The organism is Peptostreptococcus porci, assembly GCF_009695815.1.
Lineage (GTDB): Bacteria > Bacillota > Clostridia > Peptostreptococcales > Peptostreptococcaceae > Peptostreptococcus > Peptostreptococcus porci.
In genome coordinates this window covers 57,672-173,014 of record NZ_VUNE01000005.1, presented here as the reverse complement: position 1 = coordinate 173,014, position 115,343 = coordinate 57,672, and the positions used below count along the sequence as shown (strand labels likewise).

Below are 115,343 nucleotides of genomic sequence, written 5' to 3'. Positions count from 1 at the left end.
ATACGATTTATCATTGGATATAATTACTCCAGATAGATATAACGAATACTCAGAAGCAATCCTTGACCTACAGCCAATCGCAACTAAGGAATCTGGCGAACTAGGTGAAGGTGTTACAAGAGTTCTTGATGGTGTTGTAATGGTACTTACTGGAACAGATGCAAATGGTGTTCAGATTGGTGAATTCGGTTCTTCTGAAGGTGCTATGGATACTACAATGATGTGGGGAAGACCAGGAGCTGCTGATTTTGGTGAAATATTCATCAAGGGTCAGGTTACTATCAAAGAAGGTACTAACATGGAAAGACCAGGACCTCTTGCAGCACATAAGGCATTTGATTACATCACTCAGGAAATCAGAGAAGCCCTAAAGGCTGTTGAAGATGAATCTCTAGTTGTTAACACTGAAGTAATCGATCAGGTTAGAAGAACTGGAAGAAAGAAAATAGTAATAGTTAAGGAAATAATGGGACAGGGTGCAATGCATGACAACCTAATACTACCAGTTGAACCAGTTGGTACATTAGGTGCTAGACCAAACGTTGACCTTGGTAACGTTCCAGTTGTACTTTCTCCACTTGAAGTATTAGATGGTGGTATCCATGCATTAACTTGTATAGGACCTGCTTCTAAGGAAATGTCTAGACATTACTGGAGAGAGCCATTAGTAACTCTTGCAATGAACGATGAAGAATTTGACCTAGTAGGTGTTGTATTCGTTGGTTCACCACAGGCTAACTCAGAAAAATTCTATGTATCAAGAAGACTTGGTATGTTAGTTGAATCTATGGAAGTTGATGGTGCAGTTGTTACTACAGAAGGTTTCGGTAACAACCATATAGACTTTGCATCACATATCGAACAGATAGGAATGAGAGGAATACCAGTAGTTGGTGTATCTTATTGTGCTGTTCAGGGTGCTCTAGTTGTTGGTAATAAGTACATGACTCACATGGTTGACAACAACAAGTCAAGACAGGGTATCGAAAACGAAATACTTGAAAATAATACATTAGCACCAGAAGAAGCATACAGAATCATATCAATGTTAAAGAATGCTATAGAAGGTGTTGAAGTTAAAGCTGCTGAGAGAAAATGGAATAACAACGTTAAGTTGAACAATATCGATGCGATAGAAAAAACTTTGGGTATTAAGATTCCTCTTGAAGAAAACGAAACTTCACTTAACATGACTAGAAAGAGAAGTCAGCTATACGAAATAGCTGATATAGAAGCTGGTTTAGTTGAAGATACTTATACTCCTGTTGAAGGTGAAAAATAAGTATTAAAAGGTTCAAATACCTAATGAAAGGAGTTAGTATGGAAAGACTAAAATACATTTCCTCTGAAAAATATTACGAAGGTGTTATTACCAAAATAGAAGGAGGAGCTGTTACTATCGACTTAAAGGGTAGACTTGGACTATTTAAAATACCGAACAGAATGCTCATTTCTGACTACAATCCTCAAGTGGGACAAGAAGTTGGGTTTATGTTAAGTAACCCAGAGGTATTAAGTCCTGAACCCAATGAGGAGTATATTAGAAAGTTAGAAGGTCAGCGTAAAGTTGAAGAAAAGAAAAAATTGGAAAATCTGTCTAGACTCGAGAGAGAGATTCTTGAAAAGAAACAGATTCTACAAGAATTAAATGAAAAAATCGAGAAATTAGAACCAGAATTATAAAATACTTGAAGGGAGAGAATATAAATGAGTCGTAAGTTAACTACAGTACCAGGACTTCAATCTGAGATATATGTGCCAATCACACCTCCTCCAGTTTGGGCTCCTGTTACAAAACCGTTAAATGAAATGGTAATAGCATTGGCTACTGCAGCTGGTGTTCATATGAAATCTGATGAAAGATTTAATCTTGCTGGAGATACTGGATATAGAGCAGTTCCTGATACTGCAACTCCAGACGATCTAATGGTATCTCACGGTGGATACGATAACTCTGACGTAAACAGAGACGTAAACTGCATGTTCCCAATCGAAAGATTACACGAACTTGCTAAGGAAGGATTTATCAAAGGTGTTGCACCAATGCACTACGCTTTCATGGGTGGTGGTGGTAACCAGGAAGTTTTCACAAACGAAACTGGTCCAGCAATCGCTGCTAAGTTGAAAGAAGAAGGTGTTGATGGCGTTGTTATGACAGCTGGCTGAGGTACTTGTCATAGAACTGCCGTGATCGTGCAGAGAGCTATAGAAGAAGCTGGTATACCTACAATAATAATAGCAGCTCTTCCACCTGTTGTTAGACAGAACGGTACTCCAAGAGCGGTTGCTCCATTGGTTCCAATGGGTGCAAATGCTGGTGAACCACACAATGTTGAAATGCAGACTGGTATATTAAAGGCTACTTTGGAACAGTTAATTGCTATTCCATCAGCTGGTAAGATTGTACCATTGCCATTCGAATATCATGCAGCTATCTAGTAACTAGATACATGATAAAAAATAATAATATTACATATCCTTGTTGGGTGTGTTTTGGTAGGACATCCTCTATGTAAATAGGGGATGTAGTCCTACTAAAAAATATAAAGAAGGTGATTATTTACTATGGAGGAAAAGATTTTAAGACGACTTGTAATAAAGCCATTTCAAATAAATGAGGTAGTATTTGGGAATAGGTTTGCAATAAAAAAGGATGTACTTGAGATTGTTCCAGAGTTTATTGATGAATTAAAAAAGAATGATGATTTAATCACTGAAATAAAGCTTGATATCATTAAACCAGGTGATTACGATAGAGAAATCAATACCATTATGGACATTATACCAATTTCTACAAAAGTATTGGGAGATATTGGCGAAGGCATTACTCATACCATCACTGGAGCATGTGTTATGCTTACTGGTGTTGATGAAGATGGAAGACAAATGCATGAATTTGGCTCCTCAGAAGGTATATTATCTGAACAGATGATTTTTGGTAGAAGAGGAACACCTGACGTAAATGATTACATCATTCATATGGATGTTACGATAAAAGGTGGACTGCCATTTGATAGAAATCTACCTAACTCTTGTTTTAGAGCATGTGATATGTTTATTCAAGAAATAAGAAAAGTACTAAAAACAATAGACGGAAGATTAGCAACCGGATCGCATGAATTTGTTGATAAATTGTCGCCAGGAAAGAAAAAGGTAGTTTTGGTTAAACAGATTGCCGGACAAGGTGCAATGTATGACAATTTATTGTTCCCATCTGAGCCGAGTGGTTTTGAAGGTGGAACTTCAATTATTGATATGTGTAATATGCCTATGATACTATCACCTAACGAGTATAGGGATGGAATATTGAGAGCGTTGGTATAGGAGGTTTGTTATGGGAATAGGTCCGTCAACAAAAGAGACATCTCTTCATATGTTTAGAGATCCATTGGTAGAAGTAATGGGAGAAGATACTGACGTTGATTTCGTTGGAATAATGGTTGTTGGTACTCCTGACGATAATAAATATAAGAATTTGGTCGGCCAAAGAGCTGCAGCATGGTGCGAAGCCATGAGGGTGGATGGAGTAATCCTAAGTGCAGATGGCTGGGGAAATTCTCATGTTGATTATGCAAATACTTTTGAGGAAATTGGAAAGAGAGGAATACCTACTGTAGGTGTTACTTTCAATGGTGTACAGGCGAAATTCGTTGTTACAAACAAATATATGGATACGATCGTCGATATTAATAAGAGTGAAGAAGGTATCGAAACAGAGGTTGTTGGTGAAAACAATGTTGATATTGTCGATGCTAGAAAAGCACTTGTATTTTTGAAATTGAAAATGCGAAAGGCGAAATAATTTTCTAAATTGTTTAACATTTTATAAGAAATTATTTTGTATTTTTGTACATATATTAGTTAAAAAAATAATTATTTTGAATGGAGGTACTTAGTTATGAAGTTTAGTAAGAGTATTCACGCAATTGATTCACATACTGCGGGTGAAGCTACAAGAATAGTTGTTGGTGGTATTCCAAATATTAAGGGGAATTCAATGCCAGAAAAGAAGCAGTGGTTGGAAGATAATCTTGACTATTTAAGAACTTCTATAATGCTAGAGCCAAGAGGACATAACGATATGTTTGGTTCTATAATTACACAGCCAACTGATCCTGAAGCTGATTTTGGTATCATTTTCATGGATGGTGGCGGATACCTAAATATGTGTGGACACGGAACTATAGGTGCTATGACTTGTGCAGTAGAAACTGGAATGGTTCCAGTGACTGAACCAATTACAAAGGTAGTTCAGGAAGCACCAGCTGGAATAATCAGAGGTGAAGTTCTTGTTGAAAATGGAAAGGCTAAGAAAGTATCATTCAAGAATGTTCCATCATTCTTATATAAGAGAGATCAAGAAGTAGAATTACCAGGATATGGAAAGGTTAAATTTGATATATCTTTTGGTGGAAGTTTCTTCGCTATCGTAAAGGTTGATCAGATAGGTGTTGAAATAGTTCCAGAAAACGCTGGAATATTAAACAAATTGGGTATGCAGCTAAGAGATATAATCAACGCTGAAATACCAGTACAGCATCCAGAATTAGAGCATATCAAAACTGTAGATTTGGTTGAATGGTGGTCAGAAACTGACACTCCAAATGCTACTTTGAGAAACTGTGTTGTATTCGGTCAGGGACAGGTTGATAGATCTCCTTGTGGAACTGGTACAAGTGCTAAATTGGCTACATTGCATGCAAAGGGAGAATTTAAAATGGGAGATAAATTCTTCTATGAATCTATATTAGGAACTATATTCGAAGGTGAAATAGTTGAAGAAACTAAGGTTGGAGATTATGATGCAATAGTACCTCAGATTTCTGGTTCTGCATATATTACAGGATTCAATCATTTTGTAATAGATGATGAAGATCCAGTTAAGCATGGATTTGTATTGAAATAGTAAGTAAATGTGTGTTTGTGGAGGGGTTTTCCCTCCTCAAACTAAATTAGAATTTATTTTAAAATTATATTTTTGAATTATATTAGGGGGTATGTTTATGATAATTACTGTTTTACTGTGGTTATTTAAAATTGCATTTGCAGGCTCAGGTGTGGTATTGCTTGCTGATGTTATTAAGAGAAAGAGTTCATTGGGGAATACTTCAGGTGCTCAGATCGGAAAATCTGCATTTATAGGATTCTTGACAAACTTTGGTGATACACTTGGTATTGGTTCTTTTGGTCCTATAGTTGCTTTGTTAAAGTTATTGAAGGTTGATATTAATGATAAAGATATCCCTGGAACACTTAATGTTTCTTGTACTCTTCCAGTTCTTTTTGAAGCGATATTGTTTACTGGTGCTATAGAAATTGATCCAGTTACTCTTGTTGCATTAATTGCTGCAGCTGTTGTTGGTTCATATGTCGGCGCTGGTATAATATCAAAGATGGACGAAACAAAGATTCAGTTGGTTATGGGTGTTGCACTATTTGCCGCTGCTATAATAATGATAATAACTCATCCATACTTGAAGCTGTTTACTGTTGAAACTACAGCTACTGGATTGACTGGAGTGAAATTAATAATAGGTATTGTTGGTAACTTTATTCTTGGTGCCTTGATGACAGCTGGTGTTGGTTTATACGCTCCATGTATGGCGATGGTATTCTTACTAGGTATGAATTTAAAATCTGCATTCCCAATCATGATGGGATCTTGTGCACTATTGATGCCTGTTTGTTCAATCAAATTTATTAAAGAGCAGACTTATAGCCCATTGGTTTCAATTGTGATTTCTATTTCAGGTCTTTTAGGTGTTGCAATAGCATACTGGGGAGTAAAGAATGCCGATCTAAACAAATTGAAATTTGTTATTATCGCAGTTATTCTTTATACTGCATACAAAATGTTCTCAGCAGGAATGGCTGGTAGAAGAGCAAATCAACAGGGATAATTTATCGGATTATCTCACGGAGTAATTCATATCTCAGTAAATGAAGGACTCTAGTAATTAATGTTTAAAAAATAATTTAGTATGTATTTTTAATATTTAGTCTTGTATAAAACAATAAAGGAATGTATTAATTATTGTCCTGTAAGAAAGTATCCTGCATTCAGAACATATGGAGATGAATGCTTGGATACTTTTTTTATAGGGACGTGTCCCAGTTGAGCTCGCAAAGCGTGCGAAACAATAAACCACCCGCTATGCGGGTGCGCGACAGATGTTATACAAAAAAATCACCATTCCATAGTATAATTGAATTGTTCAAGCTCAATAATACGAATAGGAAGGTGATTTTATGGCAAATAAAGCGAACAGCTTGTCACATACAAAATGGATGTGTAAGTACCACATCGTATTTACTCCAAAATATAGGCGAAAAATAATATACAGCCAATACAGAGAAAGTATAGGAGTAATACTAAGACAGCTGTGCACATACAAGGGTGTTGAAATAATAGAGGGTCACTTAATGATAGACCATGTTCATATACTAGTAAGTATACCACCCAAACTTAGTGTATCACAATTTATGGGATATCTCAAAGGAAAAAGTGCATTAATGATATTTGATAAGCACGCAAATTTGAAGTATAAATTTGGTAATAGGCATTTTTGGTCTGAAGGCTACTATGTCAGTACAGTAGGTCTTAATGAGGCAACAATAAAGAAGTACATTCAAGATCAAGAAAAGCATGATATAGCATTAGATAAATTGAGTGTCAAAGAATATGAAGATCCCTTTAGGGATAGCAAGTAGTACAAATATCCCTTAAGGGATAGCGACGAGTCAAAGGCTGAGCTTGAACAGAGTGAAAGCCAGCGCCTTTAGACGCTGGCCGGTAACCCTTGGGCTTATAGCCCTTGTGCAAACCACCCGTTTGACGGGTGGTCATGATTATGATTTATTCCTATTTTTCTGTAATTATGATAAAATATAATATGTTATGAAATGATCGAAAATTTAATAATATTATGATTGACAAAGAGGTGAAGTATGACATTGAGTTTTAATAAAATAGGCATTATTGGTGCAATGAGAGAAGAAGTAGAGGGTTTGGTTTCTAAGATTGAAAACAGGGGCTTTAAAAAAGTGGCTGGACTGGATTTCTATTTTGGAGATATATGTGGAAAATATGTAGTTGTAGTTGAGTGTGGAATTGCAAAGGTAAATGCAGCACTATGTACACAAATATTGATAAGCGAATTTGGAGTAGATGCTGTAATTAACACAGGTGTGGCTGGTGGACTAAGAGGAGGAATAATGATCAATGATGTCGTGATTTCGACAGATGCGATTGAGTATGATGTTGACGCTTCAGCAATGGGGGATCCAAAAGGTACAATTCCTAGATTAAAAACTTCTGTTTTCATTGCAAATAGTGCTCTGATAGACTCCGCTTACAAGGCTTTTGATAATGTAAAGGATGGGAATAATTGTTTCAAGGGGAGAGTTGTTACTGGGGATAAATTCGTTGCGGATAACGGAGAAAAAACAGTCTTGCGTGAAGAGTTTGGTGGATATTGTTGCGAGATGGAAGGCGGAGCTATTGCTCATGTTGCATATTTAAACGAGATTCCATTTGTTATTATTAGGGCTATTTCAGATAATGCGGACAGCAGTGCAGATGTTAAATATGAGGAGTTCGTAAAAAAAGCTGCTCTTACCTCTAAAAATATGGTAATTAATATGCTATCTCACCTGTAGAAACCTTGACATATTTTTTTTACAAGTGATATAATTATTTATATAAGTGTTGAAAAATCTAAAGGAGACAAAATTATGAGCGATCAAGAAAAAAAAGTAATATTTAGTGGTGTACAGCCATCGGGTAAAATGACATTGGGAAATTATCTTGGAGCATTGAAGAGCTGGACAAAGCTACAGCATGAGTTTGAGTGCTATTTTAGTATGGTTAATATGCATGCGATTACGGTTCCACAGGATCCAGAAGTCTTGAAAAGACAAACGATTGAACTATTGGCTCAATTTATTGCTTGTGGAATTGATCCTGACCTGAATACTATATTTATTCAGTCTCATGTGAGAGAGCATGCGGAGTTGAACTGGGTATTATGTACAATGACATATATGGGTGAGTTAAATAGAATGACTCAATATAAAGATAAATCAAAGAAAAGTGAAGCAAATCTTAATGCAGGTCTTTTTACATATCCGGTATTAATGGCTGCGGATATATTACTTTATCAAACTGATGTCGTTCCAGTTGGAGATGATCAAAAGCAACATTTGGAATTGGCAAGAGATTTGGCTATAAGATTTAACAACAAATATCCTGGTACATTTGTGGTTCCTGAAGGATATTATCCAAAAGAAACTGCGAGAGTGATGAGTCTACAAGAGCCTGAAAAGAAGATGAGCAAATCTGATTCTAATGAAAATGCATTTATATTACTTGCAGAGGATTCTGACACTACTGTTAAAAAGATTAAAAAAGCAGTCACAGATTCTGTAGGTGTAGTTAATTATTCTGATGATCAACCGGGATTAAAGAACCTTATAAATATATATTCTGCTGTTACAGAAAAATCAGTAGAAGAAATTGTTGCGATGTATGCCGGAAAGGGATATGGGGCATTCAAGGGTGAAATGGCTGAAGCGGTGGTAGAAAGCCTAAGACCTATACGTGAAAAATATGCATACTTGTTGGAAAATAGAGATTATCTAGAAGGAATATACACTAGAGGTGCTGAAAAGGCTGAAATTAGAGCTGGGAAGACACTTAGAGATGTGTATGAAAAAATAGGATTTATACCTAGAAAGTTTTAATGGTTTTTAATTAGAGATATCTATGATAATATTAGTAATACAAGAGTATCATTATTGTGATACTCTTGTATTACGTTAGTTACTTCAGTGGAAAATTAGTTTTGTTATTATTTATTAATGTTTTACACTTACTAATGTCTATTGAATTATATTATTTTGATTTGGAGTTTTAATATTTTATTTTAGAATTGAGGGAAAAAATGTTTGAGCTAATTATTGTAGTTTTGATAATAATAGATCAGATTTCAAAAAAATATGTACAGTCAAACGTTCATTTGGGCGATAGTGTTCCAGTTATAAATGATTTTTTTCATATAACGTATGTTGAGAATAGAGGGGCAGCATTTGGCTTGTTGCAGGACAAACAGTATATTTTCATCGTTATTGCGATATTAGTGGTAATTGGTGGCATAATTTATATTCATAAATCGAAGGAAAAGAAAATTTCTAAGATTGCTGTTGCTATGATACTGGCAGGAGCAGTAGGAAATTTAATTGATAGAATATACCTAGGCTATGTTGTAGATTTTTTTGATTTTAGATTTATTTGGAATTATGTTTTTAACTTCGCAGATGTACTTGTTGTAGTCGGGACACTTATACTGTGTGTATACCTGCTAATAACTGGAAAGGAATAATAGTTTGGGAGAAGAAAAGAACACGATACTGAGAGTGAAAAAGGATGATGATGGAAAGAGGTTGGATGCATTTTTGTCAGAAGTGTTTTCAGATGTCTCTAGGAGTATGCATCAAAAGCTTATTAGAGATGGAATGACTTTGGTAAATGGTAAGAAACAGAAGTCGAGCTATAAGGTTTGTGTTGGAGACAAAATTGAGGTTGAATTTCCAGAACCAAAAGCTTTAGACGTGGAGCCACAAGATATTCCTATCGAAATAGTGTATGAAGACATGGATATTCTCATAGTTAATAAGCCTCAAGGGATGGTCGTTCATCCAGCACCTGGAAACCTTGACAATACATTGGTAAATGCAATATTGTTTCATTGCAAAGAAAACCTATCTTCTATAAATGGAGTCATTCGTCCAGGAATAGTTCACAGAATAGATAAAAATACATCTGGACTGCTCGTGATTGCCAAGAATGATAGGGCTCATAACTTTTTGGCAGAACAATTTGCAGTTCATTCGATTACAAGAGAGTACGAGATGATAGTGTTTGGGAATGTAGATTGGATGGAAATGACGGTTGATAAACCTATTGGTAGAAATCCAAAGGATAGGCTAAAAATGGCTGTGGTAAAAAATGGAGGTAAAAGAGCTGTCACTCATTTTGAATTGATTGAAAATCTCAATGGATTTGCTCATTTGAAAGCAACTTTGGAAACAGGAAGAACTCATCAAATAAGGGTTCATAGCAATTATCTGAAGCATCCAATAATAGGTGATGATCTCTATGGCTATGCTGTGAAGAAATTTTCAAAATTAACAGGACAGGTACTTCATGCAAGAAAATTGGGGTTTGTTCATCCAAGTAGTGGTGAATACATGGAATTTAACTCTGAATTACCTGAGTATTTTTTAGATGTGATGAAGAAGGCAAAGGAATAGCTAAAATTTATCCGAATAATGTTTAGAGGAAATAGATATGGAAAAAGCGAGAATAATGGACGAAAAAGCTATAGGCAGAGCAATTACAAGGATTAGTCATGAAATAATTGAAAGAAATAAAGGAATCGAGGATTTGGTTATAGTTGGCATCAAAACTAAAGGGATTCCTTTGGCAAATAGAATTGCTAGTAAGATTGAATCTATTGAAAATAGCAGAGTGATGTGTGACAGTATCGATATAACGAGTTATAGAGATGATATAACACACGATGTCATCAAAGGATTGGTCGACGAAAAATTTGATCTTGATGTCCACAACAAAACAGTAGTTTTAGTCGATGATGTGCTGTATACAGGTAGAACAATAAGAGCGGCATTAGATTATATTATTGACAACGGTAGACCAAAGTTAGTTCAATTGGCTGTTCTTGTCGATAGAGGACACAGAGAGCTACCAATTAGGGCTGATTATGTAGGTAAAAACGTACCTACGTCAAAAAATGAAAAGGTATTGGTTAAATTTATAGAAATTGATGATGAAGATTCTGTGACAATTTGTGAATAAGAGGATTTTGTAACAATTTGTGAATAAGTTGAAGCAGAAAATACATGATAAAGATTAGAGAGGAACAGTATTATGGCGTTTGATGGTATTGTGCTGAATGCACTGTCTAGAGAATTGAAAAAAACTCTTGTTGGAACAAAAATAGACAAGGTGTATCAGCCAGAAAAAGATGAAATTTGCCTAAAAATTAGAACAAGGGAATCTAATATAAAATTGGTAATAAGCTCTAGTGCATCAAACCCGAGAGTTTACATTGCCAAAGATTATGAAAAAAGCAATCCAAAGAAAGCACCCGTATTTTGTATGACTCTAAGAAAATATATTCAAAATGGTGTGATAACCGATGTTGAACAGATTGGATTCGAGCGAATTATGAGAATTTCAGTCGAATCCTATGATGAGCTGAGAGAAAAAACGACAAAATATCTCTATATTGAGATTATGGGAAAACACAGTAATATTATATTGGTCTCAAAGAATGAAAGAAAGATATTGGATTCAATAAAAAGAATACCTCTAAGTGTTAGTAGAGTTAGACAGATATTACCGGGTATGGAGTATGAATTGCCTCCAGGTCAGGACAAAATCAATCCTCTTGAAGGTATTGATGTTGATGAATTGACAAGGCGATTTGAAAAAAGTCAGCAAAAAATCAATAAGGCAATACTATCGAATATATTAGGTGTTTCGCCACTTATTTCAAACGAGATTTGCTATAGGCTTGGCATTGATGTGGATTTATTCGCAAAGGATGCATATCTTTATGATGTCAAGAGAATAGCCGACGAAGTAAATGGTATTTTTTCAAAATTGGATAATGACGATGTTTACCCTAATATGGTGATAGACACGAGTAGAAATAAAATAGTTGAGTTTGGTGTGATCGAGCTATCGCAGTATAAAGACTGTGAAGTAAAATCGTTTGACTCAATATCTGAGGTTATTGAGAATTACTATATATCAAAGGATAAAAAAGAGAGGATATCTCAGAAATCTCTTAATTTGAGGAAAAACATATCCATCAAATTAGAGCGTTTAAATAACAAAATAAAAAAGCAAATGGAAGAGCTAAGGGAATCGGAAAAAGCGGAGGAATTTAAGATAAAAGGAGAGCTGATTACATCCTATATTTATATGATTAAACAGGGGATGGAGAGTGTGAGCTTGTGTAATTTTTATGATGATAACAACGAAGTAAATGTACAGCTTCAAAAAAATTTAACTCCATCCGAGAATGCTCAAAAGTATTTTAAAAAATATAATAAACTAAAAAAGGCAAATGAAGAGTTGACAAAATTTATTTCTGAAAATACTGAGGAAGCCGAATACCTTGAAAATATTTTGCTTGCAATAGAAAATTGTGAAAATGAAGTGGAATTAAAAGAAATAAGAGAAGAGCTGATAAGAGAGGGATATGTGCGGGCTTACAAAATTCCGAAAAAGAATGTAAAGCCTGTTACGGAATTTAAAAAATATTTGAGCTCTAATGGAAATCTTATAATTGTTGGAAAAAATAATAAACAAAATGACTATCTTACATTGAGGTTGGCAGATAATGAGGATTTGTGGTTTCATACAAAGGATATTCCAGGCTCTCATGTCGTAATAAAATCTGCAGGTAAAAAAGTCGGCGAGGAAGAAATATTTGAGGCTGCACTTTTGGCTGCGTTTTTTAGCAAGGCGAGATTATCGAGTAAGGTTCCTGTAGATTACACGCTGAAGAAAAATGTAAGGAAGCCTTCTGGTGCAAAGCCTGGGTTAGTCATTTATGATAACAATAGAACCGTTTATGTTACTCCATCAGATGAAGCGATAGCAAAGATAAGAGTTCTTCAGGATGATAAAAGCTAAGATTTTTTAAAGTCAGCTTTGTGAGACAAAGAAAAGTCAGTTTCACAAGACTGATAAAATTGAAAATTTATTGTCTTGGAAGTTATACAAAATGATTGGTTTTTGTGTTATAATTAACTTTACGGTAAAATATATATGATAATAAAATATTGGAGAAAAATGATATGGCAATAAGTATGACTGGATTTGGAATCGGAGAGTACAAAGGTGATAAATACTGTATTTCTATTGAATGCAAGACAATTAATCACAAGTATTTAGATATTAATCCTAGAATTCCAAGAAAAGTTTCTTTTTTAGAAGATAAACTGAGACAATTTGTTAAACTATACTTGAAGAGAGGTAGAGTCGACATTTTTGTAAAATTAGAAGCATTGTCATCTAATGATATTAATTTGATTTATGATCCTGAGCTTGCAAAGCAGGTTTATGATATTGTTTCTAGAGTGAAGTGTGATTTTAAGCTTGATGATGAAATCAAACTGAGTGACATCTATAGCTTTCCTGATGTAATAAAGATTTCAGAATCTGAGAATGATGAAGAAGAACTGTGGGGAATGATGGAGATTGCGCTGGAAAATTGTATGACTAAGCTGACGGATATGAGAAGATTTGAGGGCCGTAAGCTAGCCAATGATATATTGGAGAGAACAAAGGCTCTGGAAAATAATATTTTGGAAATCGAATCTTTGTCATCAACTGTCGAAGATGAATACAGAAAGAAATTGTATGACAGAATTTCAGATATTATGGATGATCCCAATATAATAGATGAAAATCGATTAGCACAGGAGGTTGCCATATTTGCTGATAAGTCTAATATAACTGAGGAGATTGTTAGATTTAAAAGTCATATAACACAATTGAGAAATACAGTCATAAGTGATGATACAATAGGCAGAAAACTTGACTTTTTGATTCAGGAGATGAATAGAGAAACAAATACGATAGGCTCAAAGGTTTCTAATATTTCAATAACGAATTTAGTTATAGATATGAAATCTGAGCTTGAAAAGATAAGAGAACAAATACAGAATATTGAATAGTTGTAATTGCAGTGTATTGATACGTGGAGGGGCTTTTATGGTTAAGAAGAAGGGGTTGCTGATAGTTATTTCTGGTCCAAGTGGAGCTGGAAAAGGTACCATCTGTAAAAAACTAGTGGAAAAACATGAAAAAATCAATCTTTCAGTTTCAGCTACTACTAGAAAACCTAGAGAAGGCGAGATTGAAGGCGTGAGTTATTATTATAAATCGAAGAGCGAATTTGAAAATATGATCGACAATGACGAGTTTTTAGAATTTGCCAAGATTTATGAAAATTATTATGGTACACCAAAAAAGACTATTTTTGACGAAATAAGCAAGGGTAATGATGTTATTCTTGAAATTGAAATGCAGGGTGCGATGCAGGTAAAAAAATCATATCCAGAAGCAGTATTTGTTTTTATTTTACCACCAAGCCTGTCAGAGCTAAAAAGCAGAATTGTTGGTAGAGGAACGGAAACAAATGCACAAATTGAAATGAGATTTAATTCTGCGTATAATGAAATCAAGCTAGTGGGTGAATACGACTACTTTGTTTTTAATAACGTAGTGGAAAAATCAGTGGAAGATATTGAAAAGATAATCATGTCTGAAAAGATGAAAGTTATAAGATACAAAGATGAAATTATAGATTTATTTGAAAAGGAGATATTAAAATGCTAAAACCATCACTAAATGAAATTGTAAAAAAAATAGATAACAGATATTACTTGATTGCAACTGTTTCAAAGAGAGCGAGAGAGTTGGTAGATGGCGATATTCCAATGGTTAATTCTAATACTGAAGAAAAGCCAGTAGTTGTTGCAAGCGAAGAAGTTATTGAAGGTAAGGTAAAGTACAGATTATTAACTGATGATGAAATAAAAACACAAGAAATAGAACATAAGCTTGAGCAAGAGAGAAAGTATTTGGAACAAGAGTAATTTTTTATATTTTGGGAGAGATATTATGTTAAGTGGTAAAAATGTTGTTGTCGGAGTGACTGGTGGTATAGCTGTTTACAAGGCTTGCGATGTTGTTAATAGAATAAAAAAAATGGGTGCCAATGTTAAGGTAATCATGACGAAATCGGCTTGCGAGTTCGTAACTCCTATGACTTTTCAGACCTTGAGTAATAATTTTGTAACTACAGATATGTTTGAAGAGCCAAAGACTTGGGATGTAGAGCATATTGAAATTGCAAAAATGGCGGACTTATTTCTGATTGTGCCTGCAACTGCAAATATTATCGGAAAAGTAGCGAATGGAATTGCCGATGATATGCTAAGCACGACAGTTATGGCGACTAAATCGCCAGTTGTTTTTGCTCCAGCTATGAACACCAATATGTACGAAAATGAGATTGTCCAAAATAATATCAAAAGATTAAAAAAATATGGCTATAGGTTTATTGATCCAAGCTCAGGATTGTTGGCATGTGGAGATATAGGAGTTGGAAAACTTGCAGATGTAGATGAAATAGTAGATTATGTGGAAAACTTTTTTGATGAGCAAGATGTAAAGGACCTAAATGGGATAAATATACTGATTACTGCAGGCCCGACAATTGAATCTATTGATCCTGTAAGGTATATTACAAACAGGTCGAGTGGCAAGATGGGTTACGCAATAGCGAAATCTGCTGTAGAAAGAGGAGCAAATGTAACTCTGATTTCCGGAAAAACAAACTTGCCAATACCGAAAAAACTTTCAAAGTTTATAAATATTGAAAGTGCAGAAGATTTATATAATGCTGTGACAAAGGAATTTGAAAATAATCAAGTGGTTATTCAAAGTGCGGCTGTTGCCGATTACAAACCAAAGGAATACTCAGATAAGAAGATTAAGAAAAAAAACGATGATCTAGAGATTAAATTGTCTAGAAATAAGGATATAGCTCTTGAGCTGGGAAAAATTAAGGGTGATAAGGTATTGATAGGATTTGCTGCTGAAACCAACGATGTTTTGGAAAATGCCACGAAAAAGATTGAAAAGAAAAATTTGGATTTTATTGTTGCCAATGATTTGACAAAGGAAGGTGCTGGTTTCGCTTCTGATACAAATATAGTAAAGTTTATTTATCCGAACGGCGATATCAGAGAGCTTCCAAAAATGGAGAAGTCAGAGGTTGGAAATCATATTTTAGACGATATTAAAGTGATAATCGAAAATAAGTAGTTAATGCGAGGGAAATCAACTTTGATTTCCCTATTTTTAGGATAATATTTTGGAGGTAATTATGTATGTAGATGTAATTTTGAGGCAAAAAGGAAGATTTTCTGATATGTTGTTCTCATACAGAGTACCTGATTCACTTGAAAACAAAATAGATATTGGATACAGAGTTAGTGTCCCTTTTGGAAAAAGCAACAAGCCTATAGAAGCAATCGTAAATAATTTAAAGAGTGAAAATGAATCTGAAGGCACTGATTTTGAAATAAAGGAAATTTTCGATGTGTTGGGAGACGAGCCTCTGATTTCACGTGAAAACATGGAACTGATATCGTGGATGAGAGATAGATACATTTGCACATACTTGGACTGCTTAAATCTTTTTTTTCCAAAGGGCTATACACTAAATTCTACAAAAATTGTCAAACCGGTTTTTTCTATAGAAGAGCTGACTGTTGAGCAGGAGATGTCACTAGATCAAGCTGAGAGAAAAATTATAAATGAGCTATATCTGTCTAAAGAAGACGTCAGCTATGACAGCCTAACGAGCAGACATTCAAAATCTAAATTGGACTCTCTTATTTCAAAAGGACTAGTAAATATTCAGTGGTCGTATAAAGAGGTTGTCAACGAAAAAAAGATAAAGACTGTGTATTTGGATGAGGATTTGAAATGTAAAATACAGATGGATTCCGATTACATTAACTGTCTTAAGCTAGGCAAAAAACAATTGGAGACGGTAAATTTCTTGATTTTGAATGATGCTGTGGAGCAATCGGCACTTTTGGATTTGCTTGGTGTATCTAATCAAACAATAAAAAGTCTTGAAAAAAAGGGCATAATAAAAATAAAAGAGGAGAGTCACTTTAGAGCTCCAAGACAGTTTTTGACTGTGGAGAACAAAAAAATTGATTTGAATTCTCAGCAAAGAGAGGTTGTGGATAGAATAATCGAAGGTATTCGAGAACAAAGCCGCAAGCCATATTTGATTCATGGAGTTACAGGTAGTGGTAAAACGGAAGTGTTTTTAGAGCTTATAGAATATGTGTTATCTCAGGGAATGGAAAGTGTTTTTCTCGTACCGGAAATTGCTCTTACTCCACAGACTATCGCAAGGGTAAAAAATAGATTTGGTAATATAGTAGGAGTTTTTCATAGCCAATTATCTGAGGGTGAAAAATATGATGTTTTTAGAGAGGTTAAAAATGGCAATATAAGAGTCGTTATTGGCACGAGATCCGCAATTTTTCTTCCTTTTGATTCATTGGGTTTGATTATAATAGATGAAGAACATGATTTTAGTTATAAATCGGAAAAGACTCCGAAATATGATGCGATTGAGGTTGCCAGATACAAGGCGTTTAAAAGCAATGTTGCTGTCGTGCTGGGTTCTGCGACGCCATCTGTACCAGATTACTACAACGCGAAAAATGGAGATTACGAGCTGCTTGAGCTAAATAAAAGAGCAAATAACAATTTGATGCCTGAAATATCAATAGTTGATATGAGAAAAGAGCTACACTCGGGAAATAGCTCACCTCTTAGCAAAGAATTGGTGGCTAAAATGGATTTGGAGCTAAAAAAAGGAAATCAAGTGATTTTGTTTTTGAACAAAAGAGGTTATGCAAATTTTATGGAATGTAAAGATTGTGGTCATGTGTTTAAATGCAAAAACTGTGATATTACTTTGACGAATCATAAGTCTTTAAAAAAAGGAATTTGCCATTATTGTGGATATGAAGAGCATATTCCGGAGAGATGCCCGAAATGCAATATGACTAATATTGGAAGTGTTGGTGTGGGTACTGAAAAAATAGAAGAGCTCGTATCCAATTTATTTCCAAATCATAAGACACTGCGAATGGATAGAGATTCTACAAAAAAGAAAAATGGAGTACAGAAAATTCTTGAAAAGTTTAATAAGGGAGAAGCTGATATTTTAATTGGAACGCAAATGCTGAGCAAGGGGCATGATTTTGCAAATGTGACCTTGGTGGGTATTATATCGGCAGACCTCATGCTGAATTTTCCGGATTTTAAATCATATGAGCAGACATTCCAATTGATTACTCAGGTTTCCGGAAGAGCAGGTAGAGGTGAAAAGCTAGGTCAGGTGGTTCTACAGACATACAATACAGAGCATTTTGCTATTAGAAGTGCCGCAAATTATGATTTCAAAGGATTTTATGAAACTGAGATAAAGCTGAGAAAAACTTTTGGCTATGAGCCATTTAACAATATTATTAGGGTTGTTTTTGCAAATTCAGATGAATCAGTAGCCAAAGAAAATTCATTTAGATTTAGAGATACGTTAAAGTATCTGATGGAAGAAAAGGGAATTGATTCGGTAAGAAGCATACTTGGTCCAAACGAATGCTCAATTAGGATGATAAATAATAAATTTAGATGGCAAGTAATAATAAAAAATCACGGAGTTGACATAAAACTTTTGAAATCTATGATAAAATATATTTGTATAAAAAAGTATGAAAATGTATTTAGTAAGGGTATAGATATAAGTATTGAGATAAATCCGAATACTTTTATTTAGTATTATGGGTGTGATTTTAAGGAGGAGAAAATGGCTATAAGAAATGTGTTAAAAATGGGAGATCCCGTATTGAATAAAAAATCAAAGAATGTTGTGGAGTTTAATGAAAAGCTACATACTTTACTAGATGATATGGCAGATACGATGTATTTGCATGATGGAGTCGGATTGGCTGCACCACAGGTAGGTATTCTAAGGAGAGCTGTTATTGTAGATATTGGAGATGGGTTGATTGAATTGATAAATCCAGAAATTATCGAAAGTTCGGGAACGCAAACTGACGTGGAGGGGTGTCTGAGTGTCGATGAGTATGTGGATGAAGTAACTCGTCCAAATTATGTAAAAGTTAAGGCTCAGGATAGAAATGGAGATGTGATATTTGTCGAAGGCGAAGCGTTTTTGGCAAGGGCATTTTGTCACGAGATAGATCATCTTGATGGAATACTTTTTGTAGAAAAAGTAGTTAAGGGAGAATAGCTATGAAGATAGTATTTATGGGGACACCGCAAATTGCCGTTGATTCACTTCAGAGATTAATTGATGATGGTCATGAAGTGGTAGCGGTAGTTACGCAGCCGGACAAGCCAAAGGGCAGAGGAAAGAAAATGGCGATGTCTCCAGTAAAGGAGCTTGCCCTTAAACATAATATTTGTGTACTTCAGCCTGAAAAGGCTTCAAAGCCCGAGTTTATAGATGAAATACGTGAAATAAATCCGGATCTAGTAGTTGTTTTGGCGTATGGTCAGATTTTGAAAAAGGATTTATTGGAAATACCGAAGCTTGGATGTATAAATGTCCATGTATCGTTGCTTCCTGAATTAAGAGGGGCTGCACCTATTAATTGGGCGATAATTAACGGTCTGAAAAAGACCGGTATTACGACGATGTTCATGGATGCAGGACTTGATACGGGAGATATTATTGAAGCGAGAGAATTTGAATTGAACGATGAAATAACAGCAGGTGAGCTTCATGACTGGATGATGGTTGAAGGTGCAGAGATATTGAGTAGTACCATCAAAAAAATCTTAAAATCAGATTTTACAAGAACAAAGCAAGATAATTCAAAATCAACGTATGCACCTACATTGAACAAGGAGATGGCTCATGTGGATTTTTCGAGGTCTGCAAGGGAAATTCATAACTTAGTTAGAGGAATTAACCCTTGGCCAGGAGCGTGGTGTGAGTACGGCGAAAATAAGATGAAAATATGGAAGACCTGTGTTCTTTTGGATGATGGTCAAAATAATGAAATCGGGAAAATTACTGATGTAGATAAGAATGGAATAGTAGTTCTTTGTGGAATAGGGAAACTATTGATACAGGAAATACAATTGCCAAATAAGAAAAGAATGGCAGTTTCAGAGTATATTAAGGGAAATGATATAGAATTAGGTTTAATATTAAAATAGGTAGGTGATTTGATGTATCCGATGTTTTACTATGATAGTTCGATGATAATATTGATTCCTGCAATATTATTGTCTTTGTATGCTTCATTTAAGGTTAATTCAACCACTAGAAAATATTTTCAAGTGAGGTCTATGAAAGGAATTACCGGTCAAGAAGTTGCAAGAAGAATACTTGATCACAATGGATTGTCAAATATCCCAGTGTATCCGGTAAAGGGAAATTTATCAGACCATTACGATCCAAGAGGAAAAACAGTTAGTCTTTCCGAGGAGGTATATTACGGAACTTCTATAACTTCTGTTTCCGTAGCAGCTCATGAATGTGGTCATGCAATTCAGGATAAAGAATCCTATGCACCGATGAATTTTAGAAGCACATTGGTTCCAATGGTGAATTTTGCTTCATCGGCATCATGGATAATTATATTGATGGGATTTATGGTTAGCAAGAATTTTCTCTGGTTAGGAATCCTGTTGTTTTCTGCAACAGTGTTATTCCAAATTGTGACTCTACCTGTTGAGTTTAACGCATCTAGTCGTGCATTAAATCAACTTGAAGTTTTGGGGATCTTGGGTCCGGAAGAAAAGAGAGATGGAAGAAGAGTATTGAATGCGGCGGCTTTGACTTATGTAGCAGCGGCTTTGGCTTCAATATTACAATTGGTTAGACTGATTTTGATCGCCAGAGATAGAGATTAAGTAATTGATAAACATGGATTAGTTATAAGTGGCTATTTTCTTATCTTTGTGGAGGATAGCCATTTATTTTTAGACAGTAAAAATAGAAAAGAGTTGAGGTGAAATAAGTGTCGGCAAGAAATATTGCTTATAAAGTACTTTTTGATATAGAAAAAAATAAAAAATACTCCAATATCTCTTTGGATTATTACTTAAAAGAGAGTGATTTGGATGACTTGCAAAGAGGTTTTGCAACAGAATTGGTTTATGGAGTTTTAGAAAATAAGATTTTTTTGGATGGAATAATTAATAGACACTCCAAGATAAAAGTTAAAAAAATGCAATACTCTGTAAAAATTTCACTTAGAATGGGTGCATACCAGCTTATTTTCCTAGATGGCGTAAAAGATTACGCTGCCATAAATGAAACAGTTTCTATGATGAAAAAAATTGATAAAAGGTCGTCGAATTTTGTAAATGCTGTTCTTAGAAATATTTCTAGGAATATTGATGATGTATTTGAGCATGATGAAAATTCAATAGAAGGTTTGGCCACTAGATACTCATTTGAAAAATGGATAGTTGAAAGGTTGGTCAAAGAAAATGGGATTGAAAAAACAAGAGATATACTAATTTCGTTGTCTGAAAAACCGAAAATCTATCTTCGTGTAAATAGATTAAGATCTAGTGAATTTCCATCATTTGACGACTATTTGGATTTTGTTTTAGAAAGACTATCAAGGGATGGTATTGTCGGAAGAAAAGTTGAAGGCATAGCTGAGGCGATTGAGGTTGATTCTTTTAAAAGAATAGAAAAAAATGAGCTGTTTACAAAAGGGTATATAAGTGTACAGGATATAAGTTCAATGCTGGTTGGAAATGTTCTCAATCCATCTGAAAATTCAGTGGTACTAGATCTGTGTTCAGCTCCAGGTGGAAAATCAACTCATTTGGCAGAGATAATGAACAACACTGGAAAAGTAGTGTCACATGATATATTCGAGCATAAAGTTAAGCTTGTGAAATCATATTGCGAGAGATTGGGAATAAATAATGTTGAAATATCCCTAGGCGATGCATCCGAGTTCAACCCTGAATACGAAGGGAAATTTGATTATGTATTATGTGATGTACCTTGCTCCGGTATGGGAATAGTAAGACGAAAGCCTGAAATAAAATACAAAAAAGAAGAGGATGTAGTCGGATTGCCAATATTGCAATTGCAAATATTGAGTAATGCAGCGAAATACTTAAAAAAAGGTGGTTCGATGGTGTATTCGACTTGTACCATATTTGATTCAGAAAATATCAATGTAGTGCAAAAATTTTTAAATGGAAATAAAGATTTTGTTTTTGAAAGTATCTGTGGCGACCCTATGACAAAACTATTTGAAGAAGAGAGACTAAGAAAGGGATATCTGAAGATTATGCCTAGTAAGGATAATATGGATGGTTTCTTTATTTGCAAATTGAAAAAAGTTTAAAAATTTTATTGAGGTGTGGTATAATGTATGATGAGAAGGTTGTGCTAAAAAATCTAACTGAAAATGAAATGAAGGAATTTTTAGTTAGTATTGGTGAAAAAAAATTCCGAGGTGGACAAATTTTCTCTTGGGTATACAGAGGAATAAAGGATTTTGATGAAATGAACAATATTCCCAAAAGTCTAAGAGCGAAGCTGTCTGAGTCCTCGATAATTGGTAATATAGACGTAGAGCTGAGATTGGAATCAAAGGTTGACAATACAAAAAAATATCTATTTTTGTTAAATGATGGAAGTATTATTGAGACTGTTGCCATGATTTATGATAGTAGAGTTACCGTTTGTGTATCCAATCAAGTTGGTTGCAGGATGGGATGCAGATTTTGTGCATCTACAATTGATGGATTATATAGAAATCTAGAACCATGGGAAATATTGGATCAAGTATTAAAGGTTCAAGAAGATTTGGGAATGAGAGTATCTAATGTGGTCATGATGGGAAGTGGAGAACCGTTGGACAACTATGAAAACTCGGTGCAGTTTTTGAAGTTGGTTAATGAAGAAAATGGTCTCAACATAGGATATAGACATATTACACTATCAACCTGTGGAGTAGTAGATAAAATATACGACTTGGCAGATTTGCAATTGCCGATAAATTTGGCAATTTCATTTCATTCTCCATTTGATGAAGAAAGAAAAAAGATTATGCCTGTAGCAAATAAATTTTCAATTCGAGATATTTTAAAATCTTGTAGATATTTTATTGAAAAAACTGGAAGGCGAATAACCTTTGAGTACTCTCTAATCAAAGGAGTCAACGATTCTGAAAATGAGGCAAGTGAGATTGTAAAATTGCTGAGAGGAATGCTATGTCATGTAAATCTAATTCCTATCAATCCTGTGGATGAAAGAGATTTTGAAAAACCTAGTAAAGAGTATATTAATAAATTTAAAGATTACTTAGATAAAAACAATATACCTGTGACTATTAGAAACTCCATGGGCGCTGATATTAGTGGTGCTTGCGGGCAGTTAAGGAGAAAGTTTAAAAATACTGATGGCACGGTTTAAGGAGGAATAGTATGGATTTTGTGTGTACTTCTCATATTGGAATAGTCAGAAAAAACAATGAGGACTATTGCAAGGGAGAAATAATTGAAATCGGTGAAAAGAAAGAGGTTGGAATTTTTGCAATTGCCGATGGAATGGGTGGCCATAAAAAAGGTGAAGTCGCCAGTCAGCTTGCTGTCGAAAATATTATTGAAATTTTCAACGATAGCATAATCCAAAATGAGGCGATAAAAGTTGAGTATATTGACGATATAATAAAGCAGGCCTATAACACTGTAAATACAATGGTATATGAAAAATCGAAAGCAGATATTAGTTTTGATGGAATGGGTACGACTTTGACAATGGCTTTTGTTTATGAAAATAAAGCATATGTTGCAAATGTCGGTGATAGCAGATGTTATGTGTGTAGAAAAGAAGGAAATCTTGAACGAATTACTTCTGACCACTCCGTCGTGGAAGAATATGTGAAGGCTAAAATAATTACTGAAGAAGAAGCGAGAGTTCATCCAGATAGAAACAAAATAACTAGAGCTGTTGGTACTGAACCAGTGGTAATTGTAGATATTTTTGAGGTCGATCTAAACGAGGGTGATATAATACTTCTTGCAACTGATGGATTGACAGGTCCAGTCGAAGGCAATACAATTGAAGCTGTTTTAAAGAGTGGGTTGAGCGCTGAAGAAATGGCGAATAAATTGGTAGAGCTTGCAAATGACACTTCGGGCAAAGATAATGTTACAGTAATAATAGTTATGGTTTAAGGTGGTGTTATTATGGGAGCGACAGTCTTAGGAAATAGATACGAGATCCTTAGGAAGATTGGTGATGGAGGCATGGCCTTTGTCTATCAAGCTAGGGATAGATTATTAAATAGAATAGTAGCAGTAAAGGTTTTGAGACCGGAATTTGTTGATGATCAAGAATTTTTGGTGAAGTTTAAAAGAGAGGCAGAAGCCGTAGCCAGTCTTTCTCATCCGAATATAGTGAATGTTTATGATGTAGGTGAAGATGGAAAAGTTCATTACATTGTAATGGAATATGTTGATGGACAAAATCTAAAGGAAATAATACAAAAAGAGGGTTCTTTGGAGGAGTACACTGCTTTGGATATTACGAAGCAGATAGCGAATGCTTTGGGAGCCGCTCATAGAAGTGGTATTATTCACAGAGATATAAAGCCTCATAATATCCTGATTTCAAAAGATGGTAGGCAAGTTAAGGTGGCTGACTTTGGAATTGCAAAGGCAGTGAGTAGTTCAACTATGACGAATATGGGGAGTGTAATCGGCTCAGTTCATTATATATCACCTGAGCAAGCTAAAGGAAAACATCTGACTAGCAATGCAGATTTATATTCTTTGGGGATTGTTCTTTATGAAATGATATTGGGAAAAGTTCCGTTTAGTGGAGATAGCCCTATTTCAATTGCCTTAAAGCACATCAACGAAAACATCGTCTTTTCTGATGAGGAAAAAAGAATTATTCCAAATTCGATTAGAACTATTATTAGCAAGCTTACTCAGAAAGAGCCAGTTAACAGATATGAAACGGCTGAAGAGCTGATAGAAGATATTGAGTTTGTAGAAAAAAATATCGATCTTCCATATATGAAAGATTATGATAACTTTGCAACAGAGGATATAACTAGACGAGATTACAGTATTTTTAAGGGTAGAACACCTATTCCTTTTAAAAAGAAGTCCGACGAGGAAGAATATTACGATGACGAAGACGAATATTTTGACGATGAGGATGAATACTATGATGACGAGGAGTATTATGATGATGAAGAATATTATGATGAAGATAACTCCAGAAAATCTAGGAAAGAACTGAAAAAGGAAAAAAAGAAAAATATTAAGAAAGAATCTCCAAAAACAAGAAGAAGGTTGAAAATTTTAGCTGTGATTTTAATTCTTATCTTGATTGGATATGGATATATCGGTGTTAAATATTTTGGTTTGGGATCTTTTATCAGTAGGAATAGCGAAGAGGAAGTAGTTGTTCCTGATGTGCAGAACATGACGATAGAGGAAGCTCAAAACGAGGTAAGAGATCTTGGATTGAATATAGAATTGAAATCTGAAGAATTTAGCAGTCAGGTTTCTGCGGGAAGGATAATAACACAGACTCCTATTGCCGGTAGTAAATTGAAAAAAGGTGATTCAATTTCTGTGATTATCAGTAGAGGTAATACGAAGGTTCCAGTTCCTAATGTTGTTGGGATGAAGCTTTCAGATGCTGAAAAGCTGCTAAATGACAATGGATTATTGCTAGGAAATGTAAAGTATCAGTACAACAGTGCAAAGGAAGGCACAGTGTTGGAACAGAGTTTACTTGGAGGTTCAAGCGATGAAGGTCAAAAGGTTTCTTTGGTTGTAAGTAAAGGTAAGGAAACGAGTACTCAAACGCCGAGTATTATAGATGACAGTAACGACACGAATACTGACATTAACCCTGGAATAATCAACAACGGATCTTCAAATTCTAGGAGTAATGGAAATAGCGGAACTTCAAGGAGCGGCGGAACTTCAAGTGGAAGCGGAACGGGATCTGGTTCAAGTGGATCAAGTAGCGATTCTTCAAACTCAGGAGGAACGACTGACTCGAGCGGTACAGGATCTGGTCACGGATCTTCGAGTGGTAATTCAGGGTCTGGAATTTCCGATGATGCAGAAGTACAATCAGAGTAATGTCGAAGGATATAGTAGTCATAATTGTAAGCGTTTAAGTCTAAATGATTACTAAGAAGATATGAGAAAAATTTAATTTAAAACTAAAAAGAGTTATCAACTATGATAGCTCTTTTGTTTTTAAAGTGAAATCTAAACAAAGTGAAATCTAAACAAAGTGAAATGTAAGTAAATTCGTATGAAAAGGGAAAATAATGAGTAAAGTTGTTATTGTGACAGGTGGAGCAAGAGGCATTGGCGAGGCTATATCTATTGAGTTGGCATCAAATGGCTACAGAGTATTGATAAATTACAACAAGTCTAAGGAAAGAGCTGTTGAACTTATGCAAAGCTTGAATATCAAGGGATATAATGTGGATGTATTCTGTGCTGATGTATCTAATTCATCTGATGTAAAAAAAATGTTTGACTATTGTCTCAAAACATTCGGAACGGTGGACTGTTTGATAAACAACGCTGGAATAAGCTGCGAAGGGCTTTTGACAGATATTAGTGAAGATGAGTGGGACAACGTTATTGATGTCAATTTAAAATCGGTTTTTCTATGTAGCAAGGAAGCGCTAAAGACTATGATTTCAAATCATTCTGGTAGTATCATCAATATCACATCAATGTGGGGTGTGACAGGCGGCTCATATGAAACAGTTTATTCTGCATCAAAAGCTGGTATAATTGGACTTACACGAGCTCTGGCAAAGGAGGTTGGTCCATCGGGCATAAATGTAAATGCCATCGCACCAGGAGTGATAATGACAGATATGATGTCTGGATATTCAAACGAAGATTTGAAAAATTTGAAGGACGAAACACCTTTGATGAGACTGGGCAAACCTGAAGACATAGCATCACTTGTGTCATTTTTATTGTCGGGAGGAGCTGACTTTATTACAGGGCAGGTTTTCGGTGTGAATGGTGGTTTCGTGATTTAGGAGAATATATGATAAAAGGAAAAATAATTAAAGCCATAAGTGGTTTTTTCTATGTTGAATGTGATAGTGGTATAATAGAGTGTAAAGCGAGAGGAATATTGAGAAAGAAAAATGTTACTCCTATTATAGGAGATAATGTTATTATTTCAACAACTGATTCAAATTGTGGTATAATAGAAGAGGTAATGCTTAGAAAGACAGAATTGGTTAGACCTTCAGTAGCAAATATAGATAAGGTATTTATAACATTTGCTATTAAAGAGCCTAACCCGAATCTATCATTGTTGGATAGATTTATTGTATTTTCTGAAAAAATGGGGTTGGATATAGTTATTCTACTTTCAAAAGTGGATTTAGATGAAAATCTAGAAAAAACAAAGAGTATAGTTGATGAATATTCAAAAGTAGGATATAAAGTCATACCAGTAAGCATAGTTACTGGACAAAATATGGATAAAGTTAAACAGGAAATGAAGGGATGCACGTCCGTTTTTGCTGGTCAATCGGGAGTTGGAAAATCTAGCATTATCAATAGTATTGTTCCAGCATTGAACTTGGAAACTTCTGAAATATCTCATAAGCTGGGAAGAGGAAAGCATACAACCAGGCATGCACAGCTTTTTAAGATTGATGAGGATACTATTTTTGCCGACACTCCTGGATTCAGTTCATTTGAAATTAATGATGTAGATGAAGATGAGTTAAAACATTACTTTATTGAGTTTTCTGGCTTGGGCGAGTGTAGATTCGGCAATAAATGTATTCATAAGAATGAACCTGATTGCGTTGTTAAAGAAGCAGTTGAAAATGGCGAAATCTCCAAAAGAAGATACGAAAGCTATCTTCAGATTTTAGAGGAAATAAAATCATACAATTCTTTTGGAAGGAAAAACAGAGAAAAAGACGGAATTTATGTAAAATCAAAAAATAGGAAAGATAATGGGAGGTAAAAATGAAATTAGCACCATCGGTTTTATCAGCAGATTTTGCAAATTTGCTAAACAGTTGTAAGAAAGTTGAAAATGCTGGATGTGAATATTTACATCTAGATGTAATGGACGGACATTTTGTACCTAATATTACTTTTGGGGCACCTATAATAAAGAGCTTGAGAAAAGATATTAAAATGGTTTTTGATGCACATTTGATGATAACTGATCCAGACAAGTTTATACCTGATCTAGTTGATGCTGGTTGCGATATAATCACTGTACATCAAGAAGCCTGTACTCATCTTCACAGAACGATTCAAAATATTAAATCGTATAATGTGAAAGCTGGAGTGGTTTTAAATCCAGCCACACCTGTGGAAACGATAAAGCATATTTTACCAGATGTAGATATGGTGCTTTTAATGTCGGTAAATCCTGGATTTGGTGGACAAAAATTCATTCCAGAGGTTTTGGAAAAGGTGAAAACGTTAAGAAAGATGATTGACGAGCGTGGATTAGATATTGAGATAGAGGTTGATGGAGGCGTCAATTCTCAAAACATTAAATCCTTGGTGGATGCTGGAGCAGATGTTTTAGTTGCTGGATCGGCGATATTCAATAATGAAGATATCGACTTGGCTGTGATGAATCTGAGAAATGCTGTAAAAGGAAAGTAGGCGTTGTAGTGTACGGATGTTTGATAAATTCAAAAACAGCTTGTGTTGTTTTGAATGGAGAAATAGGCGATTATGAAGAAATGAAAGAATTTATTGAGTCGCAGGAATATGGCAAAATAATAGCCGTAGATGGAGGTGCAAATCACCTATACAAAATAGGTGTTGTGCCAGATTATATAGTTGGAGATTTGGACTCGATTGATGATTTTGTTTATGAATATTACAATGAAAAAGGTGTGGAAGTATTAAAATATCCATCTAAAAAAAACGAGACTGACACAGAGCTGGCTGTTATAAAGGCGATAGAGGATGGCTGTGTTTGTGTGGATATACTTGGAGCTTTGGGTGGAAGAATTGATCATGAGCTAGCAAATGTTTTTCTTTTGCATTATATAATGAAAAAGGAAGTGTTTGGTAGAATTGTATCGAAAAAAAATGAAATTTATATTGTAGAAAATGACGAATTAGTTATTGAGGGTTGCGTTGGAGATATAATTTCGATTCTTCCACTAAAGGGTGATGCAAACGGTGTTACCTTAAGAAATCTGGAATATACTCTCGAGGAGTTTGATATGAGTTATTCAGTTCCAAGAGGTATTTCAAATGTAATGACCGACACTCTTTGTTATATTGATGTTAGAGATGGATGCTTAGTTGTAATAAAAAATAAATTTGATAAATAAGGGGGGTAAACATGGAAAAATACAATATACTAGTCGTTGAGGACGAGAGCGAAATCGCCGATGCGATTGAAATTTACTTAACAAATCAAGGATATCGTGTTTTTAAAGCGTCAAATGGATTGGAAGGATTAGATGTCATAGATAAGGAAACGATACACCTAGCGATTATCGACTTGATGATGCCTGAAATGGATGGCGAAACAATGATAATTAGACTAAGACAGAAGCATAATTTTCCAATAATAATTCTTTCTGCAAAATCTGAAGACTCCGACAAGATTTTGGGCTTAAACATTGGTGCAGATGACTATGTCAATAAGCCGTTTAAACCACTTGAATTACTTGCCAGAGTAAATTCTCAGATCAGAAGATATACAAAATATATGAACATAGGAAACGATAACGAATCGAATGAGGATGAGGGATTTTACGTTATCGGTGGACTTGAATTAAATGAAAAAACCAAGGTGGTATGTGTAGATGGCTGCCAAGTAAAGGTAACTCCAATAGAGTTTAAGATATTAAATCTTCTGATGAAAAATCCTGGAAGAGTGTTTTCTTCAGAGGAAATATATGAAAATGTATGGAATGAGAATGCTGTGAACACTGAAACGGTGATGGTTCATATCAGAAACATACGAGAAAAGATCGAAATCGATTCAAAAAATCCCAAATATTTAAAGGTGGTGTGGGGTGTTGGATATAAAATTGACAAGATATGATCTTGGTAAAAAGAAAAGACTATATACTTCATTAGTTTTATTGATTTCTTTTGTCCTTTCCTTGATTATGATATATAGATACCACTCTGTGGAGTTACGAGTTCAGGAAAACAAGCAAAATCCATTTCAAAGCAGGCAGTTTGCCTCTGATTTGTTTTATACGGACTATTATCTTTACTATAAGATTTATCAGCAAGAAAAAAATCAGTTGATAAGGCCTGTGGATCTGTTTTTAACGAAGGAAACCATACAGAGCATGATCAATAATTTGGATATGGATTATTATTCAAGTGAGCTAGATTCTGATGATATCAAATATAATTTTGACGAATCCTTCAAGGAGCTAGGAGGGTTTATTAATAATTCGGAAGGAAAGCTGAAATATTTCGCCATAAATAAAAAGACAGGTTTCGAGTATACTAACTATTTGTTTAAGGATGATATGAAAGCTTTTGACAACTACCAGAGAGAGCTTGAAAAAGTGAATAACGATGTCGCAAAGATAGATAAAAATTCTGAAGCCTACAAGGATTATATCAATCTTCAGAAAAAAATAAGAAGGAAATTTATGACCTATATTGTTATAGATTTCGACCAGAATGGTAAATATGATATTTCCTATAGCCATGGATTGCAAAAAGAGGTTTTTGATAACTATCTTTTGGAGCTAGATGCGAATAAAAACCTAAACGAGGTGTATACTATATCAGATGTAACTGATTTTTCTTTTTCAAACTACAGAGTTGAGCCAATTAAAAATATGAGGTATGTTTATGCGGTTCCAAATAGTGTAAATACAAACTTTTATTCTAGTCATGATACAGTAAGTGAGTATGTTCATAGAAAAGAGCGAAACTCTTATAGAAGCATAGAGATTTTGGGACGAAGTATACTGGCAATTATCGTTGTAATAACGCTATTAATACCTATTAGAACGTTGAAATTATTCATGGGATTGGAAAAATTAAAGAAATTACCTTTGGAAGTATTCGTAATAGCACTGTATTATCTTCATTCGTCATTGCTTAGTAATGACGTTGCTATAATGATGGTAAGAGAGACAATAACAGGAAATGTGCTTAAATCCTTGCTGGCAAATGATATTCCACTTGTTGTAGCGAAGCAGCTGGTAAATATAATAAATATTGCATATTGGATGCTATCATTCTTTTCTATTTACTTGATTGCTTGCTTGATAAAGATGGTAATAAAAAATGGAATAACTGGCTATTTAAAAAAGAGAAGCCTTATTCTCTGTGTTTCAAGGGCGATTGTAAGAGGTGTTTCTTCAATCTTTTACAGATTTATCAGCGTTGACTTGTCGTTGAGGTACAATAGACTATTTATTATTGGTTTTATTCTGGTATTCTTTGGTACAGTAATACTACCTTGGGTTGATGTTACATATACGTTATTATGGTTCGTATTGATGCTAGTATATATTCTGGTATTCCTGATTTTTACGAAAATTGTAAAAAAAGAAATCGACAATGGTAAGGACGACTACGAAGGGCTTTTGGGACTGACAAAGGATATCGCTAGTGGAAATCTTGATCAGGATATTATGAAGGTCGATGTGGGGATTTACGAGGAAATCCAGAGGCAGCTATTTAGTATTCAGCAAGCATATAAAAAATCAATTGAGGAAGAAGTGAAGAGTCAAAAGATGAAAAGTGATTTGATTTCAAATGTTTCACATGATTTAAAGACACCTTTAACTTCTATAATTACATATATTGAGCTTTTGAAAAATACGGAAACATCAGATGACGCAAAAAAATATATCGATACAATCAGTAGAAAATCTGAAAGATTAAAAATACTCATAGACGATATGTTTGAGATTACAAAGGCACAGTCTGGTAATTTGAAAGTAAACATAGATGAAGTCGAAGTAGTAAACCTGATGAAACAGAGTATTTTTGAAGTTAGTGATAGATTTTCGATTAGAGGAATAACCTTGAAGACTACGTTCCCTGAAGAAAAGATAATTTTAAAGCTTGATGGTGAAAAAACATATAGAACATTTGAAAATCTTCTTGTGAATATTGCAAAATACTCGGCAAAAGATTCAAGGGCATATGTGGACATCAAAAATGAAGACGAACGTGTAGTTATAACCTTTAGAAATATTTCTGAAACTGAAATAGACTATGATGCACAGGATATTCTCGAAAGGTTTAGACGTGGTGATAAATCAAGAAATACTGAGGGCTCTGGTTTAGGATTGTCCATTGCAAAAGGGTACGTTGAGATACAGGGTGGAGAATTGAATATACATCTCGACGGAGATCTATTTAAATCAGAGATTATTTTCTACAAAAATAGGGAAATAGTAAAATAAAAAAGATAATAAAAATAAAAAAGATAATAAAAAAGGACTGTTTCACAGTCCTTTTATCTTGCTATAGGATATATATCATAATGTATCTCTATTTATGCTCTTTCAACTTTACCAGAACGTAAGCATCTAGTACAAACTGAAACTCTCTTTGGAGTTCCATTTTCTACAACTCTAACGTTTTTCAAGTTTGCTGACCAAGTTCTCTTGTTATGTTTGTTTGAGTGAGATACCTGATTTCCAGATACTTTACCTTTTCCGCACACGCTACATACTCTTGACATCATGCCACCTCCTTAATAATAAAATATTAAGCCTAAAAACATATTTAATGATATCACAGTAGTAAGAAAAAATCAAGCAAAAAAAAGCAATTAATTGCAATTAAGTGTTTTTTTTTGTATAATATAAGGTATACTATTATGTGTAATAATTTACATGGAAAATTTTTAGATAAGTGTAATGCAAGCAGTGCATGTTAATCTATATTTATAATATATTGGAGGTAGAATATGGGTTCAGTTTTGGTTAATAAATTAGGAAAAATAGAAATAAATAAGCACGTTCTAGCTCAACTTACTTATCAAGCTGCGATGGAAAGCTATGGATTAGTTGGTTTTTCATCAAAGTCAAAAGGCATAGTTGAGTTATTAAAGGGAGAAAATGCGACTAAAGGTGTTAATATCATTGAATTAAGCGAAGATTTGATAGATATTGAAATTTTTGTAATTTTACAGTATGGAACAAACATCACAACAGTTGCTAATAATATTATAGAAAGAATAAAGTATACTGTTGAAACATACTCTGGTATCAAAATAAACCAAATAACTGTCAGCGTTCAAGGCATCAGGGTAAAGTAATCGGGAGGAAAATTAAATGATAGAAAAAATAAATGGCAAATTATTTAGAGATATGTTTATTTCTGGTGCAAATAATCTGCAGAACAATAAGGAATTAATCGATAAATTGAATGTATTTCCAGTTCCAGATGGTGATACTGGTACAAATATGTCTCTAACTATAGCCGCTGCTATTAAGGAACTAAATAAGGTAGAGAGTGATAACTTGTCAGAAATAGGCAAGGCTCTTTCTAAAGGATCTTTGATGGGAGCTAGAGGTAATTCTGGGGTTATTCTTTCTCAGATCATTAGAGGTATTTCAAAGTCAGTTGAGGGGAAAAATGAACTTGGTATAGATGAATTCGCAAAAGCGTTAAAATCAGGTTCTGATACGGCGTACAAGGCGGTGATTAAGCCTATTGAGGGTACAATATTGACTGTTGTTAGAGAATCAGGAGAATTTGCCGTCAAAAATGTAAAAAAGAACAAAAGCTTTATTGAATTTTTCGAAAAAGTTTTGATTGAAGCAAACAAATCTCTTGAAAAAACGCCTGAATTACTTAAAAACTTGAAGGATGCTGGTGTTGTCGATTCAGGAGGAAAGGGTCTGGTTTGCCTGTACGAGGGTATGCTTTCAGCATTAAAGGGAAAGATAGTAGACCTTCAGGAATCGGACAAAATCGATTCTGTTCAGAGTATTGCCAATGATTATGTAGAAACTCAAGGTGAATTGGATATTAAATTTGGGTATTGTACAGAATTTATATTGGAATCAGAAAATGCCGACCCAGAAAAAATAAGAGATATCATGTTGAAATACGGAGATAGCCTTGTTGTCGTTGGATACGATGGCGTAATAAAGGTACATGTACACTCTAATGAGCCAGGAAATGTATTACAGGAGGCATTGAAGTTTGGTCAATTGCTGACTATCAAGATAGAAAACATGAGATACCAACATGAAAACTTGATAATTCCAGATGACGATCAGGAAAGTAATTCAAAGCTTGCAAGTCAGGATAAAGTTATAGTGAATGAAGAAAGCAAGCCTTTTGGATTTATTACAACAACAATGGGCAAGGGTCTTGCAGGAATTTTTGAAGAGTTTGGCGTGGACATTGTCATAGAAGGTGGACAAACTATGAATCCATCTACTGAAGACTTTATTAATGCAATAAATATGGTTAATGCGGACAATATTTTTATCTTGCCAAATAATGGAAACGTAATTATGGCTGCAAACCAGGCAAAAGAAATATCGGAAAAAAACATATATGTCGTTCCTACGAAAAATATTCCTCAGGGTATTGGATGTCTTGTATCATTTGATCCTGATTCAGATGCAGATTCCAATATGGAAAACTTTGATGAAGTTTTGAGTAATATCAAGTCGGGTGAAATCACCTTTGCAGTTAGAGATACCATCATGGATGGTATAGAGGTCAATGAGGGTGATGTTATAGGAATAACTGGAAAAAGTCTGATTTCATCAGGTAAAGATATTGCCGAAGTGACAAAGGAAGTCGTGAGAAATATGGCAGATGAGGACTCAGATATCATAACTCTGTATTATGGTGAGGATGTTGAAGAGGACGATGCAAGGCTATTGGCTGAAACAATTCAAGAAGAGTATGAGGATGTAGATGTCGAGCTATATTATGGTGGTCAACCACTATATTACTATTTAATTTCTGTGGAATAGATATTATAGGTCACAAAAATAGAATTATCATTTTATTAGTTTATTTAGGGGAAGATTGTGATGGTCTTCCTCTTTTTATGAAAGGTAAGAAAGTTATGTATAGTATTTTGGACAAAGAAATTCAGTATATTAAAGGAGTTGGACCGAAAAAGGCTGACAAGATGTCTAGGCTGGGAATTTTTACTATCAGAGATGCTTTATATTATTTTCCAAGACAATTTGAAGATAGAAGTATTGAAAAACAAATTATGGCTATTACTGATGGCGAAAAGGTGACTATTAAAGGTAGGATAAAGAAAATTTCTAACAAGAGAATCAATAGGCTTGATATTACGGAGATTACAGTTGAAGATGAAACAGGAACAATTTCATTGATTTTCTTTAATAAATCATATTTAAAAAACACATATAGAGTAAATGATGCAATCAGATCTTTTGGGACAGTAAAAAAAACAGAGTATGGAAGATTGGAAATGCATAATTGTGAAATAGAATATGAGCGACTGATAAAAAATGTAGGAGCGATAATACCGGTGTATAAGCTTTCTAATGGCGTCACCAACAAAGATGTAATGGGAGTAGTTAGAAATATATTTGACACTTCTGAGGTGAAAATAAAAGAATATCTACCTATGGAGCTAGTAGATAAACATAGATTATGTGATATAAATTTTGCAATAAAGAGCATGCACTTTCCAACCGATAAGCAAAGTGTTCAGATTGCGATGTATAGACTTATATTTGAGGAACTGTACTTTTTACAGTTGGGTCTATTTTCCATAAAGGGAGGAAATGAGATAAAATCGGGAATAAACTTTAATATTTCGGGAAAGATTGACAAAATAATTAGAGAGCTGCCATTTTCATTGACTAGATCACAGAAAAAAGCACTTGATGAAATACTAGGAGATATGAATTCAAATAGAGTTATGAATAGGCTGGTACAAGGGGATGTCGGTAGCGGTAAAACCGTTGTGGCACAGCTATCACTCGCTAATTGTGTATTCAATGGATATCAAGGTGCGTATATGGCTCCAACAGAAATATTGGCAAAACAGCATTTTGAATCCTTCTCTGAGTTTTTTGCTGGAAGTGATGTTAAGATAGAGCTTCTAACAAGCTCAACAACAAAGAAAAATAATATGAGAATTCTTGAATCTCTGGAAAATGGAGATATTGATATATTGATCGGTACTCATTCACTTATAGAGGACAAGGTTAAGTTTAATCATCTAGGGTTGGTTATTACGGACGAACAACATAGATTTGGTGTAAGGCAGAGAGGAAAGCTATCATCAAAAGCAGAAAATCCAGATGTTTTGGTTATGACTGCAACGCCAATTCCAAGAACTCTCGCTTTGATTTTGTATGGAGATCTCGATATTTCGGTAATCGACGAATTGCCACCCGGAAGAAAGCCAATTGAAACCTTGGCGATTAAAAAGAATGCGAGAGGTAAGTTATATAAAAATAATATTAGAAAAGAAATCGAAAAGGGGCATCAAGTATACGTGGTTTGTCCACTTGTTGATGAAAGTGAGGTATTGGATGTCAGTTCTGCTACAGAGGTATATGAGGAACTTAGCCATAGATATTTTCCTGATTTGAAGGTTGGGATTTTGCATGGAAAGATGAAAAACTCAGAAAAAGATGACATAATGGAAGCCTTTAAAAGAGGGGATATAGATATCCTTGTTTCAACTACTGTTATCGAGGTTGGTGTAAATGTTCCAAATGCCACAGTTATGATAATAGAAAACGCAGAGCGATTCGGCTTGGCACAGCTACATCAGTTGAGAGGTAGAGTTGGAAGAGGAAAAGAACAATCATTTTGTGTGCTTATTTACGATTCGAATAACGAAGTTGCTTTGGAGAGGATGAAAACCATGGAATCTTCAAATGACGGTTTTGTCTTGGCAGAAAAAGATCTATCTATAAGAGGTCCTGGAGATTTTTTTGGAACAAGACAGCATGGGCTTCCGGAGCTGATGGTTGCCAATTTACTCAAGCATTCAAAAATGCTAAAGATAGCTCAAAAGGAGGCTAGATTAACGTATGCAAATGATCCCTCGCTTTCTGAAGAGAAAAATAGGGGGGTAAAAGATAAAGTTGAGTACATGTTTAGAGACATAGGCTATAATATGTCGATTTAATTGTTATTAACTATATTACTTTAGTGTAACACATGTGTTTACAAATAATAAATTTTTATCGATTATATTGCTTTAGAAACTAGTTAAAATCAGCATAATGTGTTAGAATATAGATAACATACTGACCATAATGGTCATTGTGTCTTATCTTATGCATGGAGGACTTTTATGAGAGTTATATCTGGAAGTGCGAGAGGGTTAAAATTAATTGCCCCGAATAACAATGAAATAAGGCCTACTACTGATAGAGTTAAAGAGTCTATGTTTAACATGATTTCTGAATATATTTATGATTGTGAGGCATTGGATCTTTTTTCAGGTAGTGGTGCACTCGGGATTGAATGTTTGTCGAGAGGCGCAAAAATGGTCTATTTCTGTGATAAAAGCAAGGATAGTATAAAAATAACGTCTGACAATATAAAAAAATCAAAACTTGAAGATAAAAGTGTAGTGATTAAAGACGACTACAGAGCCGCTTTAAAAAAAATGCATCTTCTTAAAAAAAAATTTGACGTGATTTTTGTGGATCCGCCTTATTACAAAGGACTGTTTGATGATGTTTTAAGAGCTATCATCGAATTTGAGCTTCTGGATAATGATGGAATAATTGTAGTTGAACACGATTCGGAAATCGAACTGGCTGACTTAGATTGTCTTTCTAAATATAAAGAGAAAAAGTATGGGATGGTAATGTTGACTGTATTAAAAATGGAGGAAAAGAATGAGTAAGCCTGTTAAAGCAATTTTTGCCGGAAGTTTTGACCCTATAACAAATGGTCATATTGATATTATTGAAAGAGCTTCAAAGTTATTTGACAAGCTCATAATAGGAATTTTAATAAATCCCAATAAGAAAACCATGTTTACCATATCAGAGAGAATAGAATTGATAAAGAAGTCTACCGAACATATTGAAAAAATAGAGGTTATTTCTTTTGAAGGTCTGTTGGTAGATTATTGTAAGAAAAATGATGTATCAGTGCTAGTTAGGGGGATAAGATCAACTGCTGATGTTGAATATGAGCTTCAGATGGCACATATGAACAAGGAGTTGGCGAATGAAATTGAAACTATTATTTTGCCAACAAGTACAAAATATTCATATATTAGTTCATCATTGATAAAAGAAGTATTGAGCTTTGATGCTGATATAGAAAATCTAGTTCCAAAGTGTGTATTGGATGAATTGAAATTAAAGAAAAAATAAAGCAACACCAAATATATTTACAATTACGGAGGTAAAAATGAGCGATAATATTAAAGTAATAGAAATATTGGCTGAGATGGAAGAAATTCTCGATGAAGCAAGTGGCTTTCCACTATCAAAAAAGGTTGGTATTGACAAGGACGAGTTTATCGATTTGATTGCTGAGCTTAGAGAGGCACTTCCTTATGAGCTGGAAAGAGCTCTAAAAATTATCAATGAGGAAAATGTGATAATAGAATCTGCCAGAAATGATGCTAATTTTATTTTGGATGAAGCAAAAAAGGAAAGAGATCAAAAAATAAAAGAATGCAATGATGAAATCATAATAAAAAATAAGCACGTAGAGGCTGAAATTGAGAATATGATGAAGGAAGCTACATTGAGAGCTGAAGAGCTGGTTTCTGATAGCAAGATAATAAAAGAGGCAAGAGCAAAGGCTGATAGATTGGTTAAGGAAGCCACTGAATATGCGAGAGACATGAGAGAGGGTGCAAAGCTATACTCAATAGATCAGTTGAATATTGTTGAAGCGACTTTATCAGAAATGTTGGATGAAGTAAGAAGCAACAAATCTCAATTATAATTCTGGTGTTGTTTCGATATGAAAATTGGTGGAATAATAGCAGAATATAATCCATTTCACAATGGACATATGTATCAAATTGAATGCTTTAGAGAGTTTTATGGTGTTTCACATACAGTTGTTGCAATGAGTGGGAATTTTGTTCAGAGGGGCGGTCCTGCGATAGTAGACAAATTTACTAGGGCTAAGATGGCAATAGCCAGTGGTGCCGACCTTGTGATTGAAATTCCATCACTTTATTGTACCCAAACGGCTGAAATATTTTCCAGAGGTGGAGTATCATTATTGAATTCGCTGGGGTGTGTGGATTTATTGTGCTTTGGCTCCGAAAACGGAGATCTAAAATCGATAAAAAATGTCGCAGAGATTATAATAAAAGAGCAAGCTGAGTTAGATGTTCTTATTTCAAGCAATATTAAGAATAGAGACTCTTTTCCTGTTGCACGAGAAAAGGCTATCAGAAATATTTTATCAAGAAAAAATCGTTGTGAATTGGATGATGGATTTTTCAAAGAATCCAACACTATATTGGGGATTGAGTATGTAAAAGAACTCCTACGATTGAATTCTACTATTGAACCGGTATCTATTAAGAGGTATGGTACTTCACATAATTCTACAGAATCATTTGGAAATTTTTGTTCTGCTAGCTTTATAAGGAAAAATATAAAGAAAAACGATATTCTAGGAATTATGGATTTTTTGCCAAAATCATCTCAATCTTTAATTGGATGCTATCAGGATGATGGAAGAAAATTTCTTTTTGATGATGATTTTTTTTCTGATATATGCATAGAAATAATAAGAAATAAAGGGCGTCTTTCAAGGTTTTTTGATGTGGGAAATGGATTGGAAAATTCAATTTACAAGCAAGTTTCTTCTTGTCTTGATTTTGATGAAATAGTTGAAAATTTAAGCTCTCCCATTTTTACACGTAACAGAATAAGAAGGTCTTTATTCAATATTTTTTTGGGAATAGAAGACAAGCATATAGAAATATGCAAGCAAATTAATTCCTTGCCTTTTGTAAGAGTGTTGGGATTTAATAAAAGAGGTACTGAAATTTTATCAAGAATTAAATCAAAATCAGATATAAGTGTTGTAACTCAAATCGCAAAATCTCTAAGGTATGAATCAAAGCACAATGATATGTATAGATTCCTATTAGATTTTGATTTAATGACTTCAGAAATTTATTATCAGAAGTCGTTTTCAAACAATAGAAGGCTACTAAAAAAAGGAAAAATAGATTTTACAACTTTAATTTCTATGATGTAATTGGCAAATAAGTTAAAATTTAGTATATACATTTCGATAAAAAAGTGATATATTAAAAATGGATTATTTTATTATATTGGAGGTAAGTGTTTAAATGAAAGTTTTGGTATTAAACTGCGGTAGTTCATCTCTTAAATATCAGTTGATAGATATGAGTAATGAATCAGTATTATGTAAAGGGTTGGTAGAGAGAATAGGAATTGATGGCTCTGTACTAAAACATGAAAAAGACGGTTTGGATGGAAAACATGTTGTTGAAGTTGAAATGAAAGATCATAAGGATGCAATCAAACATGTTCTTGAGGCTGTTGCTCATCCGGAAGTTGGAGCAGTTAAAGAAATGAGCGAAATTGAAGCAGTTGGTCATAGAATAGTTCACGGCGGTGAAAAATTCGCTTCTTCAGCTCTTTTGACTGATGAAGTAATAGAAGCTATAAATGAATGTGTGGAATTAGCACCTCTTCACAATCCTGCTAACTTGATGGGAGTTGAGGCTTGTAAGGCTATATTGCCTGATGTTCCTCAGGTAGGTGTTTTCGATACAGCATTCCATCAATCTATGCCAAAGAAGGCGTTTATATATGGATTGCCTCACGAATTATATACAAAATATGGTGTAAGAAGATACGGATTCCATGGAACAAGCCATCTTTATGTTTCTCAAAAGGCTGCTGAAATGTTAGGAAAACCGGTAGAAGAGTTAAAGATAGTTACTTGTCATCTTGGAAATGGAGCATCACTAACAGCTGTAGATGGTGGAAAATCTGTTGATACAAGTATGGGGCTTACTCCACTTGAAGGCTTGATAATGGGAACAAGATGTGGTGACATAGATCCTGCCATAGTACCATTCGTGATGAAAAAAGAAGGTCTTGATGCTGACGGAATAGATAAATTGATGAATAAGCAGTCAGGTGTTTATGGAATGACTGGTATATCTTCTGACTTCAGAGATATAGAAGATGCTGCGAATAATGGTGATGAAAAGGCACAGGTGGCATTGGATGCGTATTGTCATAAAGTAAAAAAATACATAGGCTCATATGTGGCAGCTATGAATGGTGTTGATGCTATAGTATTTACAGCGGGACTAGGCGAAAACGGAATAAGCATGAGAGAAATGATTTGTAAAGACATGGATTTCTTTGGAATCAAGCTTGATGCCGAAAAGAATAACGTTAGAGGAAAAGAAAGAGTTATTTCTACTGACGATTCAAAGGTTAAGGTATTATTGATACCTACTAACGAAGAATTAATGATAGCAAGAGATACTGTAAGACTATCTAAATAAATTTTTGTGATTGCAGTGAAATATGTTGGCTAATTTTGGATATAAATTGGAAAAGAGTAATAAATAATTTTAGCTATAAAGTAAAAATGCTTGACAAATGATTTTACAGTAGTTATAATAGATAAGTAATGTTTATAGAGGTGAAGAATTATGAAACTAAAAGTTGAAGCTCTTTCTAATAAGGAAAAAGACTTTATTGACTTTGATCTGGAAGAGAATATCTCAAGTTTGAATTACTATGGAGTAGATTATAATTTGATATCACCTATACATATTTCGGGAAGAATATCACGAGCTGGCAGAAACTATTTTGTTAAATCTACTGTAGATTTAACTGTTGAGAGTTCATGTTCAAGATGTTTGGTAGATGTTTCTTGTCCGATAAAGTATAATATTGATGCTTATTTAATGAGAGAAGAATACGATGAGGGAGATTATGAAGACTACGATGTTTTCAGGGTTGATGGATCTGAAATAGATTTTATGAAGATTGTCAATTCTACATTGAGCTTTAATATGCCTCAGAGAATTTTGTGTAGCGAAGATTGTCAAGGTATATGTTCAGGGTGCGGAGTCGACTTGAATTTTGAGGAATGCAAGTGCGACGCTCCAGTTGATACAGATGACATTGATCCTAGATTTGCTAAATTAAAAGAATTGTTAAAATAGAGTAAGGAGGTGTCTTCATGGCAGTACCAAAGCGTAGAACATCTAAATCTAAAAAGAATATGAGAAGAGCATCTAATTCAAAGATGGTTCCAGCTGGTTTCGTTGAATGCCCACAGTGTCACGAACCAAAGTTAGCACACAGAGTGTGTCCTACTTGTGGAAGTTATAACGGAAAAGAAGTAATAGCTGTTGACTAATTAGATTTTAGAAAAAAATGATATTTATGGAATTTATTCCAACAACGAATACATCGAGTTGATTCAATTGAATTGATTTGATGTATTTTTTTGTGTTATAATTGATATAGAAAATGTTTTGGAGGCAAATATGAAAATTGTTATAGATGGAATGGGTGGAGATAATGCTCCATACTCAGTTGTAGAAGGTGCCTGTATGGCAGTTAACGAATATGGTGTTGATATAATAATAACTGGGGATGAAAAGATAATTAAAGAAGAGTTGAATAAGTATGACTGTGACAAAAGCAAGATAGAAGTCGTGCATACTACAGAGGTAATAACAAACGAAGAAAAGCCTGTTACAGCGATTAGAAGAAAAACTGATAGCTCGATGGTTGTCGCATTAAAGATGGTAAAGGATAAAAAGGCAGATGTCGTTATTTCAGCAGGTAGTACTGGTGCACTACTAAGTGGAGGGGTGTTTATTATTAAGCGTATAAAAGGAATAAGTAGACCCTGTATATGTGCAGGTATGCCTACAATGGAAGGCGGATTTACGCTGATATCAGATACCGGTGCCAATGTTGATTGTAATAAGCAAAATTTAGTAGACTTTGCCAGAATGACTGATATTTATGCAAAAAAAGTACTGGGAATCGATAATCCTAGAGTTGCGCTTGGAAACATAGGTACAGAAGATGGCAAGGGCAACGCACTGGTAAAAGAGGTTTTTGATGAATTAAAGGGAATGGATGGAATTAATTTTATCGGAAATATGGAAACCAGAGAAATCCTTAATGGAGTTTGCGATATTGTAATATGTGATGGGTTTATTGGTAATATAATAGTGAAGACGATGGAAGGTAGTGTTCTGTCTTTATTTAAGAAACTAAAGGAAGTGATGACAGCATCAACCAAATCAAAAATTGGAGCTCTTTTGATGAAGGGCGAATTGAAAAAACTTAAGGAGCTATTAGACTATTCATCATATGGTGGAGCACCGTTCTTAGGTGTTGATGGTGGGGTAATTAAAGCCCATGGTAGCTCCAATGCTGTTGCGATCAAAAATGCAATCAATCAAGGAATAAAGTTTTATAATGGAAATGTATTGGAAGAGATAAGGAATTTCGGAGGATTAGATGAACAATAATTATTCGTTAGATGAACTAAATTCAAAATTGAAATATTTAAAGCTACTGGCAAATCAGTATCCTACTATCTCAAAAGCAAGTAGTGAAATAATAAATCTTGAGTCAATTCTAAATTTGCCAAAAGGTACTGAACACTTTTTGTCGGACATACATGGCGAGTATGAGCCATTTGTTCATGTTCTAAAGAATGGCTCGGGTGTAATTAGAAGAAAAATAGACGAGTTATTTACGAATACTATGAGAGATTCGGAAAAAAAAGCACTGGCGACTTTGGTATATTATCCAAAAGATAAGATGGAATTGGTCAAAAAAAATGAGAAAAATATGGAGGATTATTACAGAATTAGTATTTATAGGCTGGTTGAGCTTTGTAAATATTGCTCTAGTAAGTATACTCGCTCGAAGGTTAGAAAGCTGCTTCCCGAAGACTATAGCTATGTTATTGAAGAATTACTTCATGAGCATAGAAAAAGCGAGCACAAGGAGGAGTATTATATATCGTTAGTCGAAACGATAATAAATCTTGGACAGGCTGAAGATTTTATTGTTTCTATATCTACAGCAATTCAGAGACTTGTAGTTGATAGATTGCATATCGTCGGTGATATATATGATAGAGGTCCTAGACCTGACGTAATTGTAGATTGGCTGATGAATCATCATTGTGTGGATATCCAATGGGGAAACCACGATATATTATGGATGGGAGCAGCGGCTGGAGAAAAAACTTGTATTGCGAATGCATTAAGAATTTCTTCAAGATATGCAAACCTTGATATCATAGAAGATGTATATGGAATAAATCTTCTGCCACTTGCAACCTTTGCGATGAAAATATATGGAAATGATCCTTGTACAGAATTTATGCCAAAAATAGACAGTGAAGAGTTTAATATTAATGAGATGCCTTTGACAGCAAAAATGCACAAGGCTATAAGTATCATTCAATTTAAACTAGAGGGAGAAATAATATCAAACCATCCTGAATATGAAATGGAACACAGACTATTGTTGGACAAAATAGATTATAAAAAAGGATTAATAACGATTAAGGGGAAGCAATATACGCTAAAGGATTCAAATTTTCCTACAATCGATCCTGAAAAACCGTATGAGCTGACAAGTGAAGAAGTTGAAATAATGGAAAAGCTTGTAAAATCATTTAGAGGAAGTGAAAAGCTTCAAAAGCATATAAATTTTATGTTCTCAAAAGGAAGCATCTATTTGAAGTACAATGGAAATCTTTTGATTCATGGTGGAGTACCTCTTAACGAAGACGGTAGCTTTATGGGAATGAAGCTGAAGGGCGTGATGTACAGAGGAAAGGCTCTTTTGGATAAAATGGAATCATTAGTCAGAGAAGCATACTTTGAAAATGACGTAGAGAAGAGAAAATACGGTGTTGATTTATTCTGGTATTTATGGACCGGGAAATGCTCTTCATTATTTGGTAAAGACGATATGACGACATTTGAAAGATATTTCATCGAAGATAAGGAATCACATATTGAAAACAAGAATCCATATTTTAATTTGAGGGAAGATATGGAGGTTTTGAAAAGAATATTTGATGAGTTTGATATGGATTTTGATGAAGATCATATCATAAATGGTCACGTGCCAGTAAAATACAAAAAAGGAGAAAAACCTGTAAAGGCAAATGGAAAGGTATTTGTTATCGATGGTGGATTTTCTAGGGCATATCAGAGTAAAACTGGGATGGCTGGCTATACATTGATATATAATTCTAGAACCCTGCAATTAGTAGCGCATGAGCCGTTCACATCAAAAGAAGATGCAGTTGAAAATGAAAGAGATATCATATCATCATCCGTATTAGTTGAACACAAGTTGGAGAGAAGAATGATAAAAGATACCAATGATGGTGAGCAATTAGCTGAAAAGGTAGAAGATTTGAAAAAATTGCTGGCTGCCTACAAAATTGGTTTAATCAAAGAAAAATAATTTGCAAAACGTGAGTTATTTTGGTATTATTGTAAAAGAAGAAGTATGGAGGTGTGATATGGAAAATTTAGGTCAAGTTAAAATATCAAACGATGTAATACAAACTATTGCCGGTTTTGCCGCTTTAGAAATTGAAGGAATAGATAAATCGACATCATTTACGGATAAGCTTTTTAAAAATCATGGAATAAAAGTTAATATAGAAGATGATATGGCTATAATAGACGTTGACTTATCCGTTAAATTTGGGGAGATAATCCCAGAGGTTTGCTATAAGGTCCAAGAAAATATTATCAACGCTGTAGAAACAATGGCTGGATTAAAGGTTTCACAGGTGAACATTAATGTTGATAGTATAGGAACAAAAAAGGAAAGAGATAAAAAAGAAAATGAGTAATCCGAGAGATTCGATAATACAGAGAATGGTTTCTAGAGAAATCTTCATGAAATATTTATACCAAAAAGCTATTTCAAAAGAAGCATGGCAGAATATTTTCAATGATTTTTGTGAATTTGTACCAAAGATAGAAGAAGATGTTTTGGAGCTTTACTATGAAAAAGGTGGTAAAGAGATAGACCAGCTTGAAAATTTTAGAGAATTGACTTTGGATGGTGGTTATTTAATGAATATTTCTGATGCTATTGAAGATAATATTGATGAAATAGATTTATACATTAATAAATATGCGAGAAATTGGAGTGTTGAAACATTGCCAGCGGTTGACGTTTCAATTTTGAGAATCGCCATTGCAGAAATAGCGTATATGATTGATATACCGAATAAGGTTGCTTGTAATGTTGCTGTCGATTTGGCAAAAAAATATTGTGATGATAATTCATACAAATATATTAATGGTATACTTGGTAGTGTGACATCAGAAACTGAAAAAAAATAAAAATCAAAGGACTGAGTCAATGATTCAGTCTTTTTTTAGAATGAGGGTATAAAATGAAAAAAAAGGATATTATAGTTATTTTTGTGGTAGCCATAGCAATAATTTCATCTATTCTCGTCAATAGGAGTTTAAATTCCAGTCCGGCTTCGACAGTACAGATATATGTGGGAGATAAATTATATAAAGAGTTACCAATTAACAAAGATACGACTATTACACTTGATAATAGTGGTAAAAATATAATAAAAGTTCATAATAATGGTGTTGAAATGATTGAGGCAAACTGTCCTGATCAAGTTTGTATAAAAACAGGCTTCATTTCTAAACCTGGGCAGAGTATTGTATGCCTGCCTCACAAAGTAAATGTGAAAATCGTTGGAGAAAGTAGTGAATCAGATAATGATATTGAGGTAAAGTAGGAGGGGCTATGGTTCATTTAGATAATGATTGGGATGAAATACTAAAAGACGAGTTTAAAAAAGAGTACTATCTTAAATTGAGAGAGTTTTTAAAGGCGGAGTATAGAAGCAGAGAAATTTTTCCAAATATGTATGATATTTTCAATGCCTTGAAGTTGACTTCATATAAAGATACGAAGGTATTAATTTTGGGACAGGATCCATATCATGACATCGGACAAGCTCATGGCTTAGCATTTTCTGTGAAACCGGGTATAAAAACACCACCATCATTACTTAATATTTATAAAGAGATAAAGGATGAATATGGTTATGATATTCCGAGTAGTGGATATTTGGAATCTTGGTCGAAACAAGGGGTATTACTGTTAAATACAGTTCTTACTGTAAGGGCACATCAAGCGAATTCACACAAGAATATGGGGTGGGAGATTTTTACTGATGAGATAATAAAAATATTGAACAGGAGAGAAGAGCCAGTAATATTTGTATTGTGGGGTGCAAATGCCAGAAGTAAAAAACAATTTATTGATACGAAAAAACACTTTGTGCTTGAAGCTCCTCATCCGAGTCCGTTATCTGCTCATAGAGGTTTTTTTGGTTGCAATCACTTTAAGAAGATAAATGACATACTCGGTTCTTTGGGGAAGGATGCAATAGACTGGAGAGTATAGAATAATTTCGATTATACTAATTACTATTTAATATAGATATTTTCTATATATTGATATGATATTTATAGATAAATTATCTTGATTTTTTTAACAAACTATGGTACTATTAATAGGTATTCGGGAGTGAATGGGTGCTGGTGTGCCCTCTAGTCTTCAAAACTAGTATGAGGGGTTAGTAGCCTCTTGGGTGAGTTCGATTCTCACGCATTCCCGCCAATAGTTTTTTATCTACGACTTTGTCGTAGTTTTTTTATTTTTAAATATTTTTGTGTTTATTTTGCTATTATATTTACATTCTAATAGAATTTATGGTAAAGTATAGTTGATTTAATAAATCAATATCAATCAAAAATATTTTGGAGGCAAAAATGTTAGTCAATTTTATTAGAAAAAATTTCATTAAAGGTTTATTTTTATCTCTTACATTTATAGTATCATTTTGCGTAGATTCTAAAGCAGATATATCATTATATAGAATTGCCGGTGAAGATAGATATGAAACAGCTTCAAAAGTAAATGATAGATATAAATATAATTATAATTCAGAATATGCAATTATTGTTAATGGAGTAGATTTTAGGTCATCACTATATGGTAGTTATATGGCATCATCTTTGAGAGCTCCTTTATATGTAATAAATATGAATCAAGGTATTACACAAGATAAGGCTGAACAGTTAAGTGATATTGGGATAAAAAAGCTTTATGTTATTGGTGATTTTCCAATGAGAGAATTCGATGGCAATTTACCATTTGAAATAAAGTTTTTTTCTGGAAATTCATCAAATGGGTGGTCAGATACTTTAGAGTTAATAAATGATGAGATTTTTAATATATTAAATTTCAGTAATAAGGCTATTGATTTAGAAGAAATAACAAATAGTACTATTTTGATTGATGATAGTAAGTTTCCAGATTTACTTTCTTCAATACCGTATACATCTTCTCTATTACGAACTAATATGATGAAATTAGGTAATTATAAAAAGTTTTACAAGAATTCAGACAAAAACTTTGGTGTAATAGTCGGTGGTATTAATTCAGTTCCTAAAGATTTTAAATCTAGAGCTGAAACGATTAGTCTTTCAGCTCTTAATAATAGGGGTATTCAAGATCATCAATATGATGGAAGGATAGTATTTGGTAGAATTTCTGGTGAAGATAGATATAAAACTGCAGTTGAAATTGCAAATTCACAAAAATTATTAATGTCTAACAGAATCGAATCTGCTATTATTGTAAATGGCACAGAATATCCAGATGCGTTGGCATCTGGAAGTGTTGCATATTTTGAGAATGGTGTTATTCTTCTTACAAACCCACAAAAACTTGATGCAAACACAAAAATGTTTCTAATTAATAACGGTATTAAGAAAATTTTTATAGTAGGTGGAGAAAATTCAGTTTCTAAAAAAGTAGAAAATGAATTAAAAAATTTAGACAATACAAACTATGTAGTATCTAATTTAGAAGAGAAAATAATTTTAGGTGCAAAAAAAATAGACCAGTATGAGGCAAACGCTCCTATGGGGTGTGAAGCATCCTCGTTATTGATGGGACTTCACCTAAAAGGCTATGCCCTTAACAAAAATATTGATGTTTTTCTAAGAGAAATGCCGATTGCAAAAGATAATAATCCAAATCATGGTTTTGCTTCTACACCGTTCAAATATGTTAAAGGTGTATATCAATCTATTCTTCCAAAACCAATGGCAAAGTGGGGGCAAAATTACGGTAATGTTCAAGATATCTCTGGTGCATCACTTGGAAAATTAAAGCAAGAGATAAGATTGGGTAATCCAGTAGTTTTTTTTGGAACTGCAGAATTTAAATCACCAAAGTATCATGATTATTTCTGGGGAAAAAATGCAGTAGACAATGCTCATGTTATGCTGATGGATGGATATAGCAAGGGGCAAATACATGTTGTAGATCCGGCTTTTGGTGGCAAAGACGGATATTGGGTAGATGAGAAAAAATTTGAACAAATATATGGTATAAAAAAATATGCAGTAGTAATTAGATGATGTGGAGGTGATTTTTATGGAGTTTGCCGCATCCTTCAGTGGTGGAAAAGATTCTATTTTAGCTATAAAAAAAATGCTTGATAGAGGTCATAGGCTTGTTGCTTTGATTGTTTCAACTGTCGAAAACGAAGACGTATCTTGGACTCATTCAATAGAGAAGGAGTACTTTATAGAAGTTTCGAAAATCTTAAAATGTGATGTTTTGTTTACTGATTCAAAAATAGATAACTATGAATTACGGTTTGAAAATTCACTTAGAATTGCAAAAAAAATAGGTGCACAATTCTGTATTTTTGGAGACATAGATATCGAAAAACATTTAAAGTGGAATAAAGATAGATGTGATAACGCTGGATTGGAATGTATTCATCCATTGTTATTTGCGAATAGATTGGACATATTAAATGATTTTTTTAATACAAGATTTTTGGCAAGAATAACAAAAGTGAATACATTAAAATTGGATGAGTCTTTTGTAGGACGATTATTGACGCCTCAGATTATTGAGGAATTTTCAAATTATGATATTGATTACTGTGGAGAAAATGGAGAATACCATACTCTGATTGAACTAAATTCAATTAGATCTGAATTTTCAGATGACAAAATGATTTTTGATAATGGCATTAGTCTGAACAATATTACAGCTTCAAATAGTCATGATGCTTCAAGTAACCATATTTTTTCGGAAATATATATGGATAATGCGTCGACTTGTTTTCCAAAAGCACCTGGAGTTGCATCAGAAATGATGAAATATATCGATAATTATTCTTATAGTATTAATAGAGGCACATTTATCAAATCTTATGAATTACTAGGTAAAGTAATTGATATAAGAGAAAAAATCATGAATTTTTTCAGTATATCAAGTGAATATGAGTGTATATTTACACCCTCAGCAACATATTCGTCAAATCAAATTCTTTCTGGTTTGATTTTTGATGGTGATATATTGATAACCGGACAGAGTAATCATAATTCAGCATCAAGGATTATATATAATCTAAAAAACAAAGGCGCAGTAATTAAGCAATTATCATCAAAAGAAATATATGATTATATTTGCGATGAGCACACGTTTGGTAATGGTAAGGCTAAGGCAATATACATTACTGTGACAAACAATGTTACAGGTGAAATGTTTATGGAAATTGATAAATTAAAAAAACTATCAAAAAAATGTACAGAGAAGAATGTGATTTTGATTTTAGATATTGTGCAATCTGTCTGTGAGAATATAATTGATTTCTCTGAAATATATGCGGATGCATTTATATTATCACCACACATTGGGCTTATGTCATCCGAAGGGCTGGGTATTAGTATTTTATCAAAAAAAATAATTGGAGATATTGTCCCAACTGTTTTTGGTGGTACTGGGAGTAAATCTGATTCTGATGAAATGCCTCTTTCTTCACCGGATAAGTTCGAGGTGGGAACACTTAATATAGCATCTATAATTGGAGTTAGCAGTGCAATAGACTATATTGATTTTATAGGTGTAAAAAGCATTGTTGAAAAGAAACACTTAATAGGTAGATATTTGAGAGACGAATTATCAAAAATAAATGGTGCAATGGTGAAAGGCGAAGGATCTTTCTGTCTGTTAAATATAGATGGATGTGATATGTCAACAATCAGTTTCTTTTTAGATAGTGATTATGGAGTGCAGACAAGAGTTGGTATTCATTGCTCACATGAAACTCATAGGAATATATATACATTTCCAGATGGAGGAGTAAGATTTTCAGTTGGTTTTTTTAATACTAAAGAAGAAGTTGATAAGGTTGTTGATGCTGTGAGATATCTTGTATCTCAATATAGATATTGATTTTTCTTCCAGTTGTAAGACTAAAAATAAAATATATAGATAATACCTATTTAATAGTTTGTAATAATAGAAAATATGAATATGTAGAATGATTTAGATTTATTTATTTTTACCCCCTTATATGTTAATATAAATCTGATGAGAATGTTTTCTTATCCTAATTTATTAAACGTTTAAGGGGGATAGTTTTATGGCAGATTACAGAGAAATGTGGAAAAGTCTTGGTATGGATTTAGAAACTCACGATGTGCTATGTGATGTTTTACCAGTGGCTTTCACAGATGTTTATTTATCACAAGAAAATAGACCGGAAAATATGGGATACTATGATTTCGTTGTTTCAGAAATTCACGGTGTGAGACCTGCAGAATTGATTGAGGCTCAGAAAAATGGTAAAAAAGTTTTTGGTACGTTTTGTATATTTGTTCCAGACGAAATAATATTTGGTGCAGATGCAATAGCGACTGGTCTTTGTGGTGGCTCACAGTTTTGGGTTCCAGGTGGAGAAAAGGTTCTTCCTACAAATACATGTCCACTTATTAAGGCATCTGTTGGGGCAAGGCTTGATAGAACCTGTCCATTTTTTAGAATAGCCGATATGTACATAGGTGAAACTACTTGCGATGGAAAGAAAAAAGCGTGGGAAATTCTTGGTGAAGACGTTCCAATGCACGTTATGGATCTACCACAAATGAAAAGAAGAAAAGACTACAAGGCATGGGCTGAAGAAATAATGACTTTGAAAGCTACAGTAGAAGAATTTACAGGAAACAAAGTCGATAGTGAATCTCTAAAATCATCAATAAAGCTGATAAATGATAAAAGAAGGGCACTTGCAAGATTGAGTGAATTCAGAAAGAATAAAAATATTCCAATTTCTGGTAAAGACTGCTTATTAATCTCTCAAATTGCTTTTTATGATGATCCAACAAGATTTGCACAGATGACAAATGCGCTTTGTGATGAACTTGACCAAAGAGTAAAAGACAATGTAAGTGTATTCCCAGCTGGAACAAAGAGAATTTTGATTGCAGGAACTCCATTGGCAATACCGAATTGGAAACTACATAACATCGTTGAAACTTCAGGCGGTGCTGTAGTTTGTGAAGAAATGTGTACAGGTACTAGATACTTTGAAAACCTTGTTGATGAATCAAAGGAAACATTAGAGGAACAGGTTGATGCATTGGCTGAAAGATACATGGGAATCAACTGTGCTTGCTTCACACCAAACAATGCTAGAATTGACGATATAATCAGACTTTGCAAGGAATATGACGTGGATGGTGTAATAGACGTAAACTTGAAATTCTGTAATTTATACGATACAGAAGGATTTATTGTTGAAAGAGCGCTAAAAGATGCTGGTATTCCTGTTCTTGGAATTGAAACTGATTACACTGATTCAGATGTGCAGCAATTAAGAACTAGAATAGGTGCATTTATTGAAATGCTTGGAGAATAATGATAAAGTTTTTTATTTATTAAGTTAAAGAAATAGTTTCGATGTAATAGATTTAAGACAAGATACATAAAGTATAATTGTTTTAAAAATAATTGATAAATTAATGGAGGAAGAAATGGATAGAATATTCTATATTTTGTTTGAAAATCATGAAAATGGCTTAAGGCTTCATAAGCTACTGAGAGCGAGTGGATTGAAAGCAACAATTTCACCTACTCCAAGATCGCTATCGAAGTGCTGTGGAATCTCTTTGATGATAGACGAAAGTGAGCTTGAAAAGGTAAAAAAAGTCATTGAGGAAAATAATGTCGATATTTTATCCATTGATTCCATTGAAAAGGATATAAATCCAAATAGAGATAGATATTGTTAGTGGAGGTACTACTATGATTTTCGTAGGAATTGATATAGGCTCTACTGCTTCAAAGGTTGTTGTGAGAGGAGATGTATCAAGTGAATTTGTTATGCCGACAGGTTGGAGTAGTAAAGAAACTGCCAAAATAATTAAAGATGCTTTATTAAACGACAATATTGATGTTGAATCGAATGATGTTATAGTGGGAGCAACGGGATATGGAAGGGTTGCAGTAGATTTTGCAGATTATGTTGTTACAGAAATAACTTGTCATGGATTGGGCGGATATGAAATTGCAGGCAAAGACTGTACAATTATTGATATTGGTGGTCAGGATACAAAAATTATCAAAATAGAAAACGGTATTGTAACGGATTTTTTGATGAATGACAAGTGTTCTGCTGGAACAGGGAAGTTTGTTGAGATAATGGCAAATAGACTCGGAGTGGACATTAACGATCTGTTTAATATGGCGATGACTGGACAGATATTGCCTATCAGCTCTCTTTGTACAGTTTTTGCAGAGTCGGAAATTATCAATTATATCGGCGAAGGTCGAAGTAGAAAAGATATTGCTGCAGGGGTTGTAGATTCTGTAGCCGGAAAAGTAGCACAACTATTTGGAAAGTTTGCGAATTCTGAATATGTTATTTTGACAGGTGGATTGAGCTCAAATAAGTATTTTGCTGATTCAGTTTCTAAAAAGATAAGAATACCTGTAAATACATCTGAGTATGGAAGATTTGCTGGTGCTCTTGGTGCAGCAAGGAATGCGGAAAAAAAGTACAATAAAGAAAGAAATGGGGCTGACTCATAAGAGCCCTAAATAAAACACACGCCCACATTCTCCATGTATGGAAATGAATGTGTAGCGTGTATTTTTATTTGTGCTCTCTTTATGAGTTTTGTATAGCTTAACTTGGGGCTTTTGGGGCAGCCTAAAAAAATACAACCAATTTTATCTTATAGAACCATTCATAGTATTGTACGAAATCCATCCAGCATCAGTTTTACACCAGGTTCTATATGCTGATTCAACATATATATCGTAAATATATACACTGCTTCCCCTAGATATTGATCCGATGACTGGGGATGATTTGCTTGGACCTGATCTTACATTAGCCTCTCCAGAAGTTATTGTCTGGTATGTACCAACTATACCACTTGGATTATGAACAGGCTGAGATTGGACAGTAATATCTCTTGTAACAACGACTTGTTTAATTTCCTGTTCTGATTTTCCAGACACTTTTTTCATAAGGTCAAGAGCACTCTTATCGTCGCTAACAATTGATAGATAATCAGATAATAATGATGAAGCCATCGACTTATTGCCTGATTCTATCATCATATTAGCTTTTTTTATAATGTCTTTTTTTACAAAATCAATCTGTTCAGATGCCGTTTCGTAGTTCTTTTGGTCTTCCATAGGAACTTTCTTGTACATGATTAAAGCCTTAACTAACTCACCCTCATCTTGATAACTTTTTGCTTGCTCTAAATTCTTTTTGCTTTCATCTAGGATATCAAGTTGTTTACCCTTAGTTTTGTAATCAACACTTCCAGTTTTTGTGTATAATTCCTCATAAATTTTTTTTGCTTCAGAGTATTCCTCAGCACCAATAAAGCTTTCTGCCTTTTTTTCAAGTGATGATATATCCATTTTTTTCTTTATAAAAAATCCACCGACAATACAGATAACAATTAGTATTCCGATGATTGGATAGATGATTTTTTTATTTGATAAAAATGAGTTGCCAACGATTTCATCATCATATTGATTATTTTTCATATAAAATTGCCTCCTATAATTATTTTGATTTTATATAACTTAATTATACATATATTCTTAAAAATTTTCAATTTAAATAATGAAATAATAAAAAAAAGAATTGTGGTTGGTTGACAGATATTAAATATGTTTATAAAATAGTTTGTAGATTCAAATTTAGACTTGAAAATAGAAGAACTAGCATTAAAAAGAAAGGGCTAACCGATGATAAGAAATGATTTTAAGCAGAGGACTGAAATAGTCGTTGGAAGCGAGGCTATAGATAAGTTAAGAGATGCCAATATCCTAGTATTTGGAGTAGGTGGAGTAGGTGGTTTCGTGGTAGAATCACTAATAAGAGCAGGAGTGGGCAATATAACTATTGTCGATTTTGATAAAGTAGATGAGACAAATATCAATAGGCAGATTATCGCTTTAAACTCTAGTGTTGGAAAAAATAAAGTAGATGTAATGTATGAACGGGCACTTGATATCAATCCAAATTTAAATATAAGGAAAGTATGCGCTCTATTGACAGAAGAAAATTGCTCTGATTTTTTGTGCCAAGATTACGACTTTGTTGTTGATGCGATAGATATGGTAAAATCAAAATTAGCATTAATAAAAGAATGTGATAACAAAAAATTAAGGTTGATTAGTTCAATGGGAATGGGTAATAAGCTAGATCCTACAAAAATTGAAATTTCGGATATTTATAAAACTGAAATGTGTCCATTGGCAAAAATAATACGAAGAGAGTCAAAAAAAATGGGAATAAGGAAGCTAACCGTAGTTTATTCCAAAGAAAAACCATCAGAAACAGGTGTTGATGAAGCTGATGGTAAAAAAAAGAGAGTAAATGGCAGTGTATCATTTGTTCCATCTGCTGCTGGATTGATTATAACTTCATATATAGTAAGAGAGCTAATCAAGTAATAACATATATCGAAAAAAGCAAATTAAGTTGTCACAATAATTAAACAAACCAAATCAAATAACTAGCTTTAATTAAAAAAACATATTAAGTGGCTACATTTATTAAAATATATTAAAAAAACTAATCAAACTAATCAAATGGATTTATATACATTAATGCCATTGGTTAAGCGGTTATTCATATTTTTCTTTGGAGTAAATGCCTTTGTCAGTAAAATAGAATGTCATGTTTCCATTTATATCAGTTCTGTATATCCTTGATTTATATTTGTTTAATGTGTTTAAGGTTTCTTTATGTGGGTGACCATATCTATTCCCATATCCACAAGATATTGACGATATTTTAGGAGTCAACTCCTTGATAAAATTTTCAGAGGTAGATGATTTGCTTCCATGATGAGCTACCTTTAAAAAAGAGGTATTTTCTAGGTTATATAAATTTAAAATACTATCCTCTACTTCTGAATCAATATCGCCTGTAAAAATCAGCTTGTGTCCTAAGCATCTTAATGAAAATACTATTGAGTTTTTATTTATTTCTTCAGAGTCTGTTATTTCGGACTCAATTTCGTATTTTATATCACTATATATTGGTGACAAAAAATCAATTGTTGTTTCTGCTCCGAGTTTGAAACTGACAAAATTGTTAATTACAGATGGTTTTATACCTTTATTTTTACACGAGCCGATAAATTCATAGTAGTCCTGATGTGATACAACACCTGGAGGCACAAAAACATTAGAAATCTTAAAAGTGTTTATTATTTTATCCATTCCTCCTATATGGTCCTTATCAAAATGAGTTGCAACGATAATATCAATTTGATTAACACCTGAAATTTTCAGTTCTCTTATTACATTTCTTGCATAAATATCTTCGCCTGCATCTATCAAAATAGACTTTTTGTCAGGTGTAATAATCAATGTGGAATCTCCTTGATCAACATCAATAACATGAACCTCAAGTGCTCTATCTTTTGAACAAGAGGTCGTAAATATTAATATAGCAATAACAATTATATATTTGAGAATTTTTTTCATAAAAAACGTTGTCTCCTATTAAATCGTAACTTTTTGGTTTACTTTTTATAAAAAAGGGTATATCATAATTATATGAATATAGTCAAAATGATAGTAAAAATGAACTAGATTTTTAAAATTTTAATAATTTATTTGATATAATAACAGGGAGATGTAATAATGGAATTTAAAGAAATAAATATAGAATCAAAGGAGGTATTAGATAAGTATTTTGAGATGGTCGATTATGAGGCCTGTGAGTACTGTTTTAATACATTGTTTATGTGGCAGCATGCGTATAAGACTTGTTACCATATTGGAGATGGCTTTGCCGTTTTGGTAGGTGAGCATGAAGGAGAAATATTCTCGATATTACCATTGGCACCAAAGGAAAAGATTCCAGAAGCAATAGAGTATGCAATAAATTGGTTTGATACCGATAAAAATAAGGTATATTTTAGAGGTATTGATTCAAGTGTTGTGGCAATGCTAAAGGAGCTTTATCCAGGCAAGTTTGACTACATTGAGGAAAGAGATATATTTGATTATGTGTACGATGCTGAAAAGATGAGAACTTTGAAGGGTAGAAAGTTGAGTGGTAAGAGAAATCATATAAACTTCTTTACAAAAGAATATGAAGGTAGAATTGAGAGAAGGCTTCTGAATGAAGAAGATTTTTCAGCCTGTTTTAGCTTGTTGAACGAATGGAATGAGACAAAAAATGGAGATGAAGATTTTGAAAACAGCATAGACGATGAGTACATCGGCATGAAGAAGCTTTTCGATAATTATGATAAAATTAAAGATAGGTTAAAAATATATGGTATCTTTATTGATGGAAAGCTACAGGCTTTCAGTATGGGTGAAAAGATAAATGGCGATATGGCGTTAATTCATATAGAAAAAGCGAATGCAGACATTAGAGGATTGTATCCATATATCAATAAAATGTTTGTGTCTGATATATTCCCAGATGTAAAATGGGTAAACAGAGAAGAAGATATGGGAGTTCCTGGTTTGAGAAAGGCAAAGCTTTCATATTATCCAGAAAGGTTCGTTGAAAAATATACGGTAAGAGAAATATAGTCACGAGGTGTCATATGGAAATTAGATTATGTAAAAAAGAAGAAATCAATCAGGTAAAAGATATCTGGAAATACTGCTTTGAGGATAGTGAGGCTTATGTTAATTTCTACTTTGATAAGAAGTTTAATCATAACAACGTAATGGTATCAAAGGATGGAGATAGGCTTATTTCTTCTATTCATCTGAATCAGCATGATATATTGATGAATGGTAAGAAATTTAATACTTCATATGTGGTTGGTGTTTCCACTTTACCGGAAGCAAGAGGTAGGGGAATCATGAACGATATGATGATGGAATCATTGAAGGAAATGCTGAGAAGAGGACAGAGCATTAGCATTTTGATGCCGATTGATTTTAGACTATATACTAAATTTGGATTTTCAAACTGTTATGATATGATTTTAAATAGTGTGGATATTTTTGAACTCAAAAAATTCAGATATGTTGGCAACTTTAAAAAGGCAACGGCAAAAGATGCTTCTGAATTGAAAAATATTTATAGTTCGGCTGTATCTGATTATAATGGATTTGCTTTAAGAGATGAAGCCTATTTTCTTGATTTGATTGAAGAGATGGGTGCGGATGACGGAAACATATATATTAACTATATTAATGGAATACCATCCGGCTATATCGTCTACTCGATTTCAGGTGGAGTGTTCACAATCAGAGAAATTTATTCAATAGATATTACGTCGTACAAATCTATTTTAAAGTTTGTATTTAATCATAATACACAGTGCAAAAGAGTAGAAATGATGAGCAAAATTGATGATCCACTCAGATTTTTGTTGGATAATCCAAAGGATGCTACGTTTGAGATTAAACCTTTTATGATGGCTAGGATTATTGATTTTAAGAAATATATTAATGATTGTGGATTTATTATAAGAAAAAGCTCAGACGAAGAGAGTATTCTAATAAAGATTAATGATGAATATCTAACTAATAATGATAAGGTATTTAAGCTGGTGAATAAATCAGGGATTTTATTTGTAGAAGATAGCTGTAGCCAGGAATATGAAATTGAATTAGATATTTCTGAAGCCACAAAAATTTTCACTAAATATTCTAGTATAGATGAAGCTTTAAAATTGAGAGAAGATTATTTTTCTGTGAGAGAAAATGGATTGAAGGATAGACTTGAACGTTTATTATCTTTTTCTAAAGAGGTAAACCATATTAATGAATATGTGTAATAAAATAACACGATGCATGTGACAAAACTATAATAGCAGATATTAATATATAAAAATTAAAATTTTTTCAATACAAAAAGCTCGCAAAATTGATATTCACCTACTTGTGTATTTCAATTTGCGAGCTCTTTGTATTCAGTTCGATGTATCAATATTCAATATAGTAGATTGGATTATTTTTCTTATTTGCGAAGGAACCGCCTACCGAAAATCCGCCAACTGAATAGAATCCGTTGCTTGGATCCCAAATTGTATAAGCAGAGAGTGCTTTTCTCATGATTTCTTTTTCATCGTCAGTTAGTGAAATAGTTTTATATTTTCTATCTGTAAGTATAGAGTCTCTTTCTGATCTTACGTAGTAGCTTGCAGGAATGTTATAATTCTTTTCGCAGTCTTCAGTCGCCCATGTTATGGCAAGATGATCCAAAGAGCCATCTTTATGGTTTACAAGCTCTCTTGATAGTGTCTTTAACACAACATTGTTGTTACTTTTTATTATGGAATCAAGATGCTTCATAACATCGGTTTTTAAAAGTCCCTTATTTATATAACCAAGGTATGTTATATTTTCTTTGTTCACGCCAAGTGTTGATAGTGCTAATTCAAATTCCTTATTTCTAGCTGTTGCAATTTTTTCAGAAGAAATAAGTGGTTTCCCCTCTGATTTTAGACGTCTGTTTATGTCTTTGATGCTACTTGTTCTTGAACCATCAGTGAAAAGTATTACCCTTACATTGTCTCCGTTCATGACATCTCTATAAATATCAATTCCAACCTGCAAAACCTCATCGTCTTGATGTGGAATCAGGTAAAACACATTCATCCTAATTTTTACAAGTCCTCCAACTATAGCATCAACCTTGTATTTTTTTAAATCGACATTAGACGCATCATTATTGCACAATAGTATTGTTGCATTCTTTTTTTCTGATAAGCTTGTTGAAGCCAGAGAGTCAATCACATTTTCTCCACTGGTTAATATCACGTTATTGCTTCCAGATTTCTCAACTAAAAGCTTTGATGTTTCATATCTATCATTTCCAGAAATTCTTGTTATTTCGAAGTATGGGTCAACAATTTCGGAAACACTGTTTTTTCCACCGATAATGGTTAACTTTTTTACTCCAGTGTTTTTTAGATTTTCGATAATATCAGATCTATTATTGTCGTTTATATAAACCAGAGTGCTATTGTTGTTTCTGGCATAGGAAGCAGCGATAATTCCATCTGTGATATTCGAAACCAATACGGCAGAATCATTTTTGTAGTCATAATATTTAGGCAGATTTTTCACTTCACAATTGTATAGATTTACTTTTGAGTTGGAGTAAATCTCTGATGTTTTAAGCCTGCTAAGTTCGTTTATTAGTGCAGGCTCGGATTCAGAGCTATAAAATAGCAATGGTGCTTTATATTTTGCACTTGCATTCAATGCATCAACAGTTTCCTCAAGATTGCTTGGGTCTGTCAGAATTACTTTTTTCGAACTTGAATACACGTCTTTTGAAAGCTCAATTGATGTTTCAAACCTATCTTTACCGTGAATTCTCCTGTAGTTTTGCCTTGAATATTTTTCTGCGTGCGAAGAACAAGCAAAACCAAACACGATGACTCCACTTACAAATATTGATACTATTTTTTTATTAATCTTCATATGATACCCCTTGTCAGTGCATAATAATTCATATAGAATTTTTAACAAAACTCTATATGAAATATTATACAACAATATTACTTTGAATTGGTAAAAATTATAAAAAAACAGTTAGTAACAATTCACAAAGTTGAAGTATTTTTATTTTTGGTACTTTCAATATTTTTGATTCGACGCATGGAAATATAATCAGTATTTTTTTCGTAAAAATGCCTAAAAATAATTAGAAGGCAACTATTGATTTGTAAGGAGATTTATGATGAGAAGACCAGGGCTTTTAATATTAATCTTGACTGTTTTTATAGTATTCTATGCTAAAGAAAATAAAGGTGTAAATGATTCTATACAAAATGGAGATTCGGTGATTTGCGGCGTTATAACCAATAAAAAATACAAAAAAAGCACAATTGAATACATTATGAGAGATTCATTAATTTCCGTAAAAAAATATGATTGGGAATCAAAACAAAAAAGTGGAATATTGGATTTAAATATTGGTGACAGAGTTGTTTTTTTGGGTGAAAATGAAGACCTCGATAATATGAATATTAAGGGCTTTGATTATGGAATGTATTTGAAAAGCGTTGGGATAAATAGATATCTTATGGCGAAAAATTTCAAGTTGGTAGGACAATCATATATATTGAGCAAGATTTCCATAGCGAAGGATTACATTATCAAAACAAATAAATTTTTGTACAAGAATCTATCTGGTATAGTAAATGCACTAGTGGTAGGCAGAATTGAAAGTGTCGATGAAGAAATTCAATATATTTTTAAGGATTCTGGGACAAGTCATATCATGGCTATATCGGGGTTACATATAGGACTTATCGCAAATATGATTGTGCTTTTGCTGGGGAAAATAAGCAATTTGAAAAGGATAATTGCCATTTTTATAATAATAATGGTATATAGTTTGATGGTTGGTGGTGGTAGTTCAATTTACAGGGCAATATCAATGATGGCAGTATTATATGCTTCTTTTTTCCTTGATAGAGATTTTGATATTGAAAATGTAGTATATGTACTTTCGAGTATATTTATAATAATGAATCCTAATGTAATATACAATGCATCATTTTTATTGAGCTTTGGTACAGTGTTGTCAATAAGAATTTTTACCAGATATTTAAAGTTATTACTTTGCTTTAATTCTGTATGTATTTCAATTGCCGCAAACATATTAACTGCACCAATAATACTATTTTTTTATGGAGAGGTTTCAACTGTATCAATCTTTGGAAATATAGTTGCAATACCATTTGTCATAATTATTTTAGTGTTAGATTTCCTGTCGATAATTTTTTTTAACGCTTCGTTTACTATATCGATGGCTATTTCTCAGGTGAATGTGCATATTTTGGATACTCTGATTTATGTACTAAAAATGATTGGAGATTATGGAGTCAACAACATTGTAATTAAAAAGATGGGTATGGGAGCAATGATATCATATTTTTTTGTTGTTATATTGATAGATATATCTTTAGAGAAATATTTTATTCTTAGAAACAAATTTGATATAGTTGATAAAAAAAATTTTGAATGATAGAATATTATAACAGAGGAAAATATGTTAAAAGGAGTTTATTATGGAGAGGAAGGAATTGATTTATTCTCTTGAAAATAGGAATTACAAAAATCTATACTTGATTTATGGAAAAGATTTTTATTTAATAGAGGAAATTGAGAATATTATCAAGGGTATAGTCGATGAAAATCTTGCAGACTTCAATTTGTCGATAATTGATGGTAAGGAATTTGATATAGAAAATATTCTGACAAGTGTTGAAACGCTCCCTTTTATGTCGGAATACAGAGTTATTGTAGTAAGAGATGCAGAAATATTTAAATCAAAAAAAGGGTTTTCTAAGGATGATGAAGATATTTTAACTAAGATGTTGAGCAATATTCCAAAAACTACTATTTTGTTGTTTACAGTATATGGCGATATAGATAAGAGAAAGAGCATATCAAAAGTATTTGAAAAAAATGGAGTAGTTTGTGATGTAAAAAAATTAGATGATGTTTCGCTATTGAGTTGGTGCAAAAATGAATTTTCTAAGAGAGAGGTTGAAATATCAAACTCAGATCTGGCCTATTTCATAGAAATAAGTGGATACAGAGATAAGAATTCTGAAAATACTTTATCGGATTTAAAAAATGAAATAGGTAAACTGACCTCGTATGCCTTAGACACTAAGGAAATAAATAAAGCTTCTATAAATTTATTGATTAACGACAAGGTCGAAAATGATATTTTTCTGCTTATAGATATGATATCCAGCAAAAATTCTAAAAGAGCAATGTCTGTCTTAGATGATATGATCGATAGTGGGGAATCAATGTTGTCGATATTGGCAATGCTGTCAAGGCAATTCAATCAAATATTACAGATAAAGAGTCTTGTTGAAAAAAAGATGCCAGTTACTGTAATAAGTGAAAATTTGAAAATTAATAAGTATGTTTTAAATAAACTGGTAAGATATGCCAGTAATTTTGACAATGATACAATTTTTAACATATTAAACTATTTATCTGAAAGTGACTATAAAATCAAAACAGGACTAATGGATGATAAGTTGGTATCTGAGATTTTTATATTGAAATATTGTTCGTCAGCTAGTTAATTGGAATAAATTCACCGCAAGTGATATTACTTTCGGTGAATTTTTTTAAAGTGCGAATTTTTGTTTTCATAGGTTTTCATAGATACTAGCTTTATTATAAAAAAATACCGTAGGCATATCAACCTACGGCAAAAAGGACATACGAGTCAGTCCTTTTGGTTATCTAGTATTTTCAAACGTTTGACACAAGATAAAATCTATCCGTTGCCTTTAAAGAGTAATACCCGTCGATATAACTCTATCATTCGTTCATTAAGCGTTTATTGAGTTCAATCTGTTTGCAAGCTTAGAAACCTTTCTGTCAGCAGCATTCTTATGGATAGTACCCTTTGATGCAACCTGGTATATCTTCTTCTGTGCTAACTGGAATTTTGCTAATGCTTCTTCCTTATTTCCTGCTTCTACAGCTTCGTCAAATCTTCTAATCGCAGTTTTTATTTGAGATTTTCTAACTCTATTAAGAGCAGTTTTCTTTTCAATAACACTGATTCTTTTTTTAGCAGACTTAATATTTGCCATCTATTTCACCTCCTCAAATCATATTTATTCATAATCAACATACACCATTTTAACAGAAATATGTGTAAAAATCAAGGTAAAAAAGTTAATTTTATAAAAAATTTAAAATTTTGTTCAAGCATTATTTACTGTACATGATTTTTAAAGTAAAATATATAATGATGAATTTTGCAATAAATGAAGTTGTTGATATAAAAGTACGATTTGATTACTCGAAAAGGAGGGGTATTATTGGCTAATAGACAAGATAAAACAAGAAATTTTAGCATTATTGCTCATATAGATCATGGTAAATCCACTTTGGCTGATAGATTGATTCAGAATACAGGGTTGGTTGCTGAAAGAGATATGAAATCTCAGTTGTTGGATAATATGGATTTGGAGCGTGAGAGAGGAATAACAATAAAACTACAGAATGTAAGGTTGAAATACAAGGCAAAGGACGGAGAAGAATATAGTCTTAATCTGATTGATACTCCGGGACATGTAGACTTTAATTACGAGGTTTCTAGGAGCTTGGCTGCCTGTGAAGGTGCGTTGTTGGTCGTTGATGCAGCACAAGGAGTAGAGGCTCAGACACTTGCTAATGTATATTTGGCATTGGAGCAAGATTTGGAAATTCTTCCAGTTATCAATAAAATTGATCTTCCGAGTGCTAGACCTGAATATGTAAAAACTGAAATAGAAGATTTAATTGGTCTTGATTGTAGTGAAGCTCCGATGATTTCTGCAAAAAACAATATAAATATAGAAGATGTTTTGGAATCTATCGTGAATCATGTACCGGCACCAAAAGGTGATCCTGATGCACCATTGAAGGCATTAATATTCGATTCATATTATGATGCATATAAGGGCGTTGTTGCCTACGTAAGAGTTTTTGAGGGAACTGTCAAAAAAGGCATGACGATAGAAATGATGAACAGTAAGAAGAAGTTCGAAGTTACTGAGGTAGGCGTAATGGCACCAAATGTAACAGAGCTTCCTGACTTAACTGCTGGTGATGTTGGATATATAGCAGCGAGCATCAAAGATATCAGAAGCTGTAGAGTTGGCGATACGATAACAGATGCAAACAACAGGACTGCTGAGGCTCTTCCTGGATATAAAAAGGCAACTCCGATGGTTTACTGTGGAGTTTATCCAGGTGAGGGAGAAAAATATGAAAACGTAAGAGATGCATTAGAAAAATTGCAGATTAATGACGCTGCATTGGAGTTTGAATCAGAATCATCTGCTGCTTTGGGCTTTGGTTTTAGATGTGGATTTTTGGGTCTTTTGCATATGGAAATCATTCAAGAGCGACTGGAAAGAGAGTTTGATTTAAATATTATTACTACTGCACCTTCTGTTATATATAGAGTAACGAAGAATGATGGTGAGGTAATAATGATACAAAATCCGGCGAATTTACCTCCAGTCACAGAAATAAGAACGATTGAAGAACCGATCGTAAAAAGTGATATTATAGTTCCAAAGGACTATGTAGGAGTAGTTATGGAATTGTGTCAGGAAAGACGTGGTACAATGCTTGATATGGAATATATTGACGACAAGAGAGTGATGCTACACTACGACCTTCCATTAAATGAGGTTATTTATGACTTCTTCGATGCACTTAAATCCAGAACAAGAGGGTATGGTTCCATTGATTATGAAGTAAAGGGATATGCCGTTTCGACTCTTGTAAAAATGGATATACTTATAAACAAGGAGCAGGTGGATGCATTGAGCTTTATAATTCACGAGAGCAGAGCATTTGTAAGAGGAAAAGCAATGTGTGAAAAGCTTAAAAATGAAATTCCTAGACACCAGTTTCCTGTGCCTATTCAAGCTGCTGTGGGAAATAAAATAATCGCCAGAGAAACAGTGGCTGCATATAGGAAAGACGTGCTTGCAAAATGCTATGGTGGTGATATTTCCAGAAAGAGAAAACTTCTAGAAAAACAAAAAGAAGGTAAAAAGAGAATGAGACAGATAGGAAATGTCGAAGTACCTCAGAAAGCATTTATGTCAGTATTAAAGTTAGACGATTAGAGTAGGTGATTCTTTGCAGATAAAAATTGAAAAGGGCGCTCAGTATATTATAGATGCCCTTTACGACAAAGGGTTTGAAGCATATATTGTAGGAGGCTGTGTCAGAGATTCACTGATGGGAAAAATGCCTAAAGATTGGGATATTGCAACAAATGCACTTCCGAACGAGGTTCAGAGTATTTTTGATAAAGCAATCCCGACTGGAATAAAGCATGGCACAGTGACCGTTGTCCATGATAATATGAATTATGAAGTGACTACTTACAGAGTAGATGGGGAGTATCTAGATATGAGACGCCCCAAAGAAGTCAGCTTCAGTAAAAACATCATAGAAGATTTGTCGAGACGTGATTTTACAATTAATGCAATGGCATATAATGATAGAGCTGGCTTGATAGATGAATTTGGCGGCATTAAGGATATTTCAAATAAGACGATAAAATGTGTTGGCGATTCTAACAAAAGATTTAATGAAGACGCCCTTAGGATAATAAGGGCAGTCAGATTTTCATCAAAGCTTGGATTTGATATAGACGAAGAAACTCTCAGTTCTATGAAAAATAATTCAAATAATATTGAACAGATTTCTTTTGAAAGGATAAATTATGAAATAGAAGAAATTATACATAGTGATGCATCGTTTTTGAATATATTTTATGTTTTGGGCATAACCGATTATATATTCGGTAGTAATAAGATGGTCTTTGAAAACTATAATTTTGATAAATCAGTAATTGGTGACAATTTTTATGAACCTGAATATGAAATGGCTTTGAAAAGAGCTATGCTTTATGAAGGCGTTAAAGAAAATCAAGTTCTAAGCTCTATGAAAAGGCTTAAATACTCTAATAAGGAAATCCTGAGTACAGTGGGAATACACAAGGTACTAAGTGGAAAATATGATGTTATTGATGATTTGTCCAATAACGTTTCAAATGATGAGAAAAACTTACTGAAGGATGAAAAAAATTTGCTAAAAATCGAGATAAAAAACATATTAAGGAATGTTTCCGATATTAAGTTGGCAAAATTTGCGATTTATTCAAAATTTATGAAAAAAAAATCAAATCCATGTGTATGTTTTTCTGTATTTGATGATATAATAGAAAAAGGGGAATGCTTTAGTATTTCCCAATTAGACATAAATGGTAGGATTCTTATTGAAAATGGTTTCAAAAATGGGATAACGATTGGAATAATTCTTAATAGACTATTGGATTATGTGATAGAAAATCCAGAATTCAATAGTAGAGATAAACTTGTTTTGTTATCAAAAAATATAATATAAGTATAATTAGTGTTTTAATGGAGGTAAAATTATGGATTTTAAATCATTAATAATGAATGGTAGATCAGTGAGAAATTACAAGGATACACCAGTTGATGCAAAAAAACTTACTGAGCTTGAACAATATGTTTCTGAATGTAAAAAATTAGATGATTCAATCGAAGTGGAAACTAGATTTTTTGCAGGAGATGATACATATAAGAGATTATACGGTATAGCGGGATATAAGGGTGTTATGATTGAGGCACCAAATTATCTTGTATTACTATCAGAAGACAAGCCACACCATCTTGAAAATGCAGGCTATGTTGGTGAAAGAGCAATACTAAAGGCTAGAGATTTAGGAATAGATAGCTGTTGGATTTCATACTCTGATAGAAACGCCGTAAAGAATACATTGGGTATAGATACCGACAAAGAGGTAGTTGCATTGATTGCACTTGGATATGCTTCAAGTGAAAAGAAAATTGAAGGTGCTGGAAAGACAGGAGACAATTATTCACAGTCGAATTTATCTGTTTCTAAGGGTAGCTCAGATAGAATTGCCTTAGAGGAGATGGTATTCATTGATAAATGGGGAAATTCAGCTACTGCTGAGGTTTTAGAAGAAAGAGCATTATTAGACGCATTTTCATATTCAAGAATGGCACCGTCATCTCTAAATAAGCAACCATGGAGATTTATAGTTGATGGTGGAAAGGTTGTTTTGGCTATAAACAATGAGAACTATAGTGGAAGCTATGCTAATAAAATAGATGCTGGTATTATTATGTTGTATTTTGGTGTAATACTAGATGTAACAATGTTTGATTCAAAGTGGGGATTTGATGAAATGGAGAAAGATTATGGTATTCCACAGAATTATAAGGTTGTTGGATATTGTAACATATAAGTTTCACGAAATAATTTATACTGAAAGGACTATTGAATTCTCAATGGTCCTTAAATATTTGAAAGGGATAATATGGGAAGAGGATTATATATACATATTCCGTTTTGTAAGAAAAAATGTAATTATTGTGATTTTGTATCATTTACAACCATTGAAATGATCGATGAATATTTAGATCTTTTAAGTAGGGAAATAGAGATATTTAAAGAACTATATAAATATAACGATATTAAGACAGATGGCGAATTTATGCCACAAATAGACGATATTGATACAATTTTTATTGGCGGTGGAACACCTTCGATTTTATCATCGAAACAGCTTGAAAAACTTTTTTCTATACTGAGAAATAACTTCAATATTGACGATGTGGTCGAGTTTACAGTTGAATGTAATCCTGGAACTGTAGATTTGGAAAAATTAAAGGTAATGTTCAATAATGGGGTCAATAGATTGAGCTTTGGACTGCAGGCAAAACAGAGTGAGCATTTGACTTTAATGGGAAGAATCCACACGTCAGAAGAGTTTGAAAATAGTTATAGACTAGCAAGAAAAGTTGGATTTAACAATATCAATGTCGATGTTATTTTTGCTTTTCATGGACAAACAAAAGATGATTTAGTGGATACGTTAGATTTTGTATTTGATTTAGGACCGGAACACATATCATTGTATTCTTTAATCATAGAGGAAAATACTCGGTTTAATACGTATTTGGAGAAGGGGATTATAGATGAATTTGATGAGAGTGAATTTATTGAAATGTATAGGTTGTCTGTGGATAGAATGAAAAAAAATGGATACAGGCAGTACGAAATATCAAATTACTATAGAGAGGGTATTGATTTTTTCGATAAAAAAGTCAATGAGAAAAATATAAGTAATGTTATGAAGAATAAAACTAGTGAAAACGAAATTAATCAAAATAATAGTAATGAAAATGAGATTAGTGAAAATAAGACTAGTGAAAATGAGAATATTAAAAAGAAAATACTAATTGATAAAATATTTGACTATTCGTGCAAACACAACATCAAATATTGGAAACAAGAGGAGTATTTTGGATTTGGAATAAGTGCTTCTGGTTACTTAAACTCAAGGCGTTATACGAATGTGTCGAGTTACAGAGAATATAAAGCTTCTATAGATAATGGTAGACTTCCAGTCGAATTTGAAGAAAAAATTTCATATATAGACAGCTACAATGAGAGCTTGATGTTGGGGCTTAGAATGAATGACGGTGTAAATATGACAATTTTTGAGTCAATCAATGATTTAGAAAATAGAGATAGAATACTTTGTATTTTAGAAAAACTGGTTGATGATGGATATGCGAGCGTTGAGGAAGGAAGATTGAAGCTAAGCCAGTTTGGTAGAGAAATTGCCAATTCAATAATAGTTTCTCTAATGATGTAAGTATTCAAATTGAGGCATTTTTATGCAAAATTTATACTATTGATGTAGCTATTTTTCACTATAGAAAAAATCAATCTAATAATATTTTTTTTTTAACAAAAATATCTTGATTTTAGATATAGACATAATGTATAATGAGTTTAAAGCAATATAAATAATATCAATATCATTATTTACGGATGATAATTCTATGAGAGAGCGAAAGCCACCGAAGGGACAAGTACCAAGTCAGTCAAAATTGGTATGAATTTTTCAGGTAAAAGGAGTAGAATTGGACGTATCTCTGAAAGATTTTGACAGGGGGGATAAGGCGACAACTTTATCTCCCTTTTTTATATGTGAAAGGAAAATAAATGATATTAGTAACTAATAATGAAAAATTTATAGAAGAAAAGAATTACTTGGAATCAAAAAAAATAGATTTTCGTTTTGTTGAAACTGACTATTTAGGCGTTCTTGAGCATTGTAGAGATATGATTCACGAAGGGTATGAAATGTTGACTCATCCATTGTATGGAAGTGTTAAACCGAATGAGACAATATATAGAAGTATAGTCTTGAAAAAAAATGACAAGCTGCATATCAATTCTTTGACACTGATTGAAGAGGCGATTGAAACTGCGAAGAAATTCAAAAAAAATAAACAAACTCCTTTGTGGATTGATAGTGTTAAGGAAGATTTTAGAGTGATTGATCATGATTTGATGTCAAAGACTATCGATAGAATCGTGTTTTAATATGCTTTAAAAAAACGTTTCACATGAATTGAAAATGTCCATATTTAAGTGGCATAAGTATTGATTTTAACTATGAATACAATTAAAATAACCAAAAAATTGACATAAATAACTTTGGTTATATACGAATAATTATGTTTATAATACAGTAAAATTAGCTGTGTTGAAATAATATTAAATTTCATTAAATTAATTGGTATAACAATCATTAAAGTTGGATGTTGTACGAAAATATTAGTTTATTACATGGAGGTATGAAATGGAAAACGTATATGATTTATTAATCATAGGTGGTGGACCTGCTGGTTTATCTGCTGGGCTTTATGGTGCTAGAGGAAAATTGAAAACTATTATTCTTGAAAAACAGAAGAATGGTGGACAGATCGTAATTACTCATCAGGTAGATAACTATCCTGGTTCAATAGAAAATGCTACTGGACCATCGTTAACAGCTAGAATGGTTGAACAAGCTAAATCTTTCGGATGTGAAATCGAGAGAGGAGATGTTGTTGAATTTGATTTTAGTGGAGATATAAAAATAGTTAAGACTGCTGAAAAAGAGTATCAGGCAAAGGCAGTAGTTATAGCTACTGGTGCAAATCCAAGAAAGATGGGTTGTCCTGGTGAAGCCGAACTTACAGGAAAAGGTGTATCTTACTGTGCTACTTGTGATGCTGACTTCTTTGAAGATTTCGAAGTATTCGTAATCGGAGGTGGAGATAGTGCTATAGAGGAGGCTATGTACCTTACTAAGTTTGCAAGAAGAGTAACAATAGTTCACAGAAGACAGGGATTCAGATGTGCTCCTACTGCAATTGATAAAGCTAGATCTAATCCAAAAATCGAGTTCTTGCTAGACACAGTTGTAGAAGAAGTTAAGGGAGATGGATTACTAGAATCTATCGTTTTCAAAAATAAAGTAACTGGTGAAATCACTGAGTATTTTGCCGATGAAGAAGATGGAACATTTGGATGCTTTGTATTTATAGGCTATGTGCCTCAGACTGAAATGTTCAAGGATGTTATTGAATGTGATGAAACTGGATACTTTATAGCAAGTGATGATACAATTACTAAGATTCCAGGCGTTTTCGTTGCTGGTGACTGTAGAAAGAAAGAAGTTAGACAGGTTGTTACTGCTACAAGTGATGGTGCCGTAGCAGCAGTTATGGCTGAAAGATACATAGCGAGCAAATTTGAATAACAATTAAGGCAATTCGAATATAAGTTAAATATAAATAAGTTAAGAAAAAACAAAAAGATAAGTTAAAAAAGAATAAGTTAAAATAAGTATATAAAATTTTTATATAAAGTTAGTTAGTGACAGAATAGAGTTAGTTTTTAAGAAAAAGAGTCGTGGTTTTCGACTCAGAGTTGATTATTAGTGGAGGTAAAAAAATGATAGAACTTACTAAAGATAATTTTGATTCAGAAGTTTTGGAAGGTGAAGGATATGTGTTTGTTGATTTCTGGAGTCAGGGATGCGAACCTTGTAAAGCACTAATGCCAGATGTTCATAAATTGGCTGAACAATATGGTGACAAGATAAAATTCTGTTCAATGGACATTACAAAAGCTAGAAGACTTGCAATTAAGCAAAAAGTACTTGGTCTACCAACAATGACAATGTATAAGGGTGGAGAAAAAGTAGATGAAATAACTAAAGATGATGCAAATATTGCAAACATCGAAGCAATGATTAAAAAGTTCTATTAAGAACTGTTAGGAACGTTATCCACTTATTAAATAGGCAATGCATCTGTCTATTTGATCTTTACAATAGACTCGGACCAAAAGGAAACTTTTGGTCCAGGTCGAAAAAATGCGTTAAATATAGTCAAATATTTTTAAATATTAAATTATATTAAATTATTTTTATAGGAGGTAACCTATGCGTCTTGAAATAGGCAAAATCTTCATAAAAGACATCCAGTTTGCTGATGTTACGAAGATAGAAAATGGTGTTTTATTTGTAAACAAAGAAGAAATGATCAAGGAAATATGGGATGATGAACACATAGCTTCTGTTGATCTTGATATCGCTAGACCAGGTGAAAGTGTAAGAATTACACCTGTAAAAGATGTTATCGAACCAAGAGTTAAGGTAGAAGGTAACGGTGGAATATTCCCAGGCGTGCTTTCAAAAGTTGACACTGTTGGTGAAGGTAGAACTCATGTTCTAAAAGGTATGGCTGTTGTAACTACTGGTAAAATAGTAGGTTTCCAGGAAGGTATAATAGACATGACTGGTTTGGGTGCTGAATACACTCCATTCTCAAAGACAGTAAACCTTGTATTAATAGCTGAACCAAGCGAAGGTGTTAAGCAACACGATCATGAAAAATCAGTAAGATTCTTAGGTTTCAAGGCTGCAAGATATCTTGGAGAGCTAGCTAGAAACTTAGAAGCTGATGAGGTTTCAACTTATGAAACTAAGCCTTTACTAGAACAGATAGCTGAATATCCTGAACTTCCAAAGGTAGGATATGTTTATATGCTTCAGACTCAGGGATTGCTACATGATACTTATGTATACGGTGTAGATGCAAAGCAGATTGTTCCAACATTATTATATCCAACTGAAATAATGGACGGTGCTATAGTTTCTGGTAACTGTGTTTCTGCTTGTGACAAGAACCCAACTTACGTGCATTTAAACAACGGTGTAATCGAGGAATTATATGCTCAGCACGGAAAAGAAATTAACTTCCTTGGTGTAATAATCACTAACGAAAACGTATACTTGGCTGATAAGGAAAGATCTTCAAACTGGACTTCTAAGCTTTGTAAATACTTAGGATTAGATGCTGTTATAGTTTCTCAGGAAGGATTTGGTAACCCAGATACTGACTTGATCATGAACTGTAAAAAAATCGAGACAGCTGGAGTTAAGACTGTTATAGTAACAGATGAATATGCTGGTAGAGATGGTGCTTCTCAATCATTAGCAGATGCGGATGCAAAGGCAGATGCAGTTGTTACAGGTGGAAATGCTAACCAGTATGTAGTACTTCCAAAACTAGATAAGGTAATTGGACATATAGAATATGTTAACATAATAGCTGGTGGTAATGAACATTCTCTAAGAGAAGACGGATCACTAGAGGTTGAAATCCAGACTATAACTGGTGCAACTAACGAAACAGGATTCGGATACTTATCAGCAAAAACTTTCTAATTTTGCATTAAAGATTTAAAACGGTAAAAAATTTATGTAAAATCTTAACATTGAATATTGATGAAATATGAGATGTAAGTGAAATGTATTAATTACATTTGAAAAAAATATTAATGAAGGAGATAATTGTTATGACAACTTTAAGTAATAAAAAAGTTATTATAATCGGTGACAGAGACGGTATACCAGGTCCTGCTATCGAAGAATGTGTAAAAACAGTTGACGGTGTTGAAGTAGTTTTCTCTTCTACTGAATGCTTCGTCTGAACAGCTGCTGGGGCTATGGACTTAGAAAACCAGAATAGAGTAAAGGATGCTGCCGATAAATTCGGAGCTGAAAATGTAGTGGTTTTACTAGGTGCCGCAGAAGCCGAAGCTGCAGGTCTTGCAGCTGAAACAGTAACAGCAGGTGACCCAACTTTCGCTGGTCCTCTAGCAGGAGTAGGTCTTGGATTGAGCGTATTCCACGTAACTGAAGAAGAAATGAAAGAACAGTTTGATGAAGCTGTTTACGATGAACAGGTAGGAATGATGGAAATGGTTCTTGACTGTGACGAAATTGCTGAAGAAATGGCAGATATAAGAAGCGAATTCTGTAAATATTTGTAAAATCCAATGGGAGGTAAAATAATGTCAAAAATTAGAGTAGTTCATTATGTTAACCAGTTCTTTGCTGGAATAGGTGGAGAAGAAAAAGCTGACGTTGAACCAAAGATAATGGAAGCACTTCCTCCAGTGAGTGTTCAGTTACAAGGAAAACTAGGCGATGAATTTGAAATTGTTGCTACAGTAGTTTGTGGTGATGGTTACTTTAATGAAAATATAGATGAAGCAAGTGCAGAAGTATTGGGAATGGTAAAAGGATTTGATCCACAGTTATTCATTGCCGGACCAGCATTCAACGCTGGTAGATACGGTGTTGCTTGCGGTACAATAACAAGCGTTGTGAAAAATGAACTTAATATACCAGCGTTAACAGGAATGTATGTTGAAAATCCTGGTGCTGATATGTTTAAGAAAGAACTATATATAGTTGAAACTGCAAATTCTGCTGCAGGTATGAGAAAGGCTCTTCCAAAGATTGCATCTCTTGCTGCAAAGCTAGCAAAGGGTGAAGAAATCGGATCTCCTGCTGAAGAAGGATATATCGAAAAGGGTGTCAGAGTAAACTATTTTGCTGAAGAAAGAGGATCTAAGAGAGCAGTTGATATGCTAATCAAGAAGATAAAAGGCGAAGAATTCGTTACAGAATATCCAATGCCAAACTTCGATAGAGTTGATCCAAACCCAGCAATAAAAGATTTATCAAAATGCACAATAGCACTTTGTACTTCTGGTGGTATTGTTCCAAAGGGAAATCCTGACAGAATTGAATCATCAAATGCTACAAAGTATGGTGAATATGACATTACTGGTGTAAATGATTTGACAGAAGAAGGATGGGAAACTGCTCATGGTGGATATGACCCATCTTATGCAAACACTGACTCAGATAGAGTTTTACCAGTTGATGTATTGAGAGATTTAGAAAAAGAAGGAGTTATTGGAAAACTTCACAATAAATTCTATACTACAGTAGGTAATGGTACTGCGGTTGCATCATCAAAGGCTTTTGCTGCTGAATATGCTCAGAAGTTAATAGCTGATGGAGTAGACGCTGTTATCATGACTTCTACGTGAGGTACTTGTACTCGTTGCGGTGCAACGATGGTAAAAGAAATAGAAAGAGCTGGACTACCAATAGTTCACATGTGTACAGTTGTACCTATTTCATTGACTGTTGGTGCTAACAGAATAGTTCCAACAATAGCTATACCTCATCCTCTTGGAAATCCAGCATTGGATCCTGCTGAAGAAAAAGCTCTAAGAAGAAAGCTTGTAGAAAAAGCATTAAAAGCATTAACTACAGAGGTAGATGGTCAGACAGTATTTGAAGACTAATCAAAAGAAATAGCTTAATTGGTATTGGTACACGTAGGTTTTCTATGTGTACCAATATTGGTATATAAATTATTTTTAAATTGGAGGTAATACAATGTCATTCCCAGTATTCAAAGGTGCAGGATATGTTCTAGTTCATACTCCTGATATGATTGTCAGAAACGGTACGACTTGTACAGTAGAACAGGAAATTAATCCGGATTCAGAATTTTTAAAAGAAATTGGTGGTAAAATCAGAAGCTACGAAGAAGTAGTGAACTACTTACCAAATCAGGTTTATATAGGAAACCTTAGACCTGAATTTTTGGAAGATAAAAAGCTTCCATGGTGTGAAATAGAACACAAAGGTGAAAGAAAAGGTAAATTTGGACAGATAGCTCCTCAAGATGAATTTTTGGCTTTGATGCAGATTTCAGATGCTTTTGAACTTGTTAAGCTTTCAGAAGAATTTGTTTCTGCTGTAAGACCAGCATTGGAAGAAAATTATCCAGAATTACAGTCATTCTTCCACTTACTAAAGGGTAGTGATATTTCTGATGCACAGGAATTAATAAACGGGCATGTGGCTCAAGGTCTATACCATGATAATAAGTTGGTTGGATATGTGAAGAGAGCTCATGATGTAGATGTTAACTTAAATGCACATACTATGTTTGAAAACCTTGTTGTGAAGGCTTCAGGTGTTATGTCAGCTATTGAACTTGTGAGAAGCTCTGGTGTTAATCTTGAAGATATAGATTATGTGATTGAGTGCTCAGAAGAAGCTTGTGGTGATATGAATCAGAGAGGTGGAGGTAACTTCGCTAAATCTATCGCTGAAATGGTAGGCTTTGTAAATGCAACTGGTTCAGATACAAGAGGGTTCTGTGCTGGTCCAGCTCATGCATTGACAAATGCTGCGGCTTTAGTAAAAGCTGGTGTTCATAAGAACGTTGTAGTTGTTGCAGGTGGTGCTTCAGCTAAATTGGGTATGAATGCAAAAGACCATGTTAAGAAGGGCTTGCCAGTTCTTGAAGACGTAGTTGGTGGATTTGCAGTATTAGTTTCTGAAAACGATGGTGTTAACCCAATAATAAGAACTGATCTAGTTGGAAAACATACTGTTGGAACAGGATCTGCTCCACAGGCAGTTATGACAGCATTAATCACTCAGGGATTAGATAAAGCTGGATTAAAGATACCTGATGTAGACGTATTTTCAGTGGAAATGCAAAATCCTGATATTACGAAGCCAGCAGGTGCAGGTAATGTGCCAGAAGCTAACTACAAGATGATAGGGGCTCTTGCTGCAACTAGAGGTGAAATAGAAAAGAAAGAATTAAAAGATTTTATCGCAAAGCGTGGTCTTCCAGGCTGGGCTCCAACTCAGGGGCATATTCCATCTGGTGTTCCATATGTTGGTTTCTTAATCGACGATTTGACAACAGGTGATAAGAATAGAGCAATGATAGTTGGTAAGGGTAGTTTGTTCTTAGGTAGAATGACTAATCTATTTGATGGTCTTTCACTAATTGCTGAGAGAAACCCAGGTGTTGAAGAAGAAGCAGGTTCTTCAATCTCTAAGGATGAAATAAGAAAGATAATAGCAGAATCAATGAGAAATATTGCCCTAAATATGATAGAAGAATAGGGGGTAGGAAATATGTCTAACAAGTTTATATCAGATGTTCTACTTGAAGTTGCAGATGCAATTGAAAGTGGTAATTTTGGAAAGAAAATAAAAGTAGGCTTAACTACTCTTGGAAGCGAACATGGTTCTGAAAATCTTATTAATGGTGCAATACTTGCCAATAAGGGTGACTTTGAAATAGTTTTGATCGGTAAAGGTGCAGAAGGATTCACTTCTTATGAAACTGAAACAGAAGATGAAATGTACAAAGTCATGGAACAGCTATTAGATTCTAAAGAAATCGATGCTTGTGTAACAATGCACTACAATTTTCCAATAGGCGTTTCTACAGTAGGTAGAGTTGTTACTCCAGGTAGAGGTCGTGAAATGTATTTGGCTACAACTACAGGTACTTCAGCTACTGACAGAGTAGAGGCAATGGTGAGAAATGCCATTTACGGTATTGCAACTGCAAAGTCTTGTGGCATTGCAAAACCAACTGTTGGTATTCTAAATCTAGATGGTGCTAGACAGGTTGAAAAAGTATTGTTGAGCCTAAAGGAAAATGGTTATGATTTCGATTTCGCAGAATCAATGAGAGCTGATGGTGGTTCTGTGATGAGAGGAAACGACTTATTGATAGGTGTTCCAGATGTAATGGTAACAGATACATTAACTGGAAACTTATTGATGAAGGTATTCTCTTCTTTCAATACTGGTGGTGATTTTGAAGCACAAGGCTTTGGATACGGACCAGGTATTGGTGAAAACTATGATAGAAGAGTACTAATTTTATCTAGAGCAAGTGGTACTCCTGTTGTAGCAAACGCATTAAAATATGCCTTTGATATAGCTAAGGGTGAGGTTAATGTCGTTGCTAGAGAAGAATATAAGAAGGCAATATCTTGTGGCCTAGACAAGCAGTTTGCTGAACTTAAGTCTAAGAAAGCTCCTAAAGAAGCTGTTGAAGAGGTAGTTGCTCCACCAAAGGAAGTAGTTACTGAAGGTATTGCAGGAGTAGATATTCTTGATCTTGAAGACGCTGTAAAGGCTCTTTGGAAGGATGGAATATACGCAGAAAGTGGAATGGGTTGTACAGGACCGATAGTAATGATTGCCCCAGATAAGCTTGATGCAGCTATGGAATGCTTGAAGAAAAATGATTTTATTAAATAGATATAAAATTGAAATACAAAAATAAATATACAAAAAGCTAGTAATTGGACTATTGTTTGATGATAGTCTGAAATTAAAGACTTTACATTCTTTGAATTATGATTTGAATGTGAAGTCTTTTTTTGTGCGATTTTACTGAGTTTAAATCTTAATAGATAAAAGTTTTGAATCTATTTTTTTAAAAAAGCAGATCTACTAATTTTATTTTTTGTTCATTTACGACAAAATCAAGCCGTTGACGACAAATAAGCAACATGAAAAACAAATAATGATATTATGTATTAGAAGGAAAAATCCATATTTTTTAATATTATTTTCTTGATAAAGGGGGGATTTTGAGACAGCAGTTTAAAAATACAACAAAAGAATAGTGAAAAAGATTGGAGGAAATTTTGTGGGTAAAAAATGTAATTTAAAACGTTTTGTATTTTTGATTGTACTTGTACTTTCTATGTTGGCTCAATCATCATTGACTTATTTATCATATGCAGAAAATAAAAATGATGAGACAACGATAGTAAATGAAATTATCTATAATGACAATGCTGATACGAAAAGTAATACGTTGAAAAAAACGTCAAATAGCACCAATAAAGTTTCGATGGGATATGATGGAGTCATAAGTAATGAAAAACCAAATGGTACTATTGAAACAGGGAATTTTGAGTCAAATATGGTACGTAGAAGAGTTATCAGGAATACATCGAGAAGTGTAGTTGAGGGCGTTCCAGATTGGGTCTCTAAAACAATTAATCCTATTTCTGATTTGCCAAATCCAGGTGATGTAAAGGTATATGAGCCTATTATTGTAGAGGATCCTATTTTTGCAAACAGGGGATCAATAAGGCTATTGGTTTCAGCTAGAGATACTGTAAATACTTCTAAAATAGTCCTTGTAATTGACAAATCGGGGAGTATGAACGACAATAACAGACTTGCTAAAGCAAAAGAAGCTGCCAATGCATTTGTTGATAGAGTATTGAATAATAATTCGGATTCAACACAAATTGGAATAGTAAGCTTTAGTCGTGATGCAAAAGTAGAAAATTCGTTTACATCGGATAAGAATATTCTAAAGAACAAAATAAATGCTATTACTGCTAAAGATGGTACTTTCTCACAAGTTGGTCTTAGACAGGCAAGAGAAATGTTGAAAAATTCGAATTCAAATAAAAAGTATATTGTTTTACTGTCTGACGGAATACCAACTTATAGCTACGCGATAAATAATCCTGATTTATATGCTACGGAAAAAGTAAGCGGTGTAGAAGCATCTTATGGAATTTTCGAAAGATGGATAAAAAACGGATTGGCTACTAATTCAGATATTCCAGAATCTGAGTTTAAAACTGAATCGGTAGGAAATGGTAGATATATGTATGATATATTTAGAAAAAGTGGTATATTTAGTTCAGATCCTGATTTGCTATATAATCATTGTAATTCGACTATTGCGGAAGCGGATTTTGCCAAAAATGTGGATAAAATTGATAAATTATTTACAATAGGTCTTCAAACAGATGAAATTGGTAGTTCCGTTTTAAAAAAGATGGCTAGTGATAAAAATTCATTTTATGAAGTTCAAAACATAAATGATTTGACACCAGTTTTTGAATCTATAGCTAGTAAAATTGTTAAAGCGACTAATGAAGCTAGGGTTGATGTTAACTTCTCAAAGGGATTCTTGCTACCTAAAAAAATAGATGTTAACAAAATAAATAATTCTACTGGAACAGAGGTTGAAATTATTAATGGAGAGCCAAAATGGAAAATTGGAACAATATCATCACCATTAGATGAAAATAATTATCCTGGTGTAAAATTTGCATGGGTAGAATTTCCATTTACAATAGATGATAATATTTTAAAGAATAATAATCCTGAAAACGGTATTTCTCCTCTTGGTAAGGTTAGCTTGAAATATAAAGATAAAAGTGGAGTAAATAAAAATATAGATTTTCCAGAAAAAAGAATCAAACCAATTTTGTTTGTACTTAATAAAAATGTAACTGATAATGTTGGTGGTTCAGTAGCAGATAGTGATCTAAGGGAATTCTGTTTTGATATTGTCAAAAAGGCGGATAATTCTGTTGTTGAAAAAATCTACTTAAGACCAGGTGAACATAGAATATTAAATAATATAGAAAAAGGTAAGGATTATTTAGTTTATGAGTCAAAGAAGGCAAAAGTTTACGAAAATGACTTGAATGGTGCTAAGTCACTTGAATTTGATGTAGATACATATTATAGCAATTTTAGCATTACAGGAGTTGTATCTCCGATATTTTCAGATGCTCCATCTAGTGGTGTTGGTAAAGCACTTAATTTAACAGTGCCTAAAAATCAGGATGGAACTAGAATTGATCCAGTATTTAATAATACAGAAGAATCTGAAGCAAGAGCAGTTATAAGTATAAGAAAAAATATTGAAGCATCTAATAATGTAAAAAGTGGAATGTTGTCAAATGATGATTTTCCAGATAGAGTATTTAAAATAAATATAACTAGAAAAAAAGGTGTAATAAGTGGTCATGAAAATGAACATAATTGGACTCAAGAAGTTAAAGCTGGCGAAATATCGACAATTCCTCATAAAATGAGATTCACTACATACAAAGTTAGTGAAGATCTTGATTCGGCTTCCCCGTATTTGCCAAAACCTGGTGAACAAAATAAAGAAGTTACAATTTCACTTTATAAAGTGCTTGAGGGTGGATCTAAAGGTCAAGTTATTGATTTCACAAATGTTTATGTTCCTAATAGCTCTAAAATAATTACAGCTACTAAAAAATGGGTTGGAGGAAATATAAAAGACCATAAAAAAGTGAAACTTAATTTATATAGACGAGTTGTCGGACAAAATAATCCTGAATTAGTGTCCAATTTATCACCTACAATTACTCCCGATGGTGATGTAACAGGTAATAAATTTGAATACAAGTGGTCTGTACCAGCCTTTGATAGTAATGGAAAAGAGTTCATATATACGGTTAAAGAGGCGGGAACTACCAATATAGATGGTGAAGAGTTTATGGTTGTCGGCAACAATAAATACAAAGTTACTCAGGCAGACAATGTAATTACAAATACATATGTCAAACCTGAAAATATTTCGATAGAAGTTACAAAAATTTGGGAAGATGTTAAGAATAAAAATATACCAAAGCCAAATGTCAATATTACATTATATAGACATATAGTTGATGGTGATGAAGAACTTGTACCAAACGCTGATGTAAAATTAATCAATGGCGAAAATTTAAATGCTAAATGGGAAAATATTGATAAAGTAGATAATGATGGAAATCCTTATATTTTTGTTGTTAAGGAGTCATTCAAAGACAACGATATTAACAATGATAACTGGAATTTAGTTCTTCAAAAAGAAGTAAAAAACAATAAAGTTGAGTTGAGAAACACATTAAAGGAAGAAAAAGAACTTGGAAAATTAAGTTTGACTAAAAAAATAAAAAAGAATTCGTCATCAAATTCAATTGAAGGTACTAAATTTAAAATTAAAATATCGGGTCCTGTAGGATTCTTAAAAATTGTAGAACTTGCTGATGGTGAATCTATAGATTTGAATGGTCTTTATTTTGGTAGTTACAAGGTTGAAGAAGTAGACATAAAGTCATATGTTCCTTCATATAATGTCGATAAAGTTGAAACTTCAGATGGTATGTTTGTTTTATCAAAAAAAGAGAATGCAAGAAAAATAGAAGTAATCAATAATAAGAAAGAAACAAACTCAGAAATACCATCAGAACCATCTAATCCTTCTAAACCAGAATACGTTGAAAGAGTAGATGGTGATGATAGAATAGAAACTGCAATTGAAATATCAAAGAAATATTTTGGTAAAGCAAATACCGTTATAGTTGCTAGATCTGATCTGTACCCGGATTCACTTACTTCGACAGTATTATCAAAATTATTAAATTCTCCAATTTTATTAACGCCAAAAGATAAATTAGATGAGCGTGTAAGACAGGAAATACTTAGGTTGGAGGCTAAAGAAATAATAATAGTAGGGGGAACTGATTCAGTATCTAATAATGTCAAAAATGAGCTAGAAAAAATAGATAAAAATGGTGTAGAAAGAATAAGCGGATTGGATAGATATGGAACTTCAGAGCAGGTTGCTAGAAAAGTAATAAGTATTACAGGAAAGAAAAATAAGGCAGTAATAGCATCAGGCGAAGTATTTCCTGATGCACTAGCTATCAGTTCATTCGCAGCCAGAGAAGGCTACCCAATATTATTAATTAAGAAAAATAAAGTTCCGGATATGGTTCAAAATGCACTAGCTGATCTTGAAATAAGAAATACTTTTGTAGTTGGTGGATTTAACACTATTTCACAAATAACAGAAAGAAACTTACCAAATGTATATGAAAGGATCGGCGGTAAAGATCGCTACGAGACATCCATGTTAATATCAAAGAAAAAGTTTTCTAATTCTAGAAAAGCATTTATAGCATCAGGAGAAGTTTTCTCAGATGCACTTGTAATAGGTCCAGTTGCGGGTAGATATGATGCTCCGATATTATTGACATGCAGTAAATATGCCCCAAAGATTATTACAAACTATATTAAGAATTCATTAATAGAAAAACTTACTATAGTTGGTGGAAGAAAGTATATTCCTGATAATGTTGTACTAGAATTGAAAAAATATTAGTGCTTATTAGCCAATTAAAATATGAAGATTTTATTCTATTTAAGAACCTGCTTTTGTGGGTTCTTAAATAGTCTATAATATAAGTTGTAGAAAAAAATGTATAATTTATAACAATAATGACCTCAAATCAGAGCAGAGAGATAGTACTTTATTTTTTCTCAACCTAATAATTGATGAAGAATTTTTATTTTTTTTGGTATAATATTATTAGTTTTTAGATATATGCTTGAGAGGTAAAGCTATGATTAAAATTGCTATTGTAGATGACAATAAAAGTGACATTGATAAGTTAGTAGATTATTTGGTTCTAATCCAAAAAGAAGAAAACATTGAAATGGAATTATTTACATTCTCTAATGGTAAAAATTTCATTGAGTCTTCGTACGAAGATAAGTATAACATAGTGTTTATGGATATTTATTTAAATGAATTTTGTGATGAAAATAAAGATGGAATATATTACGCACGAAAATTCATAGAAAATAATGATACATCACTTATGATTTTTGTCACAACCAGTCAAGAAGATGTGTGGAGAGCTATTGAAACTCATATATGTTTTAATTATATAAGGAAAGAATATTTGGAATTTGACTCTGTAAAGAAAAATATTATTAGCGCAATTGAAAAATTGGCTAAAAAAGATGATCTTATTAGCTTTTTTTCAGGTAAAAATAAGATAAATATTAAAGCTTCAAAAATAATGTATGTGTTATCTAATGATAAATATACAAACATTTATTTTTCAAATTGTAGCAATGAGAATTATCGAATAAAATTTTCCGATATTCATGAAATTTTAAAAATATATAATAATTTTATTTTATGTAATAGAGGAATTTTGCTAAACATGAATTATGTAAAAACAATAAATAAGGATTATTTTGTAATGATTGATAATAAATTGTTTCCTATAAGACGTAGAGGACGAGCTTCTATTATTGGTGAATTTTATGATTATCAGTTTTATCTATTGAACAAATAGATGCAATAACGGTTAATATATAAGTATGAAAAGAAGAAGGAGGAGAAAAAATATGGATAACATAAGATTTCTAGTTTCTTTACAAAATAATAGTATGCCTATATATGTACAAGTTATCAAAACTTTTTCTGTGGAGTTGATTTCTATAGCTATATTAATGATGTTTTTTTTGGTTTCTATAAAAGAACGCATAATTGTATCACGAGCTGAATTAGTTAAAAAAAGTATAATTACAATAATATTATTATTTGTTGATATATATGCTTGTGGAATATTTGTAAGACCACCATATCAGAACTTACTGACAGTTGTTATCTCAATTATTATTTTCGTTGTTATGTATAAAAAGGCAGTTGATTTAGGGTTTTACCCATTTATTTTTCTTGTCTTCTCTTGTACTTTGATTTATGGTTTCAGTTTCCTCTTTAAACGTGTTTTGGACGTTTTTTTACATCCGAAGTCGGATATTTTCGTTACTAAGAGTATGGATGTTCACGGTTCAGGAATATTTTTTGAAATTCTAATGCTAGCTGTTCTGCATTTTTCACTGAAGGGTTATTTAAAGGATTTTATGTATGAATTTAGGGACAAAAGGGTTTGGAAAATGATGACTTTATATCCTGCAATTGTCACTTTAATTTCATTTATTGTTGTACCTTACTATAATTCATATATGTGGATAGGTAGGTCAATGTTGATATATATTATTTCGCTTTTAGTATTATTTATTGTTACAGTTATTATATACTGTTTGTATTACGATATAGCGAGATATGTAAAAAATAGCAGAGAAACTGAGGAAAGAAACATTATGCTCAAAATACAGACAGAGCAGTATAATAACTTAAATGAACTTATTATGAATAATAGAAGAATGAAGCACGATTTTAGACATCATTTGATAGTAATAAATGAATTGATTGAGGAAAAGAGATATGAAGAATTGAAAAAATATGTAATAAAATATATTGATTCAATGCCTACAGCAATCAGGGAATTTACATCATGTTTGCCGCTGAATGCTATCTTAACACATTACGAAAACAATTTTGTCGAAAATAATATAATATGCAAATTTAAAATAGATTTTGATAGTGACATTCTTGTAGAGGAAATGGATCTATGCGTGTTAATTGGCAATTTACTGGAAAACTCACTGCTAGCTTCACTAGATATGCCAATAAATGATAGATGTATTGAAATAATACTGACAAAAAGGACAAGTAATATCATTGTTGTAAGAGTTTCAAATAAATTTAACAATATTATAATTAAACGAGGCGAAGAATTTGTATCTACAAGGCACGAAGAGGCGGCATTTGGTTTAAAATCTGTAAAAGATATAGTAAATAAATACAATGGTAGAATTGAGATAAAACATGACAAGCCAAATTTTATTGTATCAATTGTGCTAATTAAATAATAGTGAGATGGTTTAGAAGATAGTGATATTATATGGTAAATACATTTGATGATATCAAACATAATTCAAAGTTTTTCTTTAGTAGTTTTGATAATTAAAAAAATATTAAAAATTAACGAAAAAAAATGTTTATTTATATTTTTACGGGGTATCAAGTAAGTGAGAAGGTTTTCGCAAAGTGGTTTTGAGTTGTTATGTGAATTTTTAGTGTTAATATAAAAACAACATTGAATTCTTTGCCATGTTTTTCGTGGTTTATAAAGTTTGCTTTCCAAAACACTATATGTGAAGACAAAAAATACATATTATTAATTATTTTTTAAACGGAGGGTTTTATTATGAGCAAGATTATAGTTGTTGGTTCTAACCATGCTGGTACAGCAGCAATCAAAACGATTTTAGGGAATTATGAAGGAAATGAAGTAGTGGTATATGACAAGAATAACAATATTTCATTCTTGGGCTGTGGTATGGCATTATGGATAGGAAATCAGATTTCTGGAGCAGAAGGTTTATTCTATGCAACAAAAGAATCTCTAGAAGAAATGGGTGCAAAAGTGCATATGGAAGCAGATGTTCACAAGATAGACTTCGAAAACAAAAAAGTGTATGTTACTTTATCAGATGGAACAGAAGTAGAAGATTCTTATGACAAGATAATATTGGCTACTGGATCTCTTCCAATAATCCCTACAATTCCTGGTAAGGACCTAGAAAACGTTCAGCAGGTTAAATTATACCAGAATGCTGCAGAGGTAATTAAGAAATTAGAAAATCCTGAAATAAAAGATATTACTGTTGTAGGTGCTGGATACATAGGTGTTGAATTAGCAGAGGCATTTGAAAGACATGGAAAGAATGTAACAATGGTTGATATTGCCGATACATGTTTACCAGCATACTATGATGAACCATTTACTTCTCTTATGAAGAAAAATCTTGAAGATCATAATATTAATCTTGAATTTGGACAGGCTGTTCAAGAAATCAAGGGTGAAAATGGAAAGGTTACTGCAGTAGTAACTGATAAGAAAGAAATAAAGGCGGATATGGTTATTCTATCAATAGGATTCAGACCTAACAACGCTTTAGGAAAAGATAGCTTGGAATTGTTCAGAAATGGTGCTTATCTTGTAAACAAAAAGCAGGAAACTAGCATAAAGGATGTATATGCTATAGGTGATTGTGCAACTGTTTATGATAACACAATAGATGATAGAAATTATATAGCGCTTGCAACAAATGCAGTTAGAAGTGGTATCGTTGCTGCTCATAATGCTGCAGGTACTGAAATTGAATCAATTGGTGTACAGGGATCAAACGGTATAAGCATTTATGACTTAAAGATGGTTTCTACTGGTATAACTGTAGCAAAGGCAGAAAAGCTTGGAATCGAAGTTGGATACACTGATTTTGAAGATCTTCAGAAACCAGCTTTCATCGAAACTTCAAACCCAAGTGTTAAATTGAGAATAGTTTATGATAAGAAGACTAGAGTTGTTCTTGGTGCTCAGATGGCATCTGAATACGATATGTCTATGGGAATCCATATGTTCTCTCTAGCAATTCAGGAAAAAGTGACTATAGAAAGATTAGCTCTTTTAGATATATTCTTCTTGCCTCACTTCAACCAGCCGTATAATTATATTACAATGGCAGCAATAACAGCTAAATAATATTAATACCAATATGTCCAGCTAGGTTAATCGCCTAGCTGGTAGCATTTTGGTAGCAAAATTTACTTTATATTACTTTTGTCTATACGTTATCTATCAATGAGTCCAAGACTTCTAGGACTTCTGATTCTCTTTCTTCGTATAGATGAGCATATACATTTATTGTTGTAAGTATATTTTTATGACCTAATCTTTTTGATACTATATATACATCAACACCATTATTAATCAACATGCTAGCATGCGAATGTCTAAGGTCGTGTACTCTTATATGTTTGAGGTTATGCTTAATACATGTGCGTTTCATCTGACTTTGTAACCAAGTATTTGTTGAGTGTTGAAAAAGTCTTAAAGTAGGGGTTGGTTTAAAAAAAGTAGAGATATAGTCTCTTATTTCTTCCATGATAAATTTAGGTATATATACCTTTCGTACAGACTGTTTATTTTTAGTTTTAACATGGACCTTATCTCTATAATCATATGATTTATTAATATCTATGTAATCATCATGTATGTCTTGCACTGTAAGACCTAGTAATTCTCCATATCTTATACCACTGAAAAAAAGTATTCTAAAAGCTATAACTTGTTCATAGGATGATAACAATGCAGTAAATTTGTTGAATTCTTCCAATGTCCAGATTTGCATTTCCTTTTTATCAACTTCTAATCTTTCGATTGCCTGAACAGGGTTGTATTGTTTATTATGCATTTTACAGTTATACTGGTAAATACTAAATAATATTTCTGTTGACATATTAATAGTGTTATTTGTTTTACCCATAGATTTTAATTCATTTTGCCATGACAGTATTGTAGTAGGTGTTATGTCTTCAATAAATAAATCTTTCATGGATAGTACGGATGAGCGTATATGTATATCGGTTGATAAAGATAAGTTTAAGCAGGTTGAAGTTGGGGATTTGGTTAGGAGGTAAACATGAAAAAAGTATTTACATATCCTATTGTTGCGAGAGAAGTTGAAAAAGATTGGATTATTTATATACCGGATTTTGAAATGTTTGGCGGAGTGACTCAAGCTAAGAGGACTTGGGATATTAGGAAAATGGCGGCTGATTATATAGAGGTTGCTATAAAGGAATTGCATGAGAGTTGCGAAAGTATTCCTAAAGCATCGAAAATTAAAGATGTGAAAAGGGATGATTCGACTGATTACAGGATGTATGTAAGTGTTGAGGTAGATTTATAAGGGCGGGCAAAGGAGAATATTAGAAGAATTATTTCAGGAGGGTGAAGATGAACAATGTAGTATTGGTAGGAAGATTGACTAAGAATCCGGAGTTAAGGTATATACCTGGTTCTGGCACACCGGTAACAACATTCACGTTGGCCATTGATAGAGATTATAAGAATAGGGACGGGTCAACAACAACTGACTTTATTCCTTGCGAGATAATGGGCAAGCCAGCTGAGTATACAGCTAACTATGTTGGCAAGGGCAGACTGGTGGCTGTACAAGGTAGTATTAGAGTCGATAAATATGTGGCTGATGACGGAAATAATAGATCATTTACGAAGGTCGCTGCTAGAAATATTCAATCGCTGGAGTCTGCTAAGAAGTCTGGTGTCCAAGGTGAGAATTTTGAGGGACCAAAGTTTGAGCCGAGCAATGTAGTTAGTCCTAGTGAGTTTGATGTGGTTAATGATGATGACGTGCCATTTTAGGAGGTATAGATATGAGCAGTAGCATAATTTCAGCAGTAGAGGATCTAATAGACGTAATGTGGGTAAAGTATGGAATACACCATATATGCAGATGGGTCTTTATTCTGTGAGGAGGAAATAGATGGAGAGTGGAGAATTGACAGCATTCTATCAGCTATTCGGAGAACTGGTAGAATTTATAGGGGATGACAGGTGGAACGACTATGTCAGACATAGGAGAATTACAGAAGGTTACTAAGGAGGGGAGTAGATGACGGCTAAAGAATATTTGTAAAGAAAGTATAATCTTGATAAATTAATTGAATCAATGGAATATCAGTTACTTGAATTAGAAACTATGATTCATGGTGGTGCTATCAATTATGGCGATAAAATACAGACAAGTGGTAGGTCATCTACTGAAGGACTTATGTGTAAGGCTGTAGACTTGAAAAGTCAAATCAATGATAGGATTAAAGAGAAGTTACTAGTTATTGAGGAAATTATGATTACAATAAGTAGGGTAGGGGATAATACATTAGAGTATATTTTGTTGGAAAGATATGTGCACTACAAGGAGTGGGAAAAGATTGCGATTGAACTTGGATATAATATTAGACATATATATAAATTGCATAGGGAGTCATTAGAGAGAATTCAGAAAATAATTGATGAAAACATTGTATAGGTGTTGAATAAAACATTTTCCTTTGGTATAGTTATATTAAGAATGGATATACTAAAGGAGGTATTAAAAATGAAAAGTGATAAAGTTAAAAACCTATATTTTGGTAATTTAAATATGACTTTCGGAAAAGAGAATGAATCATTACTTGAGCATTTTGAATCAATATTTTATCCAGTGATCACAAGTGAAACAAAAAAATATGTAAAAAAAGATGGAGTTGAGGATAGTGACAATTACTTTAGGATATTTGGTGTCGAGTTAAAATTGTTAGATGAAGAATACGTTCTAACAGGAATCTTTGAACATAATGTTAAATTTGAAAGAGATAAATATTGGGATAATGGGGAAATAATTGAAAATTATGCAGAATTAAAAGGATCTAATTGGTCAAAGTTTTATTTGTTTTTGAAAAATCATAGGATTGCATTGATAAAGGAAGATAATAAGAGTCCTAATTTAGTAAATTTAAAATCATATCTTAAATATATTTTTGACTATGATAGGGAAAAAAGAAAAAGGAAATCTGGAGAAAGCATACCGTATGCAGTAGTTGATATAGTGAATATACCACTTGATGAAAGTATAGAGACAGAGATGAAAAAATTTAGTCATATAAGCAAAGTAAGACTGAAGTTTTTAACTTTGAATGGCAAAGTAGACAAACAAGGGTTACTAGATGAAGTTGACAACAGTAGGAGAGAAACAAAATCTAGGCACGTATATTTGACATATGTATCACCAAAAGATTTAGATGAAATTGTAGAAACGGTAAAAATTTCAAAGTCAAATGTAGAAAAAAGGATTGATGGCAAAGATCTTAGTGGTAAGCCAAAAACATTGAAAGATGACGATTTTGAAACCATAGAAAGTATTGAGTTAGAGAAAGAAAAAATTAAAGAAATTGATGATGGGAAAATAGTAAAATATCTTAAAAAGTATAAAGAGATTCTTTATTCTGATGAAGGCAATACATACTTATACGATAAGTTTTCTAAGATTATAAGTAAATTTGTAAAGTGATTTTATTAAGGAGATGAAAAGAGTATGAGCAACAAAAAAGATTTAGTTGACATAGAATTTAAAGATATACTAAAAAACTCAATGACTGAGATAAATCCCCTTAAGGAAGATAGATTCTTTTGTATTATTTTATTTGTTTCTTTGTTTGCATACATTATTTTTTTCATCGGAGAAGAGAATACTACATCAAGATTTATAGAGATAAATAGTATAATGTTTGAGACAGGAATTGCATTGTTTGCTTTAGGAATGACTATATACACTTTTTTAATGAGCTTTTCTGTGAAAGCAACTTTATTAGAATTAAGTAAAAGAGAGTATCCAAAGGAAGAAAAAAACTATCTGAATAAATTTTTGAATTGTTTCGAGTCTACTTTAGTTCTATTATTTGTATTGTGTTTTTATACCTTTTTAATAAGGCTTATAAGCATCGATATGTTGAGGATGATATTAGTAATTACTGGTAAACTCGTGCCAGCTATAGTTACGTTTGTATATTTATTTATAAGTATTAGGATAATATATGAGGTTAAAAATCTTCTGTATAATGCATATATATTTATTAGATTCAATGTTAAACAAATGTTTAATAACTACTAAAAAAGTAATGGAATAAACATGGCACTAAATGGCAGTTGAATATGTGGTATTATGGTATTGTGGAAGTAATGATAAAAAGACATTATTCCTCCTGTACATTTATTTAAGTAGCGAGCTAGGGATACGTGAGAGCGTATCCTTTTTGCTTGCGTGAAAGTGAGGTGATGATATGTGAACTATGTAGAGCCAATACGAGATACGAATAAGCTTGAAGATATATTAATGTATCTTGAGAAGACTAACGAAAGAAATTATATACTATTCAATCTAGGCTTGTACACTGGTCTACGAATATCAGACATACTCAGACTACAGGTTAAGCATGTCAGAGGTAAGTCCAATATAAGATTGAAAGAGAAAAAGACTGGTAAGTATAAGGACATCAAGATTAATAAGCGATTAAAGAAAGTACTTGATAAGTATATTGAAGGTAAAGAAGACTATCACTACTTGATATACAGTAAGAAAGATGGAGTTGAGCCAATGACTAGACAACACGCATGGAAGATAATCAAAGAGACTTGCATGATGTTTGGTGTTGAACACACAGGAACTCACAGTCTACGAAAGACTTTTGGCTATCACTACTATCTGAAGACTAAGAATATAGCTGTGTTGCAGAATATATTTAATCATAGTGAGCCGAGTGTTACTCTAAGATATATAGGAATTAATCAAGACACATTGAGTGATGCATATGATTCAATGTGTTATTTTTAATTTATAAGCAACAAGTTACATAATGAGTTGGTGTAATATTTATAGTCAAGGTATATACAGTCAAGGTGGTTGGAAGTTATAGAAAATCAAAGACCACAGGCTGATAAGTGAAAGCTAGAATATATATTACAGAATAGCAGATATGTAACATTTGAAAGAGGGGGAGGGGGCCTACCTAAAGGGGGTGGTATGGTTGCTAACTAAACTATGTAAGTGCGGGGCTAAGGTACCAGTTGGAGAAGTCTGTAAGGTGTGTGGATATGATAGGCATAGACAGTACGACAACACATTGAGAGATGATAAGACCAAGAAGTTTTACAAATCAAAAGAGTGGACTGCATTATCTAAGCAGACCAGACTTAGGTATAGCAATATAGATATATATCAACTATACAAGTATGGCAAGCTAGTACCATCAGACATGGTACATCACATTATACCTGTCAAGCAGGATTGGAGTAAGAGATTAGATCCTGATTACCTCATACCACTCAGTGCTAGTTCTCATGCCGAGATTGAAAGAGAATATGATAAAGGATATGAATATATGACCGCCAAGGCAGGTGAACTTTTAGAATATCTTCAGAAATTCAGGAGAGGGGATATGAAAAAAGTTTAAACTAAAACGTTCTAGGACCGCGGGGGACTTTTTCCGCGGGAAAATGCCAGAAAGTCCGAAAAATTAAATATATAATATTGATTCATAGAAAATATTTTGTTATAATTCAACTAGAGTAAGGAAGGAAAATAGTCTATGGAATTAATGAAAATATTAAAGAACTATCGTATCTATATTTTGTTGGGGTTATTGCCTGTTTTTGTTTCGTGTATAATTCATTTTAAAATGGATGTAAATGGTAATTTCTTTGATAATTGGTTTTCGAATTATGCAGAGTATGTAGGAATTGTTTATACTGCTATGATTACATTAGCAACATTTAGTTATAACAATGAATTAAAAATGAGAGAAGAAAATAAGTTGTCAAGGTGTGATTCTTTACTAGATTTGATAAAAAATTTAAGAGAAATATCTTATATTTTGATGAGGCTAGAAAAGTATGATATTGTTCAGAACTATAATCATATTGGTTTAGATATAGACGTTGATAGAAATAAAAAAATAGAAATATTAGAAAGTTCTTATGAAGAATTACTGAATTATATAGACTATAAAAATTATTTATATTATAATTTCTATGGTAGAATTGATGAAATCAAGATTAAAGAAATAAAACAAAGTGTAGTAGATATAAATAGGATAAAAGAGGATATAATTTTCATAAAGAAAAATAAAAATTTCAGGATGTTTTTAGCTATGAAGGACTATAGAGAGTATGACGAACTCATGGAATGCTTACATAAACATGATGAAAATGATATTAGTAAAGTATATTTGTCTATGAATGGATATGAGAGTTTTGGAGAGGTATACCTTGATATAGAAAAATATTTAAAAACGATAGAGAGACTTATATTAGAGAATGAGTTGTTAGTAGAGTATTTAACCGAAAATATTTGCTATGGGAATACAGAAATAAAAAAAAGGTTTATAGAGCATATAAACAGAAAGAAGAAAGAGGAAGAAAAAAATAGAGAAGAATATATAAAGAGATGCAATATTGAGAGCTGAAAGGCTCTTTTTTTGTGAAGTAATTTATGAAAGGAGGGATGAATATGGCTAGAACTGGAAGACCACCTAAGTTGTCGGTGGTGTCTAGTGGAAAGATAGGTAAGGAGAAAAAGTTACAAAGGGAAATTGCTGAGTCTAAACTAAAGGTAGCTAGGGACTTAAAACCACCTGCATGGTTATCTAATACGGCTAAAAAGGAATTTAGAAGGATAGTCAAGGAGTCTGAACCACTGGAGTTAATAGATAATATGGATTTGTCTGTACTTGCGATATACTGTGATTCTTATGCGACTTATATAGATATTACAAGCAAGCTGAATGATTCCAGTATCACTGATGTAGATGGTGATGCAAATGCTATAGTAAATGAATGTGCTAAAGACTTGATAAAGCTAAGGAAAATACAGGTTGATACCATTATGCAGTGCTCGTCTAAGCTGGGTCTTGCCACCTCGGATAGGTTACGTCTCGTGATTCCAAAATCTGAGGAAAAAGAATCTAATCCTTTCTTGAAATATCTATGATAAATCCTGAGTTAGACAGGACTACTAGATATGCCATGAAGGTGGCAAATAAAGAAATACTAAAAGGCGAGACAGAAATACAGTGTTGTCGAAGGCATCTAGATGATCTTGAAAAGTCCAAAGGTAACTGGCCATATTATTTTGATGTTGAAGAGGCAGAGAAGTATATAGATATAGCTAATGAACTGAAAATTGCTGAAGGTGAGAAAGAAATGCCATTAAAGACTAGGGGCTTTCAGGACTTCATAATTGGATCACTACATGGTTGGAAAAAGAAGTCTAATAATGCACTAAGATTTAGAGAGGGTTATATTCAGATAGCTAGACAGAATAGTAAGTCATTTATTGCTGGGACCGAGGCTAATGCATGGTCTACATTTAGAGGCTACAAGCTAGGTAAAGTATACTGTGCTGCTACTAAGCAAGACCAGGCTAATATAGTTTGGGATGAATTGGCCAAGTTTATTAGATCAGACAAATGGCTGAATAAGATGTATAAAATTAGGGAGCATGACAGGATAATCAAGAGTTATGTTACAGGTACTGAAATCAAGGCCATTGGTAGGGATACCAAGTCCGCAGATGGGTTTAGGTCAGTGCTGGCTATAGTTGATGAGTACCACGCTCATCCTAATAGTAAGATGTATCAACTACTCTTAGATGGTCAGATAAATGTAAAATCTGCATTGACTTTAATCATAACTACAGCAGGATTTACTATAGGTGGTGCTTGTCATAAGAAATATCTACTTTGCAAAAAGATACTAGAGGGTGTTATAACCAAGGATTCACAATTTATCTACATATGTGAGATGGATAAGGATGATGATATATGGGACCCAGTCAATTGGGCTAAAACAAGTCCTCTAAGGCTCTGGAATGAAGATGACACTTTAAACGAGGAAATGATAGATAAAATAAGAGAAAAGTCTATCACAGCCAAGGAAACAGGTGGTAATGAGCTTGTAAACTTGTTGACCAAGGAATTGAATTGTTGGGTGACTAATGCAGGTGACCAGTTGCTTAATAACAAAAAATTATTACAGTGTAGGTCTGAGAGGACTATAGAAGATTTCAAGGGTAGAGATTGTATTCTTGGTATAGATTTGTCAAGTGGCGGTGATTTAACGAGTATAGCACTGCTTTTCCCACCTATGAAAGGGGAAGACAAGGTATTTATCCACCATCATTCATTTATGCCTATCATGAGGTTACAGGAGCATATCAAAACTGATGATGCACCATATCAGCTATGGGCAGACAAAGGACTATTGGACTCGACTACTGGTGGAGGTGGATATAAGACCGACTATAGTTTTATAACTGCTTATCTGAGGAAAATTAAGGAAGAATACGGCATCAAATTTATAGATTGTGGATATGACCCACATAATGCTGGAGCGTTTATCAGTGATCTTGAATTTTTAGGATGTGATTTGACTGAAATTGTCCAGTCAGCTAGAGCTTTATCTGATCCAACGATAGATTTTAAATTGACAGTTGATGCACTAGGAATTGAATATAATGAGGGAGACGAGCTATTTAGCTGGTCTTGTTCTAATGCAATAACAACTAAAAATAGTTTTGGTGAAACTAAGATAGAAAAGAATATTGCTACTGGTAGAATAGATCCTATAGATGCTGTAGTGGATGCATGGAAATTATATATGAGTAGCAAGAATAATATTAAATACAATGCTGATGATGATTTTGACGAATGGGAAGACATGATGAAAGCATTTAGGAGTAAGGAAAGCAAGTAGACAGGAGGGGAAATATGAGAAGGGATAGCAAAGGCAATACGGCTAATAATACTATCAGTGTACTAGGAATAATACAAGTTGGCTTAGTACTGTTAAAGGTAGTTGGCAAAAGTAATCTGTCATGGATAAAGACTTTTATACCACTTTACATTGAGTTGGCTATAGTAGTAGTTGTATTTTTAGTATTTTTTATACAGTCATACAGGGCAAATGTTGAGCTTAGAAAATACAAAATAAAAAAGAATGAAATGCTGGCGGAAGAAAGATGGAAAAAATATTTAGAAGAAAAAAGAAGTAAAAGAACTGGTAAATATATATTTGAGAAACTTGCTGAAAAAGACTTTATGAAGAATACAGGTAGGTGATAATAGGATATGGGAATATTTGGAAGGTTTTTGAATAAAGAAACAGATAAAGAAAAAACTGTTAGCCTATCCGAAATCAATGAGTATTTCAGGCGAAAGGGTGAGGGTGTAGGGAGTGATTTATCAGAGGTTACTTATTTTACTTGTCTAAAGGTATTGAGTGAATCTCTAGGTAAGCTGTCAATACACTTAAAAGATGGTGATGGTAACAAGGTCAAGGACAATGAGGTATTGGAGCTACTGGCTCTTAGACCCAATCCTTTTATGTCTAGTGTAACATTTAAAACCTTGATGGAGTTTAATAGGAATCACTATGGGAATGCATATGCCTATTTGAAGTATAAAAAGGGGAGTTTGGTTAGTATAGTACCCTTTAAACCCCAGAATATGAGTATACTGGTCAATAATACTAGGGATATAACGGTTGATTTTAGCCATGTATATCAATATACGGAAGGTGGTAGGACATAGTATTTTAAGCCTGGTGAGATACTTCATATGAAGGGTGGTCTAGCTACAGATGGCTTAGTTGGTAAGTCTGTAAGGGAGACATTGGCAGGTACTCTATCAGGGTCTAAAGAGGCTCAAAGATATCTCAATAATCTATATAAAAATGGGTTAACGGCTAATGCCATCATAAAATACGTTGGAGACCTGAATAAAGACAAAAAGGAAAAGTTGGTCAAGGAGATTGCTGATTTTGCTAGCAATGATACTAATGAGAGGATAATACCTATACCTCTTGGTATGGATTTGGTACCGCTTGATTTGAAGTTGACTGATAGTCAGTTTTATGAATTGAAGAAATACTCAGCTCTACAGATAGCAAGTGCTATGGGTGTCAAGCCCAATCATCTGAATGACTATGAAAAATCTTCATATGCCAACTCAGAGGCACAAAACCTAACCTACTATGTAGATACCTTGTTATACATCTTGACTCAATATGAGGAAGAATTTAATTACAAGTTGCTGACTACGGATGAAAGAAAAAAGGGTCTACATTTTGAGTTTAATGTAGCAACTATACTGAGAGGTGACATCAAGTCACAGGCTGAATTCTTGGCAAAGCTGACTACAGGGTCAGTATATACTATTAACGAGGCTAGAAACTACTTAGGAATGCCTAAGATAGACGAGGGTGATGTAGTAATGGTGAATGGATCATATGTAGACCTGTCTGACATTGGACTGGCTTATAAAAAAGATGATAGTGAAGGAGGTGAGAAAAGTGATAAGAGTACAGAATAATGCTGATAGCACTGATATCTATGTAGTAGGCGATATAGTGGATGATAGCTGGAAAGGTTGGTCATGGGGTGAAGATATGGATACATATCCATCAGACATACGAGATATGCTATCTGAGGCTAACAACAAGGCAGTTAATGTATATATAAATTCAGGTGGTGGTGATTTATTTGCTGGGGTTGCAATATCTAATATGCTAAAAAGGCATAATGCTAGTACTAAGGCTATAGTTGATGGATTGGCTGGTAGTGCTGCATCAATCATAGCGTTTGGGTGTGACACTATAGAAATGCCTGAAAATGCATACTTGATGATACATAAGCCTTCAAGTTGGTGCAGTGGTAATGCTGATGACTTCAAGAAGATGGCTGATACATTAGACACCTTGCAAGAGGGTATAGTAAATATGTTACTAAGTGCAGAAATTAGAAGAAAGATAGAAAATAAAAAGGCTGAGATGAAGAATCTTAGAGACAAGGGAGAAATCGAAAAGGCTCATGCAATGATAGGTGAGATAGAAAATCTAAACAAGGAGCTAGAAATTCAGCTAAAGATTGAGGAAGATGAAAAAAATAGTGTTGTAAATAACCCTAGTACTGCTGTTGTATCTGATAAAGTAGATGAAAATAGGGCATTTAATAAAGCTTTAATGAATAAATCTATGAATGAGGCTGAAAAATCTTATGTAGAATCCAATCTAGTAGAAAATAAGGCAGGAACTCCTGGTGTAATAGGGGCAGATGATGCAAGGGGTGGATATTTGCTACCTGCAACACATGAAACTCAGATTAAAGAGCTTAGAAGAAAAAGAAGAGCACTAAAGGAATTAGTAAATGTTAAATATGTTACAACTAGGACAGGTAAATTCAACACTGAGGGAGAAAATGCTCTAGAGTTGTTAAATTTTGAAGAGTTAAATACTCTTACTGCTAAGGATTTGAAGTTTGCTCAGAAGGTATGGGCTGTAAAGGACTATGGTCTACTAATACCAGTAGCAAATCAGTTTATTGAGGATACAGATGTAAATATAGTGGACTACATAGGTAAGGAGTTCGTAAAGGCATCTGTTAGAACTGAAAACAAGGCAATAATAACAGAATTCAAGAAGTTGGAGGCTACGACTATCAAGGGTGTAGATGGACTGTTAGATGCATTAAATGTTACTCTTAATCCTGCGATTGCTGAAAATGCCAAGATAATTACTAATCAGACTTCTTTCAATTACCTTGATAAATTAGAGGACAAGCAGGGAAGAAAGTTATTGCAGCCTTGTCTAGCTGATCCTACTAAGATGATGCTAAGAAATAAGGTGATCGAAGTGTTTGCTGATGAAGAGCTAACACCTAAGACACCTGAAAATCTTACATTCTATGTAGGGGATGCTGAAGAATACCTAAACTTCTATGAAAAGAAGGGTATAGAGGTTGTAACAAGTGCTGAAGCAGGGTTTAAAGAGTATGCTACTTGGTTAAGAGTAGTTGAAAGATTTGATGTAGGTGTGGTTGATGATAAAGCTCTAGTGCTTTGTGAAATGCCTAAGCCAGTATAGGATAAAAGGGGGAATATTAGTGGATTTGGAGTATGTAATGAATTATTTAAGGGTTGATGCAGATGAGGATATTCCACTAATAACAAACCTCATAACTGCATCAGAATCATATCTATCTGGAGCGATAGACGATTATGACCAAAAGATGGAGAGTGAAAAATTTAGGTCTATGGCAGACCTAATAAGGCTAGCCATGATATCAGAGTGGTACGATAATCGTGTATATGTAAAAAATGATAGGTATGACAAAGTGAGTACTATGATAAGGTCACTAATACATCAACTACAGTATTCAAGTGTAGAGGTGATATAGATATGGTGATAGGCATAGGAAAGCTTGATAGGAGAATTGAGATACTCAGAAAAAAGGTAGTATCTGGTAAAGGTGTATCAAATGACTTAGGCGAATATGAGATGGTAGAAAACGAATTAGGAGAACTTGAACAAGGGCAAGAAAAAATAATAAAGCTCTGGGCTGAGGTAACTACCATGCGTGGGAGTGAAAAGCTGGCATCTACTGGGATAATAACAGGTGATGAGTATCTGAAGATTGTAATCAGGTACAGGGGCGATATTGACAGAAAATGCCTAGTCAGGTATCAAAATAGGGAGTATGAAATAACATCTGTAAGCGAACTAGGCAGGAGAGAGTATCTAGAAATAATCTGCAACAGGGAAATTAAGGGCTAGGTGAAGGAATGGATATAAAAGTTGAAGTAAGAGGGGCAAAAGAGTTTGAACAGGCTATAAAAGAAGTTGAGAGGAAATTTCCTGATGAGGTAATAAAAATACTTGATAAGAAGGCTACTGACTTGGAAGAATTAATAAGAGAAGATTCAGAAAATCAAGGTATTGTAAATACGGGTAAACTTAGGGATTCTTACAAACATTTTAAGCCTGAGAAAAAGGGTGGTGAGTACGTGGCTACTGTAGACTCTAAAGTTCCATATGCTCATCTAATAGAGGAAGGTCATGAACTAGTGCTATATAGCCCTAAAAAGAAAGATGGTGGCAAGGCTCATCATCTTGGTAGAGTAAAGGGCTATTTTCCTGTTGAAAATGCAGTTGATGAACTAAATGATACTTATGATGAAGAAATTGAAAGGTGGGTATATGACCTGCTGGATAATGGTATAAATTGGTAGGGGGTGGTAGCTTGATTACAATAATGGATGTAAAGAAGGCATTTAACGAAAAACTTAAAAAGGTGACTGGAGTCGGTGTAGGGTCTCATGCTATAGATGAAAATATAGAAGGGCCAATTTTTTTTACTGAAATTAATGTAATAAGTTCTGGCTCAATAAATAAAGTCCTCCATAGGAATAATCTGAGACTAAGGGCACTCTACTATCCAGCTAAAAAACTGGACAAGGTTGATATGTACAAAGTTCAGTGCGAACTTGAAAAATATTTCAGGTTAAGTTTTGAAGTTGGAAGCAGGGTGCTAAATGTTCAAGATTTAAGATTTGATATCGACGAAGAAGAAGTATCCAACGAAATATTAGGTAATACTGATTGGTACGGTAATGGTCTAATTGCATATAAAGATAAGATTTACATGATTGGATTATTTTCCACATTTGGTAACGGAGATTACGATTACTATACAGATAATGTAGCCGAATATGATATAAATTTAAATAAATGGAATGCTTCAAAAAAATTAAAATTTAGAAGGGGTATGGGTGCATTTTGTGTGATAGAAAATGTGGTGTACTATTTTTCCTACTCGGAAAATAAACTTTGTACCTATAATTTAGATACAGAAAGTAATATATTTACTGGCATAGTTGATAATACAGATAGTTCTGGTGGTGCACTTATAATGATACCCTATAAAAATAATATATATATGATAAGGTATAACAATTCAAATATGATTATATATAAAATAGATTTATCAAGTAATACGATTTACGAGTATTCAAAATTCAAAACAAATATTGATGAAATACAAGCTTGCTATGATGGCAATTACATATATTTTTCTGATGGAATAAAAATTTATAGATTCGACATAGAAACAAAAACATATGAACTGTTTTTTGATTTTAGTCCTATAGCATCTCGGTCGGATCCATATGGGAGAACAAGTGATAGAAAGTATTCAATAAACGATTTGTTACTATATAAAGATAATTTGATGATAATTTCCAGAAAAATAATAACATTGAATTTGACTACAAAAACTTATAAAATCAGTAAATCTAATATAAGTAAAACTCTTTATGTTCCAAATACGTGTAGTAGTTGTGTTTATAAAAAAACTGTCTATGTAAAATCAGAAGCAGGCGATTATGGAAGAAAAGATAATCTATTTAAAAAATGGTTTATTTAGGAGGTAAAAATGAAGATAAAAATATGGGATAGAAAAGAGAGCATGAATGGCATAGCTAAAGAAATTTGGGAAAAATCATACCCTGAATCGAAATATAAGACGCTGGTACTAGTGGATAGTGAAGTATTTTGGCTTGAAGATATCAAGACTCAAGGCTTTACAGGTGATACTGACGTAGCCATAGTAGAAGCTTTTCTTGCTAAGCGTGAAGAAGAAAGGGAAAAGGCTGAAAAGGAAGCTGAATTACAGTGTGAAAAAGAAACGTCAGCATCAGAAATTATAGAGGAACTGAAAAAGGAAAATGAAACCTTAAAAGATAGGGTAGATACTTTATCTACTACAGTGGAAGAACTGGTGCTAACAACGCTAGAATAAAATAGGTGATTAAAATGTGTCGCGACATTTTTAATATAGTCAAAAGAAAAGTAAAAGAAATGTATTTAAGAAAAGGAGATAGTGATATGGCAAAATTTATATGTGCAAGAGTAATGATAGCGTACTTAGAAGATGGAAAAGAGGGTGCTAGGCTTAAGTATTGTGCCTACTTTGAAAAGAAGTCTTTACAGAGGTATAAGGAAGCTACAGACGCACTGATAAGGGAAGAAAAGGATATAGCTTTTCTTGTAGATGGTGGGTCAGTAGCAGAAGTGGCACAGTAGTAAAAAAGACCTGGGCAAGTCTGGTAAACTGCCTATTTTTAAGAAAGGTGATTTTATGGATATGGAAATAGCAAACAGTGTTTTTGGATTTTTAAAGCAGTGTACACAAACAGAGGAAAGCAAAATATTATTTATTTTGATGATAATTGCTTTTGTAATGATAGTGGACTTTATTACAGGAACGATTGCAGCAGTTGTGAATCCTGATATAGAATTTAAAAGTAAGGCAGGTATAAATGGTATATTAAGGAAAATAGGCAGTATGCTTGCTTTGATTATATTCATTCCCATAAGTGTTGTAATTCCAAATGGTGCAGGTACGGCACTAGTATATACTCTATACATTGGGTATTTAATGTTAGAACTACGCTCTATAGTTGAAAATTTAAACAAAAGTGGCACGGATATCAAGATATTTGCAAATATCTTGGATAAATGGGGAGGTAAATAATGGAAGTAAATCATACAATTGTGTTTGACGAGGAACTGTATAAGGAAAATTTAGAAAAGAATCATTTCCATGACACTGATGAATTTGGTGGATTGTCTGATGAAGATTTAGAACAATTAAAGAAAGAAGGGAGACTATAATGAATGGAATAAATTGTGGCGTACCTATATATGATTTTCCTGTGCCAAATTGGAATAAAGGCAAAAAACAAACCTATGCTATGAATGCCGAAAAAATCGTAATTCATAATACTTATAACTCCGCTAAAGCCAAGGCTGAGGCATCATATATGGTGGGAAATTCTAGTTGGACAAGTTTTCATACTGTAGTGGATGAATCTGCTATATATGAGTGCATACCATTTAATCGCAATGCTTGGCACTGCGGAGCAACGTATGGTAATAGACATTATATCGGAATTGAAATAGCTAGAAGCACAGGTAATGCAAATGATTTTGCAAAAGCAGAAGAGAACTGTGCAAAGTATGTAGCTGCTATTCTAAAGGCAAGAGGGTGGAATGTTGATAGAGTTGTTACCCATCAGTATTGTAGTGGTAAATATTGTCCTCATAAGACTCTAGATCTTGGTTGGCAAAGGTTCATAAATATAGTTAAGAAGTATATGGGACAAACACTAGTGCAGGTTAATACTAGTGTGTCAAGAGGCGGATATTCGGTTATGACTAAAACACCAGGAGATGTATTAAACGTTCGCATGGGTCCAGGTGTGGGATATAGAAAAGTATCGTCTTATAGAGATGGTTCTAAGATTTATGTTGAAGAAGTGGTTAAAAACATAGAGGGAACTTGGTATAAAATTCCACGAGCAGGATATGTGTCAGCTAGGTATTGTGTAGGTATATAAATATAAGAGGGTGGCTATATGCCACCCCTATTTTTTTACAATTATTATACTGTATTGTTCTTTTAGTATCTATTAAAAATTATGGTAGTATTTTGGTAGCAAGACAGACTAAAAAGTCATAAAATTAATAAACTGAGTAAAATAAAATGTTGAAAAATAGCGATTTATAAATTGTAAAAACTATAAAATTATTAATTAAAGTCATATAACTATGGCCGCTATATCAGCTAAATAATAGATATATTAATATGTCAGGGGCTGACTCATAAGAGCCCTAAATAAAATACACGCCCACATTCTCCATGCATGGAAATGAATGTGTAGCGTGTATTTTTATTTGTGCTCTCTTTATGAGTTTTGTATAGGTTAACTTGGCTCTATCGAGCCATATTTTTATTAAATTATGTGCCACTGCAATCAATCCAAATTAAATTTTTACCTTTTCATTTCCTCTTAAATGAAATTTTGTGAACGACAAAATCGATCTTTAAATTCGCAATCATCGCATGATTCGCATTCATATATTTTAAAATCTCTTTGGTATCCATATTTATCTTTTCTCGTTGAATAATTTTTAAATTCTATATTTTTTCCGTTAGGACATATAAATCTATCATATTGCTCGTCATATTCCCAATGTTGCCAATATTTGATATCTTTTTTATATCTATTTGTTATTTCAAGTCTCATTGTATTAAAAGGGATAAGATTTATGTATGAACATAAAAGTGGCATCCGTATCTGTTTTAGAAAAGCTATTTCTATTTGAAAGTATAGTTTTATATCTCTCATATTTCTTCATTCTTGGAGAAAAATCTTCAGTAAATTTCTTACGCATTTTTCTTATTGGATTTATTTTATGTTTCTTACTTACATTCTTTTCCGTAAGTTTTTCTTCGATTTTGTCTAATTTATCTCCGATAGTGTCGATTTGTTCAGATGTAATAACAGCCTTTTTATATCTAGAATCTTTTTCTTCCAATGATTTAAGAATATTAGAAGAAATTTCAGCTAAGTCGCTATATTTTTCTAACAATTCACCTTCGTTATTTTCTTCATATGCCAATTTTTCGGCATCTTTCAAAAATTTCTTTATATTATCTGTGATTTTATTTTGAAAATTATCAGTAGATTTAGACCAGACAAAAGTAAATTTATTTGTATCAGCCTCTATTTTTGTACCATCAATATAATATACGTCAGTATCCGCAAGTTCTTTAATAACGATATATATTACAAGTGTTTCGAAAACATCTGTTATTATGTCTTTCATTTTCTCGCTTCTGAATCTATTTATAGTTCTAAAATCAGGAGTACATCTTCCTGATAGCCATATCATTGGGATATGTTCCTTACACATTCTAGCAATTCTTCTTCCAGAAGTTACCTTTTGAGTATATGCATATAGAACTATTTTAAGCATCATTTTAGGATGGTAAGAACTTCCACCACCTGTATATGCTTTCTCTAAGATTTTCATATCAATATTTTCAACGACTTCATTAACTATTCTTGAAATATGGTTTTCTGGTATACAATCTAATAAATCAGATGGTAATTGTAATTGATTCATGCTATAATCTATGTAGATAACCTTTGAGTTATTCATAAAAAATCATCTCCTTTTTCTTGTTTTTTAGCTATTAACATTATATCATGGAGATGTTTTTTTATGTAAAAAATTACCGTAGGTAAGTCCTACGGCAATTTATGGGACTTTTGGGTCAGCCCCTCAAGGCGACTTAAGGATATATAAAGACTTTGACGTAAAAGTTTATTAATATTTAGCTACTTTGGATATCAAAACATCAGAAATATGCAGGGATTTAGATGGTAAAAAGTTTGATTTAAGTGAGGCAGTTCCAGGAGTTAATTATCCACCTATGCATCCACATTGTAGGTCTACGACTGTTCCAGTCGATGTTGATGATTTGGAAGATAGTGTAAGGATAGCTAGAGATGAAAATGGAAAAAATATTTATGTTGATGCAAATTTAAGTTATCAAGAGTGGTATAAAAAATATGTAGAAACGAATCCTCAATATCTTTTAAAAGAAAAGAAATGGAAGAACCGGAATAGTGACAAGACGCAGTTTGAGAAATATAAAAGTCTTGGGTATGACGGGGTTAAATCATTTGAAAAATTCTAAGATATAAAGTATAATAATACTAAAGAATGGGATATGATAAAAGGTTATGCTGGGATTGTTCAAAAAGGAGAAATTTCTCCATTAGTGGGGTATAAAAATTTTAAAGAGTATCATAAAAACCTTGAGAAGAAGCTGACTGGATTGAAATTTAATGATGGTCTAGAAGTTAAAGGTATATCTTACCATTTTACAAGTAGAGCAATAGGAACGCATGATTGGGCAAATCTTAGTAATTCTAAAGAAACTATGAAAAGATTAAACCATAAGCATGTTCCAACTAACGATATAGAAAAGTGTTTGGCTAGTGGTAGTGTTATTAAAAAGAGAAGTAATAGTATGCTGTTGGAATTAGAGGGATTGTGTGGTGTTACATATAATCCAATCACAAATACTTTAATTCAATGTAATCCAAGACGATAGAAGGTGTAAGCATGTTTGGTTTAACAGGTGAAGAGATAGAATATCTAAAAAAATGTGATAACGATATAAAACTTATGGTGGATACAAGTAATTATGCAGGCTTGCAGACTGAAATAGACTGGTATCTTACAAGTGATGATTGTATGTACTATGATTCCAACGGACAAAACTGGTATACAGAAAAAGGTAAATATGTACAGTCATTGTATGATAAAATTTTAGATTGGAAATATTCAAAGTAAGGCACTTTAACAATAAATGTTAGGGTGCTTTTTAAATGCAAAAATAGAAAAAGAAAGGAGAAAATTATGGCTAAAAAATATAAAGATAAAACAACTGGAATAGAATTTGAAGTTGTAGCGATTGACAATAAGGAAATTTCTGAAGGTTTATTTGAAATGAGTTATATATTAGGGTTTGCAGATTATGTTCACTTTACTTCAATACCTATTTCGCATTTTAACACAATGGTAAATGAAGGACACATTGAAGAAACAAAAGTAGAATTAAGAATGGGGAATAACTAAGATGAAGTGTAGAAAGAAAACAGTAGAAATTGAAGCATTTAGGTATGACGGTGATTTTATAGACAAAGATGGAAATTATTACATACCAGGATGGGGTATTGAAGCATTTGAGAACAATGTCATTAAGTATAATAGTTACGATAAAGGAAAACTAGCAATTGAAACATTGGAAGGTACAATGTTTGCATCAACGTTAGTCACTGAAATGGAAGATATTTAAAAATATTCGTGCTGTTATAACGTATACATAGACAAAGAAGAAAAACTTTATTGTTAGAGTAATAAATGTGTTGACAAATAAGATAATATTTTTTATAACTTTATAAAAAAATATTGACATGTTTTTTAATTGGTGGTATAAATGTATTAGATAGTTTTAGCACTCTAATTGAATGAGTGATAATAAAATGGTATTTAAGTTTATGAGAGAAGGTGATACTATGGAGCTTACTGAAAGACAATTAAATATACTTAAGGCCATAGTGAAAGACTATATAGAAACGGCTGAGGCTGTTGGTTCAAGGACATTGTCTAAGAAATACAATTTAGGTATATCAGCTGCTACTATTAGAAATGAAATGTCTGACCTTGAAGATATGGGCTATTTGGTACAACCACATACGTCGGCAGGCAGAATACCGACACAAAAAGGATACATATTGTATGTAGATTCGCTGATGGGAAACAGTGAATTAGAGGATCATGAAAAAGAAATTCTTCAGAAATGTATTAAAAGCAATTTTGAGAAGGTAGATAGTCTAATTGAAGAGCTTTCGAAATTATTATCGAGTCTTACTAACTACACGACGATTACTGTTTACGACAATCATAGTGAAACTTCAATAATAAAGTATATTCAGCTTGTGAATTTGTCAGTAGATAAAATACTTCTGATTGTGGTGTCTGAGGATGGTGAAATAAAGAGTCAAGAATTTATTACTACAGAAGAGCTACCTCAGGCCAAACTAAATGTAATATCATCAAACTTGACGAACAAACTATCTGGGAAAAAAATCGGTGATTTGGATGAAAATATGATTGAGTATATCAAATACGAAATTGGAGAGTATTCTGATATAGTTGATGACTTGATTGATTTACTAAACGATGTGGCAGATGAAGATTTCAAAATTTCTTTGAACGGTGCTACAAATATATTCAATTATCCTGAGTTTAATGATATGGTAAAGGCAAAATCATTTTTAAATATGCTTGAGGAAAAAGACCACATTGCCAAAATGATTGGAACAAAAGGAATACAGAAGGATAATTTAAATATCGTAATTGGAAATGGTGAAAATAATATTAGTACCGATTTGAGTATTATAACGGCTACATATAATGTTCAAGATAATATGCAAGGTAAAATTAGTTTTATTGGACCTACTAGAATGGATTATTCGAAAGTATATTCTATATTAAATTATATGAGCTTGCTACTTGATGGTAAGTGATAGGGTAAAGGGGTGTAAAAATGGAAAATGAAAAGAAAGATATTGACAATCTTCAAGATGAAGTAGGTGTGAATGAAGACATTGATACAAATGTGGGCATGGAGCAAGAAAGCCTTTCAGATAAAGAGGTTTTAGAATCTGAATCTGATGGTATGTCTTCCAATGACGATGAAAACTCACAAAATGAAGAATGTGAACCAGCGCTAAAGATTGGTTTATTGGAAAAAACGATCAAAGAGAAGGAAGATGCTTACCTTAGGTTGAATGCCGAGTATTCAAATTATAGAAGAAGAACGTCAGAGGAAAAGTTGACAATCGGTTTGTTTGCAAATGAAAAAATAATGAGTGAGCTAATTCCAATAATTGACAATATGGAGAGAGCATTATCAGCATTTGATGACAAAGAGTCTTCCATGTATCAAGGAGTGGATCTAGTGTACAAACAATTGATAGATGCACTTGCAAAGCAAGGTTTGGAAGAAATATGCCCTAAGATGGGAGATGATTTCGATCATAATTTCCATATGGCAGTACTTCAAGAGCCTAGTGAAGAATTTGAAGCTGGAAAGGTGACTATGGTGCTTCAGAAAGGCTACAGTTTGGGCAAGAAAGTTTTAAGAGCCGCAATGGTCAAGGTGTCAAGCTGATAGTTCATTTAATTGTTAATGAGTAATTAAAATATAGATAAAGCATTAAAAAAATTTCAATAATAAAATTCACAATAATAAAGTTTACAATAATAAAAAAATAATATATTAATTTAGAAAAAGATTTTTTGGAGGTAATAAAATGTCAAAAGTAATAGGAATAGATTTGGGTACTACAAACTCATGTGTTGCAGTTTTAGAAGGTGGAGAACCTGTAATAATACCGAATAATGAAGGTATGAGAACGACTCCTTCAGTTGTGGCTTTTACAAAGGATGGAGAAAGAATTGTTGGTGAACCAGCAAAAAGACAGGCAGTTACAAATGCTGAAAGAACAATAACTTCAATAAAAACTCATATGGGTACTGATTACAAAGTGGATATTGATGGAAAGGCATATACTCCACAGGAAATTTCTGCAATTATTCTTCAGAAGCTAAAGGCTGATGCTGAAAGCTATTTGGGAGAAAAGGTTACAGAGGCTGTAATTACAGTTCCAGCATATTTTACAGACGCTCAAAGACAGGCGACAAAGGATGCTGGTAAAATAGCTGGGCTTGAAGTAAAGAGAATTATCAATGAACCAACAGCGGCTTCATTGGCTTATGGTATGGATAAATTGGAGCAAGAAAAGAAAATATTAGTATTTGACCTTGGTGGTGGTACATTCGACGTTTCAATTCTTGAAATTGGAGATGGTACTTTTGAGGTTCTTGCTACAGCAGGTAATAATAGACTTGGTGGAGATGACTTCGATAAAATTGTCATCGACTATTTGGCTGATGAGTTTAAGACATCAGATGGTGTTGACCTAAGAAGCGACAAAATGTCTTTACAGAGATTAAAAGAAGCAGCTGAAAAGGCGAAGAAAGAGCTATCTTCAACAATGACTACAAACATCAATTTACCATTTATTACAGCAACTGCAGAAGGTCCAAAGCACTTAAACATCGACCTTACGAGAGCAAAATTCAACGAATTAACAGCTTCTCTTGTTGCTAAGAGTATGGAGCCTACAAAGCAAGCTATAAAGGATGCTGGAATTTCAGTTTCAGAAATAGATGATGTTTTATTGGTTGGTGGATCTACAAGAATACCAGCAGTTCAAGAAGCAGTTAAGAACTTCATAGGAAAAGAACCTCATAAGGGAATAAATCCAGATGAATGTGTTGCAGCAGGAGCATCAGTACAGGCTGGTGTGTTGACAGGCGAAGTAAATGATATACTATTGTTAGATGTAACACCACTTTCTCTAGGAATAGAAACATTAGGTAACGTATTTACAAAGATTATAGAAAGAAATACTACCATACCTACTAAGAAGTCTCAGGTATTCTCTACAGCAGCGGACAATCAAACAGCAGTTGATATACATGTTCTTCAGGGTGAAAGAGCAATGTCATATGACAATACAACTCTTGGTAGATTCCAGCTTACAAATATTCCACCAGCAAGAAGAGGAGTTCCTCAGATAGAGGTAACTTTCGATATAGATGCAAATGGTATCGTCAACGTTACAGCAAAAGATCTTGGAACTGGTAAGGAACAGAAAATAACAATAACTTCAAATACAAATATGTCTGAAGAAGAAATTGAAAAGAAGATCAAAGAAGCTGAAGCAAATGCAGAAGCGGATAAGCAGAAAAAGGAAAAAATTGAAGCTGTTAACCATGCTGAATCAGTTGCATATCAGACTGAGCAAACTCTTAATGAGCATGGTGAAAATATAAAGCCAGAAGATAAGAGCGAGATAGAAGCTGCGATTGCAAAGGTTAGAGAAGTTAAAGATAAGCAGGATGCTACTGTTGATGAAATAAGAGGTGCAATTGATGAACTAATGAATAAGTTCCAAAAAATATCACAGGAAATGTATGCCAATGCTCAAGCTCAGCAGGGACAGGCAGCAGAATCTGAAGGTCAATCAAATCCAAAAGATGACAATGTAGTAGATGCTGATTTTACTGAAGTTGATGATAAATAATAAATTCTTTTAGATATCAATGGCTTGTAGTTTTTCTACAAGCTATTGTTTCTGTAAAAAAATAATGTCAAAATAATTTAGGAAAGTAGGTGCTATCATGGCGTCAAATAAAGATTTTTATGAAATACTAGGGGTATCGAAATCCGCTGATGAAAAGGAAATAAAAAAAGCATATAGAAAAATGGCTATGAAATACCATCCTGACAAAAACCCCGATGACAAAGAAGCCGAGGAAAAGTTTAAGGAAGTAAATGAGGCATATGAAATACTATCTGATCCTGAAAAAAGAAGAATGTATGATCAGTATGGAGCAGATGCTTTTAATGGACAAGGTGGATTCGGAGGCGCTGGAGGCTTTGGCGGTGCTGGAGGATTTGAAGATATTTTCGATATGTTTGGAGATGTATTCGGTGGCGGAAGAGGCTTCGGTGGATTTGGAGGCTTTAGTGGTTCTTCTAGACGTGGTCCTAGAAGAGGTGATGATATTAGGCAATCAATAACGTTGGATTTCTTGGATGCTGTTTTCGGCAAAAAAGTATCAATAAAGGTTACGAGAAACGAAGAGTGTGATGTGTGTCATGGTACGGGAGCGAAGCCTGGTACATCTAAAAAAACTTGCCAAACTTGTAACGGCTCTGGTGTGGTAAGAGATGTAAAAAATACTCCATTTGGAAATATAGCAACACAAAGAGAATGTCCGACTTGTCATGGTACAGGAGAGGAGATAGAAAGTCCTTGTACGAATTGTCATGGAAAAGGCTACGTTAGAAAAACAAAAACAGTAGAGGTAGATATTCCAGCAGGTATTGATGATGGACAGGCTATTAGACTAGCAGGGCAAGGTGAATATGGAGAGCTTGGAGGACCGAGAGGAGATTTAATTTTAATAATAAATGTCAGAGATCATAAAATGTTCCAGAGAGATGGTTTTGATATTTATATGAATATGCCAATATCATTTGTTCAAGCAGCATTGGGTGATGATATACAAGTTCCAACTGTAGATGGTGACGTTAAATACTCAATTCCTGAAGGAACTCAGACAGGAACTGTATTTAGATTGAAAGGCAAGGGAGTTCAAAAAATTAATTCTCAGGGCAGAGGTGACCAATATGTCAAGGTCAATGTGGAAGTTCCAAAGAAATTGACAGACAAACAAGTAAGTCTATTGAAAGAATTTGCAAAAGAAACTGGAGAGGTTGTTTCTGGAAATAGAAAAACTTTCGGTCAAAAAATAGAAGATTTTTTTACAAAATAAGTTGATAAAAAACTAGCACATTTATTAAAACAAATGCGCTAGTTTTTTGTATTTGATAATAATTATCGATTTGTAGAATGGCAGTAACAGCTATCAAAATTCTAATTATGACATTCAAAATGTCTATTATATTTATCAAGAGTACTAATTAAAGTCATAACCAAAGGCGTTTTTCATGTCCTGACTTGCCTCAGAAACAGGTATTTTTCCACTATACGTTGCCTTAACCATATGCCTTAGGCTACCGTCGTTATTGCAAGTGATAAGAGTAAGTTCTGTTACTCCATCGGTATCGTTTATTACGTCGACCTGTGTTGGTTTGATTGTCGTTATAGATAATGTATTGTAAATATAAATAAAGCTGAAGTCAGTCAAATAAATTACATTCCCTTGGTTTATTTTTACTAATGGTGAAAATAGGATTTTTGGCGAGTCTGGATAATTATGTCCTGCCAGTGCGTAGTTTCCACTTCCCATTACTTGATTTTCTTTCATAGTACCAGCACCATAAGCTAGATTGTAATTGTTCAATGCATCGAAAATAGGAAGGCTTAAATTAATTTCAGGTATTGCAATTGCACCACTAGCATTGTCAAAATCAACCTTATTTTTCGCATTTACAACCGTTTGAAGATTCAATCTTTCAACCTTGTCAAAATTGTAATCTCCTTTGGAAATATTTTTTTTCTCTTTTTTAGCATTTTTGGATGCATTACTCAGGATTTTGCTTTTATTACTCTCGTATTCACTGATATTTTCATTTAATAAATGACTTTTTAACGGTTTTACCAACAAGAGGCATATGGCAGCAATAAGAAAAATAATTCCCAATGTCAATCTTATATTTACTTTATTTTTTGTTTCTTTTAATTTTCTTTGACGTCTAGACATATTTTCTCCTTTCAATAGAATGTTAATATTTTTATTATAACATACAACTTTTACTAAAAGAATAAAATATTTTTCATGTATAAATTCTTGAAATTTTTTCTTTATGATTTTCTATTTATGAAGAATTTTGCTCATTATTTGTTTGCTTTTTTGAATTTGTAAAGAGTTTTGCTTATTATTTGTTTGTTTTTTTTGAATTTGTAAAGAATTTTGCTTATTATTTGTTTGTTTTTTTGAATTTGTAAAGAATTTTGCTTATTATTTATTTGCTGTTTTGTATCTGTGAAGAGATTTGTTTGTATTTTGTTTGTCTTTTGTATTTGTGATGTAATTTGTTTGTAATTATGTTTTTGTTTTGTTTATTAATCAGTAAAATTATGATATAATTAAGGGGAAAATTTCTTTGAGAAGTGAAATATCAATATTTGGACAGTGGTGTTTTAAAAAATATATTATGTTTTTATCTATATTTGTATTTTACACCTTTGTTTAAAATTTTTCTGCTAATATGCTTGTGATTTTGGAGGAATAGATAATGTCAAAAAATAAGAAAAAACAAAAGCCTTATTACAAGGTTGCGACTACAAATAATAAGATAGAAAAAGAACCAAAAGCTTCAGATCTGACAAAAAACACAACTTTTATGTTGGGTGTTGGATTTATTTTGCTGATGTCTTCAAAATATGTATCCGATAATCTTTTTTCAAGACTGACAGCAATTTTCGGATTGATAATAATGCTGTTCGGAATTTACAACTCGATAAAAAATAATAGAGCGAAGGAAAACAAAAACAAAATTGATTCAATAATTGATTATGGAGCTTTAATACTTATAATTTCAACATTAATGTTTAATATTTATGTTTTAATTACAAAAAATATTTAAAAACACACAAAAATATTCAAATTATGTATTGACAAATTGTTTCATTAGTAATATCATAAATAGCATAATAAAAAATTAAATACATCTCTTATCAAGAGTGGTGGAGGGACTGGCCCTGTGAAACCCGGCAACCTGATATTTATCAAGGTGCTAATTCCAGCAACTTTATGTTGATAGATGAGTAGAATTTCGTGTCTGGTGTGAATTTTACTCCGGGCTTTTTTTATTATTTTTTTCGGAAAAAAATATCAAAATTTGCAATATAAATTAAAATTATTTTTATAAATTTTTTAATAATTTTTATTAAAATTTAGAATTTTTGGTATATATTAATTATAAAATTTAGAAAGGGAGTTAAATAATGATTGAGATAAAAAATGTAAATAAATATTTTGGTGAAAATCAGGTTCTGACCGATGTAAGTGTAGACATTGAGCAGGGCGAAATATTCGGAATCATAGGACATAGTGGAGCTGGTAAGTCTACGCTTTTGAGATGTATAAATAGATTGGAGACATTTGATACTGGAAGTATAGTAGTAGATGGCAACAACGTAGGAAATCTCAATGAAAAAGAACTTAGGGATCTAAGAAAAAATCTTGGAATGATATTTCAGCATTTCTCTCTACTAGAAAGAAAAACAGTATTTGAAAATGTGGCATTGCCAATGGAGTGTTTTGGATTTCCAAAGGATGAAATAAAGAGAAGAGTTGAGGAATTACTTGATTTGGTAGGAATATTGGACAAGAAAGATGACAAGCCAAGAAATTTATCTGGAGGTCAAAAACAAAGGGTAGCAATTGCGAGAGCACTTACAATGAGTCCTTCTGTACTGCTTTGTGACGAGGCTACGTCAGCTCTCGATCCAAAAACAACCAATTCAATTCTTTCACTTTTACAGGAAATAAATGAAAAGCTTGGGATAACAATTGTGATGGTTACTCACCAAATGGAGGTTATAAAGCAGATTTGTACGAGGACCGCAATCATGGATGGTGGGAAGATACTTGAAATTGGAAATACTGAAGATATTTTCCTAAACAATAATAAACCTCTGAGAAAATTACTTGGTGAAGAAAATATTGTTCTTCCTAGTGGAACAAATCTAAAATTATTATTTACGAATGATATGTCTAATAAGTCGATAATCACAGGTATGGCAAGAGAACTTGACATAGATGTATCTATTGTATTTGGTAAATTGGAAAAGTTTAGAGAGGATATATTGGGATCACTTATTATTAATATTCCGGATGGTTCACTTGAAAAAGTTGAACAGTACTTGACAAATGTTGGAATGAGATGGCAGGAGGTAGACAATGAGCTTTAATGAATATATTACAAATTTATTTCCACCAGCAATTTTACAAACCTTGTATATGATAATAGTGCCGACTGTATTGGCATCAATCATGGGGTTTGTTATGGCAATTATATTAGTTATTACAAAAGATGGTGGATTAAAACCGAATAAAACAGTAAATAGAGTATTGGGATTTGTGGTGAACGTAATAAGAAGTTTCCCGTTTATGATATTGATTTTTGCGATGATACCACTTACAAGATTAATTGTTGGAACAAGTATAGGTGAAACGGCTGCTATAGTTCCAATAACAATAGGGTCTGCACCATTCATAGCAAGACTTATGGAAAGCGCGTTAGACGAAGTCGACAAGGGTTTAATTGAGGCAGCAAAATCTTTTGGTGCTACTAATACTCAAATAATTTTTAAGGTAATGGTAAAAGAAGCTATGCCATCTATTGTATCCGGAATTACTCTTTCAGTCATATCAATTTTGAGTTATACGGCGATGGCTGGTGTTGTAGGTGCCGGAGGACTGGGTAATGTTGCGTTGACTTATGGATATAGCTCATTTGACTATAATGTAATGACTTTCACTGTTATAGCATTGGTTATCATCGTACAGATTATTCAAGGATTGGGAGATATTGTGTACAAAAAAATAAAATAAGTCAAAACTATCAAGAAATTTAAAATTAACAGTGCAATAAAATAAAAATAACAAATTATTAAAACAAGATAAAAGCAAACTTCTTTAAATATAAGTTTGTTGATATAAAAAATTATTTTAGGAGGAATTTTATGAAAGCAAAAAAAATATTATCATTGGCAGCTGTTGCCGTATTATCATTAGGTCTTGTGGCTTGTGGAGCAAAATCAGGAGATAATTCAAGTACATCAAAATCATCTTCAGACGAAAAGGTAATAAATATAGGTGCCACACCTAGTCCACATGCAGAGGTTTTAAACGAAGTTGTTAAACCTCTTTTGGAAAAAGAAGGATATACTGTGAACGTTAAGGTGTTTAACGACTATGTATTGCCAAACAAAGCGTTGAATGAGGGTACACTGGATGCAAATTAT

The 115,343-nt window shown here is 33.1% G+C and carries 117 protein-coding genes, 1 tRNA gene, 1 pseudogene and 2 riboswitches (2 of these 121 cut by a window edge); of the genes and pseudogenes, 111 read left to right on the top strand and 8 right to left on the bottom strand.

What is annotated here, in order from left to right:
- The 32 genes from prdA to FYJ71_RS09355 all read left to right on the top strand — a co-directional run.
- Positions 1 to 1,282 carry the 3' portion of a D-proline reductase (dithiol) proprotein PrdA gene (gene prdA / locus FYJ71_RS09510; RefSeq protein WP_154538631.1) on the top strand. 632 nt of this gene lie to the left of the window's left edge, so 1,282 of the gene's 1,914 nt are visible here — the last part of the coding sequence; its start codon lies beyond the left edge, outside the window; it ends in the stop codon at positions 1,280 to 1,282.
- A gap of 23 nt (positions 1,283 to 1,305) precedes the next feature.
- Positions 1,306 to 1,683, top strand: coding sequence for a CBO2463/CBO2479 domain-containing protein (locus FYJ71_RS09505; RefSeq protein ID WP_235899119.1), 378 nt, complete (start codon positions 1,306 to 1,308; stop codon positions 1,681 to 1,683).
- A gap of 24 nt (positions 1,684 to 1,707) precedes the next feature.
- Complete coding sequence (gene prdB / locus FYJ71_RS09500) at positions 1,708 to 2,439, top strand: D-proline reductase (dithiol) protein PrdB (protein WP_091993719.1); 732 nt, start codon at positions 1,708 to 1,710, stop codon at positions 2,437 to 2,439.
- A 126-nt stretch (positions 2,440 to 2,565) separates the two neighbouring features.
- Entirely contained in the window at positions 2,566 to 3,324 is a 759-nt protein-coding gene (gene prdD, locus FYJ71_RS09495) for a proline reductase cluster protein PrdD (RefSeq protein ID WP_154538630.1), read from the top strand.
- 10 nt (positions 3,325 to 3,334) lie between these two features.
- A complete protein-coding gene (locus FYJ71_RS09490; protein ID WP_091993716.1) occupies positions 3,335 to 3,802 on the top strand; it encodes a glycine/sarcosine/betaine reductase component B subunit in 468 nt (155 codons plus the stop codon).
- Positions 3,803 to 3,898: 96 nt separating this feature from the next.
- Positions 3,899 to 4,906, top strand: a complete 1,008-nt coding sequence (locus tag FYJ71_RS09485) for a proline racemase (RefSeq protein ID WP_154538629.1) — start codon at positions 3,899 to 3,901, stop codon at positions 4,904 to 4,906.
- Between the two features lie 97 nt (positions 4,907 to 5,003).
- Complete coding sequence (locus tag FYJ71_RS09480; protein ID WP_154538628.1) at positions 5,004 to 5,900, top strand: sulfite exporter TauE/SafE family protein; 897 nt, start codon at positions 5,004 to 5,006, stop codon at positions 5,898 to 5,900.
- Between the two features lie 349 nt (positions 5,901 to 6,249).
- A complete protein-coding gene (tnpA, locus tag FYJ71_RS09475; protein ID WP_154538627.1) occupies positions 6,250 to 6,711 on the top strand; it encodes an IS200/IS605 family transposase in 462 nt (153 codons plus the stop codon).
- 237 nt (positions 6,712 to 6,948) lie between these two features.
- Positions 6,949 to 7,659, top strand: coding sequence for a 5'-methylthioadenosine/adenosylhomocysteine nucleosidase (locus FYJ71_RS09470; RefSeq protein WP_154538626.1), 711 nt, complete (start codon positions 6,949 to 6,951; stop codon positions 7,657 to 7,659).
- 75 nt (positions 7,660 to 7,734) lie between these two features.
- A complete protein-coding gene (trpS, locus tag FYJ71_RS09465) occupies positions 7,735 to 8,742 on the top strand; it encodes a tryptophan--tRNA ligase (protein WP_154538625.1) in 1,008 nt (335 codons plus the stop codon).
- 200 nt (positions 8,743 to 8,942) lie between these two features.
- Positions 8,943 to 9,380 (top strand): signal peptidase II, encoded by a 438-nt coding sequence (gene lspA / locus FYJ71_RS09460; protein WP_154538624.1) that lies wholly within the window; start codon positions 8,943 to 8,945, stop codon positions 9,378 to 9,380.
- Positions 9,381 to 9,384: 4 nt separating this feature from the next.
- Positions 9,385 to 10,311, top strand: a complete 927-nt coding sequence (locus FYJ71_RS09455; RefSeq protein ID WP_195836934.1) for an RluA family pseudouridine synthase — start codon at positions 9,385 to 9,387, stop codon at positions 10,309 to 10,311.
- 37 nt (positions 10,312 to 10,348) lie between these two features.
- The gene (gene pyrR, locus FYJ71_RS09450) at positions 10,349 to 10,876 is read left to right on the top strand and encodes a bifunctional pyr operon transcriptional regulator/uracil phosphoribosyltransferase PyrR (RefSeq protein WP_154538622.1); all 528 of its coding nucleotides are present in this window, start codon (positions 10,349 to 10,351) and stop codon (positions 10,874 to 10,876) included.
- Between the two features lie 72 nt (positions 10,877 to 10,948).
- Positions 10,949 to 12,727, top strand: coding sequence for an Rqc2 family fibronectin-binding protein (locus tag FYJ71_RS09445; RefSeq protein ID WP_154538621.1), 1,779 nt, complete (start codon positions 10,949 to 10,951; stop codon positions 12,725 to 12,727).
- A gap of 164 nt (positions 12,728 to 12,891) precedes the next feature.
- Entirely contained in the window at positions 12,892 to 13,773 is an 882-nt protein-coding gene (locus FYJ71_RS09440; protein ID WP_154538620.1) for a YicC/YloC family endoribonuclease, read from the top strand.
- A gap of 37 nt (positions 13,774 to 13,810) precedes the next feature.
- A complete protein-coding gene (gene gmk / locus FYJ71_RS09435) occupies positions 13,811 to 14,437 on the top strand; it encodes a guanylate kinase (protein ID WP_154538619.1) in 627 nt (208 codons plus the stop codon).
- Positions 14,431 to 14,697, top strand: a complete 267-nt coding sequence (rpoZ, locus tag FYJ71_RS09430; RefSeq protein WP_154538618.1) for a DNA-directed RNA polymerase subunit omega — start codon at positions 14,431 to 14,433, stop codon at positions 14,695 to 14,697. Before gmk ends, rpoZ begins: the two co-directional genes overlap by 7 nt.
- Positions 14,698 to 14,722: 25 nt before the next feature.
- Positions 14,723 to 15,931, top strand: a complete 1,209-nt coding sequence (gene coaBC / locus FYJ71_RS09425; RefSeq protein WP_154538617.1) for a bifunctional phosphopantothenoylcysteine decarboxylase/phosphopantothenate--cysteine ligase CoaBC — start codon at positions 14,723 to 14,725, stop codon at positions 15,929 to 15,931.
- A 61-nt stretch (positions 15,932 to 15,992) separates the two neighbouring features.
- Positions 15,993 to 18,476, top strand: a complete 2,484-nt coding sequence (gene priA / locus FYJ71_RS09420) for a primosomal protein N' (RefSeq protein WP_154538616.1) — start codon at positions 15,993 to 15,995, stop codon at positions 18,474 to 18,476.
- A gap of 30 nt (positions 18,477 to 18,506) precedes the next feature.
- Positions 18,507 to 18,953: a peptide deformylase gene (gene def / locus FYJ71_RS09415; protein WP_154538615.1), complete on the top strand. Its 447-nt coding sequence runs from the start codon at positions 18,507 to 18,509 to the stop codon at positions 18,951 to 18,953.
- Positions 18,954 to 18,955: 2 nt separating this feature from the next.
- A complete protein-coding gene (gene fmt, locus FYJ71_RS09410; protein WP_154538614.1) occupies positions 18,956 to 19,888 on the top strand; it encodes a methionyl-tRNA formyltransferase in 933 nt (310 codons plus the stop codon).
- Between the two features lie 12 nt (positions 19,889 to 19,900).
- Positions 19,901 to 20,587 (top strand): zinc metallopeptidase, encoded by a 687-nt coding sequence (locus FYJ71_RS09405; RefSeq protein WP_154538613.1) that lies wholly within the window; start codon positions 19,901 to 19,903, stop codon positions 20,585 to 20,587.
- A gap of 107 nt (positions 20,588 to 20,694) precedes the next feature.
- A complete protein-coding gene (rsmB, locus tag FYJ71_RS09400) occupies positions 20,695 to 22,050 on the top strand; it encodes a 16S rRNA (cytosine(967)-C(5))-methyltransferase RsmB (protein ID WP_328597755.1) in 1,356 nt (451 codons plus the stop codon).
- A 23-nt stretch (positions 22,051 to 22,073) separates the two neighbouring features.
- Positions 22,074 to 23,123 carry a 23S rRNA (adenine(2503)-C(2))-methyltransferase RlmN gene (rlmN, locus tag FYJ71_RS09395; RefSeq protein ID WP_154538612.1) on the top strand — a complete coding sequence of 350 codons (1,050 nt, stop codon included), beginning with the start codon at positions 22,074 to 22,076 and terminating at the stop codon, positions 23,121 to 23,123.
- A gap of 11 nt (positions 23,124 to 23,134) precedes the next feature.
- On the top strand, positions 23,135 to 23,887 hold the full coding sequence (locus tag FYJ71_RS09390) for a Stp1/IreP family PP2C-type Ser/Thr phosphatase (protein WP_154538611.1): 753 nt from the start codon (positions 23,135 to 23,137) through the stop codon (positions 23,885 to 23,887).
- A 12-nt stretch (positions 23,888 to 23,899) separates the two neighbouring features.
- Positions 23,900 to 25,819: a Stk1 family PASTA domain-containing Ser/Thr kinase gene (gene pknB / locus FYJ71_RS09385; RefSeq protein WP_154538610.1), complete on the top strand. Its 1,920-nt coding sequence runs from the start codon at positions 23,900 to 23,902 to the stop codon at positions 25,817 to 25,819.
- Positions 25,820 to 26,013: 194 nt separating this feature from the next.
- A complete protein-coding gene (ymfI, locus tag FYJ71_RS09380; RefSeq protein WP_154538609.1) occupies positions 26,014 to 26,748 on the top strand; it encodes an elongation factor P 5-aminopentanone reductase in 735 nt (244 codons plus the stop codon).
- Between the two features lie 8 nt (positions 26,749 to 26,756).
- Positions 26,757 to 27,698, top strand: a complete 942-nt coding sequence (gene rsgA / locus FYJ71_RS09375) for a ribosome small subunit-dependent GTPase A (protein WP_154538608.1) — start codon at positions 26,757 to 26,759, stop codon at positions 27,696 to 27,698.
- A 2-nt stretch (positions 27,699 to 27,700) separates the two neighbouring features.
- Positions 27,701 to 28,357, top strand: a complete 657-nt coding sequence (gene rpe, locus FYJ71_RS09370) for a ribulose-phosphate 3-epimerase (protein WP_154538607.1) — start codon at positions 27,701 to 27,703, stop codon at positions 28,355 to 28,357.
- A 20-nt stretch (positions 28,358 to 28,377) separates the two neighbouring features.
- Positions 28,378 to 29,040 (top strand): thiamine diphosphokinase, encoded by a 663-nt coding sequence (locus FYJ71_RS09365; RefSeq protein ID WP_154538606.1) that lies wholly within the window; start codon positions 28,378 to 28,380, stop codon positions 29,038 to 29,040.
- A gap of 11 nt (positions 29,041 to 29,051) precedes the next feature.
- Positions 29,052 to 29,762: a response regulator transcription factor gene (locus FYJ71_RS09360; protein ID WP_154538605.1), complete on the top strand. Its 711-nt coding sequence runs from the start codon at positions 29,052 to 29,054 to the stop codon at positions 29,760 to 29,762.
- Positions 29,734 to 32,106 (top strand): sensor histidine kinase, encoded by a 2,373-nt coding sequence (locus FYJ71_RS09355; RefSeq protein ID WP_154538604.1) that lies wholly within the window; start codon positions 29,734 to 29,736, stop codon positions 32,104 to 32,106. Before FYJ71_RS09360 ends, FYJ71_RS09355 begins: the two co-directional genes overlap by 29 nt.
- Positions 32,107 to 32,198: 92 nt before the next feature.
- Here FYJ71_RS09355 and rpmB read toward each other — a convergent pair whose 3' ends face one another.
- Positions 32,199 to 32,387: a 50S ribosomal protein L28 gene (rpmB, locus tag FYJ71_RS09350; RefSeq protein ID WP_154538603.1), complete on the bottom strand. Its 189-nt coding sequence runs from the start codon at positions 32,385 to 32,387 to the stop codon at positions 32,199 to 32,201.
- A gap of 228 nt (positions 32,388 to 32,615) precedes the next feature.
- Here rpmB and FYJ71_RS09345 point away from each other — a divergent pair, with 228 nt between their 5' ends.
- The 22 genes from FYJ71_RS09345 (at position 32,616) to FYJ71_RS09240 (ending at position 53,610) form a co-directional block, all read left to right on the top strand.
- On the top strand, positions 32,616 to 32,966 hold the full coding sequence (locus tag FYJ71_RS09345; RefSeq protein WP_154538602.1) for an Asp23/Gls24 family envelope stress response protein: 351 nt from the start codon (positions 32,616 to 32,618) through the stop codon (positions 32,964 to 32,966).
- Positions 32,967 to 32,982: 16 nt separating this feature from the next.
- Complete coding sequence (locus FYJ71_RS09340; protein ID WP_154538601.1) at positions 32,983 to 34,647, top strand: DAK2 domain-containing protein; 1,665 nt, start codon at positions 32,983 to 32,985, stop codon at positions 34,645 to 34,647.
- A gap of 95 nt (positions 34,648 to 34,742) precedes the next feature.
- Complete coding sequence (gene recG / locus FYJ71_RS09335) at positions 34,743 to 36,800, top strand: ATP-dependent DNA helicase RecG (RefSeq protein ID WP_154538683.1); 2,058 nt, start codon at positions 34,743 to 34,745, stop codon at positions 36,798 to 36,800.
- 168 nt (positions 36,801 to 36,968) lie between these two features.
- Positions 36,969 to 37,529 (top strand): 16S rRNA (guanine(966)-N(2))-methyltransferase RsmD, encoded by a 561-nt coding sequence (gene rsmD / locus FYJ71_RS09330; RefSeq protein ID WP_154538600.1) that lies wholly within the window; start codon positions 36,969 to 36,971, stop codon positions 37,527 to 37,529.
- On the top strand, positions 37,522 to 38,007 hold the full coding sequence (gene coaD / locus FYJ71_RS09325) for a pantetheine-phosphate adenylyltransferase (protein WP_154538599.1): 486 nt from the start codon (positions 37,522 to 37,524) through the stop codon (positions 38,005 to 38,007). The genes rsmD and coaD overlap by 8 nt, the downstream gene beginning before the upstream one ends.
- Positions 38,008 to 38,044: 37 nt before the next feature.
- On the top strand, positions 38,045 to 38,590 hold the full coding sequence (locus FYJ71_RS09320) for a permease (RefSeq protein WP_154538598.1): 546 nt from the start codon (positions 38,045 to 38,047) through the stop codon (positions 38,588 to 38,590).
- Positions 38,591 to 38,608: 18 nt separating this feature from the next.
- On the top strand, positions 38,609 to 39,868 hold the full coding sequence (locus tag FYJ71_RS09315) for a tRNA(Met) cytidine acetate ligase (RefSeq protein ID WP_154538597.1): 1,260 nt from the start codon (positions 38,609 to 38,611) through the stop codon (positions 39,866 to 39,868).
- Positions 39,869 to 39,962: 94 nt separating this feature from the next.
- Positions 39,963 to 41,159 (top strand): acetate/propionate family kinase, encoded by a 1,197-nt coding sequence (locus FYJ71_RS09310; protein WP_154538596.1) that lies wholly within the window; start codon positions 39,963 to 39,965, stop codon positions 41,157 to 41,159.
- Between the two features lie 150 nt (positions 41,160 to 41,309).
- A complete protein-coding gene (locus FYJ71_RS09305) occupies positions 41,310 to 41,828 on the top strand; it encodes a YceD family protein (RefSeq protein WP_154538595.1) in 519 nt (172 codons plus the stop codon).
- A gap of 17 nt (positions 41,829 to 41,845) precedes the next feature.
- Entirely contained in the window at positions 41,846 to 42,025 is a 180-nt protein-coding gene (gene rpmF / locus FYJ71_RS09300) for a 50S ribosomal protein L32 (RefSeq protein ID WP_091993663.1), read from the top strand.
- A gap of 130 nt (positions 42,026 to 42,155) precedes the next feature.
- Positions 42,156 to 43,157, top strand: coding sequence for a phosphate acyltransferase PlsX (gene plsX, locus FYJ71_RS09295; protein ID WP_154538594.1), 1,002 nt, complete (start codon positions 42,156 to 42,158; stop codon positions 43,155 to 43,157).
- Positions 43,147 to 45,123: a fructose-1,6-bisphosphatase gene (locus FYJ71_RS09290; RefSeq protein ID WP_154538593.1), complete on the top strand. Its 1,977-nt coding sequence runs from the start codon at positions 43,147 to 43,149 to the stop codon at positions 45,121 to 45,123. The genes plsX and FYJ71_RS09290 overlap by 11 nt, the downstream gene beginning before the upstream one ends.
- Before the next feature lie 58 nt (positions 45,124 to 45,181).
- On the top strand, positions 45,182 to 45,520 hold the full coding sequence (locus tag FYJ71_RS09285; RefSeq protein WP_154538592.1) for an Asp23/Gls24 family envelope stress response protein: 339 nt from the start codon (positions 45,182 to 45,184) through the stop codon (positions 45,518 to 45,520).
- Complete coding sequence (gene nusB / locus FYJ71_RS09280) at positions 45,513 to 46,019, top strand: transcription antitermination factor NusB (protein ID WP_154538591.1); 507 nt, start codon at positions 45,513 to 45,515, stop codon at positions 46,017 to 46,019. The genes FYJ71_RS09285 and nusB overlap by 8 nt, the downstream gene beginning before the upstream one ends.
- Before the next feature lie 53 nt (positions 46,020 to 46,072).
- Positions 46,073 to 46,438 carry a NusG domain II-containing protein gene (locus tag FYJ71_RS09275; protein WP_154538590.1) on the top strand — a complete coding sequence of 122 codons (366 nt, stop codon included), beginning with the start codon at positions 46,073 to 46,075 and terminating at the stop codon, positions 46,436 to 46,438.
- Between the two features lie 8 nt (positions 46,439 to 46,446).
- Entirely contained in the window at positions 46,447 to 47,112 is a 666-nt protein-coding gene (locus tag FYJ71_RS09270; protein ID WP_154538589.1) for a uracil-DNA glycosylase, read from the top strand.
- 119 nt (positions 47,113 to 47,231) lie between these two features.
- Positions 47,232 to 47,328: transfer RNA gene (locus FYJ71_RS09265), tRNA-Sec, on the top strand.
- A 152-nt stretch (positions 47,329 to 47,480) separates the two neighbouring features.
- Positions 47,481 to 49,139, top strand: coding sequence for a cell wall-binding repeat-containing protein (locus tag FYJ71_RS09260; protein ID WP_154538588.1), 1,659 nt, complete (start codon positions 47,481 to 47,483; stop codon positions 49,137 to 49,139).
- A gap of 16 nt (positions 49,140 to 49,155) precedes the next feature.
- Positions 49,156 to 50,973, top strand: a complete 1,818-nt coding sequence (locus tag FYJ71_RS09255) for an aminotransferase class V-fold PLP-dependent enzyme (protein ID WP_154538587.1) — start codon at positions 49,156 to 49,158, stop codon at positions 50,971 to 50,973.
- Between the two features lie 190 nt (positions 50,974 to 51,163).
- Positions 51,164 to 52,438: a double-cubane-cluster-containing anaerobic reductase gene (locus FYJ71_RS09250; RefSeq protein WP_154538586.1), complete on the top strand. Its 1,275-nt coding sequence runs from the start codon at positions 51,164 to 51,166 to the stop codon at positions 52,436 to 52,438.
- Positions 52,439 to 52,553: 115 nt separating this feature from the next.
- Positions 52,554 to 52,811 carry a DUF3343 domain-containing protein gene (locus FYJ71_RS09245; RefSeq protein WP_154538585.1) on the top strand — a complete coding sequence of 86 codons (258 nt, stop codon included), beginning with the start codon at positions 52,554 to 52,556 and terminating at the stop codon, positions 52,809 to 52,811.
- A gap of 13 nt (positions 52,812 to 52,824) precedes the next feature.
- Complete coding sequence (locus tag FYJ71_RS09240) at positions 52,825 to 53,610, top strand: acyl-CoA dehydratase activase (protein ID WP_154538584.1); 786 nt, start codon at positions 52,825 to 52,827, stop codon at positions 53,608 to 53,610.
- 141 nt (positions 53,611 to 53,751) lie between these two features.
- Here the strand turns inward: FYJ71_RS09240 and FYJ71_RS09235 are convergent, their stop codons facing one another.
- Complete coding sequence (locus tag FYJ71_RS09235; RefSeq protein WP_154538583.1) at positions 53,752 to 54,588, bottom strand: SH3 domain-containing protein; 837 nt, start codon at positions 54,586 to 54,588, stop codon at positions 53,752 to 53,754.
- A gap of 207 nt (positions 54,589 to 54,795) precedes the next feature.
- Between FYJ71_RS09235 and FYJ71_RS09230 the strand changes: the two genes are divergently transcribed.
- A complete protein-coding gene (locus FYJ71_RS09230) occupies positions 54,796 to 55,503 on the top strand; it encodes a tRNA threonylcarbamoyladenosine dehydratase (protein ID WP_321131147.1) in 708 nt (235 codons plus the stop codon).
- Positions 55,504 to 55,677: 174 nt separating this feature from the next.
- Here the strand turns inward: FYJ71_RS09230 and FYJ71_RS09225 are convergent, their stop codons facing one another.
- A complete protein-coding gene (locus tag FYJ71_RS09225; RefSeq protein WP_154538581.1) occupies positions 55,678 to 56,544 on the bottom strand; it encodes a ComEC/Rec2 family competence protein in 867 nt (288 codons plus the stop codon).
- Between the two features lie 159 nt (positions 56,545 to 56,703).
- Between FYJ71_RS09225 and FYJ71_RS09220 the strand changes: the two genes are divergently transcribed.
- On the top strand, positions 56,704 to 57,609 hold the full coding sequence (locus FYJ71_RS09220) for a DUF2156 domain-containing protein (RefSeq protein ID WP_154538580.1): 906 nt from the start codon (positions 56,704 to 56,706) through the stop codon (positions 57,607 to 57,609).
- A 14-nt stretch (positions 57,610 to 57,623) separates the two neighbouring features.
- Positions 57,624 to 58,811, top strand: coding sequence for a GNAT family N-acetyltransferase (locus FYJ71_RS09215; protein WP_154538579.1), 1,188 nt, complete (start codon positions 57,624 to 57,626; stop codon positions 58,809 to 58,811).
- A gap of 148 nt (positions 58,812 to 58,959) precedes the next feature.
- Here FYJ71_RS09215 and FYJ71_RS09210 read toward each other — a convergent pair whose 3' ends face one another.
- Positions 58,960 to 60,465, bottom strand: a complete 1,506-nt coding sequence (locus FYJ71_RS09210) for a cell wall-binding repeat-containing protein (protein WP_154538578.1) — start codon at positions 60,463 to 60,465, stop codon at positions 58,960 to 58,962.
- Between the two features lie 259 nt (positions 60,466 to 60,724).
- On the opposite strand from FYJ71_RS09210, the gene FYJ71_RS09205 reads away from it, so the two are divergent.
- A complete protein-coding gene (locus FYJ71_RS09205; protein WP_195836933.1) occupies positions 60,725 to 62,017 on the top strand; it encodes a ComEC/Rec2 family competence protein in 1,293 nt (430 codons plus the stop codon).
- Positions 62,018 to 62,060: 43 nt separating this feature from the next.
- Positions 62,061 to 63,098, top strand: coding sequence for a DNA polymerase III subunit delta (gene holA, locus FYJ71_RS09200; protein WP_154538576.1), 1,038 nt, complete (start codon positions 62,061 to 62,063; stop codon positions 63,096 to 63,098).
- Between the two features lie 252 nt (positions 63,099 to 63,350).
- Here holA and rpsT read toward each other — a convergent pair whose 3' ends face one another.
- Positions 63,351 to 63,617: a 30S ribosomal protein S20 gene (gene rpsT, locus FYJ71_RS09195; RefSeq protein ID WP_154538575.1), complete on the bottom strand. Its 267-nt coding sequence runs from the start codon at positions 63,615 to 63,617 to the stop codon at positions 63,351 to 63,353.
- 231 nt (positions 63,618 to 63,848) lie between these two features.
- On the opposite strand from rpsT, the gene lepA reads away from it, so the two are divergent.
- The 16 genes from lepA (at position 63,849) to nox (ending at position 86,655) form a co-directional block, all read left to right on the top strand.
- Entirely contained in the window at positions 63,849 to 65,654 is a 1,806-nt protein-coding gene (lepA, locus tag FYJ71_RS09190; protein WP_154538574.1) for a translation elongation factor 4, read from the top strand.
- Between the two features lie 13 nt (positions 65,655 to 65,667).
- Positions 65,668 to 66,942 carry a CCA tRNA nucleotidyltransferase gene (locus FYJ71_RS09185; protein ID WP_154538573.1) on the top strand — a complete coding sequence of 425 codons (1,275 nt, stop codon included), beginning with the start codon at positions 65,668 to 65,670 and terminating at the stop codon, positions 66,940 to 66,942.
- Positions 66,943 to 66,973: 31 nt separating this feature from the next.
- A complete protein-coding gene (locus tag FYJ71_RS09180) occupies positions 66,974 to 67,834 on the top strand; it encodes a nitroreductase family protein (RefSeq protein WP_154538572.1) in 861 nt (286 codons plus the stop codon).
- A gap of 72 nt (positions 67,835 to 67,906) precedes the next feature.
- Complete coding sequence (gene hemW / locus FYJ71_RS09175) at positions 67,907 to 69,250, top strand: radical SAM family heme chaperone HemW (RefSeq protein WP_154538571.1); 1,344 nt, start codon at positions 67,907 to 67,909, stop codon at positions 69,248 to 69,250.
- Positions 69,251 to 69,429: 179 nt separating this feature from the next.
- Positions 69,430 to 69,528, top strand: a riboswitch (glycine riboswitch).
- A gap of 75 nt (positions 69,529 to 69,603) precedes the next feature.
- Positions 69,604 to 69,987, top strand: coding sequence for a GrdX family protein (locus FYJ71_RS09170; RefSeq protein WP_154538570.1), 384 nt, complete (start codon positions 69,604 to 69,606; stop codon positions 69,985 to 69,987).
- A gap of 259 nt (positions 69,988 to 70,246) precedes the next feature.
- Positions 70,247 to 71,191, top strand: coding sequence for a thioredoxin-disulfide reductase (gene trxB / locus FYJ71_RS09165; protein WP_154538569.1), 945 nt, complete (start codon positions 70,247 to 70,249; stop codon positions 71,189 to 71,191).
- A gap of 194 nt (positions 71,192 to 71,385) precedes the next feature.
- Positions 71,386 to 71,703: a thioredoxin TrxA gene (gene trxA / locus FYJ71_RS09160; protein WP_091993625.1), complete on the top strand. Its 318-nt coding sequence runs from the start codon at positions 71,386 to 71,388 to the stop codon at positions 71,701 to 71,703.
- Between the two features lie 175 nt (positions 71,704 to 71,878).
- Positions 71,879 to 73,165, top strand: coding sequence for a glycine/sarcosine/betaine reductase component B subunit (locus FYJ71_RS09155; protein WP_154538568.1), 1,287 nt, complete (start codon positions 71,879 to 71,881; stop codon positions 73,163 to 73,165).
- A 131-nt stretch (positions 73,166 to 73,296) separates the two neighbouring features.
- Positions 73,297 to 73,773: a glycine/sarcosine/betaine reductase complex selenoprotein A gene (grdA, locus tag FYJ71_RS09150; protein WP_154538567.1), complete on the top strand. Its 477-nt coding sequence runs from the start codon at positions 73,297 to 73,299 to the stop codon at positions 73,771 to 73,773.
- A 21-nt stretch (positions 73,774 to 73,794) separates the two neighbouring features.
- Positions 73,795 to 75,105 carry a glycine reductase complex selenoprotein B gene (gene grdB, locus FYJ71_RS09145; RefSeq protein ID WP_154538566.1) on the top strand — a complete coding sequence of 437 codons (1,311 nt, stop codon included), beginning with the start codon at positions 73,795 to 73,797 and terminating at the stop codon, positions 75,103 to 75,105.
- 94 nt (positions 75,106 to 75,199) lie between these two features.
- Positions 75,200 to 76,735: a glycine/sarcosine/betaine reductase complex component C subunit beta gene (gene grdC, locus FYJ71_RS09140; RefSeq protein ID WP_154538565.1), complete on the top strand. Its 1,536-nt coding sequence runs from the start codon at positions 75,200 to 75,202 to the stop codon at positions 76,733 to 76,735.
- A gap of 12 nt (positions 76,736 to 76,747) precedes the next feature.
- Positions 76,748 to 77,890 carry a glycine/sarcosine/betaine reductase complex component C subunit alpha gene (gene grdD / locus FYJ71_RS09135; RefSeq protein WP_154538564.1) on the top strand — a complete coding sequence of 381 codons (1,143 nt, stop codon included), beginning with the start codon at positions 76,748 to 76,750 and terminating at the stop codon, positions 77,888 to 77,890.
- A 394-nt stretch (positions 77,891 to 78,284) separates the two neighbouring features.
- On the top strand, positions 78,285 to 82,571 hold the full coding sequence (locus FYJ71_RS09130) for a cell wall-binding repeat-containing protein (protein ID WP_154538563.1): 4,287 nt from the start codon (positions 78,285 to 78,287) through the stop codon (positions 82,569 to 82,571).
- Between the two features lie 241 nt (positions 82,572 to 82,812).
- Positions 82,813 to 83,556 carry a LytR/AlgR family response regulator transcription factor gene (locus tag FYJ71_RS09125; protein WP_154538562.1) on the top strand — a complete coding sequence of 248 codons (744 nt, stop codon included), beginning with the start codon at positions 82,813 to 82,815 and terminating at the stop codon, positions 83,554 to 83,556.
- A gap of 52 nt (positions 83,557 to 83,608) precedes the next feature.
- On the top strand, positions 83,609 to 84,979 hold the full coding sequence (locus FYJ71_RS09120) for a sensor histidine kinase (RefSeq protein ID WP_195836932.1): 1,371 nt from the start codon (positions 83,609 to 83,611) through the stop codon (positions 84,977 to 84,979).
- A 338-nt stretch (positions 84,980 to 85,317) separates the two neighbouring features.
- A complete protein-coding gene (gene nox / locus FYJ71_RS09115; protein WP_154538560.1) occupies positions 85,318 to 86,655 on the top strand; it encodes a H2O-forming NADH oxidase in 1,338 nt (445 codons plus the stop codon).
- 82 nt (positions 86,656 to 86,737) lie between these two features.
- Here nox and FYJ71_RS09895 read toward each other — a convergent pair whose 3' ends face one another.
- Positions 86,738 to 87,304, bottom strand: a complete 567-nt coding sequence (locus FYJ71_RS09895; RefSeq protein ID WP_195836931.1) for a site-specific integrase — start codon at positions 87,302 to 87,304, stop codon at positions 86,738 to 86,740.
- A gap of 115 nt (positions 87,305 to 87,419) precedes the next feature.
- Here FYJ71_RS09895 and FYJ71_RS09930 point away from each other — a divergent pair, with 115 nt between their 5' ends.
- From FYJ71_RS09930 to FYJ71_RS09010, 23 genes and pseudogenes are all read left to right on the top strand, one after another.
- On the top strand, positions 87,420 to 87,593 hold the full coding sequence (locus FYJ71_RS09930) for a hypothetical protein (protein WP_207707230.1): 174 nt from the start codon (positions 87,420 to 87,422) through the stop codon (positions 87,591 to 87,593).
- A gap of 2 nt (positions 87,594 to 87,595) precedes the next feature.
- The gene (locus FYJ71_RS09890) at positions 87,596 to 87,865 is read left to right on the top strand and encodes a type II toxin-antitoxin system HicB family antitoxin (protein ID WP_195836930.1); all 270 of its coding nucleotides are present in this window, start codon (positions 87,596 to 87,598) and stop codon (positions 87,863 to 87,865) included.
- A gap of 47 nt (positions 87,866 to 87,912) precedes the next feature.
- Entirely contained in the window at positions 87,913 to 88,341 is a 429-nt protein-coding gene (locus tag FYJ71_RS09105) for a single-stranded DNA-binding protein (RefSeq protein WP_154538558.1), read from the top strand.
- A gap of 307 nt (positions 88,342 to 88,648) precedes the next feature.
- On the top strand, positions 88,649 to 89,008 hold the full coding sequence (locus FYJ71_RS09100) for a hypothetical protein (protein ID WP_154538557.1): 360 nt from the start codon (positions 88,649 to 88,651) through the stop codon (positions 89,006 to 89,008).
- 69 nt (positions 89,009 to 89,077) lie between these two features.
- On the top strand, positions 89,078 to 90,028 hold the full coding sequence (locus FYJ71_RS09095) for a hypothetical protein (RefSeq protein ID WP_154538556.1): 951 nt from the start codon (positions 89,078 to 89,080) through the stop codon (positions 90,026 to 90,028).
- Between the two features lie 24 nt (positions 90,029 to 90,052).
- Complete coding sequence (locus tag FYJ71_RS09090) at positions 90,053 to 90,628, top strand: hypothetical protein (RefSeq protein WP_154538555.1); 576 nt, start codon at positions 90,053 to 90,055, stop codon at positions 90,626 to 90,628.
- Positions 90,629 to 90,799: 171 nt separating this feature from the next.
- Entirely contained in the window at positions 90,800 to 91,348 is a 549-nt protein-coding gene (locus FYJ71_RS09085; protein WP_321055680.1) for a site-specific integrase, read from the top strand.
- A gap of 193 nt (positions 91,349 to 91,541) precedes the next feature.
- Positions 91,542 to 91,967: an HNH endonuclease gene (locus FYJ71_RS09080; protein WP_154538554.1), complete on the top strand. Its 426-nt coding sequence runs from the start codon at positions 91,542 to 91,544 to the stop codon at positions 91,965 to 91,967.
- 135 nt (positions 91,968 to 92,102) lie between these two features.
- Positions 92,103 to 92,978: a hypothetical protein gene (locus FYJ71_RS09075; protein WP_154538553.1), complete on the top strand. Its 876-nt coding sequence runs from the start codon at positions 92,103 to 92,105 to the stop codon at positions 92,976 to 92,978.
- Positions 92,979 to 93,022: 44 nt separating this feature from the next.
- Positions 93,023 to 93,502, top strand: coding sequence for a phage terminase small subunit P27 family (locus FYJ71_RS09070; protein ID WP_195836929.1), 480 nt, complete (start codon positions 93,023 to 93,025; stop codon positions 93,500 to 93,502).
- Positions 93,499 to 95,265, top strand: coding sequence for a terminase large subunit (locus FYJ71_RS09065; RefSeq protein WP_154538551.1), 1,767 nt, complete (start codon positions 93,499 to 93,501; stop codon positions 95,263 to 95,265). The genes FYJ71_RS09070 and FYJ71_RS09065 overlap by 4 nt, the downstream gene beginning before the upstream one ends.
- A gap of 14 nt (positions 95,266 to 95,279) precedes the next feature.
- On the top strand, positions 95,280 to 95,630 hold the full coding sequence (locus FYJ71_RS09060) for a hypothetical protein (protein ID WP_154538550.1): 351 nt from the start codon (positions 95,280 to 95,282) through the stop codon (positions 95,628 to 95,630).
- 9 nt (positions 95,631 to 95,639) lie between these two features.
- Positions 95,640 to 96,881, top strand: a pseudogene (locus tag FYJ71_RS09055) (phage portal protein).
- Positions 96,862 to 98,430, top strand: coding sequence for a phage major capsid protein (locus FYJ71_RS09050; protein ID WP_195836928.1), 1,569 nt, complete (start codon positions 96,862 to 96,864; stop codon positions 98,428 to 98,430). Before FYJ71_RS09055 ends, FYJ71_RS09050 begins: the two are co-directional and overlap by 20 nt.
- 19 nt (positions 98,431 to 98,449) lie before the next feature.
- Complete coding sequence (locus FYJ71_RS09045; protein ID WP_154538548.1) at positions 98,450 to 98,743, top strand: head-tail connector protein; 294 nt, start codon at positions 98,450 to 98,452, stop codon at positions 98,741 to 98,743.
- 2 nt (positions 98,744 to 98,745) lie between these two features.
- Complete coding sequence (locus FYJ71_RS09040; RefSeq protein ID WP_154538547.1) at positions 98,746 to 99,120, top strand: phage head closure protein; 375 nt, start codon at positions 98,746 to 98,748, stop codon at positions 99,118 to 99,120.
- 8 nt (positions 99,121 to 99,128) lie between these two features.
- Positions 99,129 to 99,575: an HK97 gp10 family phage protein gene (locus tag FYJ71_RS09035; protein ID WP_154538546.1), complete on the top strand. Its 447-nt coding sequence runs from the start codon at positions 99,129 to 99,131 to the stop codon at positions 99,573 to 99,575.
- A gap of 11 nt (positions 99,576 to 99,586) precedes the next feature.
- Positions 99,587 to 100,768, top strand: a complete 1,182-nt coding sequence (locus FYJ71_RS09030) for a phage tail terminator family protein (protein ID WP_154538545.1) — start codon at positions 99,587 to 99,589, stop codon at positions 100,766 to 100,768.
- A gap of 42 nt (positions 100,769 to 100,810) precedes the next feature.
- On the top strand, positions 100,811 to 101,143 hold the full coding sequence (locus FYJ71_RS10025) for a hypothetical protein (protein WP_235899118.1): 333 nt from the start codon (positions 100,811 to 100,813) through the stop codon (positions 101,141 to 101,143).
- Between the two features lie 86 nt (positions 101,144 to 101,229).
- Positions 101,230 to 101,427 (top strand): hypothetical protein, encoded by a 198-nt coding sequence (locus FYJ71_RS09020; RefSeq protein ID WP_154538544.1) that lies wholly within the window; start codon positions 101,230 to 101,232, stop codon positions 101,425 to 101,427.
- A 55-nt stretch (positions 101,428 to 101,482) separates the two neighbouring features.
- Entirely contained in the window at positions 101,483 to 101,878 is a 396-nt protein-coding gene (locus tag FYJ71_RS09015) for a phage holin family protein (RefSeq protein ID WP_154538543.1), read from the top strand.
- Positions 101,878 to 102,018, top strand: a complete 141-nt coding sequence (locus FYJ71_RS09885; RefSeq protein WP_195836927.1) for a hypothetical protein — start codon at positions 101,878 to 101,880, stop codon at positions 102,016 to 102,018. Before FYJ71_RS09015 ends, FYJ71_RS09885 begins: the two co-directional genes overlap by 1 nt.
- Complete coding sequence (locus FYJ71_RS09010) at positions 102,018 to 102,743, top strand: N-acetylmuramoyl-L-alanine amidase (protein WP_154538542.1); 726 nt, start codon at positions 102,018 to 102,020, stop codon at positions 102,741 to 102,743. Before FYJ71_RS09885 ends, FYJ71_RS09010 begins: the two co-directional genes overlap by 1 nt.
- 694 nt (positions 102,744 to 103,437) lie before the next feature.
- Here FYJ71_RS09010 and FYJ71_RS09000 read toward each other — a convergent pair.
- Positions 103,438 to 104,352: a transposase gene (locus FYJ71_RS09000; RefSeq protein ID WP_154538540.1), complete on the bottom strand. Its 915-nt coding sequence runs from the start codon at positions 104,350 to 104,352 to the stop codon at positions 103,438 to 103,440.
- Between the two features lie 184 nt (positions 104,353 to 104,536).
- Between FYJ71_RS09000 and FYJ71_RS08995 the strand changes: the two genes are divergently transcribed.
- The 9 genes from FYJ71_RS08995 to dnaJ all read left to right on the top strand — a co-directional run bounded on the left by FYJ71_RS08995 (position 104,537) and on the right by dnaJ (position 111,180).
- Entirely contained in the window at positions 104,537 to 104,893 is a 357-nt protein-coding gene (locus tag FYJ71_RS08995; RefSeq protein ID WP_235899117.1) for a minor capsid protein, read from the top strand.
- A gap of 33 nt (positions 104,894 to 104,926) precedes the next feature.
- Positions 104,927 to 105,313 (top strand): hypothetical protein, encoded by a 387-nt coding sequence (locus tag FYJ71_RS08990; protein ID WP_195836925.1) that lies wholly within the window; start codon positions 104,927 to 104,929, stop codon positions 105,311 to 105,313.
- A gap of 11 nt (positions 105,314 to 105,324) precedes the next feature.
- Positions 105,325 to 105,555 (top strand): hypothetical protein, encoded by a 231-nt coding sequence (locus FYJ71_RS08985; RefSeq protein ID WP_154538539.1) that lies wholly within the window; start codon positions 105,325 to 105,327, stop codon positions 105,553 to 105,555.
- 66 nt (positions 105,556 to 105,621) lie between these two features.
- Positions 105,622 to 105,840, top strand: coding sequence for a hypothetical protein (locus tag FYJ71_RS08980; RefSeq protein ID WP_154538538.1), 219 nt, complete (start codon positions 105,622 to 105,624; stop codon positions 105,838 to 105,840).
- Between the two features lies 1 nt (position 105,841).
- Complete coding sequence (locus FYJ71_RS08975; protein WP_154538537.1) at positions 105,842 to 106,060, top strand: hypothetical protein; 219 nt, start codon at positions 105,842 to 105,844, stop codon at positions 106,058 to 106,060.
- A 220-nt stretch (positions 106,061 to 106,280) separates the two neighbouring features.
- On the top strand, positions 106,281 to 107,294 hold the full coding sequence (hrcA, locus tag FYJ71_RS08970; protein WP_154538681.1) for a heat-inducible transcriptional repressor HrcA: 1,014 nt from the start codon (positions 106,281 to 106,283) through the stop codon (positions 107,292 to 107,294).
- Between the two features lie 20 nt (positions 107,295 to 107,314).
- Positions 107,315 to 107,941, top strand: coding sequence for a nucleotide exchange factor GrpE (gene grpE / locus FYJ71_RS08965; RefSeq protein WP_154538536.1), 627 nt, complete (start codon positions 107,315 to 107,317; stop codon positions 107,939 to 107,941).
- 142 nt (positions 107,942 to 108,083) lie between these two features.
- Positions 108,084 to 109,922: a molecular chaperone DnaK gene (gene dnaK / locus FYJ71_RS08960; RefSeq protein WP_154538535.1), complete on the top strand. Its 1,839-nt coding sequence runs from the start codon at positions 108,084 to 108,086 to the stop codon at positions 109,920 to 109,922.
- 97 nt (positions 109,923 to 110,019) lie between these two features.
- A complete protein-coding gene (dnaJ, locus tag FYJ71_RS08955) occupies positions 110,020 to 111,180 on the top strand; it encodes a molecular chaperone DnaJ (protein ID WP_154538534.1) in 1,161 nt (386 codons plus the stop codon).
- A gap of 144 nt (positions 111,181 to 111,324) precedes the next feature.
- Here the strand turns inward: dnaJ and FYJ71_RS08950 are convergent, their stop codons facing one another.
- Positions 111,325 to 112,071 carry a class A sortase gene (locus FYJ71_RS08950; RefSeq protein ID WP_154538533.1) on the bottom strand — a complete coding sequence of 249 codons (747 nt, stop codon included), beginning with the start codon at positions 112,069 to 112,071 and terminating at the stop codon, positions 111,325 to 111,327.
- Positions 112,072 to 112,606: 535 nt separating this feature from the next.
- On the opposite strand from FYJ71_RS08950, the gene FYJ71_RS08945 reads away from it, so the two are divergent.
- The 4 genes from FYJ71_RS08945 to FYJ71_RS08930 all read left to right on the top strand — a co-directional run.
- Positions 112,607 to 112,957, top strand: coding sequence for a hypothetical protein (locus FYJ71_RS08945; RefSeq protein WP_154538532.1), 351 nt, complete (start codon positions 112,607 to 112,609; stop codon positions 112,955 to 112,957).
- Between the two features lie 85 nt (positions 112,958 to 113,042).
- A riboswitch (SAM riboswitch) is annotated at positions 113,043 to 113,141 on the top strand.
- 177 nt (positions 113,142 to 113,318) lie between these two features.
- Positions 113,319 to 114,287, top strand: coding sequence for a methionine ABC transporter ATP-binding protein (locus tag FYJ71_RS08940; protein ID WP_154538531.1), 969 nt, complete (start codon positions 113,319 to 113,321; stop codon positions 114,285 to 114,287).
- Complete coding sequence (locus FYJ71_RS08935; protein ID WP_154538530.1) at positions 114,277 to 114,930, top strand: methionine ABC transporter permease; 654 nt, start codon at positions 114,277 to 114,279, stop codon at positions 114,928 to 114,930. The genes FYJ71_RS08940 and FYJ71_RS08935 overlap by 11 nt, the downstream gene beginning before the upstream one ends.
- 131 nt (positions 114,931 to 115,061) lie before the next feature.
- Positions 115,062 to 115,343 carry the beginning of a MetQ/NlpA family ABC transporter substrate-binding protein gene (locus FYJ71_RS08930; protein WP_154538529.1) on the top strand. 552 nt of this gene lie beyond the right edge of the window, so only the first 282 of its 834 coding nucleotides appear in the window; the start codon lies at positions 115,062 to 115,064; the stop codon falls past the right edge of the window.

Coding starts and splice junctions, on each gene's coding strand:
- FYJ71_RS09505 (WP_235899119.1), top strand. CDS start 1,306: ATGAAAGGAGTTAGTATGGAAAGACTAAAATACATTTCCTCTGAAAAA.
- prdD (WP_154538630.1), top strand. CDS start 2,566: ATGGAGGAAAAGATTTTAAGACGACTTGTAATAAAGCCATTTCAAATA.
- FYJ71_RS09490 (WP_091993716.1), top strand. CDS start 3,335: ATGGGAATAGGTCCGTCAACAAAAGAGACATCTCTTCATATGTTTAGA.
- FYJ71_RS09485 (WP_154538629.1), top strand. CDS start 3,899: ATGAAGTTTAGTAAGAGTATTCACGCAATTGATTCACATACTGCGGGT.
- FYJ71_RS09480 (WP_154538628.1), top strand. CDS start 5,004: ATGATAATTACTGTTTTACTGTGGTTATTTAAAATTGCATTTGCAGGC.
- tnpA (WP_154538627.1), top strand. CDS start 6,250: ATGGCAAATAAAGCGAACAGCTTGTCACATACAAAATGGATGTGTAAG.
- FYJ71_RS09470 (WP_154538626.1), top strand. CDS start 6,949: ATGACATTGAGTTTTAATAAAATAGGCATTATTGGTGCAATGAGAGAA.
- trpS (WP_154538625.1), top strand. CDS start 7,735: ATGAGCGATCAAGAAAAAAAAGTAATATTTAGTGGTGTACAGCCATCG.
- lspA (WP_154538624.1), top strand. CDS start 8,943: ATGTTTGAGCTAATTATTGTAGTTTTGATAATAATAGATCAGATTTCA.
- pyrR (WP_154538622.1), top strand. CDS start 10,349: ATGGAAAAAGCGAGAATAATGGACGAAAAAGCTATAGGCAGAGCAATT.
- FYJ71_RS09445 (WP_154538621.1), top strand. CDS start 10,949: ATGGCGTTTGATGGTATTGTGCTGAATGCACTGTCTAGAGAATTGAAA.
- FYJ71_RS09440 (WP_154538620.1), top strand. CDS start 12,892: ATGGCAATAAGTATGACTGGATTTGGAATCGGAGAGTACAAAGGTGAT.
- gmk (WP_154538619.1), top strand. CDS start 13,811: ATGGTTAAGAAGAAGGGGTTGCTGATAGTTATTTCTGGTCCAAGTGGA.
- rpoZ (WP_154538618.1), top strand. CDS start 14,431: ATGCTAAAACCATCACTAAATGAAATTGTAAAAAAAATAGATAACAGA.
- coaBC (WP_154538617.1), top strand. CDS start 14,723: ATGTTAAGTGGTAAAAATGTTGTTGTCGGAGTGACTGGTGGTATAGCT.
- priA (WP_154538616.1), top strand. CDS start 15,993: ATGTATGTAGATGTAATTTTGAGGCAAAAAGGAAGATTTTCTGATATG.
- def (WP_154538615.1), top strand. CDS start 18,507: ATGGCTATAAGAAATGTGTTAAAAATGGGAGATCCCGTATTGAATAAA.
- fmt (WP_154538614.1), top strand. CDS start 18,956: ATGAAGATAGTATTTATGGGGACACCGCAAATTGCCGTTGATTCACTT.
- FYJ71_RS09405 (WP_154538613.1), top strand. CDS start 19,901: ATGTATCCGATGTTTTACTATGATAGTTCGATGATAATATTGATTCCT.
- rlmN (WP_154538612.1), top strand. CDS start 22,074: ATGTATGATGAGAAGGTTGTGCTAAAAAATCTAACTGAAAATGAAATG.
- FYJ71_RS09390 (WP_154538611.1), top strand. CDS start 23,135: ATGGATTTTGTGTGTACTTCTCATATTGGAATAGTCAGAAAAAACAAT.
- pknB (WP_154538610.1), top strand. CDS start 23,900: ATGGGAGCGACAGTCTTAGGAAATAGATACGAGATCCTTAGGAAGATT.
- ymfI (WP_154538609.1), top strand. CDS start 26,014: ATGAGTAAAGTTGTTATTGTGACAGGTGGAGCAAGAGGCATTGGCGAG.
- rsgA (WP_154538608.1), top strand. CDS start 26,757: ATGATAAAAGGAAAAATAATTAAAGCCATAAGTGGTTTTTTCTATGTT.
- rpe (WP_154538607.1), top strand. CDS start 27,701: ATGAAATTAGCACCATCGGTTTTATCAGCAGATTTTGCAAATTTGCTA.
- FYJ71_RS09360 (WP_154538605.1), top strand. CDS start 29,052: ATGGAAAAATACAATATACTAGTCGTTGAGGACGAGAGCGAAATCGCC.
- rpmB (WP_154538603.1), bottom strand. CDS start 32,387: ATGTCAAGAGTATGTAGCGTGTGCGGAAAAGGTAAAGTATCTGGAAAT.
- FYJ71_RS09345 (WP_154538602.1), top strand. CDS start 32,616: ATGGGTTCAGTTTTGGTTAATAAATTAGGAAAAATAGAAATAAATAAG.
- FYJ71_RS09340 (WP_154538601.1), top strand. CDS start 32,983: ATGATAGAAAAAATAAATGGCAAATTATTTAGAGATATGTTTATTTCT.
- recG (WP_154538683.1), top strand. CDS start 34,743: ATGTATAGTATTTTGGACAAAGAAATTCAGTATATTAAAGGAGTTGGA.
- rsmD (WP_154538600.1), top strand. CDS start 36,969: ATGAGAGTTATATCTGGAAGTGCGAGAGGGTTAAAATTAATTGCCCCG.
- coaD (WP_154538599.1), top strand. CDS start 37,522: ATGAGTAAGCCTGTTAAAGCAATTTTTGCCGGAAGTTTTGACCCTATA.
- FYJ71_RS09320 (WP_154538598.1), top strand. CDS start 38,045: ATGAGCGATAATATTAAAGTAATAGAAATATTGGCTGAGATGGAAGAA.
- FYJ71_RS09315 (WP_154538597.1), top strand. CDS start 38,609: ATGAAAATTGGTGGAATAATAGCAGAATATAATCCATTTCACAATGGA.
- FYJ71_RS09310 (WP_154538596.1), top strand. CDS start 39,963: ATGAAAGTTTTGGTATTAAACTGCGGTAGTTCATCTCTTAAATATCAG.
- FYJ71_RS09305 (WP_154538595.1), top strand. CDS start 41,310: ATGAAACTAAAAGTTGAAGCTCTTTCTAATAAGGAAAAAGACTTTATT.
- rpmF (WP_091993663.1), top strand. CDS start 41,846: ATGGCAGTACCAAAGCGTAGAACATCTAAATCTAAAAAGAATATGAGA.
- plsX (WP_154538594.1), top strand. CDS start 42,156: ATGAAAATTGTTATAGATGGAATGGGTGGAGATAATGCTCCATACTCA.
- FYJ71_RS09290 (WP_154538593.1), top strand. CDS start 43,147: ATGAACAATAATTATTCGTTAGATGAACTAAATTCAAAATTGAAATAT.
- FYJ71_RS09285 (WP_154538592.1), top strand. CDS start 45,182: ATGGAAAATTTAGGTCAAGTTAAAATATCAAACGATGTAATACAAACT.
- nusB (WP_154538591.1), top strand. CDS start 45,513: ATGAGTAATCCGAGAGATTCGATAATACAGAGAATGGTTTCTAGAGAA.
- FYJ71_RS09275 (WP_154538590.1), top strand. CDS start 46,073: ATGAAAAAAAAGGATATTATAGTTATTTTTGTGGTAGCCATAGCAATA.
- FYJ71_RS09270 (WP_154538589.1), top strand. CDS start 46,447: ATGGTTCATTTAGATAATGATTGGGATGAAATACTAAAAGACGAGTTT.
- FYJ71_RS09260 (WP_154538588.1), top strand. CDS start 47,481: ATGTTAGTCAATTTTATTAGAAAAAATTTCATTAAAGGTTTATTTTTA.
- FYJ71_RS09255 (WP_154538587.1), top strand. CDS start 49,156: ATGGAGTTTGCCGCATCCTTCAGTGGTGGAAAAGATTCTATTTTAGCT.
- FYJ71_RS09250 (WP_154538586.1), top strand. CDS start 51,164: ATGGCAGATTACAGAGAAATGTGGAAAAGTCTTGGTATGGATTTAGAA.
- FYJ71_RS09245 (WP_154538585.1), top strand. CDS start 52,554: ATGGATAGAATATTCTATATTTTGTTTGAAAATCATGAAAATGGCTTA.
- FYJ71_RS09240 (WP_154538584.1), top strand. CDS start 52,825: ATGATTTTCGTAGGAATTGATATAGGCTCTACTGCTTCAAAGGTTGTT.
- FYJ71_RS09235 (WP_154538583.1), bottom strand. CDS start 54,588: ATGAAAAATAATCAATATGATGATGAAATCGTTGGCAACTCATTTTTA.
- FYJ71_RS09225 (WP_154538581.1), bottom strand. CDS start 56,544: ATGAAAAAAATTCTCAAATATATAATTGTTATTGCTATATTAATATTT.
- FYJ71_RS09220 (WP_154538580.1), top strand. CDS start 56,704: ATGGAATTTAAAGAAATAAATATAGAATCAAAGGAGGTATTAGATAAG.
- FYJ71_RS09215 (WP_154538579.1), top strand. CDS start 57,624: ATGGAAATTAGATTATGTAAAAAAGAAGAAATCAATCAGGTAAAAGAT.
- FYJ71_RS09210 (WP_154538578.1), bottom strand. CDS start 60,465: ATGAAGATTAATAAAAAAATAGTATCAATATTTGTAAGTGGAGTCATC.
- FYJ71_RS09205 (WP_195836933.1), top strand. CDS start 60,725: ATGAGAAGACCAGGGCTTTTAATATTAATCTTGACTGTTTTTATAGTA.
- holA (WP_154538576.1), top strand. CDS start 62,061: ATGGAGAGGAAGGAATTGATTTATTCTCTTGAAAATAGGAATTACAAA.
- rpsT (WP_154538575.1), bottom strand. CDS start 63,617: ATGGCAAATATTAAGTCTGCTAAAAAAAGAATCAGTGTTATTGAAAAG.
- FYJ71_RS09180 (WP_154538572.1), top strand. CDS start 66,974: ATGGATTTTAAATCATTAATAATGAATGGTAGATCAGTGAGAAATTAC.
- hemW (WP_154538571.1), top strand. CDS start 67,907: ATGGGAAGAGGATTATATATACATATTCCGTTTTGTAAGAAAAAATGT.
- FYJ71_RS09170 (WP_154538570.1), top strand. CDS start 69,604: ATGATATTAGTAACTAATAATGAAAAATTTATAGAAGAAAAGAATTAC.
- trxB (WP_154538569.1), top strand. CDS start 70,247: ATGGAAAACGTATATGATTTATTAATCATAGGTGGTGGACCTGCTGGT.
- trxA (WP_091993625.1), top strand. CDS start 71,386: ATGATAGAACTTACTAAAGATAATTTTGATTCAGAAGTTTTGGAAGGT.
- FYJ71_RS09155 (WP_154538568.1), top strand. CDS start 71,879: ATGCGTCTTGAAATAGGCAAAATCTTCATAAAAGACATCCAGTTTGCT.
- grdC (WP_154538565.1), top strand. CDS start 75,200: ATGTCATTCCCAGTATTCAAAGGTGCAGGATATGTTCTAGTTCATACT.
- grdD (WP_154538564.1), top strand. CDS start 76,748: ATGTCTAACAAGTTTATATCAGATGTTCTACTTGAAGTTGCAGATGCA.
- FYJ71_RS09125 (WP_154538562.1), top strand. CDS start 82,813: ATGATTAAAATTGCTATTGTAGATGACAATAAAAGTGACATTGATAAG.
- FYJ71_RS09120 (WP_195836932.1), top strand. CDS start 83,609: ATGGATAACATAAGATTTCTAGTTTCTTTACAAAATAATAGTATGCCT.
- nox (WP_154538560.1), top strand. CDS start 85,318: ATGAGCAAGATTATAGTTGTTGGTTCTAACCATGCTGGTACAGCAGCA.
- FYJ71_RS09895 (WP_195836931.1), bottom strand. CDS start 87,304: ATGCAAATCTGGACATTGGAAGAATTCAACAAATTTACTGCATTGTTA.
- FYJ71_RS09890 (WP_195836930.1), top strand. CDS start 87,596: ATGAAAAAAGTATTTACATATCCTATTGTTGCGAGAGAAGTTGAAAAA.
- FYJ71_RS09105 (WP_154538558.1), top strand. CDS start 87,913: ATGAACAATGTAGTATTGGTAGGAAGATTGACTAAGAATCCGGAGTTA.
- FYJ71_RS09100 (WP_154538557.1), top strand. CDS start 88,649: ATGGAATATCAGTTACTTGAATTAGAAACTATGATTCATGGTGGTGCT.
- FYJ71_RS09095 (WP_154538556.1), top strand. CDS start 89,078: ATGAAAAGTGATAAAGTTAAAAACCTATATTTTGGTAATTTAAATATG.
- FYJ71_RS09090 (WP_154538555.1), top strand. CDS start 90,053: ATGAGCAACAAAAAAGATTTAGTTGACATAGAATTTAAAGATATACTA.
- FYJ71_RS09075 (WP_154538553.1), top strand. CDS start 92,103: ATGGAATTAATGAAAATATTAAAGAACTATCGTATCTATATTTTGTTG.
- FYJ71_RS09070 (WP_195836929.1), top strand. CDS start 93,023: ATGGCTAGAACTGGAAGACCACCTAAGTTGTCGGTGGTGTCTAGTGGA.
- FYJ71_RS09065 (WP_154538551.1), top strand. CDS start 93,499: ATGATAAATCCTGAGTTAGACAGGACTACTAGATATGCCATGAAGGTG.
- FYJ71_RS09060 (WP_154538550.1), top strand. CDS start 95,280: ATGAGAAGGGATAGCAAAGGCAATACGGCTAATAATACTATCAGTGTA.
- FYJ71_RS09040 (WP_154538547.1), top strand. CDS start 98,746: ATGGTGATAGGCATAGGAAAGCTTGATAGGAGAATTGAGATACTCAGA.
- FYJ71_RS09035 (WP_154538546.1), top strand. CDS start 99,129: ATGGATATAAAAGTTGAAGTAAGAGGGGCAAAAGAGTTTGAACAGGCT.
- FYJ71_RS10025 (WP_235899118.1), top strand. CDS start 100,811: ATGAATGGCATAGCTAAAGAAATTTGGGAAAAATCATACCCTGAATCG.
- FYJ71_RS09020 (WP_154538544.1), top strand. CDS start 101,230: ATGGCAAAATTTATATGTGCAAGAGTAATGATAGCGTACTTAGAAGAT.
- FYJ71_RS09015 (WP_154538543.1), top strand. CDS start 101,483: ATGGATATGGAAATAGCAAACAGTGTTTTTGGATTTTTAAAGCAGTGT.
- FYJ71_RS09885 (WP_195836927.1), top strand. CDS start 101,878: ATGGAAGTAAATCATACAATTGTGTTTGACGAGGAACTGTATAAGGAA.
- FYJ71_RS09010 (WP_154538542.1), top strand. CDS start 102,018: ATGAATGGAATAAATTGTGGCGTACCTATATATGATTTTCCTGTGCCA.
- FYJ71_RS09000 (WP_154538540.1), bottom strand. CDS start 104,352: ATGAATAACTCAAAGGTTATCTACATAGATTATAGCATGAATCAATTA.
- FYJ71_RS08990 (WP_195836925.1), top strand. CDS start 104,927: ATGATAAAAGGTTATGCTGGGATTGTTCAAAAAGGAGAAATTTCTCCA.
- FYJ71_RS08985 (WP_154538539.1), top strand. CDS start 105,325: ATGTTTGGTTTAACAGGTGAAGAGATAGAATATCTAAAAAAATGTGAT.
- FYJ71_RS08980 (WP_154538538.1), top strand. CDS start 105,622: ATGGCTAAAAAATATAAAGATAAAACAACTGGAATAGAATTTGAAGTT.
- FYJ71_RS08975 (WP_154538537.1), top strand. CDS start 105,842: ATGAAGTGTAGAAAGAAAACAGTAGAAATTGAAGCATTTAGGTATGAC.
- hrcA (WP_154538681.1), top strand. CDS start 106,281: ATGGAGCTTACTGAAAGACAATTAAATATACTTAAGGCCATAGTGAAA.
- grpE (WP_154538536.1), top strand. CDS start 107,315: ATGGAAAATGAAAAGAAAGATATTGACAATCTTCAAGATGAAGTAGGT.
- dnaK (WP_154538535.1), top strand. CDS start 108,084: ATGTCAAAAGTAATAGGAATAGATTTGGGTACTACAAACTCATGTGTT.
- dnaJ (WP_154538534.1), top strand. CDS start 110,020: ATGGCGTCAAATAAAGATTTTTATGAAATACTAGGGGTATCGAAATCC.
- FYJ71_RS08950 (WP_154538533.1), bottom strand. CDS start 112,071: ATGTCTAGACGTCAAAGAAAATTAAAAGAAACAAAAAATAAAGTAAAT.
- FYJ71_RS08945 (WP_154538532.1), top strand. CDS start 112,607: ATGTCAAAAAATAAGAAAAAACAAAAGCCTTATTACAAGGTTGCGACT.
- FYJ71_RS08940 (WP_154538531.1), top strand. CDS start 113,319: ATGATTGAGATAAAAAATGTAAATAAATATTTTGGTGAAAATCAGGTT.
- FYJ71_RS08935 (WP_154538530.1), top strand. CDS start 114,277: ATGAGCTTTAATGAATATATTACAAATTTATTTCCACCAGCAATTTTA.